Below are 113967 nucleotides of genomic sequence, written 5' to 3'. Positions count from 1 at the left end.
GGTCGTCGATGAGAACGGCCTTGCGCGCGTCGAAGGCGGGCGCGACCAGTCGCGGCCAGTCCGCGCCGAGTTCGGCGGAGACCAGGTCGACCAGGGTGTCGGGGGTCGCCTCCGGGGCGCTGGCCTGCTCGCTGAGGCCGAGCTGATCGAGGATCACCCGCGCCGCGGTGGCGAGCACGCCGTCGCGGCCGGTGATCTGCTCGGTGAACTCACCCAGCGCCGCCGCGTCGACGGTGCCGCCGGCCGCGCCACCCGCCGACGGCAGCGAGACCGCGACGCCGCGACGCGCGGCGACCGCCTGCACGGCCGCGTCGATGGCGGCGTCGACCGAGGCGGCGTCGGACAGCGCGCCGCCGACGAGTCCGCCGAGGTCACCGCCGCGCACGCTGGCGCCCTCGCGGGTGCCGAGGGAGACCTCGGCGGTGACGTGGCTGGCCCAGCCGTCGCCGAGTTCCCAGGTCTTCTTCACCCGGTCGGCGATGGCGGCGGGCCGCTTGCCGGAGGGGCCGAAGACCTTGCGCAGGTGGTCGCCGATGGCATCGGTGAGCACGGTGCCGAACGGCTTGTAGGTGCGAGCCAGGCGCTCGACCGTGGCGGCCAGCGCGCCCATGTCGGCGTCGGCGGCACCGTCGATGGCGCCGAGCGAGAGCTCGGAGCCGAGGTCGACGAGCAGCTGGTTGCGGCGCGAGGACACGCCGTCGCAGAGGCCCTCGATGGTGTCGACCGCGCCGATCTGGTCCAGCCGCAGCTTGGTCCACAACGCGATGAGCACGCGGGTGGCGTCGGCGGCGGTGAAGGCGATGTCGTCGGGGCGCGGGCCGCCGGTGGCGACCGGGGCCGCGGCGACCGGCGCGGCGGGCGCGGCAGCGGCGGCGGGTGCCTCGGCCGCGGTCTCCTCGACGTCGTCCTCGACCGGCGCGGGATCGGTGTCGGTCGCGTAGACGACCGCGGCATCGCGCTCGACGTTGACGACCTCGACCGTCGCCCCGCCGAACGCGGGCAGCTTCAGCGTCTGCGAGGCCAGGTTGGCCACCGTCGGGGTGGCGCCGAGGCCGACCTCGACGAAGCGCTCCACGCCGAGACCGCCGTGCGCGGTGTCGGTGAACAGCAGGTCCTGGGTCTCGATCCAGCGCACCGGGCTGGCGAACTGCCAGGCCAGCAGCTCGATCAGCACCACGCGGCACAGTTCGGCCTCGCGCTGGGTCCAGCTGTCGAAGTCGGCGAGCACGGCGGCCAGCGGCTCCGAGGGCACGAGTTCGGCGATCTCGGTGAGGAATTCGCGGTCCAGCGAGAACGGGCGCGGCACCAGGTTCGGGATGTAGCGGCCGACGAGCACCTCCGGGTGCACCTCGGCGGGCAGCAGCTGCTCGAGCTTGTGCCGGAACTCCGGCACGCCGTCGCGCAGCACCGAGGAGTGGAACGGCACGTCGATGCCGGGCACCAGGATGAACGCGCGCTTGCCACCGAATTCCGCGCGGCGGCGGTCGATCTCGGTCTCGAGCGCCTCGAGCCCGGCGACCGTGCCCGCGATGGCGTACTGCGAGCCGCGCAGGTTCAGGTTCACGACCTCGAGGAATTCCCCGGTGGCCGCGCCGATGCCGTTGACGAAGTCGATGACCTCGCTGTCGGGCAGCCCGATCTGCGACGGGCGGATGGCCGCCATCCGGTAGTCGCTGCGGCCCTGCGCGTCGCGCGGGACCAGCTCGTGCATGGCCGAACCGCGCTGGAACACGACCTCGAGCACGGCCTCCAGCGGCAGCACGCCCGCGACGGCGGCGAGCGCGTTGTACTCACCGACCGAGTGGCCGGCCAGCATCGCGCCCTCGACGAACGCGCCTGCCTCGCGCAGCTCGGCGACCTGGGCGACGCCGAGGGTCGCCATGGCGACCTGGGTGAACTGGGTCAGGTGCAGCACGCCGTCGGGGTGCCGGTGCTCGACACCGCGGGCCTTGAGGTAGGTCGGGTTGTCGCGCACCACCGCCAGGATCGAGAACCCGAGGGCCTCGCGGGTGTGCGCGTCGGCGCGCTCCCAGACCTTCTTGGCCGCCTTCGAGCGGGTCAGCGCGTCCAGACCCATCCCCTTGCGCTGGATGCCCTGGCCCGGGAAGGCGTAGACGGTCTTCGGGGCGGCGGTGCGCCCGGTCGCGGTCATGACCAGGTCACCGTCGACGCGGCAGGAGACCTCGACGATCTCGCTGCCCGCGTCCACCGCGATCCGCTCCACCCGCACGTCGACGGTCGCACCGGGGCGGACCATGCCGAGGAACCGGGTGGTCCAGGCGGTGAGAGTGCGTGCGGGAACGGAGCTTTCGGGATCCACGGCGACGACCGCGTGCTGGGCGGCGGCCGAGAGCCACATGCCGTGCACGATCGGGCTGCCCAGGCCGGCCAGCTTGGCGGCGGCGTCGGAGGTGTGGATCGGGTTGTGGTCGCCGGACACGGCGGCGAAGGCGTGCATGGCGCGCGGGGCGGCCATGCTGACGTCGCGGCGACGGCGGCGCGGGGTGTCGGTGGCGGCGTCGGAGACCGAGCCTGCCGCGCGCGGCGGATCGGTGAGCTCGCCCGCGCCGTTGCGGCCGCGGATGGCGAAGCGCTCGACGAGCCTGGCCAGCGGGGTCGGCTCCAGACCCTGGTCCAGGATCAGGCCGACGGTGACGCCGACCTCGACCACGCGGCCCATGTCGGTGTCGACCACGGCGCCGCTCTCGGCGCGCACCACGAGAATGCTGGTCTCGGCGGGCAGTTCGGCGAGCAGCTCGATCTGGTGGTCCAGGTGGACCAGGTCGAGCATGCCCTCGATGACCGAGCCGCCGGTGCCGGTGCGGGCCGCGCCGAGCACCGCGAAGACCGCGGGCCAGCAGGCACCGACGAGCACGTCGGGCGCGGTGCGGCCGAGGGTGCTGAGCGAGTCGGGCAGGCCGGAGCCGGTGACGCCGGCGTGGTCGGCGACCAGGTCGGGCATCCAGGCCAGGTTGAGGTGCGCCACACCGGCTTTCACCTCGGGCAGCGACTGGCCCGCGGCCACGCCGAGCAGCGCCGACATGGCGGTCTCGGCGTCGGCCTCGGTGATCACCGGCGCGCCACCGGAGTACACGCTCACCGGCACGGTGATGCGGATCTTCACCGCGTCGCGGCCGAGCAGCGGCACGGCCAGCTCGACGTAGCTGAAATCCGTTTCGGGACCGGTGGTCTCGGTGAGGGTCGCGCCGGTGCCGCGGTGCACCGCGCTCCCCTGCTCGACGACCCACTCGCTGACGGCGCCGAGCCGGTGCACCGGGTTGACCGTGGTGCGGCCCGCCCACTGCACGTCGGGGGCGGCGAGCACGGTGTCGATCGGGCCCGCGACCACGCCGGCGACGCGGCGGGCGTCGACCGGAGCGGGCGTGACGCCCGCGCGGACCAGGCTGTAGGCGGTGTCCTGCTCGAAGCGGTCGAGCAGTTCGCCGACCGGCTCGTCGACGCGGGTGATGCCCGCGACCGCGACGGTGCCGGGGATGACGCACACCTGATCGGCCGAGTAGCGCGGATCGTGGGCCTGCCACAGCGAATCCGAGCGCCACCAGCGGCGCACGTCGGCGTCGACGACGGGCACGAAGTTCACCGGCTTGCCCGGGGTCTTGCACAGGGAGACGAAGAACGGCACGTCGGCCGGGTGCAGCACGGTGTCGGCGACGGCCGGGTACTGCTTCTTCAGCGCGCACAGCGCCTGCACGGGGTGCTCGAAGGCCTCGTCGTCGGCGAACAGCGTCTCGATCTCGCCGCTGTCGGCCGGGTGCAGCCGGGCCTCGGTGCGCCGCATCATCTCCGCGAACCGGTCGCGCCAGCTGATGTCGAGCCAGTCCGAGCGGGTGGCGTCGATGATCGCGTCACCGATGTCGGAGCCGCAGTCGAAGGAGATCGGGACCTCGCTCGACACGGCAAGCGAGACATAGCGTTCCAGCCACTGCTGGTAGGTCATGGTGGCGACGTCGCCGAAGTAAGGCTTGGCGGTGGCGTCGAGCGCGGCGATGATCTCCTCGCGCCGGGCCGCCACGGCTTCCGCGTCGCCGGCGACCTCGTCGAGCAGGCGGCCGGTGCGCGAGGCGGCGTTGTCGATCTCGTGGATGTCGGCGCCCAGCTGGCTGCGGCCCGAGGCCATGCCACCGCTGGCGGTGCCTGCGCCGACCCAGTCAGGGGTGCCGGGGGTGTCGACGAGCAGCTGCTTCACCTCGGGGGCGGTGGTCGCCTCCAGGGTGGCCATGGCCGCGGTGCCGACGAGCACGCCGTCCAGCGGCATGGCCGGGTAGCCGTGCGTGGTGGACCAGGTGCCGGTCAGGTAGTCGGTGGCGCGCTCGGGCGTGCCGATGCCGCCGCCGACGCAGACCACCACGTTGGCGCGGCCGCGCAGCTCGGCGTAGGTGGCCAGCAGCAGGTCGTCCAGGTCTTCCCAGGAGTGGTGCCCGCCCGCCTTGCCGCCCTCGATGTGCATGATCACCGGGTAGTCCGGCACCGCGTCGGCGATGCGCAGCACGGCGCGGATCTGCGCGACGGTGCCCGGCTTGAACGCGACGTGGCTGATGCCGACCTCGGTCAGCTCCTCGATCAGCGCGACGGCCTCGTCGAGCTCGGGGATGCCCGCGGTGACGATGACGCCGTCGAGCGGTGCGCCCGCCGCGCGCGCCTTCTGCACCAGACGCTTGCCGCCGAGCTGCAGCTTCCACAGGTACGGGTCGAGGAACAGCGAGTTGAACTGCACCGCGCGGCCCGGCTGCAGCAGCCTGCGCAGCTCGGTCATCCGGTCGGCGAAGATCTGCTCGGTGACCTGGCCGCCACCGGCCAGCTCGGCCCAGTGCCCGGCGTTGGCCGCGGCGGCGACGATCCCGGCGTCGACGGTGGTGGGGGTCATGCCCGCCAGCAGGATGGGCGAACGCCCGGTGAGCTTGGTGAACGCGGTCTCGACGACGATGCGCCCGTTGGGCAGCCGCACCGGCTTCGGCGCGAACGCCGACCACGGGGTCGACGGCTCCGGCGCGGCGCCCGGGGTGAGCAGGCTGCGCTGGCCGGGGCGGGTGGCGGCGGCGATCACGCCGACGCCGGTGCCCTTGAGCGAGCCGCCGGTGACGCGCGAGAGCAGGTCGCCGGGGCCGAGATCCAGGATCCACTCCGCGCCCGCCGCGACGACGGAGTCGACGGTGGCGACCCAGTCGATCGGGTCGACCAGCACCTGCTGGGTCAGCGCGGCGGCGAACTCGGCGTCGAGCTCGCACTGCCGGGCCCAGCCGGTGACCAGGTCGACGGTCTCGGCCAGCGCCGGGTGGTGGAAGGCGACGTCGACGGCGATGTCCTCGAAGACCGGCGCGAACACCGCGCCGCCGCGGACCTTGTTCTCGCGCTCCTTGGTCTGCTCGTCGTGCAGCTGCGCGCACCTGGCCCGCACCCGGTCGATCTGGGCCGGGGCGCCGGAGAGCACGACGCGCCTGCGACCGTTGCGGATCGAGACCACCGCGGCGATCGCGGGGTCGACACCCTCGGCGACCTCGGCGACGATCGCCCGCAGCTGCTCCGGATCGACATTGGACACCGCGACCATCGGCGAGCGCTCGCCCACCGGCATCAGCCCGCGCCTGCGCGCGATCAGGCCCGCGGCGGCGCCGACGAGCTGGGCGATGGCCAGCAGCTCGGCGTCGCGCGCGCCCGCGGCCTCGACAGCGGCGGCGGCGAACAGGCCCTGCGAATGTCCGACGACGGCGACGGGCGGGTGCTCGGCCGCGTCCAGGCCCTGCAGGCGCAGCGCCCTCGTGGCCGCGAGCTGGGCCAACAGCACACCCGGCATCGACACCGGAGCGGAGCGCAGCACCGACTCGGCGGGCGCGGAGGACGGCTCCTCCGGCTCGTCCAGCTCGCTCTCCAGCATCCAGCCCATGGGATCGAAGCCGCCGGGGCGGACCACCAGCAACTGTGCCGCAACCGGTTCGATCAGCGCCTCGGCCTCGTGCACGAGCGCGGTGAGCTCGGACTCGAGCGCGCTGTCGCGACCGATCTCCTCGAGCTCACGCAGCCACTGCGCACCCTGCCCACCGAACGCCAACGCATAGCCCACCCCGTCGCGCAGCTGCTCGAGCAGCGGCGCGCGGACACCCGCCGCCTGGCCGCGACCATCGGCTTTCGCGGTCGCCCCGCGGCCCATCTCGGTGCTCTCGTTGATCGTCAAGACGCTCGACTTCCTTCTCCTGGCGTTCCGCCCACCGACGGACCACACACGTATCCGGCAGCCCCTCGGGCCTGTATGGGAGCCACGATCGCACAAAATCATGAGGAAAGCCTCACGTTTCCCGCCCAGGTGCCAGCTACCGCCGAGTATTTCTGCACGTCCGTACCAAAATTATCTGAAACATGACCCTCCCTCACGTTTGAACCCGCAGGTGAGGCCTGTTACTTCGCTTCGCAAACATGAGTGGCCCTCACATTGAGGGTTACCGAATCGTTATAATCCCAGGTCGTGTTACCCGCGAGTACGCCACGCCGCCCCCATGCTTCGCGTAGCCGGTTTTGCCCGGTAGAGTTTGGACGGTCGTACACATCCAGCGCGAGTGGCGAAATTGGCAGACGCGCCAGATTTAGGTTCTGGTGTCCACGGACGTGGGGGTTCAAGTCCCCCCTCGCGCACAGATTCCTGGCTTTCGGGCCAGGTCAGGGCTTCCGCGTGTTCGAGTGCACTCGCACACGGAGGAGACACGACATGCAGGACACTGACCTGCGTAAACATGATTCATCATGTGGCAGCTGTGCCACTTTTCGCACCATCCCGGCACCCCGCCGCAGGCGTGGTGATCGCCGGTGATCGAGCCACTCATTCCGCCCCAAACCGCGCTCCAGGACCGCATCCACGGTCCCCTGCCGACGTGCGTCATCCCGGGCACCGCCGACCCGAATCTCGCCTACGGCGTCGCCGTCATCGGCGACGCCGGCCGCGTGGCCGACCGCGCAGTGCTGTCGGCACTGAGCTGGTCTCCGGGGACCCGGCTGACGATGTCGTGTACGGAGGGCGGCCTCGTCCTTGTGCACGCCGCCAGCGAAGGCCCGGCTCGGGTGACCGGTGCCGGGTTCTTCCGCGTTCCGTTCCGCCAACGCCGACGCGTCCGGCTACTCGAAGGCGACCGCGTGCTGCTGGTCGCCCACCGCGAACAGAAGCGGTTGTTGATCTATCCCCCGGCCGCACTCGACACCCTGACTCGTGAGAGCCGACGAATCCTGGAGGACTCACTGTGACGATCCACAGCCCCGTCCGCCCTGCCCCCACCGCAGATACCTTGGCCGCTGCACAGTTGCTGCTGACCCAGACGGGCATAACCGCGGCGGACCTCATCGGTAGCGCCCCCGCAGCACCGACATTCGCCGAAATCATCCCGCGTGTACGGGCACGGCTGTCGGCGGGCACCGCCCGCACCTACGGGACCCATTTGGATCTACTCGAATCCCGTTGGCCGGACCGATCGTTGACCGAGCCCACCCGTCACGAACTCGAGGAACTCACGCGCACGGTCCAGGCGTCCGCCCGCACCAACCGGGCATCCCGGGGCGGGACCAGCGCGGTCGAACACTTCGTGTCCGCGGTGCGCGCTGTCTACCGCTACGCCGAGGAAGCCGGATGGGTTCGCCCACAAGACAATCCAGCACGGCAACTGCCGATCCCGTCCCGCCGGGCCTCACAGCGATACGCGATCCCGTCTGCCCAGATCGCCGAGATCTGCCAAGTCGCGGCCACCTCCGGTGACGACCCCGAACTCGACAGCCTGATCCTGCGGTTCCACCTCGAGACCGCATGCCGTCGCGGCGGCGCGCTGGCGTTGCGCCCGCAGGACCTCGACCGAGGCCAGTGCCTGGTGTATCTGAGAGAGAAGGGCGGCTCGGATCGCTGGCAGCCGGTGTCACCGACCTTGATGCGACACCTCGACGACCACGCAAACCGACGCCAAGCGCCCTTCACCGGCCAGTTGCTGCGTTACGGGCACGGGCGCCCGATCACCGCCCGCCGATACGACCACATCTGGGCCCGAGTCGGCGAGTCACTGCCGTGGGTGGCCGCCCAAGGCGTCACAGCTCACTGGCTGCGCCACACCACTCTGACCTGGGTCGAAAGAACATTTAGCTACGCAGTGGCTCGAGCCTTCGCCGGTCACCACGGTAAGAGTTCCGGCACGACAGACACCTACGTCAAGTCCCACCTGCACGAAGTCGCCGCCGCCCTGGCGGTCCTCACCGGTGAGCCGCACCCTCTCGCGCGCGGCGCCGGGCACTCGGCATCAACACCGACTCGCGATCATCGGTTCGCCGAACTTGCCCTCCCGACCGCGTGACAGTCCTGAAGGCGGTCCGAATGGATTGCTCAACCGGCCCCCTCGGCTGCACTCGCGCGGGAGGTCGCAGAAGTAGGACAGCTGGTTCCTGCGACCTGGCCGAGACATATTGTCCCGCTTTGCTGGCGTTGCAGCAGGACACTCGCCGCGCTGGCCCTGCGCTTGAGGTAGCCAGCTTGCTGCGGGGACCGTCGGCCACGTCGACACCGAAGCGACGGATGTTCACCGGGTGAATATGTCCATAGATCAATATGATGCTCTGGTGTCTGGTTACACCTCAATACCGCCCACACCCGATACAGCCATCCCTGTGCCTGACGAGCATTTGCAGCGGTGGGTAGGGGCCACGTACGCAGTCCGCGCGTGCGGCCTGGTGTTGACAAGAACAGTCGATCCCCAACCAAATAGCCAGCTCGCTCAGGTGGATGCCATCTACCACTGGGAGAAGGTCTCCGCCTGGGCTCGGACCTATCTGCTGGCCTCGGCGGAGCACATGGGGATGTGGGCCGACTTCATCGCGCCCTATTCGTTCCCCCCCCCCGGCGCGAGCAACATGGTCCGAATCCGTCCCTATCTACTCCTCGCGCGCGCGGGTCTTGAGGCTGCCGCTCACACCATCTGGCTGCTCGATGTCCCCAACGCAACCCACCAAGAGTGCGTGGAACGTCATGTCCGACTGCTGAACCGCGACTTCCAGTATCACCTCCAGGCTCTGAAAGCTCATGGGGACTCGACAACTTTGATCGACTAACGAATCGCCGGCCTCCAACAACGTGCAGCCACACTCCCGTTTCCCACTTCGCCCTTGAACAAGCCACCGGGCTACGAAAACCTGGTACGCAATGCCGCGAAGGTTACTGGCCATGATGAGGGCCTTTGGGCTTACCTCTGGAACGCCGCCAGCGGCGCTGGACATGGCCAGAACTGGTTCGGGATCGAGGCCTTCGACCCGCTACATCGGGTCGAATACGAACCCGGCCACTACCGTTCGGTGTCCATACCTGACCCGATGTTCGTCACCGAGCTGGTCGACGCCGCCTCAACCACGTTGCAGTGGGCCACGGTTCGCTGGCTCATGTACGCCGGATACAGCCCGGAACTCATCACGCAGGCCATGGCCGAGGTCTTCGCCAAGATGCCGCGAAAGGAAGGCACCGGCGCAGACTCGATCGACCCAGCACCGCAGTAGATAGGACGTACTTCAGGTGGGTAGTCCTCCCCGGCATTCCGGCGGCCCGTCTGTCGACGGCGGGTCGATACGGAGGAGATCGTTCTCGGGGTGCGGTGCAGGCTGCAGGAGGTACGTGCGCAAGGTCTCGTACCTGTCTTCACCTGTCCAGGGATCAGGACCTCCCAACCTCTGGGCCATGAGCCTGACTCCATTGAGGATGCCGCGGTCATCGATCGTTCCGTCGTGCGGGTGCAAGGTCATTCCGGTCCGCGATGTGTGGATGGTGGCCTCGTTGTAGTCGGCCCTCGCATCGTCGTTGAGTTCGCGAATCGTTTTCCTGGCCACAACCAGGCCGTCCGCCTTGCCCGTGATCAGGTCGAACCAGGACCCGGTGTGCCGTGCGGCGAAAGTTGCCCCATACGTGCTGCCGCCGATCTTGTTCCACGGCGGAAACTTTCCGTGCAGCGCCCGGTAGCCCTCAAGCAGTTGCCCTTCGGCTATTGCTGAATACCGCTCGTTGATGTCGTCAGCGATTCCTTCTTGAATGACGATGGAGAAGCCGAGCCAGTCGCGAGTGCGGAACCAATCGTTGATCTGCGCACCCTTGTTGCCTCTGCTCGGCCTGTTCCGCCCTAGGCTGTTGTGCTGGGCGAACCGTGAAGCGAGATTATTCGCCAAGCCGATGTACTGCGCTTCGTGCGTATAGGGATCCCAGTAGCAGTAGATGCCAGCCCGACTCCAGCTCCAGTTGTGCCCAAGCAGCGTGCTCAAGGTCTGGTACATGGTTGACCGCTCGTGGTCTGCGTATACATCGCGCACGACCGTGCCCAACGCCATCGAAAAAGTCTACCGGCCTTCACGCCCATCGACAGGCAAAGCCTGGCGAACGCTACCGCACACAGCGTCCGAGGTCGCCGCAATTGGTCGGCGGCCGTGCTTGCCGTGGCGGGTCACCGAGCATGCGGCTCGGAGGTTAGACCACCGTCGATGGTCGGCGTCGCCCAGAAATGAAGTTTCCTACTGCGCCGTTCGCAAGGACAATTGTCTGATGCCCTCCAGCACCAAGCACCGAGTCCTCGGGTCACGTCGGGACCGCAACGTTGAGTACCCCTGCGGTCTATGCGGCGTCGTGGGCAAGCTGACCAAAACGCATGTCCCGCCCCAGTGTGCGGGAAACTCCACCACTGTCGGTCGGCAATACCTCGTCGAACGCGGCGGGCGTATCACCGGGTCCGGCCGCGAGGTGCGTGGCGGGCTGTACATGTATGGGCTGTGCGGAAACTGCAATAGCCTGCAGAGTCGATATGACGACGCCTACGGCGAGCTGGCGACAGTGCTGCGTCCCTTCAGCCGGAAGACGATCGGTTATGACCCGAGCCACCGCACGAAGCTGCCCGGAGCGCTGTTCCGCCCCGGCGCAGTCGCGAGATCGATGTTCATCGGAGCGCACGGGCTAGCACCGCAGTTTCGCATCCGCCACCCGGACGTCGGCGTCGACCTTCTCGCCGACAAGGCGAGCGTCACCTCCGACGGGCTGCACCTCGTGATAGCCCTCGCCCGCGGTACCACAGCACGGATCGCTGGCTCCACCGGTGGATTCTTCGCCTTCGGACCTCTGTCGAAGGAGGCGCTGAAACGACCTGAGCCCGTTGGCCTTCACAGTCTTGCCGAGGTCTACTTCCCGCCGCTGGCCTGGGCGGTCACCGATGTTCCAGAACTACTGCTGCTGTCGGGCTGGCAGGATGTGACATCTTGGCTGAAATACGGCCCGGACGAGGAGTATCTGCTGTCTGCTCTGGTACCGGAGTTGCCGCAGGTATCGCACCCGCACCACACACCCTTTCAGCACGACGGGTACGTCGAGATGTTCGCTGACGAGGACGCCGGAATCACCGAGATCGTTGAGTGCCGGACACTTGCGAGGTAGCGGTCCGACCACCGGCATGTTTGCTGCCCTGAAGCTCTCGTTCCACACACCGCGTCCGAGGTCAGCTGTTCATCCGCCCGCTGTGCTTACCGTGGGTGGGGTGGTGCCACTGGCGAAGCTGTCCGCGGGCGAGGGCTTCGAGTACTACACACGCGTGATCGCCACCCACAACGCGAACGAACGCCACACCACCGGGATCGACGACTATTACGCCGAGAAGGGCGAGTCCCCGGGGGTGGCTCGGCGCCGGCCTGGCCGCGCTGGGCATCACCGAGGGTGAGCAGGTCACCGAGGCACAGATGCGGGCTCTGCTTTGGGATGCCTGCATTCAACGCCGATGCGATCATCGACTCCGCGATCACCGAGCAGGTCACGCTCGGCGCCAAGACCAAGGACGCGATCCGATACGCGTTGAAGAAGGCCCAGCTCCGGCGCCCGCACAGCCAGTTCACGACAGCGCCGGCAGCTACCGCCACGAATGCGCCAAAGCGCTCACCTAGTGGAACGCGCCCACGGCAACGGTCCCCCCGCGCTGCGGTCCCGCGTGAGCAACGCCGTCGAATCCGGACCGACGTCGCGCTGCGAATGTTCGCTGCCGACGTCGGCCGCGGACCGCTCAACGCCCGTGAACTGTTGGGCTAAGTCGCCCGCGCGAGCCGCCCGTCCAAGACCGCCGACAATCGTTTCGACCTCACGTCCTCGCCGGTGAAGTCGGTGTTCGGTTAACCGCCGCATCACTTCGGTCCGGGTCGACCGAGTCAGCCCAACCGCTAGTGTCCACAGCATCGGCGAGCAGCGTGCCAACCAACGACTCCACACTCACCGCCAGCGGCTTGCCCATCACCCAGCGCGCGGTCGCGCCGATCTGCACGCACGCGCGCATCGCTGCCGCGATCGCGTACTCCCGCCCTTCGGCGAGCTCCTTGCCCTGGCGGCTGTAGCGGGTCATCTGGTTAAGGTTGTTGCCGACCGCGCGAACCTGGTTGTCCAGATCCAGCAGGTTCGGGCTTTCCGCTCGTAGCGTTAGGCGTTGCCGCTGCCCTTGGCGACGGGCAGATAGGCGCGGGACAATTTGCATCTGAATGCCCCGGAGGCTCACGTTGTGATGAGCACCTGGGGCCGTTCGGTTTAGTGCTGTTCTTGCGCTCCGCATCGAGATGCGGGAACCGTCGTCAAAAGCGCAGGTCTCGTATCGTGTTGAGGTCGATTCCGTGACGTGCGTAGATCTTGATCGTGTTCTCGCCGGTGAGGTCTGCTTCGGTATAGCCGAGCAGTTCGGCGACACGGATCACGTCAGCTTTGGTGGCGGCCTCGATCTCGAGATACGGCGGGATCCGGGGCCAGGTGTCGAGTTCGAGTTCTGCGCCGTCGAGGCTGTAGCTCGTCCGCTTGGTTTCCTGGTACGACTTCGCAGAAAATCCCATCATCTCGAGCAGGGCGTTGGTAGCGGTGAAGTCATCGACGCTCACCTCCACCTCGTGGGTACCGTCGATGGCGTCGCTGGTGATCTCTTTGATCGCGAGCGTGATTCGATTTCCATTGTCGCGCAACCGAATCCACTTGCCGTCGACCCCGGGGGCGACGTCGTAGACGTAGCGGCGCATGAATCGCTCGCCGTGCTTGTGGCCGCCCTTGTCCAGGATGTGACGCTCGATGGTGTCGGGGTCGATGTCGAGGATCTTCGCTTCGTGCTCGATGGGCACGGGGACTCCTTCTGAGTTGTCGATGGCGCGAGGCTATCCGACTCGGCGGGTCGTGAGCCTGGTGTACTCAGCATTCCGGAGTTCGAGGACTTCGGTACGCAAGGGGCTGGTCAGGAACTCGGCTAGAGGTAAGCACAGGTCCATGCGTTGGATGCACACTCCGACCTGGAAGGTGCCGGTGCGGTCGTAGTAGAGCCGCACGCCGTAGAAGCCTTCCTCGCAGTCGGTGCCGTTGTTGAACCGGCATCCGGCGCATGTTTGCGGCATCCGGACCGGGCGGATGTGTTTGAAGAAGATGCTGCGCCCGTCGGGCAGGCGGTAGGCGGTGCGGGAGTTGGAACCTCCGGCGGTGACGAAGTGTGCTTCGGCGACGGCGCCCCGGTCTGCGAGGATGTGTTCTATCGCCTCGATCGAGCTGTCGCCTTTGTCGAGCGACATGAGCAACCTCACGGTCAGGTTGGGTGAGAATTCATCGAGCAGCCGGTGCACCCGCGGGGCGTGCGTGTGGTCGGGGACGACGATGTTGGCGCTGGCTTTGACTCCATATGCTTCGCATGCTGCGATCGACCGCTCGAGTGCATCGATTTTGCGTTGGGCCAGAGCAGGATTGCGGTATCGGGGGTGCTGAACTTCGGCGAGTTCGTTTGCGGTGGTGCCGAAGATGGAAAAGTTCACCCGGTCCAGCCCGGCGGCAGCGCAATCGGGGATCACACGTTCGCCGCGTTCACCGTTGGAGGTCATGCCGACGCGGAATCCGGCATTTACGGCGATCTTCGTCAGTGTGGCGACGGTCGGATGCAGGGTCGGTTCGCCCCCGGTCAGATGCAACTCGGTCAATCCCAGAGCATCACCGAGCGCAGCGAGCGCATACGCGAAGTCATCATTGTCTGGAATCGGCGCCGGCAGGAAGGCCGCACCGTTGGTCTGGGCGTAGATCGACATGCGCCCACTCACCCCGGCAGCGACGAAGTCGCCAGGCAAACGGCGCCGGTTGTCAGTGGCTACTGGCGTGCCCTCGTTGTGACAGAACGTGCAAGTCAGGCCGCATGCGTCGTGAATCTTGACGCGCAAGGTGGTGTCTTTGTCGACATGGACAGGGATTCCCGCACGGATCATGGCCGTGCTCCCTTCGTTCAGTTGGTGTGGGCGGCGAGTGCGCGATTGAGGATGGTGCGGGCGTGATCGCCGTACGCGGCCAGGGCGGCGAGGCGGTCGAAGCTGCGTTCGGCGAGTGCGATGTCTTCGTCGCTGGTGGTGTTGACCGTGCCGGTGACGGTCTCGATGTCGACCGACACCAGGTCGTTGATGATGAAATATGTTGCTGGGCTGACGAAAGCGGCGCTGATGGGGACGATGCCGATTTCCACGTTGGGTCGCGCGGCCAGGATCTCGCGAAGGAATCGGATCTGGGATGCCATTACTTGCGAACTGGCCACGGTGCGCAGCAGGGCGGTCTCGCCGAACAGCAGACGGAAGCGGTGGTCGGGGTCGTCGAGCACGGCTTGGCGGTGCAGGCGGGCAGTGACGGTATCTTCGGTGTCGCCGGGCACCTCGAGCGCGACGACACAAGCGGCGATGACCGCGCGGGCGTAGGCGGGCGTTTGCAGTAGCCCAGGGACGAGGTCGGAGCTGTATCCGCGTTGGTTCGTGGTGGCGTGTTCGAGGTCGATGAGGCTGCGTTGCAGACTCGCCAAGCCGTCGTCGCAGGTCTCGTAGTAACTGATGTAGGACACGGCGATCTAACCTCCGATAGGAGTTTTGATGGCAAACGGAGCCGATGAGCGACCCGCCCGAGGTCGCGATTGCGGGGTATCCCCCGGAGGTCGCGGCGGGGGCTGCGACCTCCGGGGAACCTCCCCACCCTCGAGGTCGGTCGGCCTCAGCGCTGAGATCGCTGACGGCCTCGAGGTATTCGGGTGGTCTCAGTGGCCGATGACGCGGTCACCGGTTAGTCAGGAAGGGCCGTGGTGACGAGGGGTGGCGTCCAACATTTCGCGCACGCAGGACAGGACGGTCGTGCCGGAGGGACGGAACGGAGTGGTGGCAGCCACAATCCAGGTCCGGGCGACCTGGTTGTCGGGTCCTGGGGACGGCAATGCGATGTCGCCGTCGCGCACCACAACGACGCGCGCACGCCACAGTTGAGCCAGCACGGCGGGATCGCCGATCGGGTGCATGTCAGCCCGGATGAGGTAGGACCAGGTTCCGGCGCGGGGGTGGCCGATGATCGGAGACGGCCCGATGTTGCGGCGGTGCAATTCGACCTTGACCCGCTGGGCGAGGTCGCTGGGCATTATGACGGCCCCGGTTGATCCGGCCGACATCATGATCCGTCCCGTTGCGGGATCGACGAAGGTCGGCAGGCCACAGATTTTGCGATAGAACAGGCTTCGCGACTGCGGCGAGTCCTGCGTGGCGGCTGATGTGTGCGCGTACGTCACGAATTCACTCCCGCGATGAGGTGTGGCCGAGGATCGTGGTGGTGAGCCCGAATGCGATGGGGCGACGGTTCCCGAACGTTCCGTCCGTGAGGTCACCGGTGCCGGGAGCGGATTCATCCCGGCACCGGGACAGTTGTGAAGCCCATTCGCGGACGGCGGCGGCGACCCGAGCCACCTCCGTCGGCGGAGCACCGATGTAATCGGTTGGGGTGGAGCCGAAGCCGGACACGTACCGACCGCGACTGCGCTGCGGCAGCGGCAGCGGCAGCGGCAGCGGCAGCGACCGGATCAGTCCGAGGTACTCCAGGCCTGCGAGCACTTGTGAAAGATCGCTACCGCCGGGTCGGGGTTCGGGAGTCTGCCTGGTGGGGTGGCTCATTCGGGCCTCCTGCTAACGCGTCCTGCGGGGATGGGGCTGCGTCGGCTGATTCGTCGCTGGTCCCCTGTGTTGGTTCTGTTCTCCATCGTGGGTGCTCGGTGGCATCGCCAGGAACCGCGTAGTGGAGGGGTACCGTAGGCGTATCGTGTGCATTTCCCAGGTCAGCGGCTGGAGACGTAGGTAGCGGCGATGATTCGAGGGCGGGGCTGGACAGGGTTTGAAGCAGCGGCGCTGCAGGAGGCGATGCGGAAGTCGATCCGGGAGTTCGCCGCGTTGCTGGGCGTCGAAACAACCACGGTCAACAACTGGCGCTCGGGATTGAGCAGGGTGAAACCCCGCTCGGAAAAGCAGGCGATCCTGGACACGGTCTATCTGCGCCACACGACCCCAGAGGATCGGGTGCGGTTCAATGAGATCGTGGCCGAAGGCGAGGACACATGGAGAAGCCGCCATCAGTCGCCCAAACGTGCGACTCCCCCGGCGCTCAAACCCACTGATGCGCTAGCGCTGGCACACTGGTTGGCGAGCGACGGCACCGGTATCCCGCCGATCAGCCGAAGTGACGATCTGGAGCGAGTGAGCCTGGCGATGGACCGCGCCCGGCGATACTTCGATGGCTCCATTCTGGAGTTCTTCCGTTCCCAGCTTGCACGCTGCAAAGCCGACGACGGTTCCCTCGGCCCAGCGGAGGCCTTGCCGCTGACGCTCGCGGTTGTCGGCGCAATTCGACGGCACAGCAATGACGTTCCGGCCGAACTGCGTCGGCAGCTGCTGGCCGTCGGGTCCGACGGCGCGGAGTTCGCGGGCTGGCTGTACCGCGACCTCAACGACCCCGTGACCGCCACATTCCTGTACGACCGCTCGATGGAATGGGCCCAGGCTGCAGGCAGCTTGCCCATGCAGGGATACGTCCTGCTCAAAAGGTCCGAGATGGCATACGACTCACGCGACGCAGGGACCCTGCTCGGGCTCGCGCGGGCCGCGAAAGAGGGGCCGTGGCAGCTCCCCGTTCGAGTGCAGGCGCAAGCCGTGCAGCAGGAAGCACTGGGGCTCGCAATGACTGGTGAACCAGTCGCAGCGGTCGAGAAGTGCATCGGTCTTGCAGAGCAACTCCTCGCGCAGGCCGATGGTGCCGATGACCGCGGACTGGTCAGCAATTTCGACGAGAGCACGCTGCGGGTGCGCGCTGCGGTGTGCTACACCGAGGCGGGCAAACCGCAGCGGGCGTCGGAACTGTTCGGGCAGGTGCTGACGGCTGGTGGATTGTCCCGGCGCGATGCCGGCTTCTTCAGCGCGCGACAGGCCAAGGCGCTTGCACTCAGCGGTGAACCGGACGAGGCTGCTGCCGTCGCAATCAGGTCGGTCGCCGTAGGGATCGAGACCCGGTCGGAGCGAACGTTCAAAGTCGTGGCGGACGTATTGCGGACGCTGGCCCCGTGGGATCACCGCCCGGGAGTCCAGCAGCTCCGCGAAGCGGTCGAAGTGTCTGGCTAGTTCGCCAGCCAGTCCGCGACGATTCGGATCACTTCAGCCTGGTACTCCATACTTCTCGGGTCGAGGTATCGCGGATCGTCGTGGACGGCGAATCCATGTTGGGATCCATCGATTTCGACCAGCTCGACGGGCGCGGTGAACTGGTCGACGGCGCTGCGGGACCCGTCGATCGGGACCAATGTGTCGGCATTGCCGTGCACGATGAGGGTGTCCGCTGTGATGTCGCCGAGGACTTCGTTCGGCTTCAGCCAGAAGACTTCGTTGAGCAGTGGCCGACCATGCTTCAGCGTTGGGGTGAATTGGATGGCTCCGGTCGCGTTGAGCTCATCGGCCTTTTCGTCGCTGATGACGTCGTCGGTCCAGTAGTCGCGTGTGTCGATGGTGCGCTTCTTGTAGTCGAGCTGCGGATTCAGCAGCACCAGTCGACTGAGGTCCGCTGGCCGTTTTGCGGCGTAGTACCCGCAGATGCCGCCACCGAAGCTGGCACCGAGTAGTGCGAGATCATGGGCACCTGTGGCGGTTTTGACGGCGGCGAGGCTGGCGCGGATGTCGTTGAGGATGGTCGACAGAGTCAGTTCTTCCTGCCGACCTTCGCTGTCGCCGTGACCGCGAAGATCGAACCGTAGCGAGGCTATGCCCGCGTCGGCGAGGCCCTCTGCGAGCCGGGTGAAGAACCCTCCTTCCTCGCGGGTGACGCCACCACCGTGCACCATCACGACCGCTTTTCCCGTTGGCCGGTCGGCGGTGACGAGTGTGGCGGCAAGGTGCAGGCCGTCGAAGGTGCGAACGCTGGTGATGGTGCTCGTCGAAACCACAGCCTTCACTCAACCAGACCGGGCGAAGGCTGTGCTACCAGTCGACCCCGTGGCCGGGGTCGTGGTGGCGATGGTTGTTCCCGTCGAACTCGTTGATGCTGTCGTCTTCCCAGTCGTACTCGGCGTAGATGCTGCCGAGTACGAGGTCAACGGCATCGTTGATAGCTCGACCGGCAAGGTCGGGTTCCTGGGTGTCCTCGGCCTGGTCGGGGGCGGTGAGGTCAGCGTCGGCTATTTCCAGACGTGTCCAGAGCGCGGCCGCGGGCATCTCGTCGGGCAGGGGGCGGGTGCGGCCGGCCTCGGCGAGTTGGTGTTCTATCTCGATTCCGGCTTTGGCGGCGGCATCGATGTGAGTGGCGACCACGGGCCAGGTCGGGTCGGCGCTGATGCGGGGGTCGATGCGGTCGACGGTCGCTGCCCACCGGTGTTGCGGTAGATGGGCGTTGCCGTCGACCTCGACGATGCGGCGTTGCAACCGTTGTTGATGGGCGCGTTCGATCGCGAGGTGTCGGGTAGGTCCGGTCGGGCGGTGATCGGCCTCGGGCACGTGCAGTCCGGCACGCCAGATCGCGAGGTCGGCGAGCAGTTCAGGGTCTCGCCCGAGTAGCGGTCGCGCCCACTTGGGCGCTGTGCCGGGTGTCCAGGTGCGCGCGGTGTCGCTGACCTGTCGGGCGAGTTCGGCCACAATCCGTTCTCGCGCTTGCACGGGTGCGAGGGTGCCGCGATCGGCGGCGTCTGTCGTGGCGATGGGAAGTCCCGGCGTCCAGGCCAGCGGGCCGGGTCCAGCGGAGTGGTTGCCGGTGGTGTCCAATCGCCAGTCCAGGACGGCGGCGGGGTCTGTCACTGTGTCGAGTTCGCGTGAGGCGATGGCGGTGCGCAGTTCGGCGATCGGGTCGGCTCCGCTGAGGGCGATCATTGCTAGGTGCTGGCGTAGGACCGGGTAGGCGTCGCTGTCGGTGAGTCCTGGAACGAGGTGTTCGGCTGTTCGGTCGATGGTGTCGAGTCGTGTTGTGCCGATGGCGTGTTCGGCGGTCATGCCGAGTGTGTCCAGGTAGATGTCGACGGCGTGGCCGATGCGGCGGGCGGGGTCGAGGGCGTCGCGGAGTTCGGTGTGGGCGGATTTGCGGGTGCCGTCGCGGTCGAGGATGTGAGTCAGATGTTCGACGGCGGTACGGGGGTACTGGGCGGCGACGGTGTAGATGTCGCCTTCGGCGCCGTCGAGGGCGGTGGCGATGTAGGCGTGGTTGGTGTGGCGTCCGCGCGTCATCGCGACGTAGAACTGTTGGCGTGACTCGCGCCCGGACAGGGCGACGTGGCAGGAACCCGCGGTGATGCCTTGCGCGGAATCGATCGTGGTGGCGTATCCCAGGTGTAGGTGTTCACGCACATACTCACCCGGCAAGCGCACAACGGCTGCCGTATCGCGCCCGTGTACGCGCCGCTCGACGGTCACCGACTCGTCGGAATGAACTTGGCGAATGGTCCAGGTGTAGCCATTGCGGACCCAATCGTGGTCTCCCAGTCGGAGTCGGCGATCGTTGCGGCGGGTGCGCACGGTGTCGCCGGCTGACGCCACCAACCCGTCACCGAGGAACACATGCGGGTCGGCGGCCGTGCCCATGGGTAGGTCGCTGTGGGCGATCCGGTGGGCGCGGGCACGGACGTTCAACTCGGTCACGATGTCGTGGGTGGGTGCGAGCATGACCGCGTCGGAGCCGTTGGCGGTGTCGGCGGCCCATGCTCGGTAGGTGTCGTCGTAGACGCTGCCGAGGTGTCCGGCGTGGATTCGACCGTTATCGAGGTACCAGGCGAGTGCGGTCGGATCGCCGTCGCGGAGGCCATTGGAAGCGAGCGCTTCTCCTCGTTGGCGGAACCGCACCACCTCGGAAAGGGTCGGTGTCTGTTGTGGTGAGGCGTCGGCCATGTCGGCGTCGACGCCACCGACGTCGATCGCCGGGAGCTGTTGGTCGTCGCCGATGCATCGCACGGTCGCGCCTCGCGCGGTCAGATACCGAAGCAGTTGCAGGCGTTTGACGGTCGGGAGGGTGATGTGTTCGTCGACGATGACCAGTGTCGTGTCGTCGATGTCGAGTACCCATTGCGGTAGGACCGGCGGGTGTTCGGTGGTCGCGGTGTCGCTGTCGTGGCGGTCGATGACGTGGAGAAGTTTGTCCACGGTTTCGGCGCGTGTGCCGATCGACTCACCCAGCACGGACGCGGCGGCGGCCGTGGGTGCCATGCCCAGCACGGTCCCTCCGGCGGATTCCCATGCGGTGGTGAGGACTTCCATGGCGGTGGTCTTTCCGGTTCCGGCCGCCGCGTTGGCGGTGTGTACGCGCAGTCCGGCGGTCGCGAACAATTCGATGACGCGGATCTGGCCGGGCTTCAGTGGCCGATCCGGGTGTGCGGTGTTGTAATCCGCGACCGCGAGTGCAACGTATCCGGGGTCGAGGGTGCGTCCGCCGGGTTCGACCGAGAGGGCGATGAGTTCGGCTTCGTCGGCGAGTGTGGATTCGGTGGTGTAGATCCGGGAGTTCGCGCGGGTGTGCATCGAGGTGCCATCCCGGCGGCGCAGCCAGGTCGGGACCGCCCTCAGGTCGGGTTGCTCGGCCAGATCGGGGTCGCCGCGGGCGATGGCCGAGGTCGGTGAGAGTGCTTGTTCGACAACCTCCTCGGCGACGCGTGACCAGTCGTCGGGGGCCACGTTGCCGCGGAGTTGGCGTTCGACTTCAGCGCGGAGGTTGAACTCGCGCCAGGTCGCGCGGCGCTCGGAGACCGCCGCCAGCGCTTGGTCGGCGACGTGGGTGATGAACGCACGATCCGGTACCGGACGCGGCGTGTGTGGGGCGGCCAGGACGCGGGGAATGATGGCGTCGACGGCATCGGGGCCGCCCAGTAGCGCTTCGGCTTCGGCCCGCCAGGTGGCGCGTTGCTCGGCATGGGAACGCGGAGCATGCTTCTTGGGCCGCGTTTCCAGGGTGGCGCGTTGGGCCAGATGGTGCACCTGACCTGGTCCGGGTTCGTGCCCGAATTCGGTCTGCCATTGGGCGGTGAGGGTGTCGAGTCGGTCGGTGATCGCGGCTGCGCGCCGGGACCAGTGGTGGATCAATTCCAGGGGGACGCCGACGATTTCGCGGACTCGGACTTGGTCGGCGGTGCGGTCGGGGCGGGTTTCGAACCGGATTCCCAGCGCGATTTCCAGATGGTGCTCGACGCGGGTGTCGAAGATCTCCGACATCGTGACGCCGCCTTCGTGAAGTACTTTGCCGTCGATGGTGCGCCACTTGCCGTCGCGGGTCCGGACGCGGTTGCTCACCAGGACGTGGAGGTGCAGGTCGGGATCACCGGCGCGGGAGTCGCGGTGCAGGAACGTGGAGGCGATGATGCCTTCCACGTCGACTTGCCGGACACCGTTGCGTCCCAGTCGGGTGAACAGAGCGTCGTCCTCGGCGAAGGTCAATGCGTCGATGGCCGCGCGGCGGACGGCGGTCTCGATGATCGTCTGCATCTCGGGTGTGCCGATCGCCCACAACACCGCGATGCTCTTGACCGCGCTGAAGGTGAAGTCGTAGCCGGCGACCGCGGTGCGGTCCGGGCGTGAGTTCTTGGCGATCCATCCGGACAGTTCGCGTGCGTCCAGGGGCGTGCGTTTGTACTCGGTAGTGAACATAGCGGTCGCGACCTCGGTGCGGATGCGGGCGCGGGTCTCGTCAGAGATGTGGGCGGTTACGCAGGCTCCCACGCTGGTGTTGTAGTCGCGGTATGCCTGGGACTTGGCTTTTCGGTACTCGGAGACCGAGGTGTAGATCGAGTATCTGTTGCCGAGCCGGGTTGCCGTTTCTGCTCGCCTGGCGGCTTCGGCGGGCCGGACTCCGAGGTCGAGGTACTGAGCTTCGGTGCGTTCGCGGACCGCCTCGGCGTTCGGGTGTAGCCCTTCCCCGAACAGATTCCGCATCTGGTCCCCGGTGACCTCCGAGCCTTCGTCGATTCCGAGTGCGGACAGGCCGGTGCCGTACCAGGTTCCGGGAGCCTCGCCGTGCTCGTCGTAGTACTGCGACAGGGAGGCGCGCCCACGCTCGGTGTCGTTGGCGGCGGTTTTCCGCATGTAGTACTCGTAGCCGCCACCGGCGGCGACTTTGTGCATTGTCACGACCATGTCTCTATGAAGCACCCATGAATTCGACTGCCGCAAGGGGCAATTGAAATGACCGAATCGTTCAGGACAACTTTGGACAACTCTGGACAACTTTCTACACCGGCCGTAATCGAATTGTGTCCGGCCTGCGGTCCTGAGAAACCCGAAGAACCCTGAGATGCAAGATGTCTGATCGTTTGTTTTGAGGGGGCGGAGAGTGGATTTTGGATGGGGAGGTGGCGTGAGAGTGGTGGTGGTGTGTGGGCTGCGTGGGGCGGTGCAGCGGAATGTTGTGCGGGGTGTTGGGCGGGTGGCGTGATGCACGTCTTCGATTGATGCTGGGGCGAAGCGGAATTGCGGTCGGAGCCGACCCAGGTGCGGCGACCGATGATCGGCGACGGCAATTCAGCAGTGCGCGTGCGTATTACCGGTCTGCGACGTCGGCGACCTCGGCGGGTTGGTAGCGCGAGCGGTCGAGTTCAGGTCTACTGGATTGTGGAAGAGCCGTTGATCGGGCAGAAAGGATGTCCGATGTTCGTTCATGCTCTTCTCGATCCCGGCTCGGCCGTGAGGAACAGCGACCGCGGCGGAATCCGTCGAGTGGTCCGGAGGCGGCGATGACCGAGTCTCCGCACGACATCGCGCGACGTCTGCTCGAACAGCTCGGCGTGCAGGCCGAAGATCTTGTATCCAGATCGAATCCCGGACCGGTCCCGACATTCGACGAGTACATCGCCCGCGTCATCCCGACGGTCCGGGCGGGAACGTTGCGGACCTACCGGCCGTATTGGCAACGACTGCGCGAGGACTGGGGTTCGCGGCCCATCGACGACCCGACGACGCTGGAGATGCAGGCATTGGTCGAGGAGACCCGCGCGCGAGCGGTGTACCGCCGCAACTCCCGCGACGGTCGGTCAGCTGCCGAACACATGGTCGGTGCACTGCGATACCTGTACCGCTACGCTACCAGCAACGGCTATGTCCAAACGGTCAACGCGGCCACGGAGCTGGCGAGGCCGCGCCGGCTTCCGAGCCCACGCGGCGCTATCACGGCCGATCGCCTCGGCGCGATCATCGAGGCGGTGACCACAACCGGTGATGACACCGAACTGGACGCGCTGCTGCTGCGCCTGCACCTCGAGACCGCGTGCCGCACCGGTAGCGCGCTCGCGCTGCGGCCCTCGGACCTGGATGCAGGGCAGCGGCTGGTGAAGCTACGCGGGAAAGGCGGCACGGTTCATTGGCAGCCGGTCTCGTCGACATTGCTGGCGATGCTCACCGCCCAGTGCGATCGGGGCGCCGCGCCGGGTGAGCAGTTGTTGCGCTACCGGCACGGTCGCCCGATCTCCCGCCGTCGGTATGACCACCTGTGGATGCGAGCCGGGGCGTGAGCTGCGGTGGGTGGCGACACAGCAGATCAGTACGCATTGGCTGCGGCACACGGTGCTGACCTGGGTGGAACGGAACTTCGGCTTCGCTGTCGCTCGGGCGTATGCCGCGCACGCAATCCAGTACACCCCCGGTGGGGCAACGTTGACCTATGTTCGGGCCAGCGTCCACGAAGTCGCGGGTGCGCTGTCGGCGCTCACCGGCGAAGTTCATCCGCTGGCCGAGGGCCAGTCGACAACCCCACCGGTGTTGCCGCCTCTACCGCTTCCGGACCGGCCCCGCGCTCGACGCCGCTGAGCACAGCCCGTGCTGGCGCAGTACGGCACCGCGTTCTGCGGTGCCAAGTGGTAGTCCGGTCAATCGGGTTCGTTTCCCGCGGGGGTGGACCGTAACCATTCGAGCACTGTTTGCACTCGTTCGACGTCGGCGCCATTCACCGCCGGATGGCGGTCAGCTATCAACCGGTAGATCCCCATGGCCTCCTCGGCCGCGGTCAGGCCTTCCTCGCGGCGACCCAGCTCCCCCAAAACGACCGCGACGTCGTTCAGGCTCCTTGCGAGTTCGGGGAGGTAGGCGTCGGGGTGGTGTTCGGCCAGCCTCCGGTAGATCTTTACGGATTCCTCGGCCGCGGCGAGGCCTTCCTCCCGTCGGCCCAGCTCCCCCAAAACGACCGCGACGTTGTTCAGGCTGGTCGCGAGGTCGGAGAGGTAGGCGCCGGGGTGGTATTCGGCCAGCCCCTGGTAGATCTTTACGGATTCCTCGGCCGCGGCGAGGCCTTCCTCGCGGCGACCCAGCTCCCCCAACCAGATTGCGACGTTGTTCAGGCTGGTCGCGAGGTTAGGGAGGTAGGTGGCGGGGTGGTGTTCGGCCAGCCTCCGGTAGATCTTTACGGATTCCTCGGCCGCGGCGAGGCCTTCCCCATGGCGACCCAGCTCCCCCAACCAGATTGCGACGTTGTTCAGGCTGGTCGCGAGGTCGGGGAGGTGGGCGGCGGGGTGGTGTTCGGCCAGCCCCCGGTGGATCTCCATGGCTTCCTCGGTCGCGGTCAGGGCTTCCTCCCGTCGACCCAGCACCCCCAACCGGACCGCGACGTTGTTCAGGCTCCTTGCGAGGCTGGGGAGGTAGGTGGCGGGGTGGTGTTCGGCCAGCCCCCGGTAGATCTCCATGGCTTCCTCGGCCGCGGTGAAGCTATCCTCGCGGCGGCCCAGCTCCCCAGACCAGACCGCGACGTTGTTCAGACTGGTCGCGAGGTCGGGGAGGTAGGTGTCGGGGTGGTGTTCGGCCAGCCTCCGGTTGATCCCCATGGCTTCCTCGGCCGCGGCGAGGCCTTCCGCATGGCGGCCCAGCTCCCCCAGAACAACCGAGATGTTGTTCAGGCACTTTGCGAGGTTGGGGAGGTAGGTGTCGGGGTGGTGTTCGGCCAGCCCCCGGTGGATCTCCATGGCTTCCTCGGCCACGGCGAGGCTCTCCTGGCGGCGGCCCAGTTCTCTCAACCGGTTCGTGACGTTGTTCAGGATCATCGCGAGTTCGGGGAGGTAGGTGTCGGGGTGGTGTTCGGCCAGCCCCCGGTGGATCTCCATGGCTTCCTCGGCCGCGGCGAGGCCTTCCTCATGGCGGCCCAGCTCCCCCAACCAGACCGAGATGTTGTTCAGGCTCTTTGCGAGGTCGGGGAGGTAGGTGTCGGGGTGGTGTTCGGCCAGCCTCCGTCGGATCTTTACGGATTCCTCAGCCGCGGCGAGGCCTTCCTCGCGGCGGCCCAGCTCCCCTAACCGGATCGCGACGTTGTTCAGGCTGGCCGCGAGGAGTGGTTGGTTGCCGGTGTGGCGGTAGTGCTCAGTGAGAGCGTGAGTGAGGGTTGTGGCGGTAGCGGCGAGTACGCGGGTCTTGAGTGGGATGGCGCTATGTAGGGCGGCGAGGGTATCGGCTGGGATGCCGGGGATGGCGGCGATCTGGTCCAGTGCGGTGATCAGGGGTTCGGGGTATTCGACCCGGGTGGCGACTCGGACCGCAGCCACGTGCAGGGTGGGCCACCGCACGCACCAGGCGGTGAGGATGTCTGCGGTGGCGGTGAGGGTGGGGTGTGCGGCGGCGCGGGTGCAGACGGTCAGCAGCTGCTCGGCTTCGCCTTCGTTGTCGGTGGTGGCGGCGAAGTATTCGATGACGCAGTCGCGGGTCGGGTGCAGCATCAACCTGCCCACGAGTTGTTCGGCGAGCCGGTCGGGTTCCAGCCCGGCGTAGACACCGGCGCTCTGGCCGGGGTACAGGCTCATCAGCCAGTCCCGGATCCTGGTGTGGACCAGTCGCGGCTGGTCGCTGAGATCCGGTACCCGCGTGAGTACCCGTCCGAGCTCCTTGTTGGTGGTGGCGCCGAGCACGATCGTGGCCGCCAAGACGTCTTTGAGCGTGGCGAGTCCTAGCCCGTCGAGGTCGTGACGGGTGGCGGTGGCGGTCCAGTAGCGGTATTCGTGCTCGAGGATCCGGTCTTCCAGACTGTGTTGACCTGTCACGGGCGTCGTCGTGGGGTGGTGGGTGTCGAGCAGGTCGGCCAGGGCCCCCATCTGTACACCGAGCACCGTCGTGCCGTCCCCGAGATCTCGATACGGTCGGGTCAACACGCTGGTAGCGGCCCGCGACCACTCGACTCCGCCGAGGTCCGCGAGCCGGGGAAGCTCGCCCGCGAACGCCAACATGGTGGCGCGGTAGGTGGCATGCCGGGATTCGATGTCGTCATCGAGGGGCAGCAGGCTGGTATGGCGGGTGCGGGCGGTGATGTCACCGACCGTGCCACTGGTCGCGGCCAGTTGGGTCCACCATTCCCCGACCGTGCGCGCCAACAGCACCACCTTGACCGGCCGGTCCCCGACATGGGCGGCCAGCTCGGTCAACAGTATCCCCACCTGCGGCACCCGTGCTTCGGCGTAATCGATCACTACCAGCAACTCGGTCACAACCTGCCCGAGCACCCGCAGTCTTTCCGCGGTATCGACGGCCGGATCGAGCCACAGCACCGACCACCGCTGCGCGGCGAGTTCGGTACCGAGCTGGTGAGCCAGCCGGGTCTTGCCCTGCCCACCCGCACCGTGCACCAACCACATACCTACCCCAGGCTCGGATGCCCAGGCGCGCAGGTCGGCGAGCACATCGTGACGGCCACGGAACTCGACCACCGCGCGTCGCGCGGTCAGCAACGTCGCCGGCGTGCCCGCTACCGTCGCGGCACGGGTCGGGGACTGGTGATCGGCCAGATCCTGCAACTCCACCGGCGCCCACTCCAACCCGGCCGGGCCGCAATGTCGTTCGAGCACCTCCCGGAACCCGGACTGGGCCAACAGGACATAGGCCGGCACCACACCGAGCGCGGCGTGGCCGCGGTGATCAGGATCGGTAGCCACCACCCCGGTCAACAAGGACCCGCAGTAGACAGCCGCCCCCGAGATGCCCTTCCACGGCGACTCTCCCACCGCTGTGGGTGGGTATTCGTTCAGGTGCAGGATGTGGCGGTGACCGTAGCCGTCACCGGGGTTGAGCGTGCCGGTCGGCTGCTCGGTATCGGTGGCCCTGCCCTTGCGCTGGGCGAAATCCGGGAGACCCCAGGTGCGACACGCGATCCCGGGCTGATGGGTGACGATTCGACCCCAGATCACCGGCCGCATCCGCGGCGGTTCCCACGCGGGGTCCTCGATCTGTACCAGGGCGGCGTCGGTCGTGCCGTCCCCGCGCCCGCACCAGGCAACCGACGCGGTGTATTCGCCGCGGCGTCCGGGCCGGATCACCGTCACCTCGGTGGTGTGCTCACCGACCACGTGTGCGGAAGTCAGCACAAGCCGGGGCGCGATCAGATACCCCGAGCCCGCGCCACCCGCACCGGTTACACCGACTAACTGCTCCCACCGCACCGCCCAACGCCTCCTTCACGCCACCGGGGCCAACGCCCCGGCCCTCAGGGCTACGGCTCGTAGCGCTCGTCCTCGGCACCCGGCACCCGCTGCTGCTGGTCACTACCGACCAGCACACCCCCACCACTCGGGTTCTTCGGGGTCAGGGTGAGGGTGACGCGTTGGGTGTGGGCGTACGCGAGCCCGGCCTTGGCCTCGCCGTTGACAACCCACGCCTTGAACCCGGCCTTGACCGACGCGTCACGACGCAACTCGACCTCGAACGACAACTCGATTGGCCCGACCTCGAAGTTCAACCCCGCACCGGCGCCCTGCGCCGCCGCGGTCAACAACTCATCACGCAACGCCGCGACGGCGTCCGCCAACTCGATCTCCATAACCACTCCTATCGCCGTCGGTAGCGCCACCGCTACATCCCGACCCATCCTCCCTCCACCACGAGAGATGACGAAAAACCATGCACCAAAGCTTGTTTGGCGATCGGATTGGCCGTCGAGACCGCCGACCCATGTTCGGAAAACGAACGTTTACCGAACACCCCCGCCGCGGCCGGGCATCGTCGACGGACTCGCAGGGGCAGGTGTTCGGAAACCCGTTCGGATACAGGGAGGCTCATGCCCGGTCCTCGAACACGTTTCCTGAACGGGCGGAGGGGTTTTCATGGCGTTGGTGGGTCTGGTCCGGGTCAGCACGAGCAAACAGGAGACCGCGCGCCAGCACGACGACCTCGACCCGAGCTGCGTGAAGGTGTTCGAGGAGAAGGTCAGCGGCACCATCAAGGTCGCCGACCGGCCTGGCCTTCGAGCCGCCCTCGACTACCTACGCCCCGGCGACCTGCTGACCGTGCAGGAGGCCGACCGGCTCGGCCGCAACCTGCTCGAGGGGCTGATCGTGCTCAACGATCTGTTCCAGCAGGGGATCCAGGTGAAGGTGCTGCACGGGATCGCGGCCGGGGAGCACACCGAACGCAGCCTGATCCTGGACCTGGCGCTTGCACTGGCCGAGGACCGGCGCCGCGACATCGCCCGCAAGTCCCGCGACGGCATGGACGCCGCAGCTCGCCGCGGACGAAAGGGTGGACGGCCGCGGGTGGTCGATGCTGACAAGCGCCGCGTGATCCTGGCCCGTCATGCCGAAGGTCAGTCTTTGCGTGAGATCTCCCGTGGCGTCGGGGTCAGCCTGGCTGTGGTGCACGGCGAAGTTAAGGCCTCGCAGGAGCCTGCGGCGTCGGCCGAGCCAGCGTGAGCGGCCTTCGATCTCGTTTGACGGTGGCCCGGTGTACAGTCGGGGCAACTGCGAAGGTCGCGGGTTCGAGTCCCGTCACCTCCACACATGGGGGTGTAGCTCAGTTGGTAGAGCATCGCTGTGACCTCAGAGCCCAGCTGCCCGGTCAGAAAGGCCCCGCCCGATCGGCGGGGCCTTTCGCGTAGCTCTTCTATCCGCGTGAGACTGCTACGCGTCCCAGAATCGAGGTGCCCACTCGGTGATGGTCGGGCGCAGCCGAGCCGGAAGGTGGTCGTTCTGCCACTGCTCGCCAGGAACCAGCATCTGGGCCTCGAACAACGAGACCGCGGTTTCTGTCATCAGTACTGCGGTCATGAGCAGATCAGCGACCAACCCGTACAGCTCTTCTTGTGTGTCGATGACATTCAGCGTCCAGCTGTAGCCATGGGTGAAGCTTGAACCGGCCGAGTACCAGGCCTTCATCAGAAGCCCGAAGGGCTTGTCGTCGAGTAGCTCGCGAGCGTGCTTTGGTGGATTGGCGTCGATCCATGCAGCACCAGCAACCGTCATCGCCGTGAAGCCGGGCACCTTGACTGTGCCGCTAGCCTCTTTTGCCTTCGCGATCGCCGTCTTCAATTTGGCTGCCGAGGCTTCAAATGTCGCCACATCGCGGCCGCTAGCCACGCTCGCTTCGTGGTCCTGCCCGGCCCACTTCAGCATCTCCCCCAGCTCGCTAGACGCCTCAGCCGCACACCGCTGTCGGCGAACCTCCCTGTCGGGATCACCGAGCAGCCATATCGTGCGCGCAGCGGATTCCATTGCAGACCTGCACATCACCAGCACCGAGGACGGCCAGGATCTCGACATCGCTGGCGGAGGGACCGCGCCGTTGAACCAATCAGAAACGAGCACCTCGGCGGCTGCCAGGTGCTCAGACGCTGCCGAGGTCGGGAACCTGGCATACCGAGCTACCGGTTTAGCCGTCCCGATCTCCTGCAGGAAACCGTCATCGTCGAGCTGCAGCGAGCTTCCTTGAGGGGGCTCTGTCAACGTCACCGCCCACTGACGGAACTCGGCGGCGCGCGTGGCACGTTCTACGATCCGCGTTTGGGCAGGTTGTCTGAAGAGGGCCGCGAAGGCTGCCTCCATCTCCGGTGTACTCACTTGACCGATAGTGCCTTCCCGCATCCGATGCCGGATCTCGACACGATTCTCCGACACTCGGAATCGTTTGTTCGCCTGGGTCACCAGACCTGTTGAGAACCGATCATTTCCGACACTTGTCGACCCGGTCGTGCGGCGCCTGGCGGCAGATCGACTCCGCCCAGCGCATCGAGATCGGGACCATGCTCGGATGGCTCCAACTCGTCGGTGCCGCACCGACCAACACCGAGCCGATGGCATGGATGTACTCAAGCACCGACTCCCCCGCCGCCCATGGCCCCACCTCCACCGTGGGGGACGGGTGATGCCCAGATGCCGGGCATGGCGAGCTGGCCGAACTCGCCGAGGCCCGCGGGCGCGACGCCGAAGTGCTGTTCCTGCAGTTGATGGTGCGTCACCACCAAGGCGGTGTCACCATGGCCGGGGCCCTGGACCAGCAACTGGCCTCGGGCCCGGTCAAGGAAACCGCCCGAGGCATGATCCAGGAACAACGCCAGGAGATCGGCACCATGTCGATGCTGCTCGACACCCTCGGCGCGACACCGCTGCCCTACCCCTAGCCGGAGAGACACCGGCACCGAGCAGACCCCGGAATCCGATCGCCGATAGCGCCACCACCTCAGCGCTCTCGGCGATCGATCCGGCGCCTGCGAGTTTCGAATCAGTCAGAAGTCCTCCGGATTGCCGGGAACCTCGACCCTAGAACACCGCGTCTTCTCAGCTCAGCGCGAAATCCGCATCGATTACTAGTCGACCAGAACAAATTCGCAGGTCGCGCGCTTTCCCTTCTTCGATGTGCCCCGCCGAAGGCGCACCTGCGACCAGCGATGCCGGGAAGCCGCGTCTGGACGCTGCATTGCCGAAGCAACAGCTCGTATATGATTGGTGCGCACCAGCTTCGCGACATGTATTCGATCGCTCTCGATCACACTTTTCCGAAGTTCTGATCCAGAATCTGTATGCGAGTCCCCCCTCGCGCACAAGAAGCCGCGGCCCCGCCGCATCCAGCAGTTCCAGAGCACCGACGACCCGTTCGCACAGGCGATCACCTCGCTCGCCGCGACGATGACGACTGGTCCGGGCGACGGTGGCGCGTCGGGCGACGGCGGAGTTACCCGGTCCACGGTTCTCCAGCTGCCGACGCTGCCGTCGATCGAGGACGGCGAGCTCACCGTACGCAAGGTGGTCGACTCGGCGATCGAGCTGCTGGCCCACTTCGACGAGGGCTTCATCTACGAGATCCAGTTCCGGTCACTACGATCGGGCGATGGTCACGCGTGGCGCCCGACAGGCCATCGCACTCTGCCTTGACCCTCCAGTTCAGGCAGGTCGAGAAGCTGTGAGACGTTTCGGCGGAAAACCTGTCGCGTTGTTCGTCGCCGCGTGCGCGATCATTGTCGGGATCGGAGGGTGTTCCGCCGAGAGGAGCGGGGAGGTCAACCACCTGTCCACATGTGCGGACCTGCCGTTGCCGGAGGGAACGAATGTCGTCTGGTACCAGCATGACTCGCGCTTCAGGGCATCGACGTCGGTCGCGGTGGTCGACCTTCCGGTCGGTGCGGTCGACGAGTTCAAGCGGCGATCCGGGTTCGCGGAATTCGCGCCGGGGGTCCCGTCGTGTGTGAGACGTACTGGGAAGCGACCGGGATGAACGACCTTCTGACGCCCGACGCCGGAAACGAGCACTCGGTCGAGGGGTACCGCGATCCGCGGCGGTATGTGGTGATCCACGACGGCGGTGACGGGAACCGGCGGGTGTTCATTCACGCGGACTGCTAGCCGCGCCGGATCACACGCGTGACGAGCAGCGAGACTCCCGGCGCCACAGCATTTCTCGCGGCGGCACCGGGAGTCCCGAGTTGGGGCAGCTCTCTGTAGGCCCGCCCGCTCAGGGGAGGACTTGCGGGATGACTTCGGGGTTCGAGTGGCCCACGATGCCGCCGATGATGGCGCCGACGGCGGCGTGGGGAAGGACGCCGAGGATGAGGCAGATCGGGTAGCCGACGCCGAGCACGATCACCGACGGGAGGCAGTTGACCAGGGTGGCGAGGGCGCCGATACCGGCGCCGGCGAGGGCCCCGTTGACCACCGGATCGGAATTCTCGGCCTTAGGGTCGGTCGCGACCTCGTGCAGCTGGGTGTCGATCACTTCCGACACCACCGGAGCGGCAGCCTCCGCGACAGGAACTTCGTCCGACAGTTCGGCGGCCTGCGCCACCGACAATTCGGGTTCCGGCGAAATCGCGGTATCCACCGGAGTGGGAGATCCGAACGAGAACTCGGCGATGGCGGTTCCGAAACCCCCATGAGCCTGCTGATCGACGGCGGCATCCGCCGACGCGAGACCGCTACCAGCGAAGGTGACCGCCACAATGACCGGCAGCGCACCGAGAAGAACAGTGCGAGTCGCACGCTTGAACATTGAATTCCCTCTCGACTGTTTGCCCCCCGACGCGGATCAATGAATGTCGACCGGGATATTAGTAATAGAAATTCGGCATTACCGGCAACTCTTGTGATCTATTTCACATTGACAAATTTCGACCAATCCATTTCTGCACGTGCCGATGTGAATGGGGATACCGGGAATTCAGGCGGGTACCTCGGCGCCTTCCTTGCGAGCGCGGGCGGCGACGGCGGGCGGCATGGGCTCGTGTCGCAGGTACGCGCGGGCGAACGACCCCGAGCCGTGGGTCAGCGAGCGCAGGTCGATGACGTATCTGCTCAGTTCGAGTTCGGGGACCTCGGCCCGGATGTGGGTGCGGCCCTGCTCGGCGGGTTCGGTGCCGAGGATGCGGCCGCGGCGGGTGGACAGGTCGCCGAGGACGGCGCCCAGCTGGTCGTCGGGGACCGTGACCCGCACGGCGGCAACAGGTTCGAGCAACAGGGTGCCCGCGGCGTCGGCCGCGTCGCGCAGGGCGAGGGCGCCCGCGGTCTGGAACGCGGCGTCGGAGGAGTCCACCGAGTGCGCTTTGCCGTCCACCAGGATCACCCGCACATCCACCAGCGGACAGCCGGCGGTGACACCGCGCGCGGCCTGCGCCCGCACCCCCTTCTCCACCGAGCCGATGAACTGACGCGGCACCACACCGCCGACCACGCGGTCGACGAATTCGAAGCCCTGCCCCTGCGGCAGCGGTTCGGCCTCGATGTGGCACACCGCGTACTGCCCGTGCCCGCCGGACTGCTTCACCAGCTTGCCGTGCCCCTCGGCGGGCGCGGCGAGCGTCTCCCGCAGCGCCACCCGATACGGCTCCACGTCCACCCGCACCCCGAACCGGCCGCGCAGCCGCTCCAGCGCGACCTCGCGGTGGGCCTCCCCCAGGCACCACAGCACCAGCTGGTGGGTGTTCTCGTTGTTCTCGAGCCGCAGGGTGGGATCCTCGGCGACGAGCCGGGTCAGGCTCTGCGAGAGCTTGTCCTCGTCGGCCTTGCCCTGCGCCCGGATGGCCACGGGCAGTAAGGGTTCCGGAAGTTTCCACGGCTCGATCAGCAGAGGCTGCCCGGCGCCGGAGAGGGTGTCGCCGGTCTCCGCGTGGCCGAGTTTGCTGACGAACGCGATGTCGCCTGCGACGGCCTCGGCCAGGGTCCGCTGCTGCTTGCCCAGCGGCGCGCTGACCCCACCGACCCGGTCGTCGGCATCGTGCCCGGCGCCGCACACGTGGACCGTGTCATCGCTGTGCAGGGTGCCGGAGAACACCCGCACCAGCGAGACCCGGCCCACGTACGGGTCCGACGAGGTCCGGATGACCTCCGCGGCGAGGTCGGCCGCCGGATCGCAGCGCAGCGCCGTCGGCGCGGCGCCGTCACCGCGGGAGACGGCCGACATCGGATGTTCGATCGGGGTCGGGAATCCGGCGGTGATCAGTTCCAGCAGTTCGAGCGTGCCGAGGCCCTGCTCCGCGTCCTCGGCCGCGGGTGCCGCGAACAGCACCGGGTGGAAGCTGCCGCGCGCGACGGCCCGCTCCAGATCCGCGACCAGGGTGTCGAGTTCGACGTTCTCGCCGTCGAGGTAGCGATCCATCAGCGTCTCGTCTTCGCTCTCGGCGATGATCGCCTCGATCAGCCGGTCGCGGGCGGGGTCGATCTCCGCGAGCTGGTCCGCGTCGGGGTCGGTGCGTTCGCGCTGTCCACCGCGGTAGTCGGCCACCCGTCGCTCGAGCAGTTCCAGCAGTCCGGTCGCGGGGCGGTGCCCGTCGGCGCTCTTGGGCCCGTAAACCGGCAGATGCAGGGGCAGCACCGTGTCGCTCGCGCCGTCGGTCAGCAGGGCCTGACAGGTCTGGATCAGGTCCGCGTACTCGGCCCGCGCGGTGTCGAGGTGGGTCAGCACGATCGCCCTCGGCATCCCCACCCGCGCGCATTCGGCCCACAGTTCCCGCGTCGCGCCCGCCACGCCCTCCACCCCGTCGGCCGCCGACACCAGGAACAGCGCCGCGTCCGCGGCCCGCAACCCGGCTCGCAGTTCGCCGACGAAGTCCGGGCATCCCGGCGTATCGATCAGATTGATCTTCACCCCGCCCCACAGCACCGGGACCACCGCGACCTGCACGGATCGGTGCTGTCGCCGCTCGACCTCGTCGTAGTCCGACAGCGAGGTACCGTCCTCGACCCGGCCCGCCCGGTTCACCGTGCCGGTCGCCAGCGCCAGCGCCTCGACCAGCGTCGTCTTGCCCGCACCACTGCTACCGATCAGCGCGACGTTCCGGATGCTCTCCGGTCGCTGCGCTCCGTTCGTCCGGTCCACCATGTCGCACGCTCCCTCGGGTCGGGATCCGGCTCCTTCGAGCTTCCCACCGCGGGGAGGGCACGTCCACGGTTCGCGGCCGATCGATGCCGCACCGTCGGGGTTCAGCGCGTGCTGACGCAGACCACGTAGCGGCGCTGGGCGTAGACGACACCGCGATCGCCCACCGTGCAGACGTTGACGTCGGTGGTGTCGCGCCGGATCTCGAGCACGCGGACCCGGCCGGGCAGGTCGGCGGCGCAGTCGACGTGCCTGCCCGCGCCGCCGGTCAGGTCGACACAGTCGCCGACGGTCCAGTCGATGTCGAGGCAGAGGGTTTGCTGGACGCCGCCCGGCAGGGTCCGGGGATGGACGTGGTCGACATCGCCCGGGCAGTGCCCGTCCGCCGCCGCCAATTCCGCCACTTTGTAGCGGGAATTGGCGTTTCCGCAGGCCGCCTGTTGAATACCGTCGGGGCTCGCGCCCAATTCCACGCAATCGCCGACGCTGAATTCGACCCAGGGGATCCGATCAGCGGATTTGCCCAATGTGGAGGCCACCCCGCCGGAAACCTCGTTCATAGTTCCCAGCGGCTGGGTCGGCGAAACCTCGGTGGGCAAACTTTTTGCGACAGAAGCGTTGCCCGGCGCGGTCTCCTCGTCGGCCCCGAGCCCGACGACGACGGAAAGTGCGAGGTAGAACGTGCCGGCGAGGGCGAAAACCGCCCCCATCGATACACCGGCAAGGGCCACGTTTCTTCGACGCGTCATCTGCGTTGTCCCACACTTCTCATCCGGTGGACGTCCCCGACCGACATCCCACTCGCGTGACAGTTCTTACACGGACGAACCGGACAATGTCGAATTGTGAACGCGCAGCTTTTTTAAACGGAATCCGGTCCGGTTAAAAGAGTGGAAAACTGGTCCGGCGCCCAGAAACACACGGTTCCCCTTTCCGGGAATGGGATGCTAGGGTCTGCCCGATCTCTCTGGCGGACAACATGGTTCGTGCCCCTCGCCAACCCTGGTTCGGCCGCGCAGTTTTTCCTGATGCGTAAAGGAATTCCCTGATGAAGCTCGGTTACTCCCCCGTTGCCGCCCTGCTCGTCGGCGCCGTCGTCACGGTCACCGCGGGCGCCGCAGGCGCGCAGCCTGCGACGCAGGCCCCGCGGGCCGACGCGTCCGGGATCGACCAGTCCGTGCGCTACGAGGCCACCCTCACCGAGTTCTCCCGGGTTCTCACCACCACCGTCAGCGGCGGCACCTTCGCCACCACCGAGGACGACACCGCGGTGACCCTCACCGCCGATTCCGGCGCGGTGGTCACCCGGATCCCGCTCGCCTACACGATCTCCGGCACCACCGTGCGGGTCGCGCAGACGATCTCCGACGACGGCCGCCGGCTCGTACTCACCCCGCAGGCGAGCACCACCGAGATCGACGAGATCGCCTCGGACATCGGCGAATTGCAGACCATCAGCCCCATGTCCCAGCTGACGAACGAGATCAACCGCAACATCGTCGGCGTCGTCGCGGGCGGGGTGCTCGGCGGGCTCATCGGCACCGTCCTCGGCTTCGGTTTCCTCAGCATCATCACCGGCCCCGTCGGACTGGTGCTGGGCGCGATCGCCGGTGGCTACGCGATGGGCGGCCAGCCGTTCCTCGACGCCGTCACCGCGGCCGTCAGCGGACAGCCCTGACCCGCCGGTCCCGATCGTCGACACCGGAGCCGCGTGGCGCGGGAGGGTTCCGCCCGTCCGCCACGCGGCTACCGTGTCTGACATGACCGACGCGAGGGTGCGCGACCACGAGGGCAGGCCGTTCCTGCTGCTGGCGACACGTGCCGAGGACGAGGCCGCCGACCAGGAGTACAGCGCGTTCCTGCGCTACGGCGGGTTGTCATCGCACCGGCTGCACCGGCACCGCCTGGAACGCGACCCCCTCGACGACCTCGACCTCGACGACTACGCCGGGATCATCCTGGGCGGCAGCCCGTTCACCATCTCCGACCCGCCCGCGGCGAAATCGCCGGTGCAGCGACGAGTCGAAGCCGAGCTGAGTGATTTGGTCGCCGCGGTGGTGCGCCAGGACTTCCCGTTCCTCGGCGCCTGTTTCGGCATCGGGGTCATCGGCTCGCTGATCGGCGCGGTCATCGACCGCACCCATCCCGAACCGGTCGGCCCCACCACCATCACCCTGACCGACGCGGGCCGCGTCGATCCGCTGCTGTGCGTGCTGCCGCCGGAGTTCGACGCCTTCGTCGGGCACAAGGAGGCGGCCACCGAACTCCCTGCGGAGGCCGAACGGCTCGCCTCCTCCGCGGACTGCCCGGTCCAGGCGTTCCGGGTGGGCGCCAATGTGTATGCGACGCAGTTCCATCCGGAGCTGGACGCGCACGGCATGAGCACCCGGATCGACGCCTACAAGCACCACGGCTACTTCGACCCGGGCGAAGCCGAGACGCTCAAGGAACTCGCCAGGACGGGAAACGTGGTGCACCCCGGCGCGCTGGTGCGGCGGTTCGTCCAGCTGTACGAGGACTGACTCCGGTTCACCAGGTGTTTGCTTGCCCTCTGATTCGACAGCTGTCAATATCGAGGAATGTCGAAGTCGGAGCTGAACCTGACGCCGGTCGCCGCGTGCGCCGCGGAGCCGATCGTCCGCGATCCCCTGACCGCCGACGAGGCCGTCGAACTGGCCGCGGTGTTCAAGGCGCTGGCGGATCCGGTGCGGCTGCGGCTGCTCTCGCTGGTCGCGAGCCGCGCCGGGGGCGAGGCGTGCGTGTGCGACATCTCCGACGGTGTGGAGGTGAGCCAGCCGACGATCTCCCATCACCTCAAGGTGCTGCGCGAGGCCGGATTGCTCACGAGCGAGCGGCGCGCGTCCTGGGTGTACTACCGCGTCGTGCCCGAAGCGTTCGCCAAGGTCGCCGGCGCGCTGCGCACCGAGGGTGTGCACGCGTGAACGCGACGACCACCACCGAGCACGCGCCCGTCGTCGGCAAGCTGTCCACGCTCGACCGGTTCCTGCCGCTGTGGATCGGCGCGGCCATGCTCGCCGGAATCCTGTTGGGACGCATGATCCCCGGCCTCGGTGACGCGCTCGGCGCCGTGGAGATCGACGGTGTGTCACTGCCGATCGCGATCGGGCTGCTGATCATGATGTACCCGGTGCTGGCGAAGGTGCGCTACGACCGCCTCGACACCGTCACCGGCGACCGCAAGCTGATGGCGGCCTCGCTCGCGCTGAACTGGGTCGTCGGCCCGGCGCTGATGTTCGCGCTGGCCTGGATCTTCCTGCCCGACCTGCCCGAGTACCGGACCGGCCTGATCATCGTCGGGTTGGCGCGCTGCATCGCGATGGTGATCATCTGGAACGACCTGGCCTGCGGCGACCGCGAGGCCGCCGCGGTCCTGGTGGCGCTGAATTCGGTGTTCCAGGTCCTCATGTTCGCCCTGCTCGGCTGGTTCTATCTCTCGGTGCTGCCCGGATGGCTCGGGCTCGAGCAAGCCCACATCGACATCTCGCCGTGGCAGATCGCCGTCTCGGTGCTGATCTTCCTCGGCATTCCGCTCGTCGCCGGCTACCTGACGCGACGCTTCGGCGAGCGCGCGAAGGGCCGCGAGTGGTACGAGTCGCGGTTCCTGCCCAGGATCGGCCCGTGGGCGCTCTACGGGTTGCTGTTCACGATCGTGATCCTCTTCGCCCTGCAGGGCGAGCAGATCACCGCCCGCCCGTGGGACGTGGCCAGGATCGCGCTGCCGCTGCTGGTGTACTTCGCCGTGATGTGGGGCGGCGGCTACCTGCTCGGCGCCGTGCTCGGCCTCGGGTACGCCCGCACCACCACGCTGGCCTTCACCGCGGCGGGCAACAACTTCGAGCTCGCGATCGCCGTGGCGATCGCGACCTACGGCGCGGGTTCCGGCGAGGCGCTGGCCGGCGTCGTCGGGCCGCTCATCGAGGTACCCGTCCTGGTCGGCCTCGTCTACGTCTCGCTCGCCCTGCGCCACCGGTTCACCCGCGTCGGCTGATCCACTCCGTTCCCGAAAGGCATTGCCTCCCATGACGACCAGGCCCAGCGTGCTCTTCGTCTGCGTCCACAACGCCGGCCGCTCGCAGATGGCGCAGGGGTTCCTGAGCCACCTCGCCGGCGACGCGATCGAGGTGCGCTCGGCGGGGAGCGCCCCCGGCGCCGCCCTCAACCCGGCGGCGGTCGAAGCGATGGCCGAACTCGGCATCGACATCACCGCGCAGACGCCGAAGATCCTCGCCCCCGATGCCGTGGAGACCTCATCGGTCGTGATCACCATGGGTTGCGGCGACGCGTGCCCCTACTTCCCCGGTGTGGACTACCGCGACTGGCAGCTCGAGGACCCCGCGGGCAAGGACGTGGAATCGGTGCGACCGATCCGCGACGAGATCAAGCACCGGATCGAAGCCCTGATCGCCGAACTGCTCCCGAACAATCCATGATTTTCTGAATACAGAAATTCCTGTACATTTGGGCCATGCTGACCCCGCCCGCGACCCACACCGACGCGCTCGCCCGGTTCGGGCACGCTTTGTCGGACACGACCCGCACCCAGATCCTGCTCCACCTGCGAGCGGCGCCGGGATACCCCGCGGAGCTGGCCGACCACATCGGGGTCTCGCGCCAGATCCTGTCCAACCACCTCGCCTGCCTGCGCGGCTGCGGACTGGTGGTGGCCGTGCCCGAGGGCAGGCGTGCGCGCTACGAACTGGCCGATCCGCGCATCGGCCACGCGCTCACGGACCTGCTCGGCCTGGTGCTGGCCGTCGACCCGGCGTGCTGTCCTGACGCCGAGTCCGAGGGCTGCTGCTGATGGTCGCTCCGACACCGGCGACGGCAGGCATCGACGCCTCGCGCAAGACATTGCTGACGAGGCGAATTCGCTGGTTGGTCGCCGCCACGATCACCTACAACGTGATCGAGGCGGCCATCGCCCTCGCCGAGGGCACGCGGATCTCCTCCAGCGCGCTGATCGGATTCGGGCTCGACTCGGTGATCGAGGTGTCGTCGGCGGCGGCGGTCGCCTGGCAGTTCGCCGGCCGCGATCCGCGGCGGCGGGAGAAGGTCGCGCTGCGCGTGATCGCGTGCTCCTTCTTCGCCCTCGCCAGCTATGTGACCGTCGATTCGATCCGCGCGCTGTTCGGGTTCGGCGCGGCCGAGCACTCCGCGATCGGCATCGCCTTGGCGGCGACGAGTGTGGTGATCATGCCCGTACTCTCGGCCGCGCAACGGCGGGCCGGGCGGGAGCTGGATTCCGCCTCCGCCGTGGCCGATTCCCGGCAGACGCTGCTGTGCACCTATCTCTCGGCGGTCCTGCTGGTGGGACTGCTGCTCAACAGCCTGCTCGGCTGGAGCCTGGCCGATCCGATCGCCGCGCTCGTCATCGCGGTGATCGCGGTGAAGGAGGGCCGCGACGCCTGGCGCGGCGACACCTGCTGCCCCGCACCGGCGGCCGCGCTCGATCGCGGCCACGACTGCGACTGCTGCTGAGCGGCCGTCGTTCTCAGTCGCTGCTCTCGCGGTCTTCCAGACCGGCGGCCTCGGCCAGTTCGTCGCGTTCGCCGGCGAGGGCGGGGTAGTCGGCGGTGAGTTCGGACATGATGCTGTGCAGGCCTTCGGCGATGGCGTTCAGCTTCTGCTGCAGCGCGTCGTCGGAGCGAGCCTGGGTGTTCTGCAGGAGGGCGACCAGCAGGAACGTGACGATCGTGGTGGCCGTGTTGATCACCAACTGCCAGGTGTCGACGTTGCGGAACAGCAGCACCGACGGCGCCCAGAGCAGAACGAGCGCCAGGCAGGCCGCGAAGAACCACGCCTTGGACGCGAAAGAGCTCACCGCCGTGGCGAACCGGTCGAAGATCGGGACCCGCGACGAGATGTCCGAGGGCATGGTCGCGGCGCCCTCCTGAGGCTCTGCCATGGCGGCCACCTGCCCTTTCCGGACGGTCCCCCCGCATCGTGGTGATGCCCGGACCGCTGTCGCCGAAACGGGCGAACCGCCGATTCGCCGGGGCGCGACGGGGTACGCGCGTGCTGTGATCGCCGCGCACGCCCGCCGTCTCGCCTCGACGATCCCGGACGCCGCCACGCACTGGGCGGGGGCGCGCTGGACCTGGATCGGCGTGCTCGTCCTCGCGCTCGGCGCGCTCGGCACCGGTGCCGCGACCGGGTTCCCGATCTGGTGGCAGACCACCGTCTACACCAGCGCCGGGCTCACCAGCGTGGTGATGCTGTTCCTGCTGCAGCACACCACCAACCGCGCCAACCACGCGATCCTGATCAAGCTCGACGAACTCGTCCGGGCCACCACCGGCGCGCGCACCGAATTCCTCGACCTCGAGGACCATCAGGTGCACGAACAGGAAGCCCTGCATGATCGCCTCATCACCGCCGACGACGACCCCGAGGACGGGTGACGGCTACGCGCCGTCGACGGGAGCCGTGTAGGCGAGGGTGATCTCGCGGAACAGTTCCACGCGGCGGGCGCGCACGCGGGCGGCATCGGGTTCCATCAGGACCTGGACGGTGGTGCCGTCGTGGACGGCGACCAGTGCCTGCCCGTACGCCGCGACGTCGGGAATCGTGCGGCCTGCGCGGTGCAGCAGCGGCGTCAGGATGGGGAGCAGGGTGTCGACGATCGCCTGTTCGCGGGCGACCATCACCGAGCGCAGTTCGGGATTGCGCAGGGCATGGGCGGTGAATTCGGCGGTGATCCCGTACCAGCGGGCGTCCATCGGGACCGCGCGCTCGAACCGTTCGACGATCTCGTCGAGATCGTCGATGCCGCCCACCTCCAGCGCCTCCAGCACCTCGCGCAGATCGGTGATCAGCTGCGCGGAGCGCTGCTCCCACATCGCGAGGAACAGTTCTTCCAGCGAGGTGAAATTCGAGTAGAACGCGCCGCGGGTGAATCCGGCGCGCTCACAGACCTGTTCGACGGTCGAGCGGCCGAACCCCACCTCGGCGAAGACGTCGAAGGCGGCCTCGAGCATCCGCGCCCTGGTCTGCACGCGGCGGCGGGTGACCCGTCGCGGCGCGGCGGCGGGAACCGTCACCGCGGCACGTAGGTCAGCTTGACGACGTCGTCGCCGATGCGGTCGACGGTGCGCAGACGCAAGGGTGGGCGGGGGCCCGCGAAGTACGGGTCGCCGCCACCGAGGACGACGGGGTGCAGGTAGACGCGGTATTCGTCGATGAGGCCGAGGTCGGTGACGCTGCGCGCCAGGTTCGGGCCCGCGATCTCGATCTCGCCCTCGTATTCGGACTTCAGCGCGCGGATCGCGCCCTCGAGGTCGGCGCCGAGCAGGGTGGCGTTGGGCCCGACGGTGGTCAGGGTGCGCGAGACCACCCATTTGCGCTGGTCGCGCCATGCTTGCGCGAACTCGCGCTCGTCCGCGTTCCACGCGGGGTCGTCGTCGTCCCAGTAGCGCATGATCTCGTACATCCGGCGCCCGTAGACGCTGCCGACCTGCTGGCGGGCCTCCTCGACGAAATGCCGGAAGAGGAGGGGATCGGGCGCGAACTTGTCGTGATCGACGTAGCCGTCGAGGGACTGGTTCATTCCGAACACGAGCTCAGCCATACCCGGGGTCCTTTCTCGTGCGTCCGATTGTATTGACCCGCGGTGTGAAAGGCACCGACCCGGACCCGGCACCAGTGTGCCGGGCCCGAGTGGCTGGCGCTGGTCAGTCGGGCGGCTCGGGATGACGTATCCGGGACGGCACCGAGCCGCCTGCCACGTCGGCCGAGATGCCGAGGTCTTCCTCGTAGCCGGGCGCGGGGGGCGCCGGGACTCCCTCGGTATCGATGTCGGCGGGGGCGGAGCCCGGTGCCTGCGGCGCGGAGCCGGGAACCACGTCGGGTTCCTCCTCCGCCAGCCGCTCGTCCAGGGGGCGGGGCTGGGACTCCTCGCGGGGCGTCATCCCGTAGCGGGTGGTTCCGGTCCAGTGCTCGGGCGGGTCCATCGCGCCCTCGAGCGGGTCCTGGCGCAACTGGTCCTCGTCGGTCTCCTCGCTGCGGTCCAGGGTCGTCGACTCGTCGTCGACTCCGGTGTTCTCCTCGGGTGCGGTCCCATCGCCTGCTCCTTCCCGTATCGATACTCACGTCGGTGCGCACTACCCCTGATGCCTGCGGTGAAACGGGGCCGCGGGCCCGGCGGATTCGCGGTGATCGGAGGGGGTATGCCCGCGGTGCACGCGCAGTGACCTTCCGCCGAGAGGAGACGACATGGTCCAGGTGACGAGCACGATCCGCGCGTCGGCAGACGACGTCTTCGCGGTGATCGCCGACGGGTGGTCCTACGCGGGTTGGGTGGTCGGCGCCTCCCATATCCGCGAGGTGGACGACACCTGGCCCCAGGTCGGCGCCCGCATCCACCACAGTGTCGGGCCGTGGCCGCTGACCATCCAGGACACGACGGAGGTGCGGGCCGTCGATCCGCCGTGGAGCATCGAACTCCATGCCCGGCTATGGCCGCTCGGCACGGCTGTGGTCCGGCTCGACCTGCGCGCGACCGGTCCGAATTCGTGCCAGGTCCTCATGAGTGAGGAGGCTGTGGGCGGGCCGGGGCGGCTGATCCCGCACGCCGCCCAGTCGCTGCTGCTGACACCTCGGAACAAGGAGTCGCTGGCGCGGCTCGCGGATCTCGCGATCGGCCGCGGGTGACCGGTGGCCTAGTCGCCGGTCAACCGCCGGCGCAGCAGCGCCTCGCCCTGCTCGGCGCCCTTGTGGCTCTCGTGCCGGGCCCGGCGGAAGAACTCGGCCACCTCGCTGTCACCCGCGCGGTCCGCGTCGGCGGCGAACTGTTCCATCCGCACGGCGTTGCTCAGGCAGGTCTCGACGAAGCGGCGCAGGTCGTGATCCCGATCCTTGCTCGCGACCGCGGTCGAGAACTCCCCGCGGAGTCGCTGAGCCGTTGCCCCGTCACCGGCATCGTCGGCGGTCGTGATGTCCTGCCGCCACTGCGCGATGATGTCCCGCGAAACCATGAATCCTCCTTCGACGATGTGGTCACGAAGCCTGTGACCGTCGGGCGGTCACACCGTGGCGATACCTCGTGACCGTGGTCCGAAACAGCGTCTAGGGCTCGCGGGGCGCCAGCGGCGCCGTCGCCGGACCCTCGAGCACCGAGCCGTCCGGCGCGAAACGGGAGCCGTGCAGGGGGCAGTCCCAGGTCTTCTCGGCGTCGTTCCAGTTCACGATGCCCCACAGGTGTGTGCACACCGGCGAGACCGCGTCGGTGCGGCCGTCGACGGTGCAGATCGCGGTCGGGTGCAGCCCGTGCCGCTCGACCCGGCCCTCGCCTTCGCGCGGCGGCAGACGCGGGCCGCCCTCGACCGCGTGCAGCCAGCCGGCCGAAAGATGCCATGCCACCGTGGCATTCGCCTCCGCGCCCGCGCGCAGGGTACCCACCACGCCGGGCCGCCAGGTGTCGTAGACCCGCGCCCATTCGGGCGGCGTGCCGGTGATGCGGCCGACCAGCGTCAGCGCGGCGGCCACCCCGTTGGTCATCCCCCACTTCGCGAAACCGGTCGCGCACCGCACCCGGTCACCGCCGGGACCCACCGGCCCCACATACGGCAGCTCGCCGATCGGGTGATAGTCCTGCGCCGACCAGCGGTCCAGCAGTTCGGCGCCGGGGAACCAGCGGTGCGCCCAGTTCACCAGCTCCGCGACATGCCTGGCCTCGCCGTCGGCCCGGCCGACCACGTGGCCGCTGCCGCCGACCAGCAGCACCCGGCCGGTCTCGGTCGGCGCCCAGCGCAGCGACCGCGTCGGCGAACCCGCGCTGAGGAACATCTCCTCCGGCACCTGGCCCGGCACGTCGAACGCGGCGAGATAGGACCGCTCCGGGACCAGCCGCGCGGCCAGCCCGCGCCGATCGAAGACGGGCGACCCGGTCGCGACGATCACGTTCGATGCCGTCACCTGCCCGTTGTCGGTGACCACCACCACCCGCTCGCCCTCGTGCCGAAGGCGGTGCGCGCGTGTCGATTCGAAGATCGGCGCGCCGTTGGCCTCGACATCGGCCGCCAGCGCCGCGAGCACCGCGACGGGGTCGACCTGCGCCTGCTCCGGCAGTCGCACTCCGCCGTGCGCGGGGAAGGGCACGTCCAGTTCGTCCACCAGCTGGGTGGGCAGGCCGACCGCCCTCGTCGCCTCGAATTCGGCACGGACAGCGGCGGATTCGCGCGGTTGCTGCGCATAGGTGATGGCGGGGACGCGCTGGGCCGAGATCTCGTGGGCGGCACAGAATTCCAGCAGCCAGTCGAACCCGGCGCGATTGGCCGCCAGGTAGCGCGACAGTGCCCTGGTACCGTGCCGATTCGCGATCGCCTGGGCGCGGGTGCCCTGCAGCAGGGAGATCTTCGCGCTCGACGCACCGGTGGTGACGGCACCCACGCGGCGGGCTTCGAGCACCGCGACCGACCTGCCCCGTTCGGCCAGGAGCAGGGCGCTGGTCAGGCCGACGAGTCCGGCGCCGATGACGACGGTGTCGACCTCGATGTCGTCGGTCAGCGGCAGGCGGGCGGGCAGCACGGCATCGGTCGACCAGAAGGATGTCATGTGCGGCGCATACCCGGCCACGGCGATCCAAACGAAAACGCGGCAGCCCCGGCCGGTGTACCGGCCGGGGCTGCCGTCGTGGTTCAGCGCAGGTCGAACCGGTCGTTGTCGAGGACCTTGACCCACGCGGCGACGAAGTCGTTGACGAACTTCTCCCCCGCGTCGCGCTGGCCGTAGACCTCGGCGACGGCGCGCAGCACCGAGTGCGAGCCGAAGACCAGGTCATTGGCCGTGGCCGTCCAGCGCTTCGCGCCGGTGCTGCGGTCGGTGCCCTCGTAGACGTTCTCCGCCGACTCCGACGGCTTCCACTCGGTGTTCTGATCGAGCAGATTGACGAAGAAGTCGTTGGTCAGCACGCCGGGCCGGTCGGTGAACACGCCGTGCGCGGTGCCGCCGTAGTTGGCGCCGAGCGCGCGCAACCCGCCGACCAGCACCGTCAGCTGCGGTGCGGTCACGTCGAGCATGTACGCGCGATCGAGCAGCAGCCGCTCGAGCGGAGCCTTCTCGCCGGGGCGCACGTAGTTGCGGAAGCCGTCGGCGCGCGGTTCGAGCACGGCGAACGACTCCACGTCGGTGTTCTCCTGGGTGGCGTCGGTGCGACCGGGCGCGAACGGCACGGTGACCTTGTAGCCCGCGTCGGCCGCCGCCTTCTCGACCGCCGCCGAACCGGCGAGCACGATCAGGTCGGCCAGCGAGATCTTCTTGCCACCGGCCGCCGAAGCGTTGAAGTCCTGCTGGATCCGCTCGAGCACGGGCAGCACCTTCGCCAGCTCGGCGGGCTCGTTGACCTCCCACCCGCGTTGGGGCTCGAGCCGGAGCCTGGCGCCGTTGGCACCACCGCGCTTGTCGGTGCTGCGGAAGCTGGCCGCGGCCGCCCACGCGGTCTTGACCAGCTGCGGGACGGTCAGCCCGGAGTCGAGGACGGTGGTCTTGAGCCCGGCGACGTCCTGCTCGTCGACGAGCGGGTGATCCACGACCGGGACCGGGTCCTGCCACAGCTGCGGCTCGGGCACCCACGGGCCGAGGTAGCGGCTGACCGGGCCCATGTCGCGGTGCAGCAGCTTGTACCACGCCTTGGCGAACGCCTCGGCGAGCTCCTCGGGGTGGTCCAGCCAGCGGCTGGTGATCTCGCGGTAGATCGGGTCCTCGCGCAGCGAGAGGTCGGTGGTCAGCATCGTCGGGGTGCGGCCGGGCCCACCGAACGGGTCGGGGATGAGGCCTTCGCCCGCGCCGTCCTTCGGCTTCCACTGCCAAGCGCCGGCGGGGCTCTTGGTGAGCTCCCATTCGAAGCCGTACAGGTTCTGCAAGAAGCCGTTGCTCCACCGGGTGGGCGTGGCGGTCCACACCACTTCCAGGCCGCTGGTGATGGCGTCCTTGCCCTTGCCCTCGCCGTAGGTGCTCTTCCAGCCGAGACCCTGCTGCTCGAGCGGGGCGGCCTCGGGCTCGGGGCCGACGGCCGCCGCGTCACCGGCGCCGTGGGTCTTGCCGAAGCTGTGTCCGCCGACGATCAGCGCGGCGGTCTCCTCGTCGTTCATGGCCATCCGGCCGAACGTCTCGCGGATGTCGCGCGCGGCGGCCACCGGATCGGGCCTGCCGTTGGGGCCCTCCGGGTTCACGTAGATCAGGCCCATCTGGACCGCGCCGAGCGGGCCGGACAGCTCGCGGTCGCCGCTGTAGCGTTCGTCGCCGAGCCAGGTGTCCTCCGGACCCCAGAAGACCTCCTCGGGCTCCCAGATGTCGGGGCGGCCGAAGCCGAAGCCGAAGGTCTGGAAGCCCATCGACTCCAGGGCGACGTTGCCGGCGAAGACCAGCAGGTCGGCCCACGAGATCGCGTTGCCGTACTTCTGCTTCACCGGCCACAGCAGCCTGCGGGCCTTGTCGAGATTGGCGTTGTCGGGCCAGCTGTTGAGCGGGGCGAAGCGCTGCGAGCCCTGCCCGCCGCCGCCGCGCCCGTCGGCGATGCGGTAGGTGCCCGCGGCGTGCCAGCTCATCCGGATGAACAGGCCGCCGTAGTTGCCGTAGTCGGCGGGCCACCAGTCCTGCGAATCGGTCAGGACCGCGGCCACGTCGGCCTTGAGCGCTTCGACGTCGAGCTTCGCGAATTCCTGCGCGTAGTCGAAGTCCTCGCCCAGCGGGTTGGACTTGGACGAGTGCGCGTGCAGCACCGAGACATCGATCTGCTCGGGCCACCAGTCCTTGTTCGAGTGGGGCCGGCGGTCGGTGTCGGGCGTCGGCGAGGGGATCGCCGGGTTCTCGCTCTCGCTGGTGCTGCGGGTGTCGGTGTCAGGAGTGGGTGGGCGGCTATCGGAGGTCACGATATTCCTTCCTGGACGGGATGTTCGGGCTGCGAACAGTCGGGGCACAGGCCCCAGTAGATGACCTCGGCTTCATCGATCACGAAGCCATGGTCGTCGGAAGCGGTCAGACAGGGCGCCGGGCCGACCTGGCAGTCGACATCGGCGATCACCCCGCACGCGCGGCAGATGACATGGTGGTGGTTGTCGCCGACCCGCGATTCGTAGCGGGCCACGTGTCCCTTGGGCTGGATGCACCGCAGCAGACCGGCCGCGGTGAGCGCCCGGAGCGAGTCGTAGACGGCCTGGTGCGAGACCACGGACAGGCGGGAGCGCACGGCGCGGATGATGGAATCGGTGTCGGCGTGCGGCCGCTCGTGCACAGCGCTCAGCACCGCGATCCGCGGCGCGGTCACGCGCAGCGACACGCTTCGCAGCAGCTGCTGGAACTCCGTGTCCGTGGGCACGCTCGCAGTGTTCTCCGCTTTCTGGAATCAGTCAAGCATTTACCGGTCAGTGGAATTCGGGGCCAGGAACGCGGCGACTTCGCGGGCCGCGCGTTCCCCCGACTCGATGGCGCCCTCGACGTAGCCCGCGTGGGCGGACGCGGTCTCGGCACCGGCCCAATGCACGCGCCCCAGCGGCTCGGCGGGCATCGGGAAGTAACCCGTCTCGTCGCCAAGGCAGGGCAGCGCGGTGTAGCCGCCGCCGACGTGCGGGTCCAGGTGCCAGGACTTCTCGTGCCAGCCGAGCGGCTCTCGCACACCCGGCCCGAGATGCTCGGCGAACGGCGCGAGGACGGCGGCTCGGCGCGCGTCGCCGTCGAGCTCGTCGAGCGTACGCGCCTCCACCCCGCCGACGAGGAAGCACAGGTGGCCGGGGCCTTCCGGCGGCGAGGTGTCGAACACCGCGGCGCCGGGCACGCTGAGCGAGAGCGCCTCGGCGTCGCCACGGTCGCGCCAGAACGGACGGTCGTAGACGGCGATCGCCTTGTACACCGATCCCATGCGAGTGTTGTCCTGCAACCGGATTCGCGCGGCGGGCAACGGCGGGCGATGGTCGATCGCGGCGGCCGTCGGCGGCGCGACGGTGACGATCACCCGCTCGGCCCGGTGCGCGCCCGACGCGGAACGGACCGTGACGCCGGTGTCGTCACGATGCAGGGCGGTGACGGGACTGTCGAACATCACCCGATCGCCGAGCTCGGCGGCGAGTCGCTCGGCGACGGTTCCCAACCCCTGGACCACCAGGTTCTCCTGCGCCCCACCCGCGCTGGACAGCATTCCCGCGAGGCCGCCCTGGTAACGGACCATCGCCAGGAGCGCGTGCATCGAGAACCGGTCCAGGTCGGCGGTGGTCGCCTCCGAGACGAGCACCTCGAGCAATCGGCGCGCCCGTCCGCCCGGCACGCGCCGCAGCAGGGAACCCACGCTGTGCGCGGTCAGCCTGCGCGGAGCGCCGAACCGGGCGAGGGCCTCCCACAGCAGTAGCACCGCGGTCGCCACCGGGACGGCCGGTTCCCGAAGTCCCACCGTCGCGGTGCCGTCGACGATCCGGGGCCGGGTCGGCGTCCGCATCGGGAACACGGTGAGACCGAGTTCGGCGGCCAGCGCCTCGGCACGGTGGTGCCCGCGGCCGATCCATTGCCCACCCAGGTCGACCCGCGAGCCGAGGACGGTGGTCTCGGCCAGCGTCCGTCCGCCGGGGCGCTCGGCGGATTCGAGGACGAGGACCTCGATGCCACGCAGGCGCAGTTCCCTGGCGGCGACCAGCCCGGCCACTCCGGCGCCCACCACGATCACGGGAACGGTGGGCGGATCGTTCACTGTCTGCTCGGTCATTTCGTCTCATTCCGATGGCGCCGAATAAAGTCATACGACTGTATTACTCACGATAGAGCGAAAGCGGCAGAGAAGGCAACAGCCCGCGGACTACCCGGTCGCCGCCGGCCGCCTCGATCCGCGCGCCACCCGCTGCGGATCGGCGAACAGCACCAGCATGTCCACGGCGTTGTCGAGGTCGCGCCGGGCGCGCGCGGCGTCCGGGTTCGCGACGTGCTGCAAGATCAGCCCGTCGATCTGAGCGAGCACGAGCCGTCCGAGCGTGTCGAATCCGACGGCGCACCGCTCGCCCGCGGCCTGGGCGGCCTGCTCACAGAATTCGGTGACCACCGCGCAGTAGCGGTCGTACTGCAGCCGGGCCAGCGGCGCGGCGGTCTCGCTGCGCAGGGAATACGCCAGCAATTCGTACTGCATGATCTGCAAGCCGATCCGATGTGTCACCAGCTTCTCCCAGAAGCTCGTCACCCCGTGCCGCAGCGCGTGCTCGACGCCGCGGTCCAGTTCCAGGCCCGCGCGCAGCGTCCAGGAGATCTCCTCGACGACCGTCGCGATGACGGCGCGCAGCAGCTGATCCTTGCTCGGGAAGACGTACTGCAGGGTGCCGAGCGGCACCCCCGCCTCGGCCGCGACCGCGCGCAGCGTGGCGGCGGGTACCCCGACGTCGCTGAGCACCTTGATCGCGGCCGCGATGATCTGCTCCTCGCGCTCGCTCGCTTTGACGTAAACCACGGGTCGCTCCTCGTCTGACTGATGCGCGAACGTCCGGACAACTCTTGCACAGACCGCTCCGGCGACCTAGATTACAGTCATACAACCGACTGACTTTTTCGGACGAAGGATCGAGCATGACCGATGTTGATGTAGTCGTGGTGGGCGCCGGCCTCGCGGGCCTCACCGCGGCCAGGCGGCTGCGGGCCGCGGGCCGCTCCGTGCGGGTGGTCGAGGCCAGGGACCGGGTCGCGGGCCGCACTCTGGGCGGCACGTTGACCAACGGCGTGCCGGTGGAGCTCGGCGGCCAATGGATCGGCACGACCCAGACCGAGGTCCTCGCCCTCGTCGCCGAACTCGGCCTGACGACCTTCCCCACCTACGACACCGGTGACGCGGTGACGTTGTACCGAGGCACCCGCACCCGCTACGGCGACGAGACCTTCGGCCTGTCCGAGACGGGGGCAGTGGAAGTGGGCCGCCTGCGGGCCGAACTCGCGGCGCTCGCCGAGACGGTGTCGCTGTCGACGCCGTGGACCTCGCAGGCCGCGGCCGACCTCGACCGCCGCACCCTCGACGAATGGCTGCGCGCCAACACCGCCGACGCGGAAGCGCTGGCCTTCTGGAACGCGGTGGTACCCGCGCTGTTCTCGGCCGAACCCGCGGAGCTGTCGCTGCTGCACTTCCTGTTCTACGTCAAGTCCGCGGGCACGCTCGACATCCTCGTCGGGGTCACCGGCGGCGCGCAGGAGCTGCGCGTGGTCGGCGGCACGCACCAGATCTCCGAGCGGCTCGCCGCGGAACTGGGCGACGATGTCGTCACTCTCGGCGCGCCGGTGTTCGGGATCGCCCAGGACGCCGACGAGGTCAGGGTGACCTGCGCGAGCGGCACGATCACGGCCGAGCGGGTGATCGTGGCCATCCCGCCCGCACTGGCCGGTCGACTGCGCTACGAGCCCGCCTTGCCCGCGGCCAGGGACGGACTCACCCAGCAGATGCCGATGGGCTCGGTGATCAAGATCCAGGTCGCCTACCCGGCGCCGTTCTGGCGGACGACGGGGCTCAGTGGCTTCGCGTTCAATCTCGACGGAGCGTTGAGCGTGACGCTGGACAACTCCCCGCCGGACGGCTCGTGCGGCGTGCTGGTCGGGTTCTTCGAGGGCGCGCACGCGCGGACCGCGGGCAGCTGGAGCGTCGACAAGCGCAAAGCCGCCGCCGTCGCGGAGCTGACGGAGTTGTTCGGCCCGGCCGCCGCCGAACCGAGCGACTACGTCGAGCGGAACTGGATGGCGGAGGAGTACACGCGCGGCTGTTACGGCGGCCGCCTCGGCGCCGGCGTCTGGACCCAGTACGGTGCGGCGCTGTCGGAACCGGTGGGGCGCATCCACTGGGCGGGCGCGGAGACCGCGACGGTCTGGAACGGCTACATGGACGGCGCCGTCCGCTCCGGCGACCGCGCCGCCACCGAGGTCCTCACCTGCCTGGATTCGTGACGAAGTCGGCGGACACTGGCTGTCATGACTCGATTCGACGATCTGCGCGCGCTGTTCATCAACTGCACACTCAAGCGCTCCCCCGAGCCGAGCAATACGCAGGGGCTCATCGAGGTGAGTGCCGGGATCATGGCCAGGAACGGGGTGCGGGTGTCGCACCTGCGGGCCGTCGACCACGACATCGCCACCGGGGTCTGGCCCGATATGACCGAGCACGGCTGGGCCACCGACGAGTGGCCGGCGCTGCAGGAGCGGGTGATGGCGGCCGATATTCTGGTGCTGGCCGGCCCGATCTGGTTGGGCGACAACAGTTCTGTCACCAAACGGGTGATCGAGCGCCTCTACGGCAACTCCTCGATCCTCAACGAACACGGGCAGTACGCCTACTACGGTCGCGTCGGCGGCTGCCTGATCACCGGCAACGAGGACGGCGTCAAACACTGCGCCATGAACATCCTTTACAGCCTGCAGCATCTGGGCTACACCATCCCGCCGCAGGCCGACGCCGGCTGGATCGGCGAGGCGGGGCCGGGTCCGTCCTACCTCGACCCCGGCTCGGGTGGTCCCGAGAACGACTTCACCAACCGCAACACCACTTTCATGACGTGGAACCTGATGCATCTGGCCCGCGCGCTGAAGGACAACGGCGGGATTCCCGCGCACGGCAACCAGCGATCGGAGTGGGACGCGGGCTGTCGCTTCGATTTCGAGAACCCCGAGTACCGCTAGGGCTCACCCGGGTTTCGCCGCGGTGATCTGGGTGAGCAGGCACAGCCAGCGGCCGGCGGCGTGGGTGAACACGTCGGTGGTCCATTCGTCGGCGTCGAACCGGGTGCCCAGGTAGTGGGCGGTGTTGGTGGCGCGGGTGGTCAGCAGGGCGAGGTCGCCGTGGTAGCGGACGCGGGCGTCGCCGACGCGCCGCATCGCCGAGTGGGTGAGTTCGCCCGAGCGCACGAGTCCGAGGAATCGTTCGGCCGTGGCGATCCCGTTCTCGGAGACCATGATCCACTCCTCGGCCATGAACGCGCCGATGCGGTCGGCGTCGTTGGCGACGATGGCCGCCATCCACTCGTCGAGCGTCGCCACGAGTTCACGATCGGTCAGCTGGTCAGGCGTAGTAGTCATGAAGCGACGCTACGACCGGAATCCGGCGCCGGTCTTGGACGATTGGAACGGCGTCAGGCGTTGATGCGGGTGTCGGTGAGCTCTTCGGAGATCCGCCACATGCGGCGGGCCGCCTCGGGATCGCGCAGGCGGCGGTAGAGCTGCTGTTCGGCGGGCGGGCCGCCGAGGTGGCCGGGGCCGCTGGGTCCGTAGCAGCGCTCGGATTCGGCGGCGGGCGAGGTGGCGGCGTAGAGCGCGGGCAGCGCCGCCGACTCGACGGTGCCGACGACGAGGCCGCGCGCGGACAACCAGCGGATGAGCTTCACCCCGGCGGTGTCCCGCGCGCGACCGACCTCGGGCCGGGCGGCGAGCAGGCTCGTCGGCGCGACGCCGGGGTGGGCGAGATTGCTGGTGATGCCCCAGCCCTCGGCGCGGCTGCGCCGGGCGAGCTCGAGCCCGAACAGGCCGAGGGCGATCTTGGATTGGCTGTAGGCGCGCATGCCGTCGTAGGACCGCTCCCAGTTCAGGTCGTCCCAGTTGATCCCGTTCCGGTTCGCCGCGACGCTGACCTGGGAGGTGACCCTGGCCCGTCCGGCGCGCAGCAGCGGCAGCAGGTGCCCGACGAGGGCGAAGTGGCCGAGATGGTTGGTACCGAACTGCAATTCGTAGCCGTCGGCGGTGACCTGCCGGTCCGGTGGGGTCATCACGCCTGCGTTGTTGATCAGCAGATGGATCGGGAGATCCTCGGCCAGCAGGCTCGCCCCGAGCGCCGCGACGGAGGCCAGCGACGACAGGTCGAGTTCCCGCAGCGACACCCGCGCGCCGGGTGTCGACCGCAGGATCTCCTCGCGGGCCGCAGCCCCCTTGCGCTGGTTGCGCACCGGCAGGACGAGGTCGGCGCCCGCGGCGGCCAGACGCGCCGCGATGCCGACGCCCATGCCGTCGCTGGCGCCGGTGACCACGGCGCGTGTGCCGCTGAGGTCGGGGACGGTGATGTCGAGTGGCCGACGTGGCATGTCACTTCTCCTTGTTCGCCTCGGCGTGCTTGGCTCACCATCGACGATCGTCGCTGCGGGAAGCGCGATCCAGGGACTACCTGTCCGTGGATACGTCCTGGTCCGGACGGTAGAACCGAACCAGAGCCGGGAAAGGGTGGAACGCCGATGATCGATCGGGCCGGACTGGCCGAGTTCCTCAAACGACGCCGGGAATCACTGCAGCCCGAGGACGTCGGGCTGCCGCGCGGGCAACGCCGCCGCACGACGGGGTTGCGCCGGGAGGAGGTCGCGGTGCTGTGTCACATGTCGACCGACTATTACGCGCGCATCGAGCAGGAACGCGGACCGCAACCCTCCGAACAGATGACCGCCGCCATCGCCCAGGGCCTGCACCTGTCGCTCGACGAACGCGACCATCTGTTCCGCCTCGCGGGCCACACCCCGCCCGCGCGCGGCGCCAGCGGCGAGCACATCAGCCCCGGCCTGCTGCGGATTCTGGACCGGCTGCACGACACCCCGGCCGAGATCGTCACCGAACTCGGCGAGACGCTGCGCCAGACACCGCTCGGCATCGCCCTCACCGGCGACACCACCCGATTCACCGGTCCCGCGCGCAGCATCGGCTACCGCTGGTTCACCGACCCCGCCGAACGCGACCGCTACGAGCCGGCCGACCACCCGTTCCTGTCGCGGATGTTCGTGTCCGGGCTCCGCGAGGTCACCACTCGCCGCGGCCCCGATTCCCGCGCCGCGCGCTACGCCGACCTGCTGCTCGCCGAGTCCGCGGAGTTCCGGGCCCTGTGGCACACCCACGAGGTGGGGGTCCGTCCGCACGAGGTCAAGCGGTTCCGGCATCCCGAGGTCGGCGCGCTGGACCTGAACTGCCAGTCCCTGCTCGATCCCGTCGAGGCGCATCTGCTGCTGGTCTACACGGCGACACCCGGCAGTGCGAGCGCCGAGAAGCTGCGGCTGCTCTCGGTCGTCGGGACGGACGTCTTCCGCTGATCGGTCAGGGGATGACGACAGGACCGCTCGGCGCGGCGGGGGTCTCGGTCCAGCGCCGGGCGGTGTCGCGCGGGGTCACGCGCTGCTCGGTCCAGGCGCTCAACAGCTGCGCGACCTTGGTGTGCATGATGACGCGCAGACGGTCGAACGAGGTCTGCGGCGTGTCGTCCACCTCGCCGAGCAGCAGCCACCAGGCCCAGGCGACGGCGCCCGCGTTGGCCACGAAATCCGGCAGCACCGCGATGCCGCGCGCGGCGAGCATGGCCTCGGCTTCCGGCGTGGTGGCGGCGTTCGCGGCCTCGACGACGATGCGGGCGCGCACGTCGTAGGAGTTGTCCGGGGTGAGCGCGTACGAAATGGCCGCGGGGACAAGGATGTCCACGTCTGCGGCGATGATCGCGGCGCGCGGCAGCTGCTCGATGCCCGCGGGCAGCCGGGAGCGGTCGATCTCGCCGTAGGCATCGCGCAGCGCGAGCAGCGTGGGGATGTCGAGGCCCTCGGCGCGGTGCAGGGTGCCCGCGGCGTCGGCGATGGTGGTGACCGTCATCCCGGCCTCGTGCAGGTAGTAGGCGGCCGACCCGCCCATCGTGCCGATCCCCTGGATCGCGACGGTGGTCGCGGCGGGCGCCCGCCCCCAGGAGACGGCCGCGGCGAGACAGGCGTGCGCCACGCCGTAGCCGCCGATGACGTCGCCGAGCAGGAATCCGCCCTCGACCGCGGCGTCGAGCCCGGCGCGCACCCTGCGCAGCGTCGCCGCGGGATCGGCCGAGCGGCGGATCGCGGCGTGATAGCTCTGGCCGAGGCCGAGCTTGTCGAACACCGCGTCGATGAGATGCTGCGGAACGCCGAGGTCTTCCGCGGTGACCCAGTGCGTGTCGAGCCACGGCCGCATCGCCTCGCAGTAGCGTTCGAGCACCTCGACCGCCCGCGGATCCTTGGGGTCGAAATCGATGCCGCCCTTGGCCCCGCCCACCGGCAGGTCGAAGGTAGCCGTCTTGTCGGCCATGCCGCGCGCCAGATCCTCGACCTCGCTCAGCCTGCAGCCCGCGCGCATCCTGGTGCCGCCGGTCGCCAGGCCCGAACGCAGGGTGTGCACCACGAGGTAGCCGACCGCCCCGGTGCTCGAATCCGTCCAGTGCAGGCGCAGATACGGCTCGGGGCGGGTGGCCGCGGGAATCGTCGGAGTGGTTTGCGCGGTCACCTGCGGGGTACCCCCAGGTGAGTTCTGCATCATCGTCACGGCGACAACCTCCTCTTCGGGCTCGTGTCACCAGCCTGCGGCCGCATCCGCGCGCGCGTCTATTTACGGTTCGTTCACGGCGGTGTTCAGCATTGCTGCACAACGCATACGCTCGATCCCATGGACCTGTCGCTGCCCCGCCTGCGCATGTTGCGCGAGCTGCACCGACGCGGGACGATCACGGCCGCGGCGTCGGCGCTGCACTACACCGCGTCGGCGGTGTCCCAGCAGCTCGCGCAGCTCGAACGCGATGTCGGCACCCGGCTGCTCGAACGGCGCGGCCGCCGCGTGCAACTCACCGACCGCGGGGTCCTGCTCGCCGAGCACGCCGAGGAGATCCTGGCCCTCGTCGAGCGCGCCACCCAGGCGCTCGAGGAGTCGGGCGAATCGGTGACGGCGTCGCTGACCGCGGGCGTGTGGGCGTCGGTGGCCTCCGGCTTGCTCCCCGACGCGCTCACCGCGCTGGCCCGCACCCACCCCGGAATCCTGGTGCGCACCAGGGAACTCGCGCCGGAGGCGACCGCGGCCGCGGTCCGCGACGGCGCCCTCGATCTGTCCTTCGCGCTCGACTACTCCAACTCCCCCATGACCTGGGATCACGGCCTGGAACGCGCGGTGATCGCGGTGGAGCGGATCCACGCGGCCGTTCCGGCCGGTGCGGTGCCGACAACGCGGGTGACGCTGGCCGAACTGGCCGAGTACCCGTGGATCCTGGCGCCTGCCCGCTCGCATTTCGGCAACTCGGCCCGCCTGGCGTTCCAGTCCGCCGGGATCGCGCCGCGGATCGATCACGAGGTGGAGGAGCAGGCCACCGCGATGGCGATGGCGGCGGCCGGGCTCGGCGTGACGCTGGTCTCCGATCTCGGGCTCGCCCTGCGCCCGCCGGGGGTGGACATCGTCGCCCTCGGCGACATCCTCACCCGCACGGTGTCGCTGGCCTATCGCACCAACACCGGGCGCAGGGCGGCGCTGCTGCTCGTCGTCGACGCGATCCGCGCCGCCGCCGCGGCGAAGGGACTCGGCGCCACCCCGCCGGCCCCGATCGAGCCGGCGGAATAGCGTTCGGTATCAGACCAGTTCGGGGACGCGCAGGTGCGCGAAGCCGAGCCGGAACTCGGCCACCTCGACGACGTCGGCGCCCACCTCGCGGACCACCGCCGCCCTGAGCTGGTCGGTCTGCTGACGGCTGCTCTCGAGTTCCTCGATGCTCGACCACACGGTCGAGCCCACCGCGCGGCCGGTCGACCGGTCGACGAACAGGCTCGCGCTCCGGAACCCCTCCATCTGTTCCAGCTTCGGCAGCAACGTGTGCTTGAACGTGTCGATCATGCGGTCGATGCCGCCCGGATCGACCTGCACCCAGGTGCACCGCGTGCAGGCGCGTGCCCCGGCCAGGTGGTCGCGGTGCATCACCGCGACGTCCCATTCATCGATCTGTTCGGTCTGCCCGTTGAGGGCATGGGCCAGGCCGTCGCGCACGGGTTGCACGGCCAGCCTGCTGGAACGCATCGCGTCCTCGGTTTCCCACGCGGTCGAGGCGATGCAGCGCCCCGTCGCCCTGTTCACCATCAGGGACATGCCCACCCACCCGTCGATCTCGGACAGCCGCGGCATCACCTCGTTGCGGAGGTACGCGATCCCACTGTCGATCGACGACGGCTCGGCCGTGATCGTGCTCGAACGTGCGTACACAGGCCACCTCCTGTTCGGGAAGGGCGGCGCCCCCGGTGGACGCCACCGGACATACCCACTGTCCTCCCTGCGCACCGTCGGCACAACGCCCGAAATTCGGTCCCGATTTCCGTGCCCATGGGTCTTGACAGCGGCCGGAACAGGAGCAGACTGGAGACATACCAGAACACCGGGAACGGGTCACACAGCCGAGGGAGACGTCCGTCGACCGCTGAGACGCTTTTCCAGGATCTGGCCAAGCCCCCGGCAAGCCAGTCGAGTGCCGGAGCTGTCAGCGACGACTGAAGCTCCCGGAATCGATGGAGACTACCGGGGACTGTTCTGTTCGGGGGTCTTCCGCCCCGGACCGCCCGCACCGCGCTCCGCGCCCCGCCGAACGTTTCCACGGTGAACCGGCGCTATTCAACCGCCGGCCATCCCCACCGGGAACCCTGTGGGCGCGGAGAGGAGTGCCAGGGGCGATGGATCGCGCGAGCGGTGGGGTCACGAACGGTGGGGTCAGCAGGCGGAGCGTGCTGTTCGCGGCCGGTGCGGCGATCGCGGTGGCCGGGCTGGCGCAGCCGATGCCCGCCGGTTCGATCAGACCGATCACCCGCACCGGACCGGCGGACGCCGCCGGACGCGCTGGGCTGGCGGAACGGGCGATCGTGGCGCGGCACGTGCGTTCGCTGTGGGGCGGCTCGCGGCGGCAGCTGGGCCTGCTCGTCTGGCCAGCGACGCTGATCGACCAGTCCTTCGGCCGCTGGTGCTACTGGTGGCAGGCGCATCTGCTCGACTGCGCGATCGACGCCGCACACCGCGAGCGCACGCCCGCGCGCCTGCATCGGGTCGTCGCACTGGCCAACGGGATCCGCATCCGCAACGTCACCGGCTGGACCAACCGGTACTACGACGACATGGCCTGGCTGGCCCTGGCGCTCGAACGCGCGCAGCGGTTGCTCGGCGTCCGGTTCGACGACGCGATCGCCGACCTGCGCGCGGCGCTGTACGACGGCTGGAACCCCGAGGTCGGCGCCGTTCCGTGGCGCATCGACGAGCCCTACTACAACACCCCCGCCATCGGCCCGACCGGCATCGCGCTGGCCCGCCTCGGCGAGCTACCGCGCGCCGTCGAGCTGGCCGACTTCCTGCACACCCGCCTGCGCGACGCCGAGACCGGCTTGATCCTCGACGGCGTGAACGAGCCGGGTGGACGGCTGCACCGCACCGTCCACACCTACTGCCAGGGCGTGACCATCGGCCTCGACACCGAACTGGCGGTGCGCACCGGCGATCCGGTGTATCGCGATCGCGCCCACGCCCTGATCGGCGCGGTCGCCGAGCGGCTCACCCACGACGGGGTGATCGCCGCGGCCACCGACAACGACTCCGGGCTGTTCATGGGAATCCTCGCCCGCTATCTCGCCGAAGCCGCACTCGCGCTGGGCGATCGGACGGCGGCCCGGATCGTCCACGCCTCCGCGCGGGCGGCCTGGGACAACCGGGCCGAGGTGACGGGGTTGCCGCTGTTCGGCGCGGACTGGACCCGTCCGGTGACCGCGCCGCACTCCCCCGGCTCGCTACAGCTCATGGCCTCCTCGGCCGCCGCCTCGGCGAATCTCAGCCGCGACCTGTCCGTGCAGCTCAGCGGCTGGCTGGTACTCGAGGCCGACCACCGGCTCGTCGCCGCCGGGCACTGAGACGAAAACCGCCGCCGGGGAACGACTCCCGGCGGCGGCAGGTCTGTTCGACGGTCAGGCGGCCGGCGCCGGGGCCGCACTGCCCGAACCGAGGCCGGTGAAGAACTCCGCGGAGGCGGTGCTCGGCGCCGGGGTGGTGGCGGTCGGCTTCACCGGGTAGCTCGCGCTACCGCTGAAGGCCTCGGCGGAGGCGGTGCTGGGGGCATCGGCGACCGGCGCCGGCGCCGGGGCCGCACTGCCCGAACCCAGACCGGTGAAGAACTCCGCGGACGCGGTGCTCGGCGCCGGAGTGGTGGCGGTCGGCTTCACCGGGTAGCTCGCGCTACCGCTGAAGGCCTCGGCGGAAGCGGTGCTCGGGGCATCGGCCGCGGCGGCGGTGCCCGCGGCACCCAGCATCAGACCCGTCGCGACGACGACGGCAGCACCGACCACACGGAACTTGCTCACAGAATTTCTCCTCATCAAGATGACGCATCGCGAGGCGATATTCACCGGTTCTCGCGGCCCGGAATATCGAATCCCCCGGCGAGGAATTATTAACACATCGCAACACGACCGACAAGTCGGGCGAATCCACAGCGATCACGGTTTACGGGAGATACCCGCACGCCGCACGCCTGCCGAAAAGTAAACCTCGAATCGGGCAACATCATAGCGAGGCCGCATGATCCACGGTTCACGACCCAAAAATTCGCGCCGAGCCGAATCGTTGACAATTCCTTCACATAGATGAACGAAAAATGACACGCGAGTGTCCGATAGGAATTGATTCAATCATCTCGGCAATAGCGAATCGGTCAGACAACCGGGCGCGGGACCGTGAATTGGCTCATATTCGCGGCACCCACCGCATTTGCCCGCGCCGCCGTCTTTACGGCATCTTCACAAGGCATGACCGGATCTGTCCCCCAGCACCGACCGCCGCTCGAGCACGTCACGATGGGCCTGGGGTGGGATCCCGCCAACCCCGAGGGACTCCTCGTCGGCGCAAAGAAGGACATCGATCTCAACGCCGCCGCCCTGCTGTTCACCGGACCCGACTTCGTCGATGTCGCCTACCACGAGCAACTGACCTCGCGCGACGGCACGGTTCGCCACCTCGGCGACAGTGTCACCGGCGACGGGGACGGTGACAACGAGGCGATCGTGGTCGACCTCACCAGGATCGACCCCGCGATCACCACCATCGTCTTCCTGGTGAGCTGTTACACCGGGCAGCGCTTCGGCCAGATCGAGAACGGCTTCTGCCGGGTCGTCGACAATGTCACCGGCATCGAGATGGTGCGCTTCGATCTCGCCGACGCCGCTTCGCACACCGGCCTCGTCATCGGCAAACTGCATGCCACGCAGGGGAGCTGGGAGTTCACGCCGATTCTCGCGCCGATCCATGCCGAGCACATCGCCGACGCTGTCCCCCTCACGGCCGCCTACCTCGGCTAGCGCCTCGAGTTATAGTCGGGCCGTCGGCCGGGTCTCCGGCTCGGTGGCGCTCCCGCGCGACCGCGCCCAGCGGCCGGCACGCGCCGGAAGGGTCCCGGCGCTGATCGGTTCGGGAAGCATGACGGTTGATTGTTTCTGAGGGCATGAATTTCGCCGGGTATCGCCTCGAGCGACGCCTCGGCATGGGCGGGATGGGCACGGTCTACCTGGCCCAGCATCCGCGACTCCCCCGCAAGGACGCGCTGAAGATCCTGTCCGACGCGCTCACCGGCGACCCGGTGTTCCGGGAACGCTTCCTGCGCGAGGCCACGATCGCGGCCCGGCTCAACCACCCGAATCTGGTCGCGGTGCGCGATCGCGGTCAGCACGACGGCCGGCTGTGGATCGCGATGCAGTACGTCGACGGTGTCGATCTCGCGCAGCTGATCCGGCGCGGTCCGGCCGCACTGCCGCTGGACCGGACGGTCCGGATCGTCACCGAGGTGGCGAAGGGTCTCGACACCCTGCACCGCAAGGGCGTGCTGCACCGGGACGTGAAACCCGCGAATATCCTTGTCGCCGAACAGGACGGCCGCCCCGACCGGGTCCTCGTCACCGACTTCGGAATCGCCAGGCCCGCCGACGCGCCGACCGCCTCGACCGGTCCGGGGATCAGCGCCACCCTCGCCTACGCCGCCCCCGAGCAGATCAACGGCACGGCGGTGGACCACCGCGCCGACGTCTACGCGCTGGGCTGCGTGCTCCACGAACTGCTCACCGGATCGGTGCCGTTCCCCCGCGACAACCCCGCGGCGGTGATGTACGCCCATCTGCACGAGCCCCCGCCGAAGCTCGACACGACCGGGCTCCCACCGGGTTTCGACACGGTGATCGCGACCGCGCTCGCCAAGAATCCCGACGAGCGCTATCAGTCCTGCGGCGCGCTGGCCGCGGCGGTGCGGGCCGCGGCGGAGGGGACGGTGCGGCTCACCGCCGTCACCCGCCCGCCGGTGCGGCGCAGGCGGCTGGCGTTGGGCGCCGCGGCCGCCGTCGTCTTGCTCGCTGCCACCGCGGCGATTCTCGGAGTGAGCCGCACGGGCGGCGAGCACTCGCCCGCCACGATTCCCCTCGGCCCGCAGACGAGTGTGGACGCAGTGTCGTGGGGTGCGTACACGTATGTGGTGCAAGCGTTTCCGGAGCTGCTGCCCGCCTGGCAGTTCGGGGCGGGGTATCAGGAGATGTGGGGCTGCAATCCGATCGACGAGCGAATGAAGAACGTTTCCGTCGACGTCTATGTGCCGGTCGGCCGGATCCTGTGCTTCGGCAACAGCGAGCCGGCCAGGACGATCGATGTGGTCTGCAATGCCGACCGCACGCCGATCGCGCCGCCGCCCACCTATGATCGCGCCGAGGGCGACGAACAGTGGAGCAGGCGGTCGAGTCACGGAACCCTGCACTGGGGAACGTATTTCGATCGCTACAAACCGACCCAGTTGACCGGCTATCTGCGTCTGTACTTCGACGATCCCGATCGCAGCTTCTGCTACATCGTCGTGACAGGGGCGCGCACCGGCGCCGAACTGCGCGCCGCCTGGTGGCCGGAGGCGCCGCTGTGAGACTCGCACGTATGTCCCTCGCCCTCGGCGTCGTCCTCACGGCCCTCACCGGCTGCGCGGTGACCGGCGATCCGATGCCAGTGCCCGACCCGGCGACGCTCGACGTGGGCCCGTACAGCCGGTATCCGCTCGCCGCGCCCGAACGCGGCACCGAGCACTACGGCCGGGTGGTCGAGTCGGTGCGGATCGGCGAGTTCGTCGCGAATCCCGCTCGGGTCGATCCCGCGCTGAACGTCCCCCGCACCCGATCGGGCTCTGACCCGCTGCCCACACCGGCGAAAGCCGTGACGCTGCTGGCGAATCCGGCCCGTGAGGTGCTGGAACGACACGGGATGCTCGCCGGATTCACCGTCGGCGCGAGCGACACTCGCCAGTTCGCGATCGGGACTGGCCGGATCGTGCAGATCACCCTGCTGCGTTTCCCCGACGCCGACGCCGCACGCCAGGCGGCGACCGAGCTCGACTCCGCCGACGCGGCGGTGAGCCCCGACAACGTCGCGGTCACGATTCCGGACCACCCGACGGCGCGGGCGCACTGGCGCCCGTCGGTGCCGACGCTGGCGGCGACGATGGCCGTCGACTCCTTCGTCGTCACCGTGCTCGCCGGGCACACCACCCCTGATCTCGGCGTGCTGACGACGATGGCGGGCAAGGCCTTCACCGAGCAGCGGCCTTTGCTGCGCGATGTCGAACTCACACCGCCCGCGGCGTTCGCCGACCTTCCGCTCGACCGCGACGGCATGCTGGGCCGCATGGTGCCGGAAGCACCGGGGCGCTGGCCGTATCCGGTGGTGATCACCTCCGAATTGGCGGAAACCGCGGGCTGGGACAGCCTGGTGCAGCCACACGGGATCGTCCTCGGTCCGCGTGCGGGCCACTTCCACAGCCCGGCCCCCGAGGTCCCCGAATTGACCGGCCTCAACCGGTTCGACCGGCTGCTGCGCTTCGCCGACGCTGCGACGGCGTCCACCTTCTTCTCGGGCCTGCAGCAGGACGATCCGAAGGACTCGGTGCCACCGCCTGCGGGCATGGTCGACATCAACTGCCGGGAGAAACCGAGCGGCACCACGCCGATGACCCGGTTCAGCTGCCGCCTCCGGTACGGCCGCTACGTCGCGGTGGTCTTCAGCCGCGACTACCAGGACGTGCACCATCGAGCGGCGGCGCAGTACGCGCTGCTGGTGAACAGCGAGTAGCGCCGATGACCGGAACACTTTCCCCAGAAACGCTTTTCGCCGGGTACCGGATCGAGCGCGCGCTCGGCGCCGGCGGCATGGGCACGGTGTACGTGGCCGCGCATCCGCGACTGCCGCGCCGCGACGCGCTCAAGGTGCTGCCCGAGAACGCCGGTGCCGGTACGGAATTCCACGCGCGTTTCCTGCGTGAGGCCGAACTGACCGCGCGGCTGGACCATCCGAACATCGTCTCGGTGTACGACCGCGGCGTCGAGGACGGCCGGTTGTGGATCGCGATGGAATTCGTCGACGGCACCGACGTGGCCGCGCTGCTGCGCCGTGCGTCGGCGCTGCCGCCCGAGCAGGCCGTGCACATCGTCACCGAGACTGCCCGCGGCCTGGACGAAGCGCACCGCAACGGCCTGCTGCACCGCGACGTGAAACCGGCCAACATCCTGCTCGAACCCGTCGACGACGCACCGGATCGGGTGCTCGTGGCGGATTTCGGCATCGCCAGGGCGGCCGGTGACGGTACCGCGCTGACCGCGGTCGGAACGGTCGTGGCGACCCTGGCCTACGCCGCGCCGGAACTGCTGACCGAGCGGCGGGTGGATCACCGCGCCGATGTGTACGCCCTCGGCTGCACGCTGTTCGAACTCCTCACCGGCGCGAAGCCGTTCCCCCGCGACTCGGTCGTCGCGGTGATGCAGGCGCACCTGATGGCGCCGCCGCCGAAGGCCACCGCGATCCGGCCGGACCTGCCGACCGCGATCGACGCGGTCCTCGCGCGTGCCATGGCGAAGAATCCGGAGGAGCGCTATTCCTCCTGTGGCGCACTGGCGGCGGCCACGGCGGCGGCGTTCGGCATCGCGGTGGAGCAGACCGTGGTGGCGTCCGCTCCGCCACCGCTGCCGTCGCCCGTGGCCGCGCCGATCGCGTCACCGTCGGCCGACACCTCGGTGAACCAGCCTGCGCGACAACCGCATCGAGCGCTGCGATACGGCGCGACCGCGGCAGCGGTCCTCACCCTCGTCGCGGCGGCGACCGTCGCGGTGGTGCTCACCCGCGACCGCAGCGACCCGGCGGCCGGTCCCGCCGCACCGACCACAGCCGCCGGGGTGACCTGGGGTCGCTATTCCTTCATCGTCGACGCGTTTCCCCAGCTGCTGCCCGCCACACCGACACGCACAGGGCATCAGGGCATCCGGTGCGCCGCCATCGTCAGGGGTGAGGACGGTATCACCCGGCAAGCCGATCTCGACGTGATGCCCGACCCCATCGCCCGCATCACGTGCACCGGCGACGAGAACCCCGTTCGCGATGTCTACGTGGAGTGTTCGACGAACCGCAGCCCCTACAGCCTGGTGGACGAGCCGGGGGTCGTGATCCTCGGCGACCAGACCTGGAATCGGTCGACCGGGCGCGGCCGGATCACCTGGTCCACCCTGGCGCTCGCCAGCGGCGACATCGGCACGATCGGCATCTCCTTCGACGAACCGACCCGCAACTTCTGCATGGTGGTCGTCGGCGGCGGCAAGACGGGCCAGGACCTCTACGACCGGTGGTGGCCGAATGCGCCGTTCTGATCGGGTGGCAACAGGAGGGCAGCGCCGGTGACGGTCTCGGACGACACGGAATTCGCCGGATACCGGATCGAGCGGCGGCTCGGCGCGGGCGGCATGGGCGAGGTCTTCCTGGCCCGCCATCCCCGGCTGCCCCGCAACGACGCGTTGAAGATCCTGTCCGACCGGCACGCGGGCGACGCGGAGTTCCGCGCGCGATTCCTGCGCGAGGCCGAAGTCGCGGTGCGGCTGCAGCATCCGAATGTGGTCGCGGTGCGCGACCGCGGCGAACACGAGGATCAGCTGTGGATCGCCATGCAGTTCGTCGACGGCGGCGACGTCGCGGAGCTGCTCCGGCGCGAGGGCGCCCTCCCGGTCGAGCGCGCGCTGCGGATCCTGGCCGAAGCCGCCGACGGTCTCGACGAGATCCACCGGGTAGGCCTGCAACACCGCGACGTCAAGCCCGCGAACCTGCTGCTCACCTCCGAACCCGGCGAGCCGGACCGGGTGCTGGTCACCGACTTCGGCATCGCGCGGGCGGCCGACGGTGACGGAACCCTGTCCGAGGACGTGGGTTTCACCGCCACCCTGGCCTATGCCGCACCCGAACTGATCAGCGGCGACCCCGTCGATCACCGTGCCGACGTGTATTCGCTGGGGTGCACGCTGTACCAGCTGCTCACCGGCGAGGTTCCCTTTCCCCGCAGCAGTCCGGCCGCGGTGATGTACGCGCACCTGTCCGAGCCGCCACCGCGCCCCTCGGCCGTGCACAGCCGGGTACCCGCCGCGTTGGACGCGGTGATCGCCACCGCGCTGGCCAAGGACCCGGCGCAGCGCTATCAAAGCTGTGGAGCGCTGGCCGCGGCGGCACGCGCCGCGTGCGCGCCCGTCGCGCGACCGTCACGTCGGTCCTGGTGGCTCGCCGGTGCGGCATCCTCGGTGACAGTCGTTGTGGCAGTTGTTCTTTCGCTGACGGTCGGCTCCGACGACGATGCCGAGTCCACGATCGCCGAGCCCACCGGCGTCGCCACGAATTCCGCGGCGTGGGGCGCGGCGGCCATGGCGGCCGAGGCGCTCCCGCGCCTGCTGCCCGTCGCCCCGGCGGCCGTCGGCTACCAGGACATGCACGACTGCGTGCACGCCGACAACGACGGCAACCTGCTTCCCATGGACCAGCAGGCCGCGGTCGGTGGGGTGTCCTGCCTCGGCGACCGCGACCCCGCCGAGCTGGTGACGGTGATCTGCCGGGCCGACCGCGCCGAGATCGCCGGATACACCGCCGACATCGTCGTCGAGGGTGAGCAGCGGTGGAGCCGCGGCTCGGACACGGGCAAGGTGCGCTGGGGAACCATCACGACCACCGACGGCTTCCCGATGGGCCGACTCGACGCGATCTTCGACGATCCCGACCGCAACTTCTGCCGTCTCCGGGTCTCCGGCGGCGACTCGGGATCGGCGCTGTTGGAACGCTGGTGGCCGGACGCGCCGCTGGGGCAGAGGTAGGACGATGGTGTCGCAACGATTCCGGACCGTGCTCGCCGTCGCCGCGGCGCTGACAGTGCTGAGCGGGTGTGTCCGCCACGGCGAACCGGTGCCGCAGCAGGTCCACCTGGCCGCCCTGGACGTGGGCTCGCACGGCAGCGACCCGATGACGGCGCCGACGACCAGCAACGACAAGTACGGCCGCGTGCTCGAGTCGGTGCGCATGGGTGAGGTCATGCTCGACCCCGTCGAGGTCGATCCGACCCTGACCTACGGTGTCCAGGAACGGACCGCGCCGCTGCCGACGCCGTTGACCGCGGCGGGCATCCTCGCCGAGCGGGTGCGCGAGGCGCTCGAATCGCACGGCATGCTGGCCGGATTCGCGGTCAGCGGCAGCGATGTCAACCTGTTGGGCAAGCGGCCGGAGGTCGGCGCCTCGCGTCTGCTGACGGTGCTGCTGCTGCGTTTTCCCGATGACCGGTCGGCCCGGTTGGCCGCCAGGCAGATGAACGCGACCGATGCCGCGATCAGCCCGGACAACGTCGACGTGCGCATCGAGGGGTACCCGGGCGCGTTCGCGCACTGGCGGCCGAGCGTGCCGACCATGGCGGCCACCTATGCCCACGGCTCGTTCGTCATCAGCGCGCTGGCCGCGCACACCAGTCCGGATCAGCAGGTGCTGACGGGCACGGTGCGCAGGGTGTTCGACGCGCAGATCCCCCGGCTCGGCGATTTCCGCGGCACCCCACCGGAGGATTTCGACACCCTGCCGCTGGACCGCGACGGCATGCAGGCACGGCTGCTGCCCTTCGGGCCGGGACGATGGACCTATCCGACGGTCGTCAGCTCCGATGTCGACACCAACGCGGGCTGGTCGGCCGCGCTGTCCGTCTACGGCGTGGTCCTGGGGCCACGGGCGACCCGGCTGATGAAGCACTACGGATTCAAGGACCCGATCGAGATCGTCGCCATCAACGACTTCGATGTGCTCGAGCGGTTTCCCGACGCGGTCAGCGCGCGGAAGGTGTTCGAGCTGGAGCGGCAGAAGGTGAACCCCGCCGAGCTCATCGACAGCCCCGCCGGGGTGCCGGACGTGTATTGCACGAAGGTCCGTTCGGACCCCGCGTCGCCGCACCAGGCGGGCTGTCACGTGCTCTACGGCAGGTACACCGCCGCGCTCACCGGCTGGAGCCCGGCGAACGTTCAGCAGCGCACGGCCGCGCAATATGCCTTGCTGGTGCGCAGTGGCTAGGCGAATCCTGCCGCCGGGCACCGTCTTCGCGGGCTACCGGATCGAGCGGGTGCTCGGCAGCGGCGGCATGGGCACGGTCTATGTGGCCGCCCATCCCCGGCTCCCGCGCCGCGACGCGCTCAAGGTGCTCGCGGCGGAGTTCGGCGCCGACCCCGAGTTCCGTGCGCGTTTCGTCCGCGAGGCCGAACTCGCCGCCCAGCTCGAGCACCCCCACATCATCGGGGTCTACGACCGGGGCATCGAGGACGGTCAGCTGTGGATCGCGATGCGGTTCATCGACGGCCCCGATGCCGCCACGCTCCTGCGCGAGGGTGCGCTGACCCCGGCGCGGGTCGCGCACCTGATCACCGGCGTCGCGCGCGGGCTCGATCACGCGCATCGGGCCGGGATGCTGCACCGCGATGTCAAACCGGCCAACATCCTCGTGGAAGTGATTCCGGGACAACCGGATCGGGTCGCGGTCACCGATTTCGGCATCGCCAAGGCGGTCGCGGGCACGACGCTGACCCAGGCGGGGACGATTCTCGCGACGGTCGCCTACGCGGCCCCGGAGCAGCTGACCGGAGCGGCGGTCGATCCGCGCGCCGATGTCTACGCGCTGGGGTGCACCCTGTACGAGCTGCTGACCGGCGCGAAACCGTTCCCGCGCGCGAGCGTCGACGCGGTGATCGCGGCACACCTGACCGAACCTCCCCCGCGCCCGAGCGCCGTCGCGAACCTGCCGCGCGCGATCGACGAGGTGATCGCCCGCGCGATGGCCAAGGATCCACAGCGGCGCTACGCGAGCTGCGGTGAGCTCGCGAGCGCGGCGGCCAGGGCATTGGGAGTCGAGGCGGAATCGGTGCCGCGCGGCCGATCGAGCCGGCGCCGCGGCCTCGGCATCGCACTCGGCGCCGTGGCCGCCGTGGCGGCGCTCGCGGTGGCGGGTGTCGTCGTGCTGAACCGCGCCCCGTCCACACCGGGTGCGTCGGGACCCACCTCCTCGGCGGTGCCGCTCGATCCGAATTCCTGGGCCGCGCACCAGTGGGTGATCGACGCGTTCCCCGGCTTTCTGCCGAAGACTCAGGTGGACACTGGCTTTCAGGGCATCCTGTGCACACCCGTCGACGAGAAACTGCGCCCCATCGACGCGGGCGAAACCCGCTATTCGACCCACACGCTCGCCTGCAACGGCAACCGCGACCCGGTCTCCCGCCTGATCCTGCAGTGCGGCACCGACGAACCCGTCGAGGAGTTCAAGCCGTCATCGCGCGCGACCAAGCTCATCGGTGACGAGGACTGGCAGCGCGCGAGCGGCCGCGGACACATCCGCTGGAGCGACACGACCGATGTCGACCTCCCCGCCGGCGAGCTGCAGCTCAGCTTCGCCGACGGTCCGCGAGCGAACTGCGCGCTCACCGTCACCGGCGGCGCCTCCGGCCAGGACCTGTTCGACCGCTGGTGGCGCGACGGCCCCCTCTAGGTATTGACGCCAGAAAAGAGTGAGTGTACAGTCACTCACATGAGCAAGAGCGGAGCCACACTCTCCCGATCGGATCTCCGGCGCGACGCCGTCGTCGACGCCGCGATCGTGGAGTTCGCCCGCACGGGCTACCACGGCACGCCGATCACCACGGTGGCGGCGACCGCGCAGATCTCCCCCGCTTATGTGTTCAAGTTGTTCGAGGGCAAGGTCGCCCTGTTCGTCGCGGCGCTGGAGCGGTGCTTCGAGCAGATCGCGGCGGCGATGTCGTCCGGTGCGGCCAGGGCCGCGGCCGACGCGACGCCCGAGCAGATCCTCTACGACATGGGCGGCGCCTATGCCGAGCTGATCGGCGACAAGAACTTGCTCATGCTGCAGGTGCACGCCCTCTCGGTCGCCGATGTCCCCGAGATCAGGCAGGCGATGCGCGACGGTTTGGCCAAGGTCACCGACCTGGCCAAGCAGCGCTCCGGCGCCGAGGACGATCTGGTGCAGCGCTACATCGCCTTCGGGCAGCTGTGCCACCTGATCACCACCCTCGACCTCGACGGCGACACCAGCCCCTGGGCTCAGATCGTCACCAAGGGCATCCGCCACCCCCAACCCCGCTGACCAGCCATGCCCCGCCCGGGGCATTTTTTCGGCCCACCGAGTGATTGACCAGTCACACACTAGGAGTTACGCCATGTCCACCACCGTCACCGAAATCGTCCTGCCGGGCCGCGTCGAGCCCGACGGCCTGCTCGTCACCCGGCGCGAACTGCCGACGCCCGCGGCGGGCCAGGCCCTGGTCCGGGTCGAGGCGAGCGGCGTCTCGTTCGCCGAGCAGCAGATGCGCCGCGGCAAGTACTACGACCAGCCCGCCTTCCCGTTCGTGCCCGGCTACGACCTGGTCGGCACGATCGCCGAGGTCGGCGCCGGCGTGGACGCGGCGCTGCTCGGCACCAGGGTGGCCGCGCTGACCAAGATCGGCGGCTGGGCCAGCCACGCCGTGCTCGACGCCGCGGATCTGGTGGCGGTGCCCGCCGCGCTCGACGCCGCCGCCGCGGAGACCTTCGTGGTCAACGGGATCACCGCCTGGCAGATGCTGTTCCGCACCGCGAAAGTCGCGCCGGGGCAGACCGTTCTGGTGCACGGCGCCAACGGGGGTGTCGGCTCCACGCTCGTGCAGTTGGCGCGCGCCAACGGGATTCGCGTCCTCGGGACGGCGTCGGCGCGCAATGCCGAAGCGGTGCGAGCACTGGGCGCGACCTGGATCGATTACCGCGGCGACGTGCCGCGCCAGGTTCGGGAGCTGGCCCCCGGCGGCGTCGACGCGGTCTTCGATCATGTCGGCGGGCCCGGCATCACCGACTCATTCGCCCTGCTCGCCGAGCACGGCACCCTGGTCTCCTACGGCACCGCGGCCACCAAGAACGACGAGGGCAACTCCCGTCTGCCCGTGCTGAAACTGCTGGGCAGGCTGCTGCTCTGGAACACGTTGCCCAACAAGCGACATGCCCACTTCTTCAACCTGTGGACGGGAAAGCGCGACCTGCCCCGCTTCCGCGCCCGCATCGCCGAGGACCTCGGCAAGGTGTTCGACCTGGCCGCGCGCGGGGAACTGCGCGCCCAGGTCGCCGCCCGCGTCCCGCTCACCGAAGCCGCCCGCGCGCTGGCGCTCGCCGAGTCGAGCACCGTGGTCGGCAAGGTCGTCCTCGTCGCCTGACCCAGGCTCGACTCCGTCCTCAGCACCCTCTATCCGACACCGGCGCACGTGTCGCGCCCGACACCGACCGGCCTGGCCACCATGCCCTTCCCGAGCCGTCGCATCCCCCGAAACTTGCCGGAACCGACGTCGTGGGCCGCGACAGCGCCGACCTGATCATTGCCCCATCCACACTCGCCATCGAGGAGAACCGTGATGTCCCAGCACCTTTCCACCACCGAGTCCCGTCCGTCCGCCCTGCGCGTGCTGCTCGACAACCGTCCTTCCTATCTGAGTTTCGGGCTCGCCTGGCTGCTCGGGCACGGCGCCTACGCCCTGTCCCACGGCGCCGATCCGCTGCTGCGACTGCCGTCCGCACTGCCGAGCGTGCTGCTGATCGGCGGGCTGCTGGCGGCGATGATCGTCACCAGCGTGGTGACGATGCGGGCCCAGCGCGGCGCCACCGGGCGGGAGGCGGTGGTCGGCAATCTGCTCGCCGTGTCCTGGCTCATCGGCTTCGGCGCACTGTTCTTCGTGATCACCGCCCTGAGTTCGGCTCTGGCGCAACCGGATCTGAAGATGCTGCTGTGGCCCACCGGTTCCGGCCTCATCGTCGGCCTGCTCTACCTCGCGGGCGGCGCCGCCTACCGCGACGTCCTGCAATACGCCCTCGGCGCCTGGCTGGCCCTGACCTCCTCGGCCGCCCTGTTCCTCGACGGCGCCAGCCCCTACTGGGTCCTGGCCCTCGCCGGCGGCGGCAGCTACCTGGTCGCCGCCGCCCTGGAACCCCGCCGCCGCGCCATGGCACCCGCGCTCGCGTAGCGAACAGCCCCACGACGACGCCGCCCGCCCGTGCTCCCCGGGCGGGCGATGTCGCGTCGGTCGGCACTGCGCACACGCGTCACCACCGGCGACGTTCCCGGTGCGCAGCCGACCGCCCCGCGAGCCCCGCCGAACAACGCGCTCAGCGTTCGTACTGATCGGCGCCCGAGCCCTTCATCTGGTCCGATTCCGCGTCGAGCGCCGCGTTCGATCGCCGACGTCGACCCAGGCGGGCAGCGGTTCCCGGGCGGCGAGCCCGGCCGGCGGGACGCCCGTCGCCGTGCCGACCCCGGTGTGCGCGGCGACAATTCCCGCGGCGATGGCACAGGTGGTGTCGATATCACCATCGGCTTCGACGCAGGCGGCGATCGCGGCCTGATAGTCGTTGAGTTGTGTGGCGGCGACCCACAAGGCGAACGGCACCGTGTCCTGGGCCTGCACCCGTGACCCGTTACCCAGTTCCTGCACAACCTCCGCGAGGGGTGCGCCGAGCAAGGGTGGGGCGACCCGCATCGCGGCACCGTTGCCGCAGGACCCCTGCCCGCCGAACCACCCGTCAGGTGGCGGCCGGGTCCGGGTCCTGTGCGGCGCGGAAGGCTTCGACCGCGGTGGGCAAGGTGGGGAACAGGTGGTCGGGGCCTATTCGGGCGGTCAGGCCGAAGGCGTCGAGGTCGGTGCGCAGGTCGTGTTTGACGCGGGCCATCGCGAAAACGATGCCGCGCGCGGCCAATTCGGATCGCACCTGCTCGACGGCGTCGAGGGCGGTGAGGTCGACCTCGACGTTGGCCTCGACATTGAGGACGAACCAGCGCACGGGTTCGCCGCTGCGTTCGGCCCACCAGTCGACGGCGGCCAGCGCCCGCTCGCGGAAGTCGTCGGCGTTGGCGAAGAACAGGGGCGCGTCGTAGCGGTAGACCACCAGTCCCGGTAGGGGTTTCGCCGCCGGGTAGTCGTCCACGTCGTGCATTCCGGCCAGGTCGGGCACGAAGCCGAGCACCGCGTCGTGGCCGCGCGCGATACGGCGCAGCAGGTCGAACACCGAGAGGGCGACGGCCACCAGCACGCCGTAGAGGACGCCGAGCACCAGCACCGCGGCCGTGGTCACCAGGGCGAGCAGCAGTTCGCTGCGCCGGAACCGGCCGATCCGGCGGAACTCCCGCACATCGATCAGCCGCAGCGCCGCGTACATCACCAGCGCCCCCAGCGCGGCCGTCGGGAACTGGGCCAGTACTCCGGTCGCCCCGAACAGCACCACCAGCACCGACACCAGCGTCACCACCGCGTAGAGCTGGGTGCGCGCGCCCATCAGGTCGGCGATGGTGGTGCGGCTGCCGCTGCAGCTCACCGGGAAGCCATTGGTCAGCGCGGCCGCGACGTTCGTCGCGCCGAGCCCGGCCAGCTCGGTGTTGACCTCCACCCGCTCGCCGTGCCGCGCGGCGAAGGCCCGCGCGGTGAGCGCGTTGTCGGAGAACCCGACCACCGCGATCCCGGCCGCGGGCAGGAGCAGGGCGATCACATCCGCGACCGCGATACTCGGCAGACCGGGCACCGGCAGCCCGGCCGGTACCTCCCCGATCACCTCGATCCCGAACCGCTCCAGCGAGAACACGGCGACCGCCGCCGTCGCGGCCAGCACGGCCAGCAGCGGGCCAGGTGCCTTCGGCACCCACCTGGCCATGATCAGCAGCATCGCCAATACCGTCGCCGCCAACACCGCCGTGGCCGGGTGCCAGCCGTCCACGTTCGCGGCGAACGACCGGAGCTGCGCGGTCACCGATTCCCCCTCGACCTCGACACCGGTCACCTTGCCGAGCTGGGAGACGATCATCAACCCGGCGGTCCCCGCCAGATAGCCGACGAGCACCGGCCGCGACAGCAGATCGGCCAGCACGCCGAGCCGGGCCGCCGAGGCGAGCAGGCACAACCCACCCACCAGCAACGCGAGCAGGGCGGCCAGCGCCGCATAGCGCTGCGGATCGCCCGCCGCCAGCGGAGCCAGCGCCACCGCGGTGAGCAGCGCGGTGGTCGACTCCGGCCCCACCGACAGCTGCCGGGAGGTCGCCAACAGCACATACACCGCCAGCGGCGCGATCGTCGCCCACAACCCGACCACCGGCGGCAGCCCGGCCACCGTCGCGTAGGCCATCACCTGGGGAATGAGATAAGCGGCCACAGTGACACCCGCGACCACGTCCGACCGCAGCCACGTGCGCTGGTATCCCCGGAACTGCCGCAGCCCCGGCAATGCTCGCTCCCACACAATTCGATCATTGTGCGCCACGGCGCGGCGGTGCGGTATACATCGGCGCGCGGCGCGTGGCGGCGAACTGCACCGACCAGGCGAAATCCGTTGCGCTGCACCCAGCCCCGCGAGTCCGTAGCCTGGGATCGTGATTACGCTGAAGAAGGAAGACGGCGCGGCCGACCTCGCCGGCATCACCAAGATGAGCGTGGGGGTGAGCTGGGACCCGTCGGCCGGTTCCAGCGGGGGCCTGCTCGGCATGGCGCGGCGCAAGCGCGGCGTCGACCTGGACCTGATCGCCGTGCTCCTGCAGGGCGGCGAGCCGGTGCGCTTCGCCGGACTCGACTCCCTCGACCCGCTCGGCAACGGCGCGGTGCTGCACACCGGCGACGAGCAGACCGGCGCGGCCACCGGCGACGACGAGACCGTGCACGTCACCTTCGCCCAGATCCCCACCGGCATCGACGCCATCGTGTTCGTGGCCGCGGCGTTCAAGAAGGGCAGCTCGTTCGAGAAGGCCAACAACGTCTCGTTCAAGATCTACGACGCCACCGGCGCCGACAGCCAGCCGGTCGCCGACATCTGGCCCTCGCTGCTCGGCGCGGAGAACGCCAACGCGATCGCCCGCGCCTTCCGCAACGGCCCGGTCTGGCAGCTCGAGGTCCTCGACCGCAAGGGCAAGATCAAGCAGGGCGATCGGCAGGCGCTGCTGCGCTTCGCCATCCAGTAACCAGCGCGGATACCCGGCCCGGCTACGGTGGTTGCCGTAGCGGAGGGTATGTGATGAGCGCACAGTTGATGATCGTCGAGGACGACACCCGGGTCCGGACGTCGCTGCGGTTGGCGATGGAGGACGAGGGCTATGTCGTCGCCGAGGCCGAACGCGCCGAGGCGGCGCTGGACCAGGTACGCGACCTCGGGGCGCCCGATGTGATGATCGTCGACCTGATGCTCGGCGGCATGGACGGCTTCACCTGCATCCGGGAGGTCCGCCGCGAGCACGACGTGCCGATCATCGTGGTCAGCGCCCGCGACGACACCCACGACGTGGTGGCGGCACTGGAGGCGGGTGCCGATGATTTCGTCACCAAGCCGTTCGAGGTCAAGGAACTCACCGCGCGCATCCGCGCGCTGCGGCGGCGCACCAGGAACAGCACCGAGCGCGACGTCACCGAGTTGTTGCTCGACGCCGCGCTCGACCGGCGGCTGATCCTGTGCCCGGAGCGCGGCTCGCTGCGGCTCAACGGCGGTGAGGTGCATCTGACCCTGACCGAGTTCCGGCTGCTGTGCGAGCTCGCCCAGAACGACAGCCTGGTGCTGAGCAGGCAGGTGCTGCTGGAGAAGATCTGGGACCGCGGCTTCTTCGGCGACGAACGCATCGTCGACGTGCACGTGCGGCGGCTGCGCACCAAGATCGAACGCGATCCCGCCGATCCGCGGCTGATCGTCACCGTGCGCGGGCTCGGCTACCGGCTCGATGTCCAGGGCTGACCTGGCCCTCCCCTGGCTGTGGCGCTCGCGCGGCCTGCGCGGCCGGGTGATGGCCGCGTTCGTGCTCGGCGCGGCCCTGGTGGCGCTCGTGCTGGCCGGCTCGGTGTACGGCATCAGCACCGGCTACATGGAATCGCAGCGCGTGCGCAGCGTCGAACGCGCCGTCAAGATCCACGCCGAACTGCTGCGCCTGCGGCTCGAGCATCCCGGCGTCACCGGCGAGCAGGCGGTCGACCGGCTGCACCTGTCCACCGGCACCCTCGCGCTGCTGCACCGGGACGGGCGCTGGTCGATCGCGGGCGCCGACGACGGGCTGACGCCGGTGACGCCACCGGTCATCGATCCGAGCGTGCCCATCCCGAAGACCGCCACCAGGGTGCGGATCGGCGACGAACCGTACCTGCGGGTGTGGGCGCCGGTCGAGGACGGCGCGGTCCTCTACGAGTTCGCGCCGCTGAACGAACTCGAGTCCACCCTGCGGATGCTGCGCACGATCCTGCTCGCCTGCGCGGCGCTGTCGGTGACGGTGGCGGGTGCCGTCGGCGCGTGGGCGGCCCACCGCGCGCTGAGCCCGCTGCGGCAGGTGGCGGCCACCGCCTCGCGCATCTCCTCCGGGGAACACGAACTGCGCCTGCCGAATTCACCCGACCGGGATCTGTCGACGACGGTGGACGCCTTCAACGCCATGGTCGACGCCCTGCAGCACCGGATCGAGCGGGAGCGGCGCCTGGTCTCCGACCTCAGCCACGAACTGCGCACCCCGCTGACCACCCTCACCACCACCGCGACCGTGCTGGCCGGCTACCGCGAGGAACTGTCCGAGCGACCGAGGGCCGCGCTGGGACTGCTGGAGGAGGAGACGGCCTATCTGCGCGGCCTGCTCGACGACATGCTCGCGCTCGCCCGCGCCGAGGCGGGCATCCACCGCTCCGAGCCGGCGCCGCTGTCGCTGGCCGAACTGCTCACCCAGCTGCTGGCCAGCCGGGACGAGGCGCCGGAACTGCTCGACGTGCGTGACGCGGGGATGGTCAGGGGCAGGCGGATGGAACTCGAACGCGCGCTGGTGAATCTGCTCGGCAACGCCGACCGGCACGGCGGCGGGCTGGTCGCGGTCGTGGTCGAGCGGCAGGGCGATGACATCGCGGTGATCGTCGACGACGCGGGGCCTGGCGTGGCACCGGCCGACCGGACCAGGATCTTCGAACGCTTCGTGACCGCTTCGCGGGCGACCGGCGGCACCGGCATCGGCCTGGCCCTGGTGGCCGAGACCGTCGCCGGGCACCACGGCACCCTGCGCTGCACCGACCGTCCCGGCGGCGGCGCGCGCTTCGTGCTGACCATGCCCGCGATAGCGAACATTTGTCACACGATCGCAAAGTAACCGGCGGAGCCGTCGCAACGAAGCGTTGGGATTCTCGGTGCCGGTCACCGGATCGGGCCGGCGCGGCACCGGTTCGGAGGAGGACAACCATCGCGCGGCGACCGCGCCGCCGACGGACCAGATGTCCGGATGCCCTGGGCGACAGCCGATTCCGGTGACCACACCCCGACACGAGAGCGGGCCCGGCGCGTGTCGCGCCGGGCCCGCTCCTCGGATGTGACCGAGATCAGCCGATGCTGAAGGGCTGGCCCCACAGCGTGACCGTCGAGCTCACGTTCTCGGTCTCGACCTTGACCTTCACGAACGCGCGCGCCTGCGCGTAGCCGCCGCAGCCGGACAGGCCGATGGTGGAGTCGGCCCAGGTCACCGAGCCGCTCTTGCCCTTGAACTTGTTGTTGGTGCCGTGGTCCTCGTTGCCGTAGTCGTCGGCCTTCTCGATGTCGAGCACGTAGAACGAGGTGGCCTGGCCGGGGCCCAGGCTGAGCTCGGCGCCGCTGGAGGCGCCGACGCTCACGTCCTCGCCGTCCCAGCTGCTCTCGCCCTCGACGCCGCCCTCGACGCCGCCGCCGTCGATGTTCACCTGGCAGCCCACGACGTAGCCGGGGTAGATCTTGCCGCCCTTGGCGTTGTCACCGGCCACCTCGACCTGCGCGCTGCCCGAGACCCAGGCGTTGCGGTGCACCGGCGTCGAGCCCATCGACGGGTTGATGTTGGCCGACTCGCCGACCAGGCGCACGGTGACGGTGGTGCCGTCGGACAGGGTCTTGACGACCTCGCCGCCGGGCAGCGGGACGAAGGTGTCGGCGTTGGCCGCACCGGTGGACAGCAGGCCCAGCGTCACGGCGGCGGCACCGGCCAGCCCGGCCAGGCGGGCCGAATTCTTACGGTCGATCATGTGTGTCATCCCTCGGATCGAAGTCGGTCTCTGCGGGCGCTCAGCCGATGCTGAACGGGGCACCGTAGAGCGTGGTCTTGGAGTAGTGGTCGCCGATGATCTCCACGACGCTGTACGAGCGGGCCTGCGCGTAGCCGCCGCAGCCCTGGACCTCGATCTCGACGTCCTGGTATTCGACCGAGTAGGTGCCGGCCTTCAGGATGTCCTTCTTCTCGATCTGGACGAACTTCACCTCACCGGGGCCCAGGTCGAGGCCCACCGAGCCACCGAGGCTGCCGCCGGACAGGTCGATGCCGCCGGACAGGCCCGCGGAGATGGCGTCGTCGCCGATCGCCACCTGGCAACCGACGATGTAGCCGGTGTTGAGCTGCGAGGCGCCGTGCGTGGAGGAGTTGTTCGAGCCGGGCTTGTCGGCCGGGCCGTTGTAGGGGCCGACCTCGCCCTCCGGGGTGGCGGTGACGTCGGCGGTCACGGTGCCGGAGACCCAGGCGACGCGGCCCGCGCCGTTGGCGGCCAGCGACGGCGAGACGAGGGCGCGCTCACCGGTTCGCTTCACCGTGACACCCGGCCCGGCCCGCTCGCCGTCCGGCAGCGGAACGAACGCGTCGGCGCCCGCGGTACCGGCCACCAGGGCGCCCAGCGCGAGCACGGCCACACCGGTGCCGGCGGCACGCAGGCCACGGGTACCGCGAATACGGTTGATTCTCATACTTCCCCTCATCAGGTTCGAGCGGTCACACCTGTCGGCGCAGGCCACCCGTACGGGGGCGCGTCGACGGCTCAGCCGAGCTTTCCGCCCGCCGATGGCGCGCTGAGGACCGCGCCACGGCCCGACGATGAAGCTCGCGAGACGGGAACCTTTCGGGCTCTTTGCGGTGACGTGACAGTCATCGCAAACTGTTCGCAATATTCGCGCGCGCGACCGTCACAGAATGCGGACGCGGTCACTGTCGTTGCCGGACAAGAACATTGCCATGCGCTGGCCTTCCTCGGTGACCTCGCGCGCTTCGGCGCGGGTGAACGCGCGCAGCGGAGCGACCGTCACGACGCCGTCGTCGACGGTCCACGAGGCCGACACCCGGCCGTCGACCAGCACCACGCGGGCGCCGGCGACCGACATGCCGCGATCGGCGTCGTCGATGATCCGGCTCCGGTCGTCGTAGCCGAGGATCGCGTTGTCGAAGGCGGGCAGGAAACGCGGCGGCGCAGGGGTTTCCGGGTCGGGGCGCGGCGCGTCGGGCAGGTCGAGCAGTTCGCGGCCGCGCGCGTCGCGGAAGGTGATCAGTTCCGGGCGCACCGCGGCCACCGCGGCGGGCAGACCGGTCAGCCCGGACCAGGCGCGCAGATCGGCCGAGGCGGCGGGGCCGTAGGCGGCCAGGTAGCGCCGCACGAGGTCGGCGCCGACGGGGTCGGTGCCGTCCGGAGCCGCCGGATCGACGGTGCGGCCGAGCCACTGCTCGATCGGCACGTTGCGCACCCCGGCCTTGACCTGCCACAGCCCGCGCGGCGGCAGCTGCACGGTCGGGACAAGGGCCGCGATCACCAACTCCCCCAACGCCCTCGGGCTCGCCGCGGGCCACCGGTCGGCCAGCGCTCGCGCCGTCTCGCCCATCGAGCGCGGTTCGCCGTCGGCGAGCAGGGCACGCGCCGCGGCGGTGAGTTCGTCGACATCGACGCCGTCGAGTTCCCGCTTGTAGGTGGTGAGGACGCGCTGCCGCAGCATGCCGTCGTGCCTGGCCCGCCAGGCCAGCGCGTCCGCCGTGGCGACCAGGTGCACGGTGCGGCGCATGAGATGGGCGCGCACCACCTGCCGTCCGGTGAGCAGAGCGTCGAGCTCCTTCGGCGCGAAATCCTCGACCCGCGACCACAATCCGAGAAACGGTTCCTGCGGCTCCTGGGCCTGCACACCGCACAGGTGGGTGATCGCGTCGAGCGCCGGGATCTCGGCGCGCTCGAGCAGGAACTGGCGGGCGAGCGTCGCGCGATTGAGCGCCCTGGCGTCGAGCACGGTCGATCCACTCATCCGTCAACGATAGAGGCATGCGGAATACTGGACGACATGCCGAGCTTCGCGGACTTCGATCGCCGGAACTACCGCACGGTGGACGTGGTCACGGGCTACGACGGGTGGTCGGCGACCTACGAACAGACCGTCATGGACGAGATGGACCTGGCCCTGCTCGAGCGGCTCGACGTCGACTGGCGCCGGATCGGGCGGGCCGCCGATCTCGGCTGCGGCACCGGGCGGACCGGCGGATGGCTGCGCGCGCACGGTGTCACCGAGATCGACGGGGTGGACACCAGCTCCGGAATGCTGGCGCTGGCCGCCGAGCGCGGGGCGCACACCACGCTCGCCCTGGCCGATGTGCGCGAGAGCGGATTGCCCGGCGGCGCCTACGATCTCGTGATCTGCGCGCTGGTCGACGAACACCTGCCCGACCTGGCGCCGTTCTACGCCGAGGCGCGCAGGCTCGTCGCGCCGGGCGGCCGCTTCGTCCTGGTCAGCTATCACCCGCAGTTCATGATGGTGACGGGGATGCCGACGCACTACACGACGGGGTCCGGCGAGCCGCTGGCGATCAGCACCCATCTGCACCTGGTCGGCGACCACGTCGGCGCCGGGGTCGGCGTGGGCTTGCGGCTGAGCGAGCTGCGCGAGGCCCTGGTCGACGACACCTGGCTGACGGTGAAGCCGAAGTGGGCGCACCTGCGCGGTCAGCCGTTCACCATGGCCCAGGTCTGGACGGCGCCCTGATCGCCCCCGCGGCGAGGTTTGCGAAGATCGGTCAAGGGCTCTCGATTTCCGTGTTCCCTGGATAGTTGCTGCGTTACGGTTTCCCGCATGGACGACATCGAGTTGGATTTGCCGAGCGTCGCTTCTGCCCACAACGCAGGCCGCATTCTGGAAATCGGCGCGGTCCGCCTGCGCAACCCACTGCCCATCGACGGCGAGCGAACGCACGCCTACGTCTCGTGCGTCGACGGCACCACCCTGCGCCTGCCGGACTCCCTGCAGAACTGGGCCATGCAGACCCTCGCCGCGAACTACGACCTACGCTCCACCGGCCTACCCTCCCTCTTCCCGTGCCGCTTCGAATTCGGCATCCGCGACGGCGCGGCGTACGCGATCCCCGTCAGGGACAACAAGTCCCAGCGCACGCCGCAGCCCACCGCCTGAGCCCGTTTCGATCCCGCGCCGATCGCCTGAGTCTCAGGCGATCGGGGGCAGATGCACGACCTGGCCCGCGTAGGCCAGGCCCGCGCCGAACCCGAGCAGCAGGGCCGTGTCGCCGGGCTGCGCGCCGCCGGAGCGGATCAGCTGCTCCATGGCCATGGGGATGGAGGCGGCGCTGGTGTTGCCGGTTTCGATGATGTCGCGGGCGACGGCGACCGTGTCCGGCAGGCCGAGGGTGCGGATCAGGGCGTCGGTGATGCGGATGTTGGCCTGGTGCGGGACGAAGGCGTCGAGATCGCTCGCGGCGACACCCGCGCGATCGAGCGCGTCGCGGCACGCCTTCTCCAGGAACGTCACGGCCCAGCGGAACACCTCGGTGCCATTCATCCTGATGTACGGGCGCACCGACGTGCCGCCACTGGCCTCCGCGGCGGCGACCTCGGCGAAGTATTCCTGAAAATCCTTGTCCTGCTTGATCGCCGAGGTGCGGCTGCCGTCCGAACCCCAGGCGACCGGGCCGATCCCCTCCTGCTCGGCCGCGCCGACGACCACCGCCCCCGCACCGTCGGCGAAGATGAACGCGCAGCTGCGATCGGTGGTGTCGAGCAGGTCCGAGAGCCGCTCCACCCCGATCACCAGCACGTTCCTGGCCTGGCCTGAACGCACCAGATTCGCCGCGTCGGCCAGCGCGTAACAGAACCCCGCGCAGCCTGCGGACACGTCGTAGGCGGCGGTGTCGTGCATGCCGAGCTCGGTGGCGACCACCGCGCCCGCCGAGGGCCCGAGGACCATCTGCGAGGACGTGGCGAGCACGACCACGTCGACCTCCGCGGCGTCGAGGCCCGCCGCCGTGAGCGCGTCGCGCGCCGCGGCGACGCTCATGCCGACGATGGTCTCGTCGGGTTCGGCCCAGTGCCGGGCGGCGATGCCGGAACGGGTCCGGATCCACTCGTCCGAGGAATCGATGGCGTCGACGATCTCCGCGTTGGGCACGACCCGGCGCGGGCGGTACACGCCCAGGCCGAGAATTCCCGTATGGGTGACCGGAACTGCGGTGGCGATGGGGGTGGGCATGGCATCCTCTCCAAATGAACCGATCGGTTCACGCTGGATCAGGTTTAACATGGACCGATCGGTTCAATCAAGGGTTTGGGAGGAAATCGGATGGCGGCCGGACCACGCGCCCGACTGATCGAACACACCATCAGTACCGTTCAGGAGCACGGTGTCCACGCCGCCGCGCTGAGCGAACTCCTCAAACGCAGCAACACCTCGCGCAATTCGCTGTACCAGCACTTCCCCTCCGGCAAGGGCGAGCTGGTGCAGACGGCGGCCCGCATCGTGTCGCGACTGGTGTACTCGCACGTCAGCGCCATGGCCGACGCGCTGCAGACCGCGCCGTCAGCCCAGCACTGGCTCACCGAGCTGTTCGCCTTCTGGCGCATCCCGCTGGAGAAGTCCGACTACCGCGCCGGCTCGTTCATGATGGCCGCGGCCCTGGACGAACTCGACCCGGCCGTGCAGTCGATCGCCGGTCAGGCCTTCGCCGAATGGACCGCGCGGCTGGCCGACGGGCTGGTCGCCGCGGGGATCGAGCGGGCCAGCGCCGTCTCCATCGCCGGTTTCCTGCTCACCACGATCGAGGGGACGATCGTGCACAGCCGGGCGCTCAAATCGGCCCACCCGTTCGACCAGGCCGTCACCCAGCTGACCATCCTGCTCAACCACCACCTCGCCCAGCGCTGAGCCGGGCGAGATCACCGCGCAGGGTGGTGACGATGTGGCGCCGGGCGGCCTCGCCCTCCCGGCTCGGCGTCAGCGGGTAGACGTGCACGAGGTCGTGGCCCTCGTGGAAATCGATGTCGACGCCCGCAGCCCGCGCCTTGCCGAGCAGCAGCCTGGCATCGGGGTTGAGGATGTCGCGGGTACCGGTGAACAGGGTGATCGGGCCGAGGCCGGTGAAGTCGCCGAACAGCGGACTCACCATCGGATCCTTCATCGGCAATTCACCGCTCCACAGTTCGCCGAACACCAGTCCACCCGGCTTGCCGAGCCAGGGGTCGCGCGGCTGCACCAGCTCGATCTGCGGGTTCTCGAGGGTGAGGTCGAGCGCGGGGGCGATGAGCACGATCCGCGGCGGGTTCGGCCGTCCGGTGTCGCGCAGATGCAGGCCGGTGGACAGGGCGATCTGGCCGCCCGCCGAGTCGCCGGCGAGGAAGGTCGGACCACAGCGCTCGCTGCTCGCCGACACAAGCTCCGCCACCCGGGGAATCACCGTCGCGGCGGTACCGGTGGGGATGAGCGGGTAGATCGGCACCGTGACCGTGAGGCCGACCTGCGCCGCGAGCCTGGCCGCGAGATGCCAATGCTGCGAAGCGATCTCACCGACCCAGCCGCCGCCGTGGGCGTAGACCAGCCCGCCGCGCGACACCCCGTCGGCCGGGGTGAGGGTGTAGACCGGCCAGCCGTCCACCTCGGCGACGGTGACCTCGACACCGCGCAGGCGCCGCGGCGGCGCGTAGGACAGCGGTCGCAGGCTGCGCTCGCGGACCCGCGCCCGCGCGGCATCCGCGTCGACATAGGCACTGTTGGCGCGGGTGAGCCGCAGGTATCGCGGGATCACCACCCGGCTCATCACACTTGTCACCCGTTCCTCCGCTCGTCGCTGCCAGGGTAACCCTCTCGCCCAGGGTCTTTCCGCGACTCAGGCCAGCGGCTGTTCGGTGATCTCCGAGCGCAGGCTCGTGCCGTTGAGGTCGAGGTAGAGCACGCCCTCGGTGACCGAAAGGGTGGCGGTGTTGCGGCGGTCGATCAGCGCGACAGCCGCGTCGACGAAGGCGCGGTCGAAGCTGTAGAGCGGGATCGACTCGGCGTTGTGGATCTTCTTGCCCGCGTACTGGGCCAGCACCTTGGCCGGGTCGCGATGGGTGTAGACCGCCGCGCGGCCTGCCAGCTTGCTGCCCCGGTGCACACGCTCGGCGTCGGGGGCGCCGACCTCGATCCAGGCCGTGGTCCGGCCGGTGAGGTCGCGGATCTGGACGGCGGGTTCGTCGGTGGCCGAGATGCCGCCGTCGCTGAACGCGATGCCCTCCTCGTACTGCAGGCAGTAGGCGAGGATGCGGGTGAGCATGTACTCGAGGGTCTCCGAGGGATGGCGGGCGACCCGCAGTTCGAGGTCCTCGTAGACGCCGCGATCGACGTCGGCGAGCTGGACGGCGAAGTGGTGCAGGGTTGCGCTGAGTGCCATAGGAGCTCCGAGCCTACCGGTCAGCTCCCGGCGTCCTCCAGCAGCGCCCGGGGTGCGGCCAGCCGCCAGGAGTCGGTGACGATCGCGGCCAGTTCCTCGCGGTCGTCGAGCGCGGCCAGGCGCACCCGCACCCACGGATTGCCCGCCTCGTGGTCGGCGATCCAGAACTTCGCGGGCTCGGCGAGCACCAGTTCGTCGCGATCGATGATCGGGCAGCGCACCGCCATCGAGGTCTCCTCTTCGGGCAGCGTCAGGAACAGCTTGCCCGCGACCTTGAAAATGGGCATGCCCCAAGCGAATTGCTCGACCGTCTCGGGCAGCGAGGCGACGACCGCACGAACATCCTCCCCAGTGACCTCCATGGCTTCATCCTGCCAGCCGGGACCGACAGGAAGCGAGGTCACCCTTCGGCGAGCAGGGTCTTCCAGCCCGCCCCGAGCGGACCGGCGAGCGGACGCAGCAGCGCCGGGACCCGGGTGGTGTGGTTGCGGAAGGCGAGCGGCTCCGGGGTGTCCTCGACCCGGAACCATTCCTTGGCCGCAGGCCGGTCGAGCAGCACGATCACCGCCACCGACACCACGACGGCGGGCAGGGTCAGCACGCCGAAGGCCCCGACCAGCACGACCAGCGCCGCCGCGTACCAGCCCGCCGCGTGCGCGTAGCGCGAGCGCGCGGAGAACCCGAGCGTGAGCAGGGCGAGCAGCAGAGCCGCGACGGCGGTGAGCGGGGCGATCCCCAGGTAGCCCGGCAGCGGCGTGTCCGCGGGCAACAGCGCCGTGGCCGCCACCGTGACCACGGCGAGCACCACGCAGTAGACGGCCTGCCACGCCGCCAGCTGCACGGCGCGCCGCACCGGGCGCGGGCGACCGTCCGGCGCGTCCGCCGACAACGCGGCGGCATCGACTATCCCGAGACCGAGCATCCGAGACGACCTTTCACGCACGACTGAAACACGTTCCAGTGACATCGTGCGGCGCGGACGGCCGTCGCGGCGCGTTTTCGCCGAAATTCAGCTCGCGACAGGATCTTTCGCCCTGGCGCGCGCCGCGGAGAGCCTGCGCCCGATGATGCCGTGCCGGGGCGCGAACAGGTACACCAGCGTGAACGCGACGCCCTGGGTCACCACGACCATGCCGCCTGCCGCGGTGTCGAGGTGGTAGCTGACGTAGAGCCCCGTCACCGCGCAGACCACCGAGACCGTCGGCGCGATCAGCAGCATGCGGGAGAACCGGTCGGTCAGCAGATACGCCGTCGCGCCCGGAATGATCAGCATCGCGACGACCAGCACCACGCCCACCGCCTGCAACGCCACCACCGAGGTGAGCGCGAGCAGCGCCAGCAACGCGGTGCCGAGGACACGCGGATTCAGGCCGATGGCGTGGGCGTGGGTCGCGTCGAAGGCGTAGAGCGTGAAGTCGCGGCGCTTGAGCACCAGTGCCGTGAGCACGATCGCGGCCAGGATCATGATCTGGACCATCTCGCCACGGCCCACCCCGAGCAGGTTGCCGAACACGATGTGGTTGAGGTCGGTCTGGCTCGGCGTCACCGACACCAGGACCAGGCCGAACGCGAACAGCGTGGTGAACACGATGCCGATCGCCGCGTCCTCCTTCACCCTGCTGGTGTCGCGCACGACGCCGATCAGCGCGACCGCGAGGAAACCGAAGATCACCGCGCCGACGGCGAAGGGCCAGCCGACGATGTAGGCCAGCACCACGCCGGGCAGCACGGCATGGGAGACGGCGTCACCCATCAGCGACCAGCCGATCAGCACCAGCCAGCACGAGAGCACCGCGCACACCACGGCCGCGGTGACCGTGGTCGCGAGCGCGCGCACCATGAACTCGTAGCGCAGCGGGTCGAGGAAGAACTCTTCGAGACTCATCGTGTCCTCACTCGTCCACGTCCAGGCCGAAGGCCTTGGCCAGGTTCTCCGGGCGCAACACCACCTCGGGATCGCCGTGCTCGAGCACCCTGCGGTTGAGCAGCACCGCCTCGTCGGCCAGCTGCGGCAGGGCGTGCAGATCGTGCGTGGAGACCAGGATGGTGGCGCCGTCGGCGGCCAGGTCGCGCAGCAATCGGGTGATGGTCGCCTCCGAACGCTTGTCGACGCCGGCGAACGGCTCGTCGAGCAGCAGGATCGTGGCCTCTTGGGCGATGCCGCGGGCCACGAACGCGCGCTTCTTCTGGCCGCCGGAGAGCTGACCGATCTGGCGGTCGGCGAGGTCGGTGAGGTCCACCCTGGCCAGCGCGTCGGCCACCGCGGCGCGGTCGGCCCTGCTCGCCCTGCGGGTGAAGCCCATCTTCCCGTAGCGGCCGGTCAGCACGACATCGCGGACCGAGAGCGGGAAGCTCCAGTCCACGTCCTCCGATTGCGGCACGTAGCCGAGGCTGCCCGCCTTGCGCGCGGCGGCGGGCGCACGGCCGTTGATCAGCACGCGGCCGCGATCAGGGGTGACCAGACCCATGACGGTCTTGAACAGCGTCGACTTACCGGAGCCGTTCATCCCGATCAGGCCGCAGACCCGGCCGGATTTCAGGGTCAGTTCGACGTTGTCGAGGGCGAGGACGTCACCGTAGTGGACGGTCACGTCCTGGATCTCGACCACGGGCGCGGTGGTCATCGCGGAGCCCCGGCCAGCGCGGTGGCGATGGTGGTCGCGTCGTGGCGGATCAGGTCGAGGTAGGTCGGCACCGGGCCGTCGGCCTCCGACAGCGAGTCCACGTAGAGGACACCGCCGAAACGCGAGCCGGTGGCCTCGACCACCCGTTGCATGGGCGCGTCGGAGACCGTCGACTCGCAGAACACCGCGGGCACGCCACGCTGGCGGACGAAATCGATGGTGGCGCCGATCTGCTGCGGGGTGGCCTGCTGCTCGGCGTTGACCGGCCAGATGTACTTCTCGGTGAGCCCGGCGTCGCGGGCCAAGTAGGAGAACGCACCCTCGCAGGTCACCAGGGCCCGCTGGTCGGCGGGCAGCGTGTTCACGGCGGCGACCAGGTCGTCGCGGACCGCGCCGAGCTGGGTCTTGTAGGCGGTTCCGTTGGCGCGGTAGGCCTCGGCGTGCTCGGGATCGAGGTCGCTGAACGCGCGGATCATGTTGTCGACGTAGATCTGCGCGTTCACCGGCGACATCCAGGCGTGCGGGTTGGGCTTGCCGCGGTAGGCGTCCTCGCTGATGTCCATCGGCGCGACGCCCTCGCTGACCACCGCGTGCGGGACATCGAGATCGGCGACGAACTGGGCGAACCACGCCTCCAGGTTGAGACCGTTGTCCAGGATCAGATCGGCCTTGGCGGCCTTCTTGATGTCGCCCGGCGTCGGCTCGTAACCGTGGATCTCGGCGCCCGCCTTGGTGATCGACTCGACCCGCAGGTGCTCCCCCGCGACATTGCGCGCCATGTCGGCGAGCACGGTGAAGGTGGTGAGCACCACCTTCTTTCCGTCGTCCTCGGCGGCGACGCCCCCACAGGCGGTGAGCGCGACCGCCAGAACACTCAGCACAGCCGCGGCGGCGACCCGAAACCCAACCTTCATTCCAGAATTATATTGTTCGGGCAACCGAACTTTCAAGTTCAGGGCCAGGAACAGCCTGGCTGACGGCTCAGGATGCCCAGGGCGGGACGAAAGTCGAGCCGTCGGGCAACTCCGCGGCGAACCCAGCGCGGACGGTGACGAGCAGGACCGCGGGCACGCTCGTCGCATTGCTCAACCCGATCGTCGCACCCGCGGGAGCGACCGCCGCGTCGCCCGGCGCCATCGGGGTCGACTCGCCGTCGATCGTCATGGTCACCGCGCCCGAGAGCAGCACGAAGGCCTCCTCCCCGAGGATGCGGTGCGGCACTCCGTCGGAGCCGGGCGCGACCTCGGTCCGCCAGACGCAGAGTTCGGCACTGCCGCGGCCGGGGCGGATGAGCGAGGTGAAGCGGGCGTTGTGGATCTCGTGGACATCGGCCTGGTCGGCAGGGAAGACGGGCATGTGCGGCTCCTCATAAAGTCAAGCTACTTGTCCATATAGTCAAGTAGATTGACCAACATGTCAAGTGCCAGAATGTCGGCCGTGCCCGAGAAACCCCCGCCCGCCTGCGATCTGCCCCTGCTGCTGCTGGCCGCGGCCGCCGAGGTGACCGACGCGGTCAACGCCGGGGTGCTCGCGGCGGGATTCACCGACGTGCGACCCGCGCACGGCTTCGCCTTCGTCCGGATGGCGCCCGACGGCGCGACGATCGGCGAGATCGCCGAGCACCTCGGCGTCACCAAGCAGGCGGCGAGCCAGCTCGTCGACGAGCTGGTCACCAAGGGCTACGCCGACCGCAACCCGCATCCACGGGACGCGCGCGCCCGGCTGATCACGCTCACCGACCGGGGCTGGGCGTGCACGCGGGCCGCCGACGCCGCGCTCGCGGAATTCGCCGCGCGCTGGTCGCACACGCTCGGCCCGAACGCGCTCGCGCAGATCCGCGACGGCCTCGCGCGCGTGGTCACCCCGGGCCGGGTCCGGCCGTCGTGGTGACCGACAACGCTCGATGACAGGTACCCGTTAATTCGGAGTACAGGATTTTCAAAAGTGTGCGCGTACTCTCACAGCGCGCGGCATACTCGGCTTCGAGCGGTGACGCGCCACCGCGGCATCCGGACCACTGGAGTCCGGAGCTTTCTCGTCACGTCAGCCACCATCTCGTTTCCGACAGGATCGTCATGTCTTCACTCGCCACGCTCGCCACGGTCGACACCATCACCCGGCACAAGTACGAGCGTCTGCAGTACACCGGCTCGGCCGGTGTCATCACCTCGCTCGAGGATCCGCGGCTGATCGGCCGCTGGCACGCCGAATTCCCGAGCTGGCACGGCGAACACTGGGCGTTCGAGGCGGGCACCGTGAGCCCCGGGCGGCTGCGCCCGATCAATGTCGCTGTGCGCCAGAGCTGATCAGGCGGCGCCCTCGGCGGCGGAACTGTCGACGATGCGCGGGAACGGGCTCGCCGCCTCCAGCTGGTAGGCCAGTTCGAGCAGGGTCCGCTCGTCACCGCGCCTGCCCGCGAACTGGACCGAGCCGGGCAGTCCGTGCGGGAGCAGTCCGTGCGGCACCGACACCGCGGGACCGCCGCCGACATTGTTCAGCGGCGTGAAACCCACGTAGTCGACCAGTTTGGCGAACAACTCGTCGAACGGCTGCCCCGGCGCGAGCTCCCCGATGCGCGGCGCCGGGTGCGAGAGCACCGGGGTGAGCAGCACGTCGACATCGGCGAAATGCCGGTCGTAGGCGGCGGTTCCGGAGCGCAGCCGCCAGGCCGCCGCGGCGGCGCCGAGCGGATTGCGGGCGGTCAGCCCGATCAGGCCCCTGGTGAACGGATCGAGCTTGCCCGGATCGAAGTGGCCGCGGTGGCCGAGCCGGAACGACAGGGTCATGGCGCCGGCCATCACCGCCCAGTACCGCTTGAAGTCCTCCACGAACCGCTGATCCACGTCGAGCCCGGTCGCCACGATCTCGTGGCCCAGGCCCTCGAGAATCGCCACCGCGGAGGCGAGGACGGCGCCGTTGTCCGGATGCACCGGCCTGCCGAGGACGTCCTCGGTGATCAGCCCGATCCGCAGCTTGCGCGTGCCCGGCCCCTCGACCAGCCCGATCGGCGCCAGCTTCGGATTCGGCCGGTACTGCTCGACGGCGGCCAGGTAGTGCGCGGTGTCGCGCACCGACCTGGTCACCACGCCCTCGGCGACCAGGTGCACCGGCAACTGCCTGGCGCCGGGCTGGTCGAGCAGCCGGTTGCGGGTGGGCTTGAGCCCGACCAGGCCGTTGGCGGCCGCCGGAATCCGGATCGAGCCGCCGCCGTCGTTGGCGTGCGCGATCGGCACCACCCCTGCGGCGACCAGCGCCGCCGACCCACCCGAGGACGCGCCCGCGGAGTACTCCGGATTCCACGGATTGCGCGTCGGCGCCCGGTGCACGAATTCGGTACTGGCGGTGAGCCCGAACTCCGGCAGCGTCGACTTGCCGAGCACGACCACACCCGAGTGCAGGAACTGCGCGCCCGGCCCGGCCGTCGCGGTGGCCGGGCGCGGGGTGAACGCGGCCGATCCGTGACAGGTGGGCAGCCCGGCGATGTCGGTGTTGTCCTTGACGAACGCGGGCACCCCCGCGAACACGCCCGCGGTCTCCGGCGCGGCGCTCGCCCGCTCGAAACAGGCCAGCTGGACCGCGTCCAGGCTGGGGTCGACCCGCTCGGTACGCGCGATCGCGGCCGCGATCACCTCGGCCCTGCTCACCTCCCCCGCGCGCAGGGCGGCGGCGAGTCCCACCGCGTCCGACGTGCCGAGTGCGTCATCGGTGAATCCATGGACGGCGGAGCTCATGGCCGCAGCCTACTGCGCGGTAGGGCCGTTCGCAGCGGTAACGACCAGGATCAGTGGACGGCTTTCAGCCCGACCACACCGCCGACGATCATCACGAGGAACAGCACTTTCCAGAGCGTCACCGGCTCCGCGCCGGTCGCCATCGCGTAGACGACGGTGAGCACGGCGCCGATCCCGACCCACACCGCGTACGACGTGCCGACGGGCAGCGAACGCATCGCGTAGGCGAGCCCCGCCATGCTGGCCAGCAGCGCCACGGCGAACACCAGCGACGGCACCAACCGGGTGAAACCCTCGGTCCTGCCCAGCGCGGTGGCCCACACCGCCTCCAGGACACCGGACACCACGAGAACGATCCACGCCACAGACATCACGACCTCCGTGGGTCGTCTTGTCGCACGCCGGGTACGGCCCTCTCGTCCGGGAGCACGCATCGACGCGGGCTCACTTCCAAGCTCTCACACCGGCCATTTCGTGGCAAACCGCGCCACGCGGCCGCACCGCGACCTCGACCGGCCACGCTGGCGCGGCGGCCGCGCACACGGCACTATCGAGTCGTGGATGACTTGCGAATCGGACAATCCACCCGAGCCCCGGGTGCTGTGTCGTGACCGCGCTGGCACCCGGTGAGAACCGGCCGGCGCCCGGCGATCAGCTCACCGTGACCGTGGCGAGTTCGGCCTCGGTCGACGTCTCCGCGCTGCTGCTGAACAGCGCGGGCAAGGTGCGCTCCGACGCCGACTTCGTCTTCTTCAACCAGCCCACCGGGCCCGGCGTGGTCTACCGGCACGGCAACGGCGGGCCCGACGTGGTGCAGGTGCAGACCTCGGCCCTGCCCGCCGACGTCGACAAGGTGGTGGTCACCGCCAGCCTGGACGGACGCGGCCCGGCCACCTTCGCCGCGGTCGGTCAGCTCACCGCCACCATCGGATCCGGTTCCGACACCCTCACTTTCGCGATTCCCGGGCTCACCACCGAGAGCGGCGTGGTGTGCGTGGAGATCTACCGCCGCAACGACGCGTGGAAGGTGCGCGCGATCGGGCAGGGCTACGACGACGGGCTCGCCGGGATCGCCTCGGCCTTCGGGGTGAACCTCGACGACGAACCCGAGGCGCCGCCAGCGCCCGCGCCGCCGCCGGTTCCGCCCGCGCCCGCCCCGCAGCCCGGCGGCCAGTTCCCGCCCGCGAGCCAGGTCCCGCCGCAGGCCGGGTTTCCGCCGTCCCCACCGGGGCAGCCCTACCCCGCCGCGCCCGGCTTTCCCCCGCCACCCGGCCAACCCGGCTACGGGCAGCAGCCCGGCCAGATGGCCCCACCGCCCGCCCCTCCCGCAGCACCCGCGCAGCAACCCTCGTACGCCTCCCAGCAAGGAGCCCAGCCCGTGCACAGCGACCTGTTCAATCCCGCGCACGCCGAGGTCAACGGCCTCGGCATCCAGAAGCAGGGCGGCAAGATGGTCAAGGTCGGCCTCAACGGCGAGGTGCTGGCCCGCGCCGGGTCGATGGTGGCCTACCAGGGCGAGCTGCAGTTCCAGGCGCTCGGCTCGGGCGGCATCGGCCGCGCCATTCGTCAGCACCTGACCGGCGAGGGCGTGCCGCTGATGAAGGTGAGCGGGCGCGGTGACCTGTTCCTGGCCAACAGCGCCGCCGACGTGCACATCATCGATCTCGACGGCTCCGACGGCCTCACCATCAACGGCGCCAACGTGCTCGCCTTCGACTCGACCCTGCGCTACGACATCGGCCGGGTGCAGGGCGCGGCAGGCTACGCCTCGAACGCGGGCCTGTTCAACTGCGTGTTCACCGGCCAGGGCCGCATCGCCATCACCACGCACGGCACCCCGGTCGTCCTCACCGTCGACCAGGCCACCTACGCCGACCCGAACGCCGCGGTCGCGTGGTCGTCGAGCCTGCAGACCGGGATCAAGCGCAACGATTCCTTCGGTCTGGGCAGGCTGATGGGCCGCAGCACCGGCGAGGCGAGCACCCTCGCGTTCTCCGGCCGCGGCTTCGTCATCGTCCAGCCCTCCGAGCTGCCACCCGGCGGCCTCATCGGCGGCACCGGCGGCGGCCAGTCGGCCGGCCACGGCGGCGGCCTCTTCGGCTGAGCGGACCACGGCCGGGTACCGCCCCGGTCGTTGTCAGCCGATGTCGTCCGGGACGACGCGCAGCTTCCGCGCGATGCGAGCGACCGCGCGCTGATCCTCGTCGTCGAGCGCGTCCAGGACGACCCGGCGGACCGACCGCACGTGCGTGGGCGCCGCCTGGCGCACGACCTCGAATCCGGCGCCGGTGAGTTCGGCGAGGGTGTACCGGCCATCGGCCGGGTCGGGTCGCCGGACCACCCACCCGCGCTGCTCGCACCGCTTGACGACATTGGACAGCCGCGACAGCGACCCACTGGCGAGGAACGCGAGCTCGCCCATCCGCAGCGTGCGCTCCGGCGCCTCCGAGAGCTGGCTGAGCACCAGGTATTCGAACAGGGTGAGCCCGTGCTCCTGGCGCAGCGGCGATTCCAGCTTGCCCGGCAGCAGGAGGACCAGCGAGATCAGCCCGGTCCAGCGGCGTCGTTCGCGTCGGCGACGGGTCGAGACCTCCGGCCAAGCTGGGGTGGACGACGATCTGAACATCCCGATTCGCTGGCGGACAAGGTCGCGCCGGGCCAGGAGGCCATCGGGGACGACCACAACGCGGTCATGGCCGAACAGTTCCGCCGCCGCCTCGGCGGGCGCGCGCCGATCTGGACCGAGACCGGCGTGACCGTCCTCGGACTCGCCGCCATGCGGGTGGAGATCCGGGTCACCGCGATCGTCGGCTCCGGGGACTGAGCCCTCGCCCCACTGGTCAGCGCTGGTCCGTGTCGACGGGTGCGGGGCGCCTGCGTGCGGCCAGCAGGGCGCAGCCGAAGATCACGGCGGTGGCGGCGATGATGGGTAGTTCGGTGTCCGTCGCGACGGAGTAGGTGTCGGGGGCGTAGGCGGTCCAGCCCGTGTCCAGTTCGTCGGCGACCCGGCTGTTCTCGAACAGCCGGGCGACGACGGGGAACACCGAGACCGCGATCACCGTCAGGGGGCCTGCGGGCAGGCTCGCGCCGACCGCCAGCCCGATGGCCGCGGGCAGGACGTAGCGGAAGACCACGTCGGTGAACGCGGCGTCGGCGAACAGCACCGGCGCCAGCCCGCTGAGGGTCACCAGGCCGAGCAGTCCGATCCCGGCCACCGGTGCCCACTGCCCGGCATCGGTGGCTTCGGGCACCTCGCTCGCGGTGTCGGACCACGCCCCGCGGACCACCATCGCGACCAGCGCACCGAGGGCGAGCACCCCGATCTGGATCGACAGCCCGACCCGGCCGGGGCCCGCGGTCATCGACGGGTCGACCGCGATCGCCGCCGCCACCGCGAGCATCGTGAGCACGAAGATCGCGTCCGCGCGGGGCAACCACCAGCTCACCGCGACCGTCCCGGCGACCGCGAGCACCGCCACCGTGACCGACGGATTGCCCGGCAGCTGACCGACCACCATGATCAGCGCGCCCATCACCAGCGGGATTCCGGCGCCGACCAGCACCGCGCGGCCACCCGCCACCGGCTCGATCCGCTCGCGCCCGACCACGAAGCCCGCGGCCAGCAGGGCGAGCACGGCCGCGACGAGCAGCGGCCAGCTCTCCGGCAGGTCGGGCACGGTCCGGGTGGGCAGGTAGTCGGCGTAGCGACGCGCCAGCTCCACGCTCTCGTCGATGCGGGCACCGTAGAGCACCGCGATCACCGACCCGACGACGAACCAGGTCTGCGCGGCCGGCCGGATCACCGCGACCGCGATGAGCAGCCCGGCGCCGATGCTGCCGAGAACCCATGGCTCGGACCAGGTTCCGGCCGATTGCAGGGTCGCGATGGCCACCACCATCGCCAGCCCGGCCAAACCGGCCGCCACCGCGACGAGATAGCGGGCCCGGAACCGGCCGAGCACCACGACGACCACCACCGCGATGAGCGCGGCGACGACGGCCGCGGCGCCCGGTCCCGAACCGAACCAGCTCGCCCGTCCGTCCCGGACGACGACGGCGTAGTTCGTTCGCGTGTGCCCGATGACGTACCCGCTGAGGTATCCGCACAGCACACCGACCGTGGCGGAGACCGCCCAACGCCCGTTCATGCGCTGCACCATAACCGTATGCGTGGTCACGGCGAGCGCGAATCAGCCGCTCAGCGAGGATCTCTCACTGGACAGGGTCAGGAACCCGCGCGCTCCTTGCGTGCCTGACGGCGGGCCTCCCGCATGGCGTTGAGCTCCTGCTCCAGGCTCTCGGCGATGCGGAACTGGCCCGTGTCGTACACACTGACCGGCTCGATCGCCTCGTAGCCGAAGTTGGCCTCCGCGAAGGCCTTCTCCACGCGGGCCTCGATATCGGAGATCGCGCTCTTGCGCGCCGCGGGCACCGCCTCGGCGGGCTTGGCCGGCTCCGCGGGCTTGCTCACCTCGGTGGCCGGCTCCGGCGTCGCGGCCGGGGGCACCACGGACTTCTTCGCCTTGTCCGCCGAGGGCTTGCCGATGCCGAACCGCTTGCGCTTCTCGGTCGGTTTACCGTTGCCGACGGGCTCGGTGGGCGTCCACGCGGGTTCCCTGGTCACCGGCGCGGTGGCCGCGGCCTGGTCGGCGGCGAACGCCTCGGCCCTGGCCGCACTCGTCATCGGCGGGGTGTAGGTGAGCCGGACCCCGTCGACGGCCTGCCGGTTGAGCAGGTTCTCGGCCGGGTCTGGCATGTCCCTGATCTGGCTGGTCGCCCTGGTGATGGCGAGGCCGTAGCGGGCGCTGGCCGCGTCGTGGATGAGCAGCGCGACACCGATCATCACCGGCGCCACCGCGTGCACGGCCGCGTCGTACCAACGGCCGTCGCGCACATAGGGATAGGTGTTGAGGGTGACGGTGAGGGCGAGCAGCGCGACCTCGGCGAGCGCGACCTGGCGCCGGTTGTCGATGACGCCCCACTCGGCGACCTTGTTGGTGCCGACCATGATGATGATCAGGCAGACGCTGATCATCGCCTCGAGCAGGTAGCTGAACCAGAACAGCGGATCGGTCGGGCCGCCGGGGGCGATGTTCTGCTGGACGTTGACCGCCGACCACAGCATGCCCGCGCCGACCACGCCCGCCAGCGCCTTGAGCGACCACGACCGGTGCCGGTACAGCGAAGCCAGCTTCGCGTGCGGGCTCGATTCGCGCCGCTGGGCGGCCATCGCCTTTCTGGCGAGCAGCAGATCTCGCATGTCGGCCTTCTCGATCGCTTCGGTGGTCTGCCTTGCCCGGTCCGAGGCCTGGGCCATTGCCTGGGTGTGTTTCCAGCGCTGTTCGCGATCCTGTTCCCGGATGCGTTCGGCGAGTTCGCGCTCGGCGCGCAGCTCGTCTTCCGACAGGGCGTCGGTGAGCGCGGGATCGAATTGATAGGCGAGGCGCCCACGCGCCCGTTCGACGCGTTGGGCGAGCTGGCTGACGTCGTCTTCGACGGGAGTCTCGACGGTCATGACCGACCACCGACCCGGCATCGCGACGGCAGACGGGTGACCACACGTGTGAACGGCACACGCCATTAATAGTCCATACACCCGCTCGTGCGAAACCGATGGTGCCACACCGCTGCCCGAAACCGGCGTGCCGCGAGCGACACACCCACTATTGCCACGTCGCCAATAGTGGGTCACACTGTACCTGTAACCACTGGTCACCCCTGAACCAGTGCTGTGCCGAGCCGTAAGGAGACTCGATGGCCGCGAATCGGTCGAGCTGGATGAACGAGGACCTGGACGCCCTGCGCGACCTCGCCCGGGCGTTCATGGCCAAAGAACTCGTGCCGAATATCGACAAGTACCGCGAGCAGCACCACGTGGACCGTGACCTGTGGAACAAGGCGGGCGAAGTCGGCCTGCTGTGCTTGTCGATCCCCGAGGAGTACGGCGGCGGTGGCGGCACCTTCGCCCACGAGGCCGTCCTCATGGAGGAGCAGGCCCGCGCGGTCGACACCTCCTGGGGCGTGAGCCTGCACAACGGCATCGTGGCCCACTACCTGCTCGCCTACGGCACCGAGGAGCAGAAGAAGCAGTGGCTGCCCAAGATGGCCAGCGGTGAGGTCGTCGGCGCCATCGCGATGACCGAGCCGGGCACCGGCTCCGACCTGCAGGCGGTCAAGGCCAAGGCCATCCGTGACGGCGACGAGTACGTCATCAACGGCTCGAAGACCTTCATCACCAACGGCGCGCAGGCCGACCTGATCATCCTGGTCGCCAAGACCGACCCCACCCAGGGCGCCTCCGGTGTCTCGCTGGTGCTGGTCGAGGCCGATCGCCCCGGCTTCCGCCGCGGCCGCGTGCTCGACAAGATCGGCCAGAAGGGCCAGGACACCTCCGAGCTGTTCTTCGAGGACGTGCGCGTCCCGGTGACCAACCTGCTCGGCACCCAGGAGGGCCAGGGCTTCGTCCAGCTGATGCAGCAGCTGCCCCAGGAGCGCCTGATCGTGGCCCACGGCGCGGTCGCGGGCATGGAGGTCGCCCTCGAGCACACGCTGCGCTACACCAAGGAGCGCGAGGCCTTCGGCCGTCCGGTGTTCGGCTTCCAGAACACCAAGTTCAAGCTGGCCGAGGTCGCCACCGAGGCCCGCATCGCGCGCGTGTTCATCGACGACTGCATCGAGAAGCACCTGCGCGGCGAGCTCGACATCCCCACCGTCGCGATGGCCAAGTGGTGGTGCACCGACAAGGCGATGCAGATCGCCGACACCTGTCTGCAGCTGTTCGGCGGCTACGGCTACATGAACGAGTACCCGATCGCGCGCATGTGGGTCGACAACCGCGTGCAGCTGATCTACGCGGGCACCAACGAGATCATGAAGGAGATCATCGCGCGCAGCCTGTGACGATACCGCGCTGAGGATTTCGCACCGGCCGTGAGCAGCATCGCTGTTCGCGGCCGGTTTTCTGTTCAACCTATCCGATCTCCCCGCCGAGACGAATGTCCATCGGAAGCGGTGCGAACCAGACGACAGGGATGGTGCGGCGACAGTGGACACGGACGGCGGTTCATCGGGTGAGCCCGGACAGGAACCGGTACTGCCGGACCGTGCCCAGATGATGCGGGCGGTGTGCGGATTCGCGGGTACGGGCGACCCGGTCCTGCGCGCCGCGCACGAGCTGGCCGCCCTGCACGAACGCCGCGAGCAGCTGGTGCACGGCGACACCAGCGAGATCGATTGGCAGCGGGCGGATCTGGTCTGCGAGATCGACCGCTGGGTGGTGATGCGCTCGCCACGGCCCGCCACCACCGCGCCCATGCACACCGAGAGCATCGGTGCCGTCGTCGACCGGATGGCCCATTTCGCCGCCATCACCTACCGGGCGCTGGCCTGCGGCGCCGAGGCCGAACTGCGCGCCGCGCAGACCCGGCTGCACGAACTCGCCTGCGGCTACGACGATCTCGTCACCGAGGTGGCCAGCGGCGCGCGCAGGCTGCCCGACGGCCCCGAGGACGACTCGCCGGAAAGCGGTGGCGCTCAGCCCAGCCGGAACCGGCCCCGCATCGAATAGCCCGCCGCGTTTCGAACCGGCCACGGCCCCGGTGGCTGACGGCCATGTCGCGGTCCATGCGCGTTCAACCGGCCTCCGTACCGTCGGCGGCAGACGGCGAACGGAGCCCGGCGATGCTCGATCCTCGACTGCACACCGCGTGGCTGGTGAACGCGGCCGCCGGCGCGGCGGCGGCCACCGTCCGCGCACCGATGGCCCGCCCGCGCACCGCCACGGTCAGCCGGCTGGTCGTCACGGACCTCGAGGTCGTGACGGTCACCCACGACACGGCGATCCTCACCTGGACCACCCGGCAGCGCGACCGATCCGGGACCCTGCGCCCCGCGGCCGCCGACACCGAGGTGCTGCTCGCCCCGGCCGACGGACACGCCGCGGCGACGACACGGTACTTCGACGCACGGCGAACCGCCCACCACTACGCCGAGGTCAGTGGCCTGGAACCCGGCCGCCGCTACCGTTTCACCGCCCGCTCGGACGGCATGCGCGCGGTCGCGGGCCGCACCTGGGTGACCCGCAGGCCCGGCACCCCGGAACTCACCGGCGTCTTCCGTACCGCGCCGCCACCGCCGGGGCGACTGCTGCGGACCATCGCGCTCGCCAACGACCTGCACTGGGGCGAGGAGCGCAGCGGGCTGATCGTCGCCGGACTGCCGCCCGGCCTGCGCCACGACGACGGCCACTACCCGCAGGTGATGACCGACGCCCTGCTGCACGACATCCGGCGGCCCGCACGGGCGGCCGACCACCTGGTGGTCACGGGCGATCTCACCGATCGCGGCTCCGCCGAGCAGGTCGCCGGCATCCGCGCGCGCCTCGACGGCTGGGGCGCGCTCGGCCGCGACTACCTCGTCTGCCGCGGCAACCACGACGTCGCGCGTGGCCGGAAGGACCACTGGGGCTGGGCTTTCCACGCCCACCAGCGCCTGGTCTGCCACGACCTCGGCGGCCTCCGGCTGATCGGCCTCGACACCACGCGGGGTCGCGGCGCGGGCGGCACGCTCTCGGCCGGACAGCTCGCCCGGTTGCGCGCACTGCTGGCCGCGGCACCGGACCAGCCGACCCTGATCTTCGGGCATCACCCGGCGACCCGCTATGCCGCGCTGAGCAATCCGGGAGGCCCCGGGTTCGTGCTCGACCGGGCGAGCGCGCACGCACTGCAGCACTGTTACCGGAGCAGTCCCGGAGTGTTCCTGCACCAGGCCGGGCACACGCATCGAAACCGCATGAGCCGCCCCGATTCCGGGCAGGTCGAATTCCTCGAGGTCGCCGCCGTGAAGGAATACCCCGGCGGCTACGCCCTGCTGCGGATCTACGAGCGCGGCTACACCGTGCACTTCCACCGCATCGCCGCCGCCGCGGCACTGGCCTGGACCGACCGCACCCGGCGGCAGTACTTCGGCCTGCAACCCGACCACGCCCTCGGCACCCTCGCCGACCGCAATCATCAGGTGTCGCGCGACTTCTCCGGCGTCACCGCCGCAGGCCGCCCCACCGGGTGACGACGGACGCACGCACCGCGCCGACCGAGACCGCCCGGCGATCCCCCGCGCACCATCCGGTCAGTACATCCGCAGCGCGACCAGCCGCCAACGCTCCCTTGCCGATTCGATGCGCCCCGCCAGCGCGAACGTGCGTGCCCCGCGCTGATAGGAGGCGAACAGCTCGGCACCGGCCGGCTCGATCGAAGTGACCCGCACGTGCTTGACGACGGCGGCGCCGAGGCACCGGCCCGGCGTCAGATCCTGAACGAGCATGGTGCGCACCGCTTCCAGCACCCGCGGCTCGGTGACCGAGCGCAACTGGTCGACCTGCCTGCGCCGGTCGACGACCTCGAGCAGCAGCCGCACCGACTGCTCGGCGAACCGCTGCGCCTCGGACTCGACCACCTCGACCCCGCCCGCGCAGGCCGCCCGCACCGCCCTGCGCAGCCCGCTGCCGCTCGGCGTCCGCCGCCGCGGCGCACCCGGAACAGATTGCGGCACAGGCCGACCCGCCATGTCCTCGGCCCCATACCCCGGCTCGCACTGCGGCGCGTGCGACAACGACAGCCGATCCGTAGACATCACTCGTCCCCTTCGAGTCCGCCCACGCACTCCCCAGTGCTGGCGCACAGCATGCCACGCGGGTCCGACAACCACGCGCGGAATTCAGAACAGGGTCATCGGCTCGGTCGGTTCCGGCGTCGGCTGGGGCGGCAGGTCGGGGACGAGCGCGGCCACCGCGTCGTGGAAGCGGCGCGCCAGGCCACGGGCGGCGGCGTTGTCGGGAGTGTGCACGAACACCGTCGGCGAGCGGCCCTCGCGCAGCCATGCCGCGACCGTCTCGACCCACGGCCGCCAGCCCTCGACCGTGCGGTCGACATCGGCGCGGCCGTGATAGCGCACGATCGGGTACTCGGTCAGCGCCCGCAGCCGCCGCGGCACCCGTGGCTTCTTGGCCCGCGCCTCGTACTCGGACGGGTCACCGGGCGGGCCGTCGAACAGCACCGTCGTGTCGAAGGGCACCCACTCCGCGCCGATCCGGCCGAGCACCCGCTCCAGCTGCACGGCGGCGCGCTCGTCGGTGAAGAACATCGGATGCCGCACCTCCACCGCGCAGCGCAGCCCGGCGGGCAACTCGCGCTGGAAGCGCGCGAGCGCGCCGAGGTCGGTCGGGCCGAAGGAGGCGGGCAGCTGGATCCACAGCGCGTGCACGCGGGGGCCGAGTGGCGCCATCACGTCGAGGAACGCCCACAGGTCGGCCCGCGCGTCGACGAGCCTGCGTTCGTGGGTGACCGCCCGCGGCGGCTTGAGCACGAACCGGAAATCGGGCTCGGTCTGCCGGGCCCACGAGGCGACGGTCTCCGGCGACGGCGTCGCGTAGAAGGTGGTGTTGCCCTCCACCGCGCCGCAGTGGCCCGCGTAGGCGCGCAGCCGCTCCCCCGGCGGCGCGAGCCGTTGCTGCCACCGCGGATGCGTCCACATCGCACATCCCACCCGCAGCTCACGCACAGGCCGACGGTAGTACAGCGCGGGGGCGCGCCTAAAATGAGACCGGTTGCCACCACTCGCCCTCCGAGCGTGCCCCGGTGCGCGCGAGACGGAAAGGGCCTGTGATGGCGATTCTCACCGGTGAGCGGCTCAGTGCTGTCCCGCGGACGCGGACCAGGGCGTGGCGCGCCGTCGCGGCGGCGATCGTGGCGATCGCGTGGGGCGGCAACGAGTTCACCCCGCTGCTGGTCATGTACAAGGGCAACGGGCTGCCGCTGACGGCGGTCGACCTGCTGCTGTTCTACTACGTCCTCGGCATCGTGCCCGCGCTGCTGATCGGCGGTCCGCTCTCGGATCGGTGGGGGCGTCGTCCGCTGATGCTGCCCGCCCCGCTCATCGCGGCGGCCGGGTCGCTGTTGCTGGCGGTGGGCGCGGCCTCGGTGCCGATGCTGGCGGCCGGGCGCATGCTCTGCGGTGTCGCGCTCGGCCTGGCGATGGCGGTCGGCGGCAGCTGGGTCAAGGAACTGTCCCAGGCACCGTACGCGGCGTCGGCGACCGGCTCCGGGGCGCGCCGCTCGGCGATGAGCCTGACGGCCGGATTCGCGCTCGGCGCCGGCGTGGCAGGGCTGCTCGCCCAGTGGGGACCACTGCCGAATTCGACGGCCTACCTGGTGAACGTCGCGCTGTGCCTGGCCGCCGCCGTCGGCCTGCGCCGGGTCCCGGAAACGGTGACGCGGCAGCCGCACCCGGGCCGCTTCCGTGACGATCTGAAGATCCCCGCGGCCGGGCACCGCCGGTTCCTGCGCGTCGCCGTGCCGATCGCGCTGTGGCTGTTCACCGCCAACGCCACCGCCTACGCCGTGCTGCCGACGCTCATGCTGCCGCGCGTGCAGCAGGCCCCGATCGCGTTCTCGGCCCTGGTCACCATGGTGGCGCTGGGCTGCGGGTTCCTCATCCAGTCGGTGGCGCGGCGGATCGACCGGCCCGGCACCGCCCGCGCCGGGGTGATCGCGCTGGTGCTGCTCACCCTCGGCATGGTGCTCGCCGCGTGGACGGCGGCCACCCTGAGCGTCTGGGTGACCCTGCTGGCGGCCGTGGTCCTCGGCAGCGGCTACGGCATCGGCCTGGTGGCCGGCCTGCAGCAGATCGAGCGGATCGCGGGCCCCGGCGATCTGGCCGGGCTCAACGCGGTCTTCTACTCGGTGAGCTACCTCGGCTTCGGCGTGCCCGCCGTGCTGTCGGCGCTGCACGGCGGCCTCGGCTTCGGCTACCCCGCCATGTATCTGGTCACCGCGCTGATCGCCGCGGCCTGTCTCGCCCTGGTCGCCGCCAACTACCGTGAACGGTTGTGAACACCGATCCGATCGAGGTCCTGCGGCGCTGGCAGGATTCGGGCGCGCTGTGGCGAGTGCTCCATCGCGGTGCCGACACGGTGACCGTCGGCCTGTTCGAGTGCACGGGCGGCCAGGAGGTCGACCGGTTCACCTCCGCCGACCCGGCCCTGCTGCGCTTCCTCGGCGAACGCACGAGCAGCGAGGACTGACTCCGACGCCCGCACCGAGCTAGGCTGGGTGCCGTCATCGCTTCACCGTTGTCGGCCTCGTGGCCGGTCCGCTCAGTGAGGAGAGATCATGTCGGCACCCACCCAGGGACTGTCCGCGGGCACATGGGTCATCGACCCCGCCCATTCCGCCCTCGAGTTCTCCGTGCGCCACCTCATGGTGAGCAAGGTGCGCGGGCGGTTCAAGGACTTCAGCGGACAACTGGTCGTCCACCCCGACGGCACCGCCGACGCCGACGTGGAGATCAAGGTCGACTCGGTGACCACCGACAACGCCCAGCGCGACGGACACCTGGCCACCGCCGACTTCTTCGACGTGAGCAACTACCCGGTCGCCACCTTCGCCGCGCGCGGATTCCGGCCGGTCGCCGGCGAATTCGAGGTCACCGGTGACTTCACCATTCGCGGCACCACCCACCCGGTCACCCTCGAGGTCGAGTTCCTCGGTTCCGGACCGGGCATGACCGACGCGCCGGTCGCCGGCTACACCGCCACAGCCACGATCAACCGCCGCGATTTCGGCATCACCACCGAGATGCCGATGGCCAACGGCGGCGCCGTGATCGGCGACAAGATCACCTTGACCCTCGACGTCGAGGTCGGTTTGCAGGGCTGAGGCCGGACCGTGCACAGGAGGGGCGCATGAGGCGACGTTGGCGGGCCGGGCTCGCCGCCGGGCTCGCGCTGTTCCTCGCGGCCTGCGGCGGCTCGACCACCGACCCGGGCACCGATTCCGCGCCGCCTGCCCCGGTGATCTCGGTCGAGCCGGCGGACCGCGCGACCGGGGTCGACCCGCTCACGCCGGTCCGGGTCGCCACCAGCGACGGCAAGCTCACCGCGGTCACCATGACCAACGAACAGGGGGGCACGGTCGAGGGCGTCTTCACCCCCGACCAGAGCGCCTGGAAACCCACCGAGCCCCTCGGCTACGGCCGCACCTACACGGTGCGGGCCGAGGCGCTCACCGTCACGGGCACGGTCGGGCCGATCACCTCGTCGTTCTCGACGCTCGCGCCGAACAACCAGACGAAGGTCTACTTCCGCACCACCGGCGGTGCCGCGCTGTCTCCCGACGGCAGCTACGGCGTCGGCACGGTGGTGGTCGCGCACTTCGACGAGGACGTTCCCGATCGCGCGACAGCCGAGAAACACCTGACCGTCGGCACCGATCCCCCCGTGGCCGGCTCCTGGTACTGGCTCGACGATCGCAACGCGCACTGGCGCCCGGAGAACTACTACCAGCCGGGCACCCGCGTCACCCTCGCCGCCGACATCTACGGCAAGGACCTCGGCGGTGGCATGTACGGCCAGGAGGACACCAGGACCAGCTTCACCATCGGGCCCTCGCACGTCTCGATCGTCGACGACAACGACAAGCAGGTGCGGGTGTTCGAGAACGGCACCCTGATCCGCACCATGCCCACCTCGATGGGGCGGGGCGGCAGCGAGGTCGTCGCGGGCAAGACCATCAGCTTCTGGACCCAGCCGGGCACCTACACGGTGATGGACAAGGCCAACCCGGTGATCATGGACTCGTCCACCTACGGCCTGCCGGTGAACTCCCGCCTCGGCTACAAGGAGACCATCGGCTGGGCGACCAGGATCAGCACCGACGGCATCTACCTGCATCAGCTCGACGACACGACCTGGGCGCAGGGCAACACCAACGTCTCGCACGGTTGCCTGAATCTCAGCGGCGAGAACGCACGCTGGTTCTACGAGTTCTCGCAACCCGGGGACGTGGTGGAGATCCGCAACACCGGCGGCGCGCCGCTCGAGGTATGGCAGAACGGCGACTGGAGCGTGCCGTGGGATCAGTGGCAGGCGGGTAGCGCACTCCGGTGAACGACGACGACATCACGGCGCCCCTGCCGCGCCGGGAACCATCCGCGCTCGGTCCGCAGCGCGTCGGCGCACGAGCACCTCGCACCGCGACCACCCGCAGCGGCAGGCTGTTCCGAGCCGGGGTGATCGCGACCAGGATGCTCGTCGCGGGGACCGCGCTCGCCGTCCTCGCAGGCACCGGCCTGGCGTGGTCGGCCAAGAACGACTTCGATTCCGGCTTCACCCATTCCACCGCGATCGATGACGACGCGCCCCGCTCCCGCGGCGGTGACGTCAACGTCCTGCTGATCGGCCTGGACACCCGCAAGGATCTCAACGGCAACGACCTACCGAGGGAAGTCCTCGACCAGCTGCACGCCGGCGACGGCAGCGAGGGCGGATACAACGCCAATTCCCTGATCCTGCTGCATATTCCGGCCGATCTGAGCAAGATCGTCGCCTTCTCCATCCCCCGCGACGACTACGTGGCCGTGACCGGCATTCCCGGTTATTCCCAGGTGAAGATCAAAGAGGCGTACGGACTGAAGAAGGCCGCCGTGCACGCGCAGCTGCTCGACCAGGGCATCACCGACCCGGTGGTGCTGGAGCGGCGCAGCAGGGAAGCGGGCCGGGCCTCGATCGTCACGACCGTCCGCAATCTGGTCGGGGTGCCGATCGACCGGTTCGCCGAGATCTCGCTGGCCGGGTTCTACGATCTGGCGACCGCGGTCGGCGGCGTCGACGTGTGCCTCAACCAGGCCGTGAACGACAGCGAGTTCTCCGGAGCGGTGTTCCCGGCGGGACGTCAGCATCTCGACGGCGCGCAGGCACTGGCCTTCGTGCGGCAGCGCCACGGGCTGCGCAACGGCGATCTGGACCGCACCCACCGCCAGCAGGCCTTCCTCACGTCGGTGGCCAAGTCGCTCAAGGATTCCGGGACCCTCACCAATCTGAGCAGGCTCACCGAGCTGATGGAGGTGGCCCATCGCGACGTCGTGCTCTCCGACGGCTGGAATCTGTTCGACTTCGCCAGGGAACTGGGTGCGGCGGGTTCGCTGCCGGTCGAGTTTCGCACGCTGCCGGTGCTGCGCTACGACGTGATCAACGGCCAGGACGTCAACATCGTCGACCCGGCCGCGATCAAACGCGAGGTGCGGGCCGCGTTCGGCCAGGAGACACCGAAACCCACTGCCCCGCCGCGTGTTCCGACCAGTGTGGTGGATGTCCACAATGTGGGTGGCGCGACAGGTCAGGCGGCGGCTCTGTCCGCGGCGCTGACCACGCGCGGCTATCGGGCCGGTGAGATCGGCAACGGCGCGGGCGACGACCCGATCTCCGCCGTCCGCTACGGGCGCGGCGCGGCCGAGGACGCCGCCGCGTTGGCCGAAACCCTCGGCGGCCTACCGATTTCCACGTCGTCGTCGGTGGCGGACGGCCACATCCGGGTGGTCATCGGCGCCGACTTCACGATGCCCGCCGAACTGAGCCCGAGCACGTCGACCACCACGGCCACGCCGACGAGCACGGGCACCTCCACCCTGCCGCTGCCCGACGCGGGCAAACCGGTGACCACCTCGATCGGCGACACCATCCCCTGCGTCAACTGACCACGGCCGCACCGGGTTCGGCCACCGGCGTACCGGTGGCCGAACCCGGGCTCACTCCTCCGGCGCGTCCGGGTAGGCGTCCTGCCGGTGCCCACCGCGCAGGGTGCCGTCCAGATACGCCGCCCGGCAGGCCCGCCGGGCGATCTTGCCGCTCGACGTTCGCGGGATCGACCCGGCGGGCACCAGCAGCAGATCACGCACCATGACGCCGTGCCTGCGCGCGATGGCCGCGCGCACCGTGTCCACGATCGGCGCGGGGTCGAGTTTGGCCGCGCCCGTGCCCCGTTCGGCCACGACGACGAGCCGCTCGGCCATGTCGTCGGCGTCGGCGCCCGCCTCGCGGACCGCCGCGGGCAGCTGACCCGCCTGCACCGAGAAGGCCGCGATGAACCCGGGCCGCAGCGCCGTACTGGCCTCCTGCGCCGAGTACTCCAGATCCTGCGGATAGTGATTGCGGCCGTCGACGATCACCAGGTCCTTCACCCGTCCGGTGATGAACAGTTCGCCGTCGTGGTAGGCGCCGAAGTCGCCGGTGCGCATCCAGCGCGCGTCGTCCGGCGCGCCCTCGGCGCGGCTGCCGACGGGCAGCCGGGCGATCACCCGGTTGTGGAACGTCTGCGCGGTCTCGTCCGCCCTGCCCCAATACCCGATGCCCATGTTGTCGCCGTGCAGCCAGATCTCGCCGACTTCGCCGTCCCTGCGCTCGATCCCGGTCTCCGGGTCGACGATCACCGCCCACTGCGATCGCGCCACATACCCGCACGACACCTGCGCGACCGCGTTGGCGGAGTGCTCGTCGACCTCGACCATCCGGCCCGCGCCGAGCTGTCCGCGATCGACATAGACCACCCTGGCCTCGTCGTCGCGCCGCGTCGCCGAGACGAACAGCGTCGCCTCGGCCATGCCGTAGCAGGGCTTGATCGCGGTCTTGGACAGCCCGTACGGCGCGAACGCCTCGTTGAACTTGCGCATGGACGACACCGAGACCGGCTCGCTGCCGTTGATCAACCCGATCACATTGGACAGGTCGAGCGATTCGTCGCCCTTGGGCACCCCGCGCACCGCCGCATGCTCGAACGCGAAGTTCGGTGCCGCCGAATAGATCTCGGCGCCGTCGGCCTGGGCCGCCAGTTCCTTGATCCAGCGCGCGGGCCTGCGCACGAACGCGCTCGGCGACATGATGGTGATGAACTTGCCGCCGATGGTCGGCAGGATCACCGTGAGCAGCCCCATGTCGTGGAACAGCGGCAGCCAGGTGACCCCGCGCGCGTTCTCGGTGATCCCGATCGCGTCGACCATCTGCAGCAGATTCGTGCCGACGGCGCGGTGGGTGATCTCGACGCCCGCGGGCACCCGGGTGGAGCCGGAGGTGTACTGCAGGTAGGCGACACTGTCGATATTGATGTCCGGCCTGCGCCAGGTCTTGCCGACGGTGTCCGGAATCGCCTCGACCGCGATGATCCGTGGTCGCTGCGCGGCGGGTTGCTCGCGGAAGAACTTGCGCACCCCCGCCGCCGCGGTGCCGACGGTCAGCACCGCCGCCGGCTCGCAGTCGCCGAGGACGGCGTGCAGCCGATCGCTGTGGCCCTGCTCCTCCGGATCGAACAGCGGCACGGCCACGTTGCCCGCGTACACGGCGGCGAACAACGCGACCACATAGTCCAGACCCTGGGGCGCGAGCACCGCCACCCGATCGCCCGGCTCGGTCACCTGCTGCAGCCGTGCCGCCACCGCACGCAGGCGGACGCCGAATTCCCGCCAGGTCAGTTCCTGATACTCCCCCTCCCGTTCGCGTGAATAGTCGATGAAGCGGTAGGCCAGATCGTCGCCGTTGGCCTCGCTGTGTTTGTCGACGAAGTCGATCAGGGTCTGGTCACCGGGAATCCGGATATTGCCCGATTCGTCCACATAGTCGTCGAAAGTGTCGCCGATCATTCCCTATCCTTTTCAACGCACAATGCCTCGCCGAGAGGCTGAACTCGTGCAATGCAGTGGCAGGCGTCGCCGCGGCGATCGTCAATACCGACCGAAGGCGATGGCGACGTTGTGCCCGCCGAATCCGAAGGAGTTGTTCACCGCGTAATCGATCCGCCCGCGGCGGGCTTCCCCCGAGACCACGTCCAGGCCGATCTCGGGGTCCTGGTTCTCCAGGTTCAGCGTGGGCGGGATGATGCTGTCGCGCACGCTGAGCACGGTCAGCACCGCCTCGAGCGCGCCGACCGCGCCGATCGAGTGCCCGAGCGCCGACTTCGGGGCGTATACCGAGGCGTGGTCGCCGATCGCCTTGCCGATGGCGTTGGCCTCGGCGGTGTCACCGATCGGGGTCGCGGTCGCGTGCGCGTTGATGTGGGTGACGTCGGCGCTGCCGATCCCGCCCGTCTGCAGCGCCCTGGTCATCGCCCGCGCGGCACCGCTGCCCTCGGGATCGGGGGCGACGAGGTGGAAGCCGTCGGAGGTGACGCCGGCGCCGAGCAGCCGCGCGTGGATCGTCGCACCGCGCGCCTTGGCGTGCTCCTCGGTCTCGATGACCATCATCGCGCCCGCCTCGCCGAACACGAAGCCGTCACGATCGGCGTCGAAGGGCCGCGACGCCGCCTTGGGATCGTGGTTGCGCGTGCTCATGGCGCGCATCTGGGTGAACGCCGCGATCGGCAGCGCCTGGATCGAGCCCTCCACCCCGCCGGTGACCACCATGTCGGCGTCGCCCATCACGATCATCCGCCACGCGTTGGCGATCGCCTCCGACCCGGACGAGCAGGCCGACACCGGCGTGGAAACCCCGGCCCGCGCGCCCAGTTCGAGGCCGATGCAGGCGGCGGGGCCGTTGGGCATGATGGCCTGCACCGTCAGCGGCGAGACCTTGCGGTATCCGCCGTTGCTGAGCTTGTCGCGGGCGTAGATCAGGGATTCCGCGCCGCCGAGTCCGGTGCCCACCGAGACGCCGAGCCGGTCGCGATCCACCTCGGGGTTGCCCGCGTTGCGCCACACCTCGCGACCGAGGACAACGGCCATCTGCTCGACATAGGACAGCCTGCGCGCTTCCTCCCTGGTGAGCGCGGCGGCCGGGGATACCTTCAGATGGCCACCGATCCGCACCGGCAGGTCGAAATCGTCGACGAAGGAGTCGTCGAGGACATCGATTCCGCTTTCGCCGTTGAGCAGACCCTTCCAGGTCGAATCGACGTCACCCGCGATCGATGTGGTCGCCGCGAGGCTTGTGACCACGATGTCCGTCATATTTTTCGCTCACTCTCTCTAGCTATGCCACGACTGATCGGGAACCGCTGATGGAGCTGAACTGGTGGAGCGTATATGCACGCGGCGCGACGCGCCCAAATTCCGAAACAGTACCCTCCGCACCCGTGTCGTTCGGAGGTGCGATGTACCGGGTCTATTGTCGGCGACGACGGGCAACACTACCGGACCGAAAGGGTACGAGCGTGGCCAGGAACCTCACCCAGTTGGAACTGCTCATCGAACTGGAGCCGATCGCGGCGAGCAACGTCGACCGGCACCTGTCGATGGCCAAGGATTGGCATCCGCACGACTATGTGCCCTGGGATCAGGGCCGCAACTTCGCGGCGATGGGCGGGATCGATTGGGACACCGGGCAATCCGCGCTCGGCGAGGTCGCCAGGGCGGCGATGATCACCAACCTGCTCACCGAGGACAACCTGCCCTCCTACCACCGCGAGATCGCCGAGAACTTCTCCCAGGACGGCGCCTGGGGCACCTGGGTGGGCCGCTGGACCGCCGAGGAGAACCGCCACGGCATCGTGATCCGCGACTATCTGGTCGTCACCCGCGGCGTCGATCCGGTGGCGCTCGAGAACGCCCGCATGATCCACATGACGAACGGCTATTCGGCGATGGCCGTCGTCGACGAGAAGGCGCGCGGAGCCGACATCAGGCCCGATTCCGGCGCGGGCCTGCTCTACTCGGTCGCCTACGTGACCTTCCAGGAACTGGCCACCCGCGTCAGCCACCGCAACACCGGCCGCGTGTGCGACGACCCGATCGCCGACCGCATGCTCGCCCGGATCGCGGCCGACGAGAACCTGCACATGATCTTCTACCGCAACCTGTGCGCGGCCGCCCTCGATCTGGCGCCCGACCAGACCATGGCGGCCATCAACACGATCGTGCAGGGTTTCCAGATGCCCGGCGCGGGCATGCCGGGCTGGCGGCGCAACGGCGTGCTGATGGCCAAGCACGGCATCTACGACCTGCGCCAGCATCTGGAGGAGGTCCTGCTGCCCGTGCTGCGCAAGTGGAACATCTTCGAGCGCAACGATTTCGGCGCCGTCGGCGAGCAGGCGAGGGAAGACCTCGCGGCCTTCCTCGACCGGCTGCGCGCCGATGTGGTGCGCTTCGAGGAACAGCGCGACCGCTCGCTCGCGCGGGCCGCGCAGCGTGCGCGTCAGCCTGTCTGAGCGCGTGCGCGATCCGGCCTACCTGGCCGGATCGCGGCGGGCCTCGTGCTTGCGCCGGTACATGGCCGCGTCGGCGGCGTGCACCAATTCGTCGACGGTGCCGGGCAATTCGTCGAAGTACGCCGTGCCGATGCTCACCCCGACCGCGAGCATGTGTCCGTCCACCTCCAGCGGCGCGGTGAGCGCGGCCATCAGCTCATCGGCCAGCTCGCCCAATTGCGCTTGCCCGGAAGAGTGTTCGACCAGCACCAGGAACTCGTCACCACCGATCCGGGCCGCCAGCGCGCCCACCGGCCGGACCGCTTCGCGCATCCGGTCGGCGACGACGCGCAGCACCCGGTCCCCGACCGTGTGCCCCCACAGGTCGTTGATCTCCTTGAAGCCGTCGAGGTCCAGGTAACAGACCCCGATCGGCGGCTCGGCATCGGCGAGCCGAGTGAACAGATGCGGACGATTCGGCAGCCCGGTGAGCGCGTCGTGGTTCGCGTCGTGCCAGAGCCGGTCGGCGAGCTGCTTGCGTTCGGTGACGTCGACGGCGACGCCGATCAGGAACCGGATCTCTCCGTTCGGGTCGCGCACCGCCGACATCGACAGGTCGATGACGGTGACCGTGCCGTCGGCGTGCAGGTGCTCGGTCTCGGTGCGGAAGCTCTCCGACTCGCCCGCGACCATGCGCTGCAGCTCGGTGAAGGCGTGGTTCAGATTCTGCGGGCCGAGGATGTCGGCGACCGTGCGGCCCGGCATCGACTCGGGCGTGTGGCCGAGCATCTCGGCCATGGTGGCGTTGCAGTTGACCACCTTGCCGGTCATGTCGACGGTGCCGATGCCGACCAGCGCCCCGTCGAAGACGGCCTCGAACCGGGCCTCCGACAGCGCCCGGCGGTTCTCGGCTTCGCTGGCGGCGGCGAGCACCGCGGCCAGCGTGGCCTCCTGCTCGGCCAGCGCCGCGGATCGGAGCGCACCGGTGAACCCTGCGGCGAAGTCCGCCGCCAGCCCGATCGCCCGATCTCTGATCTCGGGCAGCGCCGGGTCGTCCGGTCCGTCGGCGACCTCGGTGACCAGGTCTTCGCAGATCACCCGCACCGACCGGCTGACGGCCGCCGGATCGCGATAGTTGGCCGCGACCAGCATCCTGGCGGCCCGGCGCGCGACGTCCGGGTCCTCACCGCCGAGCGCGGCGTCGATCATGCCCGTGCACAGCGCCGCGAGCATGTCCTCGATCTGGGAGCGGTTGAGCGTGGGAGCGACAACGCCGTCGAGGGCATCCGCCCATCGCTGCGCCAGCTCCCACGACCCCACTGCTCGTCCACCCTGTCATCTCATGACGCCGCTGCCGTCCCCGACGATCAACCCTTGCGCGCGACGCCGGCCAGGCCGAGTGACCGGCCCGGCTGCTCGTGCTGATCCCGCTCCGACTCCGGCCGCCACGACGGCAGCTCGACGACCCCGGGATCAACCATGTCCCAACCCTGAAACATCTCGGTGATCGCGGCCTTGTCCCGGAAATGGATGCCGACCTTCGTCTCGTTCGCCGAGTGCGCTCCCAGTTTACCGGCATCCTCCGGCCGCGACTCCGACGACAGATGTGAAATGGCGACGTAACTGCCCGCGGGCACCGCCGCCCGCAACGCGGCCACCTTGCCGGCCGGATCGTCCTCGTCGGCCACCAGGTGCAGCACCGCGATGAGCAGCACGCCGATCGGCTGGGTGAAATCGATCAGCCCGGTTTCGCGGACCGCGGCCAGCAGCGCGCCGGGCTCGCGCAGGTCGGCCTCAATCGCGTCGGCCCGCTCGTTGCCCTGCAGAATGGTCCGCGAATGGACGACGGCGACCGGGTCGATGTCGATGTAGAGCACCCGCGCCTCGGGGTCGAGCTCGTGCACGATCTCGTGCACATTGCCCGCGGTGGGGATACCGGACCCGATGTCGACGAACTGCCGGATCCCGGCATCGACCATGAAGCGCACGGCGCGCCGCAGGAAGGCCCGATTGCTCAGTGCCAGCCGCGGCAGGTCGGGAACGAGCTTGATCCCCATCTCCGCCGCCATGCGGTCGACCGCGAAGTTGTGCGAGCCGCCGAGCAGCGCGTCATACATCCGGGCCGGGCTCGGATGCTGCATGTCTACGCCCTCTGGTGCCCACGCAGGCCTCTCCATCACATTCCCCTGTTCGTTCGAGCCGCCCCGCACCCCGCGATGACGACTCACGCATCGTAGTTCGCGCCACCGACGCGGGCGCGCTCGCGAACCTAACTGCCCGCACCGAACGGCTTCGCCCACAGCGGCGCGACGTCCGGGGTCATGGTCGCCACCACCGGGACACCCACGGCGAGGAAGTTCTCCAATGCCCGGCGCATGTGATCGGCGGAGGTGATGAGCACCGCCTTGTGCACCCCGAGCGCCTCCATCACCTTGGCCGCGAACTCCGCGTTCTGCACCGTCGAGCCGGCCTGGGTCTCGGTGTGGATCCGCCGCGCAGGCACCCCGCGCAGCTGTAGCCACTCCGCCATCACCTGGGCTTCGGTGACGCCGTTGCGTGGGTTGCCGCCGGTGACGATCACCGGGGACGAGGGCGACATCAACGCCTGAATCAGGGCCGCGTGCAACCGGTTTCCCAGTTCGGCCCGCATGGTGCCGTCCGGGAGCAAGCCGTAGCCGAGCACGACGATCGCCGTCTCGGGCCCGTAGCTGCGGGGCAGGTCGATGCCGGCCACGCCGGCGATGGAATGGGCCGCGTTCGCGAGTCCGTCGGCGAGCGGGTCGGGTGCCGGAGTGGCGATCGCGGGCGCCGCGGTGGCGAGCGCGCCGAGCAGAGCGGCGGGCAGCACGAGGGCGGCCGCGCCGCGTCGCAGGGACCTGTGCGTGAACAACCAATCCATGGTGACCTCCCGAAACAACGTGGCACCATGGTGGCTGACCGCGGCGGGGGCCGGGGAGGTTTCTGAAATATTCGTGACTCAGTTCCGTGGAACCGCTGTCATCCAACGCAAAAAGGCCCCCAGCATGATGCTGGGGGCCTTTCGCAAGGTATGTCCGGCGGTGTCCTACTCTCCCACACCCTGTCGAGTGCAGTACCATCGGCGCAGGTGGCCTTAGCTTCCGGGTTCGGAATGGGACCGGGCGTTTCCCCACCGCTATAACCGCCGTAACACTATGAAACCATCCACAACAGCGCTGGCACCAATCTGCCTGCTGCAGTGTTGTGTGTTGTTTCAGAAACCGCACAGTGGACGCGTAACACCTTCGATAGTAAGCCCTCGGCCTATTAGTACCAGTCACCTACACACATTACTGTGCTTC

112 protein-coding genes, 1 tRNA gene, 1 rRNA gene and 1 riboswitch (1 of these 115 only partly in view) are annotated in these 113967 nt (G+C 69.5%); of the genes, 56 read left to right on the top strand and 58 right to left on the bottom strand.

Going from position 1 to position 113967, the window contains the following annotated elements:
• Positions 1-6190, bottom strand: the 5' portion of a protein-coding gene (locus tag AB0H56_RS06545) for a fatty acid synthase subunit beta domain-containing protein (RefSeq protein ID WP_357158216.1). The gene continues 3149 nt to the left of window position 1, outside the view; the window shows 6190 of its 9339 coding nt (coding positions 1-6190); the start codon lies at positions 6188-6190; the stop codon falls past the left edge of the window.
• Between the two features lie 373 nt (positions 6191-6563).
• Here AB0H56_RS06545 and AB0H56_RS06540 point away from each other — a divergent pair.
• The 5 genes from AB0H56_RS06540 to AB0H56_RS06520 all read left to right on the top strand — a co-directional run bounded on the left by AB0H56_RS06540 (position 6564) and on the right by AB0H56_RS06520 (position 9525).
• Positions 6564-6645 (top strand) — tRNA-Leu (locus AB0H56_RS06540).
• 171 nt (positions 6646-6816) lie between these two features.
• The gene (locus AB0H56_RS06535) at positions 6817-7248 is read left to right on the top strand and encodes a hypothetical protein (protein ID WP_357158213.1); all 432 of its coding nucleotides are present in this window, start codon (positions 6817-6819) and stop codon (positions 7246-7248) included.
• Positions 7245-8336, top strand: a complete 1092-nt coding sequence (locus tag AB0H56_RS06530; protein WP_357158210.1) for a site-specific integrase — start codon at positions 7245-7247, stop codon at positions 8334-8336. The genes AB0H56_RS06535 and AB0H56_RS06530 overlap by 4 nt, the downstream gene beginning before the upstream one ends.
• 262 nt (positions 8337-8598) lie before the next feature.
• Complete coding sequence (locus AB0H56_RS06525; RefSeq protein WP_357158207.1) at positions 8599-9087, top strand: hypothetical protein; 489 nt, start codon at positions 8599-8601, stop codon at positions 9085-9087.
• Between the two features lie 54 nt (positions 9088-9141).
• On the top strand, positions 9142-9525 hold the full coding sequence (locus AB0H56_RS06520) for a hypothetical protein (RefSeq protein WP_357158204.1): 384 nt from the start codon (positions 9142-9144) through the stop codon (positions 9523-9525).
• 12 nt (positions 9526-9537) lie between these two features.
• On the opposite strand, the gene AB0H56_RS06515 is transcribed toward AB0H56_RS06520, so the two are convergent.
• Entirely contained in the window at positions 9538-10344 is an 807-nt protein-coding gene (locus AB0H56_RS06515; protein ID WP_357158201.1) for a hypothetical protein, read from the bottom strand.
• Positions 10345-10636: 292 nt separating this feature from the next.
• Between AB0H56_RS06515 and AB0H56_RS06510 the strand changes: the two genes are divergently transcribed.
• The gene (locus AB0H56_RS06510) at positions 10637-11434 is read left to right on the top strand and encodes a hypothetical protein (protein ID WP_357158198.1); all 798 of its coding nucleotides are present in this window, start codon (positions 10637-10639) and stop codon (positions 11432-11434) included.
• Between the two features lie 318 nt (positions 11435-11752).
• On the top strand, positions 11753-12076 hold the full coding sequence (locus AB0H56_RS06505; RefSeq protein ID WP_357158195.1) for a hypothetical protein: 324 nt from the start codon (positions 11753-11755) through the stop codon (positions 12074-12076).
• A 49-nt stretch (positions 12077-12125) separates the two neighbouring features.
• On the opposite strand, the gene AB0H56_RS06500 is transcribed toward AB0H56_RS06505, so the two are convergent.
• The 5 genes from AB0H56_RS06500 to AB0H56_RS06480 all read right to left on the bottom strand — a co-directional run bounded on the left by AB0H56_RS06500 (position 12126) and on the right by AB0H56_RS06480 (position 15578).
• Complete coding sequence (locus tag AB0H56_RS06500) at positions 12126-12533, bottom strand: hypothetical protein (RefSeq protein WP_357158192.1); 408 nt, start codon at positions 12531-12533, stop codon at positions 12126-12128.
• Positions 12534-12606: 73 nt separating this feature from the next.
• Positions 12607-13137, bottom strand: coding sequence for a CYTH domain-containing protein (locus AB0H56_RS06495; RefSeq protein ID WP_357158189.1), 531 nt, complete (start codon positions 13135-13137; stop codon positions 12607-12609).
• Positions 13138-13170: 33 nt separating this feature from the next.
• Positions 13171-14253, bottom strand: coding sequence for a radical SAM protein (locus tag AB0H56_RS06490; RefSeq protein WP_357158186.1), 1083 nt, complete (start codon positions 14251-14253; stop codon positions 13171-13173).
• Positions 14254-14270: 17 nt separating this feature from the next.
• Positions 14271-14870 (bottom strand): DUF5753 domain-containing protein, encoded by a 600-nt coding sequence (locus tag AB0H56_RS06485; protein ID WP_357158183.1) that lies wholly within the window; start codon positions 14868-14870, stop codon positions 14271-14273.
• Positions 14871-15089: 219 nt separating this feature from the next.
• On the bottom strand, positions 15090-15578 hold the full coding sequence (locus AB0H56_RS06480; protein ID WP_357158180.1) for a DNA-directed RNA polymerase subunit beta: 489 nt from the start codon (positions 15576-15578) through the stop codon (positions 15090-15092).
• Between the two features lie 622 nt (positions 15579-16200).
• On the opposite strand from AB0H56_RS06480, the gene AB0H56_RS06475 reads away from it, so the two are divergent.
• Entirely contained in the window at positions 16201-17451 is a 1251-nt protein-coding gene (locus tag AB0H56_RS06475) for a hypothetical protein (protein ID WP_357158177.1), read from the top strand.
• On the opposite strand, the gene AB0H56_RS06470 is transcribed toward AB0H56_RS06475, so the two are convergent.
• A complete protein-coding gene (locus AB0H56_RS06470) occupies positions 17448-18266 on the bottom strand; it encodes an alpha/beta fold hydrolase (RefSeq protein WP_357158174.1) in 819 nt (272 codons plus the stop codon). The genes AB0H56_RS06475 and AB0H56_RS06470 overlap by 4 nt on opposite strands.
• 34 nt (positions 18267-18300) lie before the next feature.
• Positions 18301-22458, bottom strand: a complete 4158-nt coding sequence (gene mobF, locus AB0H56_RS06465; protein ID WP_357158171.1) for a MobF family relaxase — start codon at positions 22456-22458, stop codon at positions 18301-18303.
• 611 nt (positions 22459-23069) lie between these two features.
• Here mobF and AB0H56_RS06460 point away from each other — a divergent pair.
• A complete protein-coding gene (locus AB0H56_RS06460; RefSeq protein ID WP_357158169.1) occupies positions 23070-23792 on the top strand; it encodes a tyrosine-type recombinase/integrase in 723 nt (240 codons plus the stop codon).
• A 354-nt stretch (positions 23793-24146) separates the two neighbouring features.
• On the opposite strand, the gene AB0H56_RS06455 is transcribed toward AB0H56_RS06460, so the two are convergent.
• On the bottom strand, positions 24147-27686 hold the full coding sequence (locus tag AB0H56_RS06455; protein WP_357158166.1) for a tetratricopeptide repeat-containing protein: 3540 nt from the start codon (positions 27684-27686) through the stop codon (positions 24147-24149).
• A 50-nt stretch (positions 27687-27736) separates the two neighbouring features.
• Positions 27737-28063 carry a trypco2 family protein gene (locus AB0H56_RS06450; protein ID WP_357158163.1) on the bottom strand — a complete coding sequence of 109 codons (327 nt, stop codon included), beginning with the start codon at positions 28061-28063 and terminating at the stop codon, positions 27737-27739.
• A 283-nt stretch (positions 28064-28346) separates the two neighbouring features.
• Between AB0H56_RS06450 and AB0H56_RS06445 the strand changes: the two genes are divergently transcribed.
• The gene (locus tag AB0H56_RS06445) at positions 28347-28931 is read left to right on the top strand and encodes a recombinase family protein (RefSeq protein ID WP_357158160.1); all 585 of its coding nucleotides are present in this window, start codon (positions 28347-28349) and stop codon (positions 28929-28931) included.
• Positions 28932-29138: 207 nt separating this feature from the next.
• On the opposite strand, the gene AB0H56_RS06440 is transcribed toward AB0H56_RS06445, so the two are convergent.
• Both AB0H56_RS06440 and AB0H56_RS06435 read right to left on the bottom strand, forming a co-directional pair.
• On the bottom strand, positions 29139-30131 hold the full coding sequence (locus AB0H56_RS06440) for a hypothetical protein (RefSeq protein WP_357158157.1): 993 nt from the start codon (positions 30129-30131) through the stop codon (positions 29139-29141).
• A 191-nt stretch (positions 30132-30322) separates the two neighbouring features.
• Positions 30323-30472 carry a hypothetical protein gene (locus AB0H56_RS06435; RefSeq protein ID WP_357159208.1) on the bottom strand — a complete coding sequence of 50 codons (150 nt, stop codon included), beginning with the start codon at positions 30470-30472 and terminating at the stop codon, positions 30323-30325.
• Here AB0H56_RS06435 and AB0H56_RS06430 point away from each other — a divergent pair.
• The 3 genes from AB0H56_RS06430 (at position 30443) to AB0H56_RS06420 (ending at position 31853) form a co-directional block, all read left to right on the top strand.
• Positions 30443-30634 (top strand): DUF305 domain-containing protein, encoded by a 192-nt coding sequence (locus tag AB0H56_RS06430; RefSeq protein ID WP_357158154.1) that lies wholly within the window; start codon positions 30443-30445, stop codon positions 30632-30634. The two genes, AB0H56_RS06435 and AB0H56_RS06430, sit on opposite strands and share 30 nt — an antisense overlap.
• Before the next feature lie 325 nt (positions 30635-30959).
• Complete coding sequence (locus AB0H56_RS06425; protein ID WP_357158152.1) at positions 30960-31385, top strand: hypothetical protein; 426 nt, start codon at positions 30960-30962, stop codon at positions 31383-31385.
• A 336-nt stretch (positions 31386-31721) separates the two neighbouring features.
• The gene (locus tag AB0H56_RS06420; RefSeq protein WP_357158149.1) at positions 31722-31853 is read left to right on the top strand and encodes a hypothetical protein; all 132 of its coding nucleotides are present in this window, start codon (positions 31722-31724) and stop codon (positions 31851-31853) included.
• A 109-nt stretch (positions 31854-31962) separates the two neighbouring features.
• Here AB0H56_RS06420 and AB0H56_RS06415 read toward each other — a convergent pair whose 3' ends face one another.
• From AB0H56_RS06415 to AB0H56_RS06405, 3 genes are all read right to left on the bottom strand, one after another.
• Positions 31963-32292: a hypothetical protein gene (locus AB0H56_RS06415; RefSeq protein WP_357158146.1), complete on the bottom strand. Its 330-nt coding sequence runs from the start codon at positions 32290-32292 to the stop codon at positions 31963-31965.
• Positions 32293-32664: 372 nt separating this feature from the next.
• Complete coding sequence (locus AB0H56_RS06410) at positions 32665-34821, bottom strand: elongation factor G-like protein EF-G2 (protein WP_357158144.1); 2157 nt, start codon at positions 34819-34821, stop codon at positions 32665-32667.
• 101 nt (positions 34822-34922) lie between these two features.
• Positions 34923-35549: a hypothetical protein gene (locus AB0H56_RS06405; protein WP_357158141.1), complete on the bottom strand. Its 627-nt coding sequence runs from the start codon at positions 35547-35549 to the stop codon at positions 34923-34925.
• Positions 35550-35866: 317 nt separating this feature from the next.
• Here AB0H56_RS06405 and AB0H56_RS06400 point away from each other — a divergent pair, with 317 nt between their 5' ends.
• The 7 genes from AB0H56_RS06400 (at position 35867) to AB0H56_RS06370 (ending at position 40317) form a co-directional block, all read left to right on the top strand.
• Positions 35867-36496 (top strand): hypothetical protein, encoded by a 630-nt coding sequence (locus tag AB0H56_RS06400; protein WP_357158138.1) that lies wholly within the window; start codon positions 35867-35869, stop codon positions 36494-36496.
• A gap of 82 nt (positions 36497-36578) precedes the next feature.
• A complete protein-coding gene (locus AB0H56_RS06395; protein ID WP_357158135.1) occupies positions 36579-37340 on the top strand; it encodes a glutamine amidotransferase in 762 nt (253 codons plus the stop codon).
• Between the two features lie 57 nt (positions 37341-37397).
• Entirely contained in the window at positions 37398-37760 is a 363-nt protein-coding gene (locus tag AB0H56_RS06390) for a metalloregulator ArsR/SmtB family transcription factor (protein WP_357158132.1), read from the top strand.
• Positions 37757-38827: an ACR3 family arsenite efflux transporter gene (gene arsB, locus AB0H56_RS06385; protein WP_357158129.1), complete on the top strand. Its 1071-nt coding sequence runs from the start codon at positions 37757-37759 to the stop codon at positions 38825-38827. Before AB0H56_RS06390 ends, arsB begins: the two co-directional genes overlap by 4 nt.
• 31 nt (positions 38828-38858) lie before the next feature.
• The gene (locus AB0H56_RS06380; RefSeq protein ID WP_357158126.1) at positions 38859-39269 is read left to right on the top strand and encodes an arsenate reductase ArsC; all 411 of its coding nucleotides are present in this window, start codon (positions 38859-38861) and stop codon (positions 39267-39269) included.
• A gap of 35 nt (positions 39270-39304) precedes the next feature.
• Complete coding sequence (locus AB0H56_RS06375; protein WP_357158123.1) at positions 39305-39640, top strand: metalloregulator ArsR/SmtB family transcription factor; 336 nt, start codon at positions 39305-39307, stop codon at positions 39638-39640.
• Positions 39640-40317 carry a cation transporter gene (locus AB0H56_RS06370; protein WP_357158120.1) on the top strand — a complete coding sequence of 226 codons (678 nt, stop codon included), beginning with the start codon at positions 39640-39642 and terminating at the stop codon, positions 40315-40317. Before AB0H56_RS06375 ends, AB0H56_RS06370 begins: the two co-directional genes overlap by 1 nt.
• Positions 40318-40330: 13 nt before the next feature.
• Here AB0H56_RS06370 and AB0H56_RS06365 read toward each other — a convergent pair whose 3' ends face one another.
• Positions 40331-40744, bottom strand: coding sequence for a low affinity iron permease family protein (locus AB0H56_RS06365; protein ID WP_357158117.1), 414 nt, complete (start codon positions 40742-40744; stop codon positions 40331-40333).
• A gap of 115 nt (positions 40745-40859) precedes the next feature.
• Between AB0H56_RS06365 and AB0H56_RS06360 the strand changes: the two genes are divergently transcribed.
• Positions 40860-41240, top strand: a complete 381-nt coding sequence (locus AB0H56_RS06360; RefSeq protein ID WP_357158114.1) for a low affinity iron permease family protein — start codon at positions 40860-40862, stop codon at positions 41238-41240.
• Between the two features lie 3 nt (positions 41241-41243).
• On the opposite strand, the gene AB0H56_RS06355 is transcribed toward AB0H56_RS06360, so the two are convergent.
• The 3 genes from AB0H56_RS06355 to AB0H56_RS06345 all read right to left on the bottom strand — a co-directional run bounded on the left by AB0H56_RS06355 (position 41244) and on the right by AB0H56_RS06345 (position 42815).
• The gene (locus AB0H56_RS06355; protein WP_357159183.1) at positions 41244-41816 is read right to left on the bottom strand and encodes a TetR/AcrR family transcriptional regulator; all 573 of its coding nucleotides are present in this window, start codon (positions 41814-41816) and stop codon (positions 41244-41246) included.
• A gap of 59 nt (positions 41817-41875) precedes the next feature.
• Positions 41876-42406: a dihydrofolate reductase family protein gene (locus AB0H56_RS06350; RefSeq protein ID WP_357158111.1), complete on the bottom strand. Its 531-nt coding sequence runs from the start codon at positions 42404-42406 to the stop codon at positions 41876-41878.
• A gap of 103 nt (positions 42407-42509) precedes the next feature.
• Positions 42510-42815 (bottom strand): hypothetical protein, encoded by a 306-nt coding sequence (locus tag AB0H56_RS06345; RefSeq protein ID WP_357158108.1) that lies wholly within the window; start codon positions 42813-42815, stop codon positions 42510-42512.
• A gap of 235 nt (positions 42816-43050) precedes the next feature.
• Between AB0H56_RS06345 and AB0H56_RS06340 the strand changes: the two genes are divergently transcribed.
• Positions 43051-43488, top strand: a complete 438-nt coding sequence (locus AB0H56_RS06340) for an SRPBCC family protein (RefSeq protein ID WP_357158105.1) — start codon at positions 43051-43053, stop codon at positions 43486-43488.
• Between the two features lie 8 nt (positions 43489-43496).
• Here AB0H56_RS06340 and AB0H56_RS06335 read toward each other — a convergent pair whose 3' ends face one another.
• From AB0H56_RS06335 to AB0H56_RS06310, 6 genes are all read right to left on the bottom strand, one after another.
• Positions 43497-43676, bottom strand: a complete 180-nt coding sequence (locus AB0H56_RS06335) for a hypothetical protein (RefSeq protein ID WP_357159181.1) — start codon at positions 43674-43676, stop codon at positions 43497-43499.
• A gap of 226 nt (positions 43677-43902) precedes the next feature.
• Complete coding sequence (locus AB0H56_RS06330; protein WP_357158102.1) at positions 43903-45390, bottom strand: FAD-dependent oxidoreductase; 1488 nt, start codon at positions 45388-45390, stop codon at positions 43903-43905.
• Positions 45391-45473: 83 nt separating this feature from the next.
• Entirely contained in the window at positions 45474-47705 is a 2232-nt protein-coding gene (katG, locus tag AB0H56_RS06325) for a catalase/peroxidase HPI (protein WP_357158099.1), read from the bottom strand.
• On the bottom strand, positions 47702-48151 hold the full coding sequence (locus AB0H56_RS06320; protein ID WP_110041518.1) for a Fur family transcriptional regulator: 450 nt from the start codon (positions 48149-48151) through the stop codon (positions 47702-47704). The genes katG and AB0H56_RS06320 overlap by 4 nt, the downstream gene beginning before the upstream one ends.
• A gap of 39 nt (positions 48152-48190) precedes the next feature.
• Complete coding sequence (locus AB0H56_RS06315) at positions 48191-49525, bottom strand: FAD-dependent oxidoreductase (protein WP_357158095.1); 1335 nt, start codon at positions 49523-49525, stop codon at positions 48191-48193.
• A 90-nt stretch (positions 49526-49615) separates the two neighbouring features.
• Positions 49616-50254, bottom strand: a complete 639-nt coding sequence (locus tag AB0H56_RS06310) for a TetR/AcrR family transcriptional regulator (RefSeq protein WP_357158092.1) — start codon at positions 50252-50254, stop codon at positions 49616-49618.
• 116 nt (positions 50255-50370) lie between these two features.
• On the opposite strand from AB0H56_RS06310, the gene AB0H56_RS06305 reads away from it, so the two are divergent.
• Positions 50371-51726, top strand: coding sequence for an FAD-dependent oxidoreductase (locus tag AB0H56_RS06305; RefSeq protein WP_357158089.1), 1356 nt, complete (start codon positions 50371-50373; stop codon positions 51724-51726).
• Between the two features lie 24 nt (positions 51727-51750).
• Positions 51751-52455 carry a flavodoxin family protein gene (locus AB0H56_RS06300; RefSeq protein WP_357158086.1) on the top strand — a complete coding sequence of 235 codons (705 nt, stop codon included), beginning with the start codon at positions 51751-51753 and terminating at the stop codon, positions 52453-52455.
• Positions 52456-52458: 3 nt separating this feature from the next.
• Here the strand turns inward: AB0H56_RS06300 and AB0H56_RS06295 are convergent, their stop codons facing one another.
• Positions 52459-52851 carry a nuclear transport factor 2 family protein gene (locus tag AB0H56_RS06295; protein ID WP_357158083.1) on the bottom strand — a complete coding sequence of 131 codons (393 nt, stop codon included), beginning with the start codon at positions 52849-52851 and terminating at the stop codon, positions 52459-52461.
• Positions 52852-52904: 53 nt separating this feature from the next.
• On the bottom strand, positions 52905-53846 hold the full coding sequence (locus AB0H56_RS06290; RefSeq protein WP_357158080.1) for an SDR family oxidoreductase: 942 nt from the start codon (positions 53844-53846) through the stop codon (positions 52905-52907).
• A gap of 147 nt (positions 53847-53993) precedes the next feature.
• On the opposite strand from AB0H56_RS06290, the gene AB0H56_RS06285 reads away from it, so the two are divergent.
• Entirely contained in the window at positions 53994-54833 is an 840-nt protein-coding gene (locus AB0H56_RS06285; RefSeq protein WP_357158077.1) for a helix-turn-helix transcriptional regulator, read from the top strand.
• Between the two features lie 4 nt (positions 54834-54837).
• On the opposite strand, the gene AB0H56_RS06280 is transcribed toward AB0H56_RS06285, so the two are convergent.
• Positions 54838-56034, bottom strand: coding sequence for a Glu/Leu/Phe/Val dehydrogenase dimerization domain-containing protein (locus AB0H56_RS06280; RefSeq protein WP_357158074.1), 1197 nt, complete (start codon positions 56032-56034; stop codon positions 54838-54840).
• Between the two features lie 159 nt (positions 56035-56193).
• Between AB0H56_RS06280 and AB0H56_RS06275 the strand changes: the two genes are divergently transcribed.
• On the top strand, positions 56194-57132 hold the full coding sequence (locus tag AB0H56_RS06275) for a LysR substrate-binding domain-containing protein (RefSeq protein ID WP_357158071.1): 939 nt from the start codon (positions 56194-56196) through the stop codon (positions 57130-57132).
• Between the two features lie 9 nt (positions 57133-57141).
• Here the strand turns inward: AB0H56_RS06275 and AB0H56_RS06270 are convergent, their stop codons facing one another.
• Entirely contained in the window at positions 57142-57765 is a 624-nt protein-coding gene (locus AB0H56_RS06270; protein WP_357158068.1) for a hypothetical protein, read from the bottom strand.
• A gap of 461 nt (positions 57766-58226) precedes the next feature.
• On the opposite strand from AB0H56_RS06270, the gene AB0H56_RS06265 reads away from it, so the two are divergent.
• Entirely contained in the window at positions 58227-59444 is a 1218-nt protein-coding gene (locus AB0H56_RS06265) for a glycoside hydrolase family 76 protein (protein WP_357158065.1), read from the top strand.
• Positions 59445-59498: 54 nt separating this feature from the next.
• Here the strand turns inward: AB0H56_RS06265 and AB0H56_RS06260 are convergent, their stop codons facing one another.
• The gene (locus AB0H56_RS06260; protein ID WP_357158062.1) at positions 59499-59891 is read right to left on the bottom strand and encodes a hypothetical protein; all 393 of its coding nucleotides are present in this window, start codon (positions 59889-59891) and stop codon (positions 59499-59501) included.
• A gap of 444 nt (positions 59892-60335) precedes the next feature.
• On the opposite strand from AB0H56_RS06260, the gene AB0H56_RS06255 reads away from it, so the two are divergent.
• From AB0H56_RS06255 to AB0H56_RS06210, 10 genes are all read left to right on the top strand, one after another.
• On the top strand, positions 60336-60884 hold the full coding sequence (locus AB0H56_RS06255) for a TerD family protein (RefSeq protein ID WP_357158059.1): 549 nt from the start codon (positions 60336-60338) through the stop codon (positions 60882-60884).
• A gap of 125 nt (positions 60885-61009) precedes the next feature.
• Positions 61010-62479 (top strand): serine/threonine-protein kinase, encoded by a 1470-nt coding sequence (locus AB0H56_RS06250; RefSeq protein ID WP_357158056.1) that lies wholly within the window; start codon positions 61010-61012, stop codon positions 62477-62479.
• Complete coding sequence (locus AB0H56_RS06245; RefSeq protein ID WP_357158053.1) at positions 62476-63675, top strand: hypothetical protein; 1200 nt, start codon at positions 62476-62478, stop codon at positions 63673-63675. The genes AB0H56_RS06250 and AB0H56_RS06245 overlap by 4 nt, the downstream gene beginning before the upstream one ends.
• A gap of 5 nt (positions 63676-63680) precedes the next feature.
• Positions 63681-65240 carry a serine/threonine-protein kinase gene (locus tag AB0H56_RS06240; protein ID WP_357158050.1) on the top strand — a complete coding sequence of 520 codons (1560 nt, stop codon included), beginning with the start codon at positions 63681-63683 and terminating at the stop codon, positions 65238-65240.
• Positions 65241-65267: 27 nt separating this feature from the next.
• The gene (locus AB0H56_RS06235) at positions 65268-66719 is read left to right on the top strand and encodes a serine/threonine-protein kinase (protein WP_357158047.1); all 1452 of its coding nucleotides are present in this window, start codon (positions 65268-65270) and stop codon (positions 66717-66719) included.
• A gap of 4 nt (positions 66720-66723) precedes the next feature.
• Positions 66724-67950 (top strand): hypothetical protein, encoded by a 1227-nt coding sequence (locus tag AB0H56_RS06230; protein WP_357158044.1) that lies wholly within the window; start codon positions 66724-66726, stop codon positions 67948-67950.
• On the top strand, positions 67943-69412 hold the full coding sequence (locus AB0H56_RS06225; RefSeq protein ID WP_357158041.1) for a serine/threonine-protein kinase: 1470 nt from the start codon (positions 67943-67945) through the stop codon (positions 69410-69412). The genes AB0H56_RS06230 and AB0H56_RS06225 overlap by 8 nt, the downstream gene beginning before the upstream one ends.
• Before the next feature lie 39 nt (positions 69413-69451).
• Complete coding sequence (locus AB0H56_RS06220) at positions 69452-70024, top strand: TetR/AcrR family transcriptional regulator (RefSeq protein ID WP_110041501.1); 573 nt, start codon at positions 69452-69454, stop codon at positions 70022-70024.
• A 73-nt stretch (positions 70025-70097) separates the two neighbouring features.
• Positions 70098-71120, top strand: coding sequence for a medium chain dehydrogenase/reductase family protein (locus AB0H56_RS06215; RefSeq protein WP_357158037.1), 1023 nt, complete (start codon positions 70098-70100; stop codon positions 71118-71120).
• Between the two features lie 195 nt (positions 71121-71315).
• Positions 71316-71921 (top strand): ABC transporter permease, encoded by a 606-nt coding sequence (locus AB0H56_RS06210; protein ID WP_357158035.1) that lies wholly within the window; start codon positions 71316-71318, stop codon positions 71919-71921.
• A 174-nt stretch (positions 71922-72095) separates the two neighbouring features.
• Here the strand turns inward: AB0H56_RS06210 and AB0H56_RS06205 are convergent, their stop codons facing one another.
• Together AB0H56_RS06205 and AB0H56_RS06200 are read right to left on the bottom strand one after the other, a co-directional pair.
• Positions 72096-72434 carry an ADP-ribosylglycohydrolase family protein gene (locus AB0H56_RS06205; RefSeq protein WP_357158032.1) on the bottom strand — a complete coding sequence of 113 codons (339 nt, stop codon included), beginning with the start codon at positions 72432-72434 and terminating at the stop codon, positions 72096-72098.
• A gap of 43 nt (positions 72435-72477) precedes the next feature.
• Positions 72478-74181 (bottom strand): SulP family inorganic anion transporter, encoded by a 1704-nt coding sequence (locus tag AB0H56_RS06200; RefSeq protein WP_357158029.1) that lies wholly within the window; start codon positions 74179-74181, stop codon positions 72478-72480.
• A gap of 130 nt (positions 74182-74311) precedes the next feature.
• Here AB0H56_RS06200 and AB0H56_RS06195 point away from each other — a divergent pair, with 130 nt between their 5' ends.
• The 3 genes from AB0H56_RS06195 to AB0H56_RS06185 are packed head-to-tail and all read left to right on the top strand — an operon-like array spanning position 74312 to position 77035.
• Positions 74312-74893, top strand: a complete 582-nt coding sequence (locus tag AB0H56_RS06195) for a TerD family protein (protein WP_357158026.1) — start codon at positions 74312-74314, stop codon at positions 74891-74893.
• Positions 74894-74946: 53 nt separating this feature from the next.
• Positions 74947-75654 (top strand): response regulator transcription factor, encoded by a 708-nt coding sequence (locus AB0H56_RS06190; protein WP_357158023.1) that lies wholly within the window; start codon positions 74947-74949, stop codon positions 75652-75654.
• A complete protein-coding gene (locus tag AB0H56_RS06185) occupies positions 75641-77035 on the top strand; it encodes a HAMP domain-containing sensor histidine kinase (protein WP_357158020.1) in 1395 nt (464 codons plus the stop codon). Before AB0H56_RS06190 ends, AB0H56_RS06185 begins: the two co-directional genes overlap by 14 nt.
• Positions 77036-77261: 226 nt before the next feature.
• On the opposite strand, the gene AB0H56_RS06180 is transcribed toward AB0H56_RS06185, so the two are convergent.
• From AB0H56_RS06180 to AB0H56_RS06170, 3 genes are all read right to left on the bottom strand, one after another.
• Positions 77262-77930, bottom strand: coding sequence for an MspA family porin (locus AB0H56_RS06180; protein WP_110041494.1), 669 nt, complete (start codon positions 77928-77930; stop codon positions 77262-77264).
• Positions 77931-77970: 40 nt separating this feature from the next.
• On the bottom strand, positions 77971-78639 hold the full coding sequence (locus AB0H56_RS06175; RefSeq protein WP_280346678.1) for an MspA family porin: 669 nt from the start codon (positions 78637-78639) through the stop codon (positions 77971-77973).
• A gap of 216 nt (positions 78640-78855) precedes the next feature.
• Positions 78856-79953 (bottom strand): winged helix DNA-binding domain-containing protein, encoded by a 1098-nt coding sequence (locus tag AB0H56_RS06170; protein ID WP_357158016.1) that lies wholly within the window; start codon positions 79951-79953, stop codon positions 78856-78858.
• Positions 79954-79989: 36 nt separating this feature from the next.
• On the opposite strand from AB0H56_RS06170, the gene AB0H56_RS06165 reads away from it, so the two are divergent.
• Both AB0H56_RS06165 and AB0H56_RS06160 read left to right on the top strand, forming a co-directional pair.
• Positions 79990-80685 carry a class I SAM-dependent methyltransferase gene (locus tag AB0H56_RS06165; protein WP_357158013.1) on the top strand — a complete coding sequence of 232 codons (696 nt, stop codon included), beginning with the start codon at positions 79990-79992 and terminating at the stop codon, positions 80683-80685.
• Between the two features lie 87 nt (positions 80686-80772).
• Entirely contained in the window at positions 80773-81108 is a 336-nt protein-coding gene (locus AB0H56_RS06160; protein WP_357158010.1) for a hypothetical protein, read from the top strand.
• Between the two features lie 33 nt (positions 81109-81141).
• Here AB0H56_RS06160 and AB0H56_RS06155 read toward each other — a convergent pair whose 3' ends face one another.
• Positions 81142-82179: a beta-ketoacyl-ACP synthase 3 gene (locus tag AB0H56_RS06155; RefSeq protein ID WP_357158007.1), complete on the bottom strand. Its 1038-nt coding sequence runs from the start codon at positions 82177-82179 to the stop codon at positions 81142-81144.
• 90 nt (positions 82180-82269) lie between these two features.
• Between AB0H56_RS06155 and AB0H56_RS06150 the strand changes: the two genes are divergently transcribed.
• Complete coding sequence (locus AB0H56_RS06150) at positions 82270-82851, top strand: TetR/AcrR family transcriptional regulator (protein WP_110041488.1); 582 nt, start codon at positions 82270-82272, stop codon at positions 82849-82851.
• Here the strand turns inward: AB0H56_RS06150 and AB0H56_RS06145 are convergent.
• The 8 genes from AB0H56_RS06145 to AB0H56_RS06110 all read right to left on the bottom strand — a co-directional run bounded on the left by AB0H56_RS06145 (position 82826) and on the right by AB0H56_RS06110 (position 88332).
• Positions 82826-83752 carry an alpha/beta hydrolase gene (locus tag AB0H56_RS06145; RefSeq protein WP_357158003.1) on the bottom strand — a complete coding sequence of 309 codons (927 nt, stop codon included), beginning with the start codon at positions 83750-83752 and terminating at the stop codon, positions 82826-82828. The two genes, AB0H56_RS06150 and AB0H56_RS06145, sit on opposite strands and share 26 nt — an antisense overlap.
• Positions 83753-83809: 57 nt before the next feature.
• Positions 83810-84352, bottom strand: a complete 543-nt coding sequence (locus AB0H56_RS06140; RefSeq protein ID WP_280346685.1) for a YaeQ family protein — start codon at positions 84350-84352, stop codon at positions 83810-83812.
• A gap of 20 nt (positions 84353-84372) precedes the next feature.
• Positions 84373-84714 (bottom strand): MmcQ/YjbR family DNA-binding protein, encoded by a 342-nt coding sequence (locus AB0H56_RS06135; RefSeq protein WP_357158000.1) that lies wholly within the window; start codon positions 84712-84714, stop codon positions 84373-84375.
• A gap of 38 nt (positions 84715-84752) precedes the next feature.
• Positions 84753-85274: a hypothetical protein gene (locus AB0H56_RS06130; protein WP_357157997.1), complete on the bottom strand. Its 522-nt coding sequence runs from the start codon at positions 85272-85274 to the stop codon at positions 84753-84755.
• A gap of 87 nt (positions 85275-85361) precedes the next feature.
• Positions 85362-86237, bottom strand: coding sequence for a metal ABC transporter permease (locus tag AB0H56_RS06125; protein ID WP_357157994.1), 876 nt, complete (start codon positions 86235-86237; stop codon positions 85362-85364).
• Positions 86238-86244: 7 nt separating this feature from the next.
• A complete protein-coding gene (locus tag AB0H56_RS06120) occupies positions 86245-86976 on the bottom strand; it encodes a metal ABC transporter ATP-binding protein (RefSeq protein ID WP_357157991.1) in 732 nt (243 codons plus the stop codon).
• Entirely contained in the window at positions 86973-87890 is a 918-nt protein-coding gene (locus AB0H56_RS06115) for a metal ABC transporter substrate-binding protein (protein WP_357157988.1), read from the bottom strand. Before AB0H56_RS06115 ends, AB0H56_RS06120 begins: the two co-directional genes overlap by 4 nt.
• 67 nt (positions 87891-87957) lie before the next feature.
• Positions 87958-88332: a cupin domain-containing protein gene (locus AB0H56_RS06110; protein ID WP_357157985.1), complete on the bottom strand. Its 375-nt coding sequence runs from the start codon at positions 88330-88332 to the stop codon at positions 87958-87960.
• Between the two features lie 72 nt (positions 88333-88404).
• On the opposite strand from AB0H56_RS06110, the gene AB0H56_RS06105 reads away from it, so the two are divergent.
• Together AB0H56_RS06105 and AB0H56_RS06100 are read left to right on the top strand one after the other, a co-directional pair.
• On the top strand, positions 88405-88866 hold the full coding sequence (locus tag AB0H56_RS06105) for a MarR family transcriptional regulator (protein WP_357159178.1): 462 nt from the start codon (positions 88405-88407) through the stop codon (positions 88864-88866).
• 185 nt (positions 88867-89051) lie between these two features.
• Positions 89052-89282 (top strand): hypothetical protein, encoded by a 231-nt coding sequence (locus AB0H56_RS06100; RefSeq protein WP_357157982.1) that lies wholly within the window; start codon positions 89052-89054, stop codon positions 89280-89282.
• Here the strand turns inward: AB0H56_RS06100 and AB0H56_RS06095 are convergent, their stop codons facing one another.
• Positions 89283-90707, bottom strand: coding sequence for an amidase (locus AB0H56_RS06095; RefSeq protein WP_357157979.1), 1425 nt, complete (start codon positions 90705-90707; stop codon positions 89283-89285). It lies immediately after the preceding gene.
• 50 nt (positions 90708-90757) lie between these two features.
• Positions 90758-91072 carry an SMR family transporter gene (locus tag AB0H56_RS06090; protein ID WP_357159175.1) on the bottom strand — a complete coding sequence of 105 codons (315 nt, stop codon included), beginning with the start codon at positions 91070-91072 and terminating at the stop codon, positions 90758-90760.
• A 15-nt stretch (positions 91073-91087) separates the two neighbouring features.
• Positions 91088-91156, bottom strand: a riboswitch (guanidine-III (ykkC-III) riboswitch).
• A gap of 158 nt (positions 91157-91314) precedes the next feature.
• On the opposite strand from AB0H56_RS06090, the gene AB0H56_RS06085 reads away from it, so the two are divergent.
• Positions 91315-92811, top strand: a complete 1497-nt coding sequence (locus tag AB0H56_RS06085; RefSeq protein ID WP_357157976.1) for an AIM24 family protein — start codon at positions 91315-91317, stop codon at positions 92809-92811.
• A 33-nt stretch (positions 92812-92844) separates the two neighbouring features.
• On the opposite strand, the gene AB0H56_RS06080 is transcribed toward AB0H56_RS06085, so the two are convergent.
• Positions 92845-93333: a MarR family transcriptional regulator gene (locus AB0H56_RS06080; protein WP_357157973.1), complete on the bottom strand. Its 489-nt coding sequence runs from the start codon at positions 93331-93333 to the stop codon at positions 92845-92847.
• A 66-nt stretch (positions 93334-93399) separates the two neighbouring features.
• On the opposite strand from AB0H56_RS06080, the gene AB0H56_RS06075 reads away from it, so the two are divergent.
• On the top strand, positions 93400-93531 hold the full coding sequence (locus AB0H56_RS06075; protein WP_357157970.1) for a hypothetical protein: 132 nt from the start codon (positions 93400-93402) through the stop codon (positions 93529-93531).
• Positions 93532-93547: 16 nt separating this feature from the next.
• Here AB0H56_RS06075 and AB0H56_RS06070 read toward each other — a convergent pair whose 3' ends face one another.
• Positions 93548-94855, bottom strand: a complete 1308-nt coding sequence (locus tag AB0H56_RS06070) for a hypothetical protein (RefSeq protein WP_357157967.1) — start codon at positions 94853-94855, stop codon at positions 93548-93550.
• A gap of 77 nt (positions 94856-94932) precedes the next feature.
• On the bottom strand, positions 94933-96222 hold the full coding sequence (locus AB0H56_RS06065) for a hypothetical protein (RefSeq protein WP_357157964.1): 1290 nt from the start codon (positions 96220-96222) through the stop codon (positions 94933-94935).
• Between the two features lie 239 nt (positions 96223-96461).
• Here AB0H56_RS06065 and AB0H56_RS06060 point away from each other — a divergent pair, with 239 nt between their 5' ends.
• The 3 genes from AB0H56_RS06060 (at position 96462) to AB0H56_RS06050 (ending at position 99773) form a co-directional block, all read left to right on the top strand.
• Positions 96462-97607 (top strand): acyl-CoA dehydrogenase family protein, encoded by a 1146-nt coding sequence (locus AB0H56_RS06060; RefSeq protein ID WP_357157961.1) that lies wholly within the window; start codon positions 96462-96464, stop codon positions 97605-97607.
• Between the two features lie 211 nt (positions 97608-97818).
• Positions 97819-98274: a DUF4254 domain-containing protein gene (locus tag AB0H56_RS06055; RefSeq protein ID WP_357157958.1), complete on the top strand. Its 456-nt coding sequence runs from the start codon at positions 97819-97821 to the stop codon at positions 98272-98274.
• Positions 98275-98387: 113 nt separating this feature from the next.
• The gene (locus tag AB0H56_RS06050) at positions 98388-99773 is read left to right on the top strand and encodes a metallophosphoesterase (RefSeq protein WP_357157956.1); all 1386 of its coding nucleotides are present in this window, start codon (positions 98388-98390) and stop codon (positions 99771-99773) included.
• A gap of 60 nt (positions 99774-99833) precedes the next feature.
• Here the strand turns inward: AB0H56_RS06050 and AB0H56_RS06045 are convergent, their stop codons facing one another.
• Positions 99834-100256, bottom strand: coding sequence for an Rv3235 family protein (locus AB0H56_RS06045; protein WP_357157953.1), 423 nt, complete (start codon positions 100254-100256; stop codon positions 99834-99836).
• A 165-nt stretch (positions 100257-100421) separates the two neighbouring features.
• On the bottom strand, positions 100422-101237 hold the full coding sequence (locus tag AB0H56_RS06040; RefSeq protein ID WP_357157950.1) for a DUF72 domain-containing protein: 816 nt from the start codon (positions 101235-101237) through the stop codon (positions 100422-100424).
• A gap of 131 nt (positions 101238-101368) precedes the next feature.
• Between AB0H56_RS06040 and AB0H56_RS06035 the strand changes: the two genes are divergently transcribed.
• From AB0H56_RS06035 to AB0H56_RS06015, 5 genes are all read left to right on the top strand, one after another.
• Positions 101369-102595: an MFS transporter gene (locus AB0H56_RS06035; protein WP_357157948.1), complete on the top strand. Its 1227-nt coding sequence runs from the start codon at positions 101369-101371 to the stop codon at positions 102593-102595.
• On the top strand, positions 102592-102786 hold the full coding sequence (locus AB0H56_RS06030; RefSeq protein ID WP_357157945.1) for a hypothetical protein: 195 nt from the start codon (positions 102592-102594) through the stop codon (positions 102784-102786). Before AB0H56_RS06035 ends, AB0H56_RS06030 begins: the two co-directional genes overlap by 4 nt.
• An 88-nt stretch (positions 102787-102874) precedes the next feature.
• Complete coding sequence (locus tag AB0H56_RS06025; RefSeq protein ID WP_232997062.1) at positions 102875-103420, top strand: YceI family protein; 546 nt, start codon at positions 102875-102877, stop codon at positions 103418-103420.
• Between the two features lie 26 nt (positions 103421-103446).
• Positions 103447-104649 (top strand): Ig-like domain-containing protein, encoded by a 1203-nt coding sequence (locus AB0H56_RS06020; RefSeq protein ID WP_357157941.1) that lies wholly within the window; start codon positions 103447-103449, stop codon positions 104647-104649.
• 137 nt (positions 104650-104786) lie between these two features.
• Positions 104787-106235: an LCP family protein gene (locus AB0H56_RS06015; RefSeq protein ID WP_357159172.1), complete on the top strand. Its 1449-nt coding sequence runs from the start codon at positions 104787-104789 to the stop codon at positions 106233-106235.
• A 51-nt stretch (positions 106236-106286) separates the two neighbouring features.
• Here the strand turns inward: AB0H56_RS06015 and fadD32 are convergent, their stop codons facing one another.
• Together fadD32 and AB0H56_RS06005 are read right to left on the bottom strand one after the other, a co-directional pair.
• Positions 106287-108167: a long-chain-fatty-acid--AMP ligase FadD32 gene (gene fadD32 / locus AB0H56_RS06010; RefSeq protein WP_357159169.1), complete on the bottom strand. Its 1881-nt coding sequence runs from the start codon at positions 108165-108167 to the stop codon at positions 106287-106289.
• An 84-nt stretch (positions 108168-108251) separates the two neighbouring features.
• Positions 108252-109472 carry a KasA/KasB family beta-ketoacyl-ACP synthase gene (locus tag AB0H56_RS06005; protein WP_357157938.1) on the bottom strand — a complete coding sequence of 407 codons (1221 nt, stop codon included), beginning with the start codon at positions 109470-109472 and terminating at the stop codon, positions 108252-108254.
• 203 nt (positions 109473-109675) lie between these two features.
• Between AB0H56_RS06005 and AB0H56_RS06000 the strand changes: the two genes are divergently transcribed.
• Positions 109676-110668, top strand: coding sequence for an acyl-ACP desaturase (locus AB0H56_RS06000; RefSeq protein ID WP_357157935.1), 993 nt, complete (start codon positions 109676-109678; stop codon positions 110666-110668).
• A gap of 18 nt (positions 110669-110686) precedes the next feature.
• Here AB0H56_RS06000 and AB0H56_RS05995 read toward each other — a convergent pair whose 3' ends face one another.
• From AB0H56_RS05995 to rrf, 4 genes are all read right to left on the bottom strand, one after another.
• Entirely contained in the window at positions 110687-111967 is a 1281-nt protein-coding gene (locus AB0H56_RS05995) for a diguanylate cyclase (RefSeq protein WP_357157932.1), read from the bottom strand.
• 47 nt (positions 111968-112014) lie between these two features.
• Positions 112015-112824, bottom strand: coding sequence for an SAM-dependent methyltransferase (locus AB0H56_RS05990; protein ID WP_357157929.1), 810 nt, complete (start codon positions 112822-112824; stop codon positions 112015-112017).
• A gap of 92 nt (positions 112825-112916) precedes the next feature.
• Positions 112917-113546, bottom strand: a complete 630-nt coding sequence (locus tag AB0H56_RS05985; protein ID WP_357157926.1) for a YdcF family protein — start codon at positions 113544-113546, stop codon at positions 112917-112919.
• Positions 113547-113698: 152 nt separating this feature from the next.
• A 5S ribosomal RNA gene (rrf, locus tag AB0H56_RS05980) occupies positions 113699-113815 on the bottom strand.
• Positions 113816-113967: the final 152 nt, after the last annotated feature.

Source organism: Nocardia sp. NPDC050717 (genome assembly GCF_040654275.1).
In the GTDB taxonomy this organism is placed as follows: domain Bacteria; phylum Actinomycetota; class Actinomycetes; order Mycobacteriales; family Mycobacteriaceae; genus Nocardia.
This window is presented reverse-complemented; position numbering and strand designations above follow the sequence as displayed.

What these genes read in the sequence shown, in the direction of transcription:
- AB0H56_RS06180 (WP_110041494.1), bottom strand. Translation starts at nt 77,930, where the DNA reads ATGATCGACCGTAAGAATTCGGCCCGCCTGGCCGGGCTGGCCGGTGCC.
- AB0H56_RS06515 (WP_357158201.1), bottom strand. Translation starts at nt 10,344, where the DNA reads ATGGCGTTGGGCACGGTCGTGCGCGATGTATACGCAGACCACGAGCGG.
- AB0H56_RS06160 (WP_357158010.1), top strand. Translation starts at nt 80,773, where the DNA reads ATGGACGACATCGAGTTGGATTTGCCGAGCGTCGCTTCTGCCCACAAC.
- AB0H56_RS06375 (WP_357158123.1), top strand. Translation starts at nt 39,305, where the DNA reads ATGCTGACCCCGCCCGCGACCCACACCGACGCGCTCGCCCGGTTCGGG.
- AB0H56_RS06165 (WP_357158013.1), top strand. Translation starts at nt 79,990, where the DNA reads ATGCCGAGCTTCGCGGACTTCGATCGCCGGAACTACCGCACGGTGGAC.
- AB0H56_RS06105 (WP_357159178.1), top strand. Translation starts at nt 88,405, where the DNA reads ATGTCGGCCGTGCCCGAGAAACCCCCGCCCGCCTGCGATCTGCCCCTG.
- AB0H56_RS06330 (WP_357158102.1), bottom strand. Translation starts at nt 45,390, where the DNA reads ATGACATCCTTCTGGTCGACCGATGCCGTGCTGCCCGCCCGCCTGCCG.
- AB0H56_RS06205 (WP_357158032.1), bottom strand. Translation starts at nt 72,434, where the DNA reads ATGCGGGTCGCCCCACCCTTGCTCGGCGCACCCCTCGCGGAGGTTGTG.
- AB0H56_RS06015 (WP_357159172.1), top strand. Translation starts at nt 104,787, where the DNA reads ATGCTCGTCGCGGGGACCGCGCTCGCCGTCCTCGCAGGCACCGGCCTG.
- AB0H56_RS06120 (WP_357157991.1), bottom strand. Translation starts at nt 86,976, where the DNA reads ATGACCACCGCGCCCGTGGTCGAGATCCAGGACGTGACCGTCCACTAC.
- AB0H56_RS06340 (WP_357158105.1), top strand. Translation starts at nt 43,051, where the DNA reads ATGGTCCAGGTGACGAGCACGATCCGCGCGTCGGCAGACGACGTCTTC.
- AB0H56_RS06215 (WP_357158037.1), top strand. Translation starts at nt 70,098, where the DNA reads ATGTCCACCACCGTCACCGAAATCGTCCTGCCGGGCCGCGTCGAGCCC.
- AB0H56_RS06115 (WP_357157988.1), bottom strand. Translation starts at nt 87,890, where the DNA reads ATGAAGGTTGGGTTTCGGGTCGCCGCCGCGGCTGTGCTGAGTGTTCTG.
- AB0H56_RS06275 (WP_357158071.1), top strand. Translation starts at nt 56,194, where the DNA reads ATGGACCTGTCGCTGCCCCGCCTGCGCATGTTGCGCGAGCTGCACCGA.
- AB0H56_RS06390 (WP_357158132.1), top strand. Translation starts at nt 37,398, where the DNA reads ATGTCGAAGTCGGAGCTGAACCTGACGCCGGTCGCCGCGTGCGCCGCG.
- AB0H56_RS06150 (WP_110041488.1), top strand. Translation starts at nt 82,270, where the DNA reads ATGGCGGCCGGACCACGCGCCCGACTGATCGAACACACCATCAGTACC.
- AB0H56_RS06395 (WP_357158135.1), top strand. Translation starts at nt 36,579, where the DNA reads ATGACCGACGCGAGGGTGCGCGACCACGAGGGCAGGCCGTTCCTGCTG.
- AB0H56_RS06410 (WP_357158144.1), bottom strand. Translation starts at nt 34,821, where the DNA reads ATGGTGGACCGGACGAACGGAGCGCAGCGACCGGAGAGCATCCGGAAC.
- AB0H56_RS06450 (WP_357158163.1), bottom strand. Translation starts at nt 28,063, where the DNA reads ATGGAGATCGAGTTGGCGGACGCCGTCGCGGCGTTGCGTGATGAGTTG.
- AB0H56_RS06140 (WP_280346685.1), bottom strand. Translation starts at nt 84,352, where the DNA reads ATGGCACTCAGCGCAACCCTGCACCACTTCGCCGTCCAGCTCGCCGAC.
- AB0H56_RS06040 (WP_357157950.1), bottom strand. Translation starts at nt 101,237, where the DNA reads ATGTGGACGCATCCGCGGTGGCAGCAACGGCTCGCGCCGCCGGGGGAG.
- AB0H56_RS06075 (WP_357157970.1), top strand. Translation starts at nt 93,400, where the DNA reads ATGGCCGAACAGTTCCGCCGCCGCCTCGGCGGGCGCGCGCCGATCTGG.
- AB0H56_RS06060 (WP_357157961.1), top strand. Translation starts at nt 96,462, where the DNA reads ATGGCCGCGAATCGGTCGAGCTGGATGAACGAGGACCTGGACGCCCTG.
- AB0H56_RS06240 (WP_357158050.1), top strand. Translation starts at nt 63,681, where the DNA reads ATGACCGGAACACTTTCCCCAGAAACGCTTTTCGCCGGGTACCGGATC.
- AB0H56_RS06130 (WP_357157997.1), bottom strand. Translation starts at nt 85,274, where the DNA reads ATGCTCGGTCTCGGGATAGTCGATGCCGCCGCGTTGTCGGCGGACGCG.
- AB0H56_RS06050 (WP_357157956.1), top strand. Translation starts at nt 98,388, where the DNA reads ATGCTCGATCCTCGACTGCACACCGCGTGGCTGGTGAACGCGGCCGCC.
- AB0H56_RS06170 (WP_357158016.1), bottom strand. Translation starts at nt 79,953, where the DNA reads ATGAGTGGATCGACCGTGCTCGACGCCAGGGCGCTCAATCGCGCGACG.
- AB0H56_RS06305 (WP_357158089.1), top strand. Translation starts at nt 50,371, where the DNA reads ATGACCGATGTTGATGTAGTCGTGGTGGGCGCCGGCCTCGCGGGCCTC.
- AB0H56_RS06400 (WP_357158138.1), top strand. Translation starts at nt 35,867, where the DNA reads ATGAAGCTCGGTTACTCCCCCGTTGCCGCCCTGCTCGTCGGCGCCGTC.
- AB0H56_RS06185 (WP_357158020.1), top strand. Translation starts at nt 75,641, where the DNA reads ATGTCCAGGGCTGACCTGGCCCTCCCCTGGCTGTGGCGCTCGCGCGGC.
- AB0H56_RS06035 (WP_357157948.1), top strand. Translation starts at nt 101,369, where the DNA reads ATGGCGATTCTCACCGGTGAGCGGCTCAGTGCTGTCCCGCGGACGCGG.
- AB0H56_RS06300 (WP_357158086.1), top strand. Translation starts at nt 51,751, where the DNA reads ATGACTCGATTCGACGATCTGCGCGCGCTGTTCATCAACTGCACACTC.
- AB0H56_RS06190 (WP_357158023.1), top strand. Translation starts at nt 74,947, where the DNA reads ATGAGCGCACAGTTGATGATCGTCGAGGACGACACCCGGGTCCGGACG.
- AB0H56_RS06355 (WP_357159183.1), bottom strand. Translation starts at nt 41,816, where the DNA reads ATGCTCGAGGCCGCCTTCGACGTCTTCGCCGAGGTGGGGTTCGGCCGC.
- AB0H56_RS06295 (WP_357158083.1), bottom strand. Translation starts at nt 52,851, where the DNA reads ATGACTACTACGCCTGACCAGCTGACCGATCGTGAACTCGTGGCGACG.
- AB0H56_RS06365 (WP_357158117.1), bottom strand. Translation starts at nt 40,744, where the DNA reads ATGGCAGAGCCTCAGGAGGGCGCCGCGACCATGCCCTCGGACATCTCG.
- AB0H56_RS06220 (WP_110041501.1), top strand. Translation starts at nt 69,452, where the DNA reads ATGAGCAAGAGCGGAGCCACACTCTCCCGATCGGATCTCCGGCGCGAC.
- AB0H56_RS06100 (WP_357157982.1), top strand. Translation starts at nt 89,052, where the DNA reads ATGTCTTCACTCGCCACGCTCGCCACGGTCGACACCATCACCCGGCAC.
- AB0H56_RS06505 (WP_357158195.1), top strand. Translation starts at nt 11,753, where the DNA reads ATGCCTGCATTCAACGCCGATGCGATCATCGACTCCGCGATCACCGAG.
- AB0H56_RS06265 (WP_357158065.1), top strand. Translation starts at nt 58,227, where the DNA reads ATGGATCGCGCGAGCGGTGGGGTCACGAACGGTGGGGTCAGCAGGCGG.
- AB0H56_RS06175 (WP_280346678.1), bottom strand. Translation starts at nt 78,639, where the DNA reads ATGAGAATCAACCGTATTCGCGGTACCCGTGGCCTGCGTGCCGCCGGC.
- AB0H56_RS06290 (WP_357158080.1), bottom strand. Translation starts at nt 53,846, where the DNA reads ATGCCACGTCGGCCACTCGACATCACCGTCCCCGACCTCAGCGGCACA.
- AB0H56_RS06070 (WP_357157967.1), bottom strand. Translation starts at nt 94,855, where the DNA reads ATGAACGGGCGTTGGGCGGTCTCCGCCACGGTCGGTGTGCTGTGCGGA.
- AB0H56_RS06125 (WP_357157994.1), bottom strand. Translation starts at nt 86,237, where the DNA reads ATGAGTCTCGAAGAGTTCTTCCTCGACCCGCTGCGCTACGAGTTCATG.
- AB0H56_RS06025 (WP_232997062.1), top strand. Translation starts at nt 102,875, where the DNA reads ATGTCGGCACCCACCCAGGGACTGTCCGCGGGCACATGGGTCATCGAC.
- AB0H56_RS06095 (WP_357157979.1), bottom strand. Translation starts at nt 90,707, where the DNA reads ATGAGCTCCGCCGTCCATGGATTCACCGATGACGCACTCGGCACGTCG.
- AB0H56_RS06475 (WP_357158177.1), top strand. Translation starts at nt 16,201, where the DNA reads ATGCGGAAGTCGATCCGGGAGTTCGCCGCGTTGCTGGGCGTCGAAACA.
- AB0H56_RS06055 (WP_357157958.1), top strand. Translation starts at nt 97,819, where the DNA reads ATGATGCGGGCGGTGTGCGGATTCGCGGGTACGGGCGACCCGGTCCTG.
- AB0H56_RS06020 (WP_357157941.1), top strand. Translation starts at nt 103,447, where the DNA reads ATGAGGCGACGTTGGCGGGCCGGGCTCGCCGCCGGGCTCGCGCTGTTC.
- AB0H56_RS06005 (WP_357157938.1), bottom strand. Translation starts at nt 109,472, where the DNA reads ATGACGGACATCGTGGTCACAAGCCTCGCGGCGACCACATCGATCGCG.
- AB0H56_RS06420 (WP_357158149.1), top strand. Translation starts at nt 31,722, where the DNA reads ATGAACGACCTTCTGACGCCCGACGCCGGAAACGAGCACTCGGTCGAG.
- AB0H56_RS06230 (WP_357158044.1), top strand. Translation starts at nt 66,724, where the DNA reads ATGGTGTCGCAACGATTCCGGACCGTGCTCGCCGTCGCCGCGGCGCTG.
- AB0H56_RS06370 (WP_357158120.1), top strand. Translation starts at nt 39,640, where the DNA reads ATGGTCGCTCCGACACCGGCGACGGCAGGCATCGACGCCTCGCGCAAG.
- AB0H56_RS06380 (WP_357158126.1), top strand. Translation starts at nt 38,859, where the DNA reads ATGACGACCAGGCCCAGCGTGCTCTTCGTCTGCGTCCACAACGCCGGC.
- AB0H56_RS06155 (WP_357158007.1), bottom strand. Translation starts at nt 82,179, where the DNA reads ATGCCCACCCCCATCGCCACCGCAGTTCCGGTCACCCATACGGGAATT.
- AB0H56_RS05985 (WP_357157926.1), bottom strand. Translation starts at nt 113,546, where the DNA reads ATGGATTGGTTGTTCACGCACAGGTCCCTGCGACGCGGCGCGGCCGCC.
- AB0H56_RS05990 (WP_357157929.1), bottom strand. Translation starts at nt 112,824, where the DNA reads ATGGAGAGGCCTGCGTGGGCACCAGAGGGCGTAGACATGCAGCATCCG.
- AB0H56_RS06080 (WP_357157973.1), bottom strand. Translation starts at nt 93,333, where the DNA reads ATGTTCAGATCGTCGTCCACCCCAGCTTGGCCGGAGGTCTCGACCCGT.
- AB0H56_RS06490 (WP_357158186.1), bottom strand. Translation starts at nt 14,253, where the DNA reads ATGATCCGTGCGGGAATCCCTGTCCATGTCGACAAAGACACCACCTTG.
- AB0H56_RS06315 (WP_357158095.1), bottom strand. Translation starts at nt 49,525, where the DNA reads ATGACCGAGCAGACAGTGAACGATCCGCCCACCGTTCCCGTGATCGTG.
- AB0H56_RS06255 (WP_357158059.1), top strand. Translation starts at nt 60,336, where the DNA reads ATGACCGGATCTGTCCCCCAGCACCGACCGCCGCTCGAGCACGTCACG.
- AB0H56_RS06110 (WP_357157985.1), bottom strand. Translation starts at nt 88,332, where the DNA reads ATGCCCGTCTTCCCTGCCGACCAGGCCGATGTCCACGAGATCCACAAC.
- AB0H56_RS06350 (WP_357158111.1), bottom strand. Translation starts at nt 42,406, where the DNA reads ATGGCTGAGCTCGTGTTCGGAATGAACCAGTCCCTCGACGGCTACGTC.
- AB0H56_RS06285 (WP_357158077.1), top strand. Translation starts at nt 53,994, where the DNA reads ATGATCGATCGGGCCGGACTGGCCGAGTTCCTCAAACGACGCCGGGAA.
- AB0H56_RS06445 (WP_357158160.1), top strand. Translation starts at nt 28,347, where the DNA reads ATGGCGTTGGTGGGTCTGGTCCGGGTCAGCACGAGCAAACAGGAGACC.
- AB0H56_RS06065 (WP_357157964.1), bottom strand. Translation starts at nt 96,222, where the DNA reads ATGACCGTCGAGACTCCCGTCGAAGACGACGTCAGCCAGCTCGCCCAA.
- AB0H56_RS06135 (WP_357158000.1), bottom strand. Translation starts at nt 84,714, where the DNA reads ATGGAGGTCACTGGGGAGGATGTTCGTGCGGTCGTCGCCTCGCTGCCC.
- AB0H56_RS06210 (WP_357158035.1), top strand. Translation starts at nt 71,316, where the DNA reads ATGTCCCAGCACCTTTCCACCACCGAGTCCCGTCCGTCCGCCCTGCGC.